Origin of the sequence: Rathayibacter sp. AY1E2, assembly GCF_002932325.1 — a bacterium.
Lineage (GTDB): Bacteria > Actinomycetota > Actinomycetes > Actinomycetales > Microbacteriaceae > Rathayibacter.
Map to the genome: position 1 here is coordinate 114,264 of NZ_PSVO01000003.1, position 110,705 is coordinate 224,968.

The window sequence follows — 110,705 nt, forward strand, 5'->3', positions numbered from 1 at the left end:
TGGCGGGCGCGGACGCCGAGCTCGCCCTCGCCGCGCGCCCGAGCGGCGAGCACGAACGGCGACTCCAGCGCGTCGAGGAGGGAGCGGCGCATCACCTGGCCGAGGAAGCCCGCCAGCGGGATCGCGAGGGTCAGCGTCGGCAGCACCAGCCCGGCGGGCGACCCGGTGCTCACGGGGGGCAGCCAGCGCAGCGCGGTCGCGAAGACGGCGATCAGCACGGTCGCCAGCCAGAAGTGCGGGAGCGCGGCCGCCGTGAGCTCGAGGCCGGACCCGACCGCGGCGGCGAGCCGTCCGCCCCGGGTCGACCAGAGCGCGGTCGTGAGCGCGAGGATCCATGCGGCGGTGAGCGCGAGCACGGCGAGCAGGAGGGTGCCGGGCAGCTGCTCGCCGAGGATCTGCGCGACGGGAGTGCGCAGGGAGTAGGAGGTGCCGAGGTCGCCGCGCGCGAGCCTGCCGAGCTGCACCAGGTACTGCACGAGGAGCGGCTGGTCGAGGCCGTACTGCTCCCGCACCGCGGCGAGCGCCTCGGGCGACGCCTGCGAGCCCGGACCGCCGAGGATCGCCTGCGCCGGATCGCCGGGGACGAGGCGGATGAGGACGAAGACGGCGGTCGCGACGGCCCACAGCACCACGAGGGCGCCACCGAGGCGGAGGAGCACGCGACGGATCATGCGGGCGGGCGTCCTCTCTGGTCGGGCGGTGGAGGGGGCGTCGTCGAGGTCCGCTCCCTCCGGAGCACGCGATGCGCGACCGACGGCGGCTACTCGACCAGCATGGAGGACGGACCCCTGCTGATCGAGCAGCCCGCGGAGCGGACGCATCGAGATCCGCTCATCCCGATCGCGGGGTCTCGATGCGCCGCCGTGGCGGCTACTCGACCGACACGCGTCCGCTCATCGATCGGTGCAGGCGGCTCGCCGGGGCCGGGTCAGACCCAGGCGTCGGCGAACCAGGGGGTCGACACGGTGTCGAGGGCGACGAGGCCCTGGACGGCCGACCGGTGCAGGTAGTGGTTCTGCTGGTCGTAGAGCGGCAGGATCCAGTAGCCCTCGAGGACGATCCGCTGCGCCTGCTCGTACAGGTCGGCGCGGGCGTCCTCGTCGGTCGTCGCGCTCGCCTGCTCGAGCAGCGAGTCGAGCGCGGGGTCGGCGATCTGCGCGTGGTTGGCGAAGTAGCCGCTCGGCGCAGGGGTGATGCCCGAGGAGGAGTAGAGGATCCGCAGCACGTCGGGTCCGACCTTCGTGTACGGGGCGCTCACCAGCTCGTACTCGTTCGACGCGAGCGCGGTGTACCAGCTCGACAGGTCGAGCAGGCTGATCCGCACGTCGAAGCCGAGGGTCTTCGCCGAGGCCTGGATCTGCTCGAACAGCGACTGCTCGGCCGGGATCGACTGGTTGGTGCTGACGGGGAAGCGCAGCGTCAGCGGCGTGCCGTCCTTCTCGCGGATGCCGTCGCCGTCCGAGTCCACCCAGCCGGCCTTCTCGAGCAGGTCCTCGGCGGCGGCCGTCTCGGAGTCGGACCCGGCGTCCTCGAAGAGCGACGGGTCGGAGTACGCGGTCGCCTCGCGGCTGGACAGCGGGGAGTAGGAGCGCTCGGCGGTGCCGAAGAAGAGGGAGTCGATCGCGTCGTTCACGCCGACGCCGCGGACGAACGCCTCGCGGACGGACTCGTCGTCGAACGGCGCCTGGCCGGAGTTGAGCTCGAGGCGGTTGACCGAGCCGGGCCGGGGCGCGTCGAGCTCGACGAGGTCGGTGGCTCCGGTCGCGGCCTTCAGTGTGTCGGGCTGGGCGTTGTCGAGCACGTCGACCTCGCCCGACTGCAGCGCCGCGTAGCGGGTGGCGGAGTCGGGGATGAAGCGCCAGGTGATGCTCGCCAGGTGCGCGGGGCCCTCGTGGCCGTCCCCGGTCGGGCCGGTCGACGCGTCGTAGGCCTCGTTGCGGGTGAGGGTCACGTGGTCCTGCTTGACCCACTCCGAGACGGTGAAGGGGCCGGTGCCGACGGGCGCCTCGCAGTTCGCCTCCTCGCCGCGGGCGATGCCGGCGGGCGACTCGATCGCGGTCCACGGCTGCGCGAGCGACTCGAGCAGCGCACTGTCCGGCGCGGTCAGGGTGAAGCGGGCGACGGTCGGCGAGACCGCGGTGACGGAGGCGACCTTCGCCACGGCGAGGTAGCCGGTGGAGGACTTGGTCGCCGGGTCCTGCAGGTGCGCGATGTTCGCGGCGACCGCCTCCGCGTCGAGGGCGGTGCCGTCGGTGAAGGTCGCGCCCTCGCGCAGGGTGAAGTCGTAGCTGAGCGCGTCGTCCGAGACCGTCCACGACTCGGCCAGCCACGGCGTGATGGTGCCGTCGGCGTCGCGCGAGACGAGCGACTCGAGCACCTGTGTCGCGAGGAGCGCCTGCGGGTAGTTGCCGCCGACGTGCGGGTCGAGGCAGGTGGGCTCGGCGTCGCCGGACGCGTAGGTGAGGGTCCCGCCGTCGACGGGGGTGCTGGAGGCGTCGGGCGTCTCGGCGGTGCAGCCGCTGAGCAGGAGCGCGGCGGCCGCGACGACGGCGGGGAGGGCGAGGAGGCGGGAGCGCAGCGGCATGACGTCTTTCGTGGAGGGGTCGGGGGTGCACGCGTTTCTTGGACGCGACCCAGGAAACGCTAGCAGGGCGTGGAGGCGGCGGGCGGGGATCGCTCGGATCCGTGGAGGAGCGCCCGGATCCCGCGCTGGGGAGGGACGAATCGCGCTGGCGGAGATCCCCGACGCGCCTGTCGGTGGGGATCGGCCTCCGCTCTCCTACTGTCGACGCATGACCTCCGCCGTGCTCGCCCTCCTGTTCGGCTCCGCCGTCGCCCTCGTGGGCCTCGTGCCCTGGGCCGCCCTGCAGTACCGGCGCCGCGGCGTCCTCGGGATCGGCAACGCGGTGCTGGCCTTCGCCGCCGTGGTCTACGCGCTCGCCCTCGTCACCTACACGCTCCTCCCCCTGCCCGACGAGGCGACGGTCGCCGCCGCCTGCCGCACCGGATCGGGTCCGCAGCTGCGCCTGTTCGCCTTCGTCGGGGACATCGCGAAGGAGGGCGGGATCGACGGGCCCCGCGCGCTGCTGACGAACCCCGCGTCCGCGCAGGTGCTCCTGAACGTGGTCTTCTTCGTCCCCCTCGGGATGCTCGTCCGCCACCTCGCTCTGCGCGGGCGCCTCGTCGCCGGGCTGATCGGCGGCACCGTCGCCGGCTTCGCCGTCTCGCTCCTCATCGAGGTCACGCAGCTCACGGGCGACTGGTTCCTCTACCCGTGCGCCTACCGGCTCTTCGACGTCGACGACCTGCTGGCCAACACGGCCGGCGCCCTGCTCGGCACCCTCCTCTCCCCTGTGCTCTTCGTCTTCACCCGCCGGACCGAGGGCGCGGTGCCGGAGCTGGCCCGCCCGGTCACGATCCGCCGCCGCGCGTTCGGCATGTTCTGCGACGTGCTCGCGCTGAGCCTCATCACGGGCGCGCTCGTCTCGATCACCGGGGTCGGCCTCGTGCTCGCGGGGGTGGACACGCGCTCGAGCCCCGGGGACGTGGTTCTCGGAGCCCTGCCGTTCGTCGCTCCGCTGCTCCAGCTGGTGATCGTGCTGCGGTCCGGGCGGACCCTCGGCGAGACGGTGGTGCGCCTGCGTCCCGAGCCGCGACCGCTCCTCTGGCAGCGGCTCGTGCGCTGGGCGGCGGGATCGGGCGGCTGGTCGACCCTGCTCGCCGTCGAGGGCGGGTTCTGGTCGCTGCTCGCCTTGGTCCTCGCGGCGGCCGCGACGATCGGCCTGGTCGCGACGCGGGGCCGCCGGGGGACGGCGAACGCGCTGGCTCGACTCGACGTCGTGGACGAGCGGGCGGAGGCGCCGTCCGCCGTCCGGAAGACGGACTGAGAGGAGCCTGCCGGACGCCTGAGCCGGCCGGCAGTCAGACCGCCGCGCGGAGCCCCTCGACAAGGTCGTGCTGCGCCTCGCGGCCGGCCCGCGTGGGCACGAGCGGGTACACGTGGACCTGCCCGACGGCCTCGTGGAGCTCGAACGGGACCGCGGCGGCCGCCGCCCGCTCGGCCAGCACGTGGGCGTCCGGATTGAGGACGTCCCGCGTGCCGGTGAAGACGGTGAGGGGGCCGAGGCCCGCCAGGTCGCCGAACAGCGGGCTGACCACGGGATCGAGCAGGTCGAGGGCGCCGCGCCAGCTCTCGGCGAGGACGCGACCGCCCGGGGTGCCGAGCCAGGGATCGGTCGGCTGCACCTCGGGGATCCGCGGGTTGCTCCAGGAGAGGTCGAGCGCGGGCGAGACGAGGGTCGTGCGGGGCAGGACCACCCCCTCGTCGCGCAGGGCGAGGGCCGTCGAGAGGGCGATCTGGCCGCCCGCAGAGTCGCCGGCGAGGCAGGTCGCCCCGTGCCGCTCAAGACTCCGCAGCACCAGGGCGCGGACACCGTCGCGCGCCTCGAGCGCCGTGCCGAAGGGCACGAGCGGGTAGATCGGGAGGGTCACCGCGACGGAGGCCTCGTCGGCGATGCGGGCGGCGAGCCACCAGTGCTGGGGCGCGATCTCGTTCACCCAGCCGCCGCCGTGGACGTAGACGACGCCGCCGCGGATCACCCGCGGGCGGATCGTGTAGACCGGCCAGGAGCCGACCTGCTCCACGTCGACGCGCACGCCGGGCCGGAGGCGGGGCGGCGGGCCGTAGGAGGCGGGACGGAGCGCGCGCTCCCGGATGCGGCGACGGGCTCCCTCCGCGCTGACGAAGGTGCGGTTCGCACGGGCGAGCCGGAGCGCGAGCGGGACGAGGGCATCGGGGACGACGAGCGGCATCGCCCGAGCATCGCGCACCCCGGTGCGCGGCGGCTGGGCGGCGATGGACTGCGCGGCTGCGGACTCTGCGGGGACGGCCTCGGCAGCCGCCGATGCGGCAGCCACGGACTCCGCCGCTGATCCGCGGAGGTCGGAGGACGCGGCGCGGGCTCCGCGGACGGAGCGTCGGCACCCGCGGACGCTCCGTCGGAGACCGCGGACGACGCCCGGGCACCCCGCGCACAGCACGACGGCCCGGCCCGTGGAGGGAGCCGGGCCGGGGCCGCCGGTCAGCGTGGTGCCTGCACGCCCGCGGAGGGCGGGTCGGCAGCGACCTCGCTGTCGCCGTGCGCTGCGGGTCAGCGTCGCGCGGCGGAGCGGCCGGCGAAGCGGGTGTAGACGAGCAGGACGATGATCGCTCCGATGATCGAGCCGATGATGCCGGCGGGCTGGAAGAAGCCGTCCATCGGGTCGTGCTGGAAGATCAGGAACCCGAGGAAGCCGCCGACGAACGAGCCGACGATGCCGAGCACGATGGTCATGCCGATGCTGATGCTCTGCTTCCCGGGGACGATGAGGCGGGCCAGCGCTCCTGCGATGAGTCCGACGACGATGAGGCTGATGATGAGACCGAGCATGGCGGTCGTCCTTCCGTTGTGCGGGCGGGGGCCCGCTGATCGGTTCCGCGGTTGCGGGACCGGGGCTACGCAACCACCCCGGAGGAGGCGGCGGTACACCCCTGGGGGTGTGCTCGCCCCGACGAGCCGTGCGGTAGCGTCCGACCATGACCCGCCGCGCGCCCCTCACCGTCGCGCTCGTCGACGACTACGACGTCGTCCTCACGGGCCTCGCGCACATGTTCGACCACTACCGCGATCGGGTGGTCGTCGCCGAGATCGACGCGAACGCCTCCCTCTCCGACCGGATCGACGTCGTCCTCTACGACTCGTTCGCCCAGCCGGAGTCGGACCACCACGAGATCGCGGAGCTGGTGCGCAACGAGCGGGCCGAGCACGTGGTCGTCTACACCTGGAACTTCGCGCCGACGCTCATCGCGGACGCCCTCGAGCAGGGCGTCCACGGCTACCTCTCCAAGACCCTGCCGGCGCGGGAGCTGGTGGCCGCGCTCGAGCGGGTGGCCGCGGGCAAGGTCGTCGTCAGCGATCCTCCGCGGCGGGCGGGCAGCGCACCGGGCCTCGACTGGCCGGGCCGCCACGAGGGCATCACCGACCGGGAGTCGGAGATCCTCGCGCTCATCACGCAGGGCAAGAGCAACGCCGACGTCGCCGCGCTCACCTACCTCAGCCCCAACACGGTGAAGTCCTACATCCGCAGCGTCTACGGCAAGATCGGCGCGACCAGCCGCACGCAGGCCGTCCTCTGGGGCGTCGACCACGGCTTCACCCCCGACCACCACCGCATCGACCACTGGCTCGGCGGCCCCTGACCTCAATATGCGGCGGTGTCCCGCACTGCAGCAAGCCGACTTTCCCACGAGGGCACCAACGTTCAACAATGATGTTTTTTCGAGAGAAGGAGCCGCGAGTGCGACTAGGAAGTGTCTCTGTACGCAAATACAGAAGTATCGATAAGCAAGCCGAGTTTCAAGTAGCTGATTTTACCGTACTGGTCGGGGCCAACAATCAGGGGAAATCGAATTTATTAAAGGCGACCGTACTTGCCATGCATGCCATCGAGGGTTGGGCGCAGCTTCCGCCAGTCTTCGCAAGACGAAGCCAAGTACCGCTATTGGCCGTCTTTAGGTCGTCTCGCGCATCACAAAGGCAGCGCCGCGAGTCGAATCTCGATTACGATTGGGACCGAGATTTTCCGCTCTTTGCAAGAGATCGACGCGGAGCTCAGAAAAGCACAATCATCCAATTAAACTTTGAACTTGACGACGCCGAGCAAGCCGCATTCAAATCTGCAACGGGTATTTCCATAAACTCTCATTTGCCGGTTCAAGTTTCTTTCGATGTAAGATCTGCAGCGCTAACGATTCCCAAGCAGGGTAAAGGCAATCACGGTGAAAAAGCTCAAGAAATTGCCGCATTTGTAGCGGCGCGGATTGGCCTTCTATACGTACCGGCCGTTCGCACGAGCGCCGCAGCCCTCCGAGTGGTAGAAGAGATCCTAGCTACTCGCCGACGCGCCATATTGGAGTCGAAACGCTACGCTTCGCTTGTAAAAGAACTTGAAGAGCTAGACGCGAAAGCCGTGACCGAAGTCGAGAACGTTCTAACGTCGACCCTGAGGCGCTTCGTACCGACCGCCTCGGGAGTGACCGTGCAGACAAGCAGCCTCTCAAGATCGCGAGGTGTCGATGAAATTCTTATCGACGATGGCGTTAGTACATCTTTAGCCACTAAGGGAGATGGGATCCAGAGCTTGGTTGCGCTCGGTCTGACTTTAGAATGGACTAGATCTACAGCCCATCCGGACAAGCAACTCGTAATTGCCGTAGAAGAACCGGAGTCACACCTTCACCCAGGAGCTGTTCACGAGCTCCGGAAGGTTCTTCAAGGAATTGCGGAGACTCAACAGGTGATCGTGACCACCCACAGCCAGTCGCTTGTCAATAGACGATCCCTAAGCCAAAATGTGATAGTAGGGGATCGCGCGGCGAAAGCCGCGAAGGACCTGGACCAACTTCGTCATGCGCTAGGCGTTCGCCTATCTGACGCTCTTTCGGCTGCAGAAGTTATCTTGATAGGAGAAGGCATCCATGACGAACTAACTCTGCGAATTCTACTCTCAACACTCAATCCGGCGGTCAAGGCGAGCCTGGATGATGGACGCGTGCTCGTCGAGGCCGCAGGTGGCGGTAGCAGAATATACTCTAGAGTTCTGGCAGCCCGTACCATCCTCACGACACCAATAGTCATGATTGATGGCGATGACGCCGGGAAAAAAGACGTAGAACGACTCCTTGCCGAGGGAATAGTCGAATCGACTTTCGTAGTTCAAGCTACAAGACCCCATCACCAACGATCTGAACTCGAGGATCTATTCGAGGTTGATACATATCTCGCCGCTCTTGAAGCTCACATCAAGTTTAGCTTTTCAGCTAAAGAGCGGGGATCCTTGGACAAAGATCGTATCAAGGCCTGGAGTGAGAAGCTCGAAGACATATTAACCTCTCGCGGAATGCCAAATGCGAAAGGGGAAGTTGTCGTGGCGAAAGCGATAGTTAACGCGGCTATTCAACGCGCTGTTCTCAACGGCGATGTTGTTCTCCGATCTGAATGTGTCCCGTTGATTGACAGGCTCCAGCAGCTGATACTTCAAAGCTTACGTCCGGAATAAGCAATTCTTCTAGGATTAGGTGCTTCGCGTCCAGGCCCAAAAGTATCTTTGGAGATGTCACAGGAGGGCGGGTCGAGTGGAAGAAGGATCGCGACCCGCCGACGAACGCGCACCCGGGAGGCGTCTCGCGGGAGGGGGCGGGGGCGCACGCACCGCTACGGTGTGGCCATGCCCCTCGACCGCGCGCCGACCATCCGCGACGTCGCGGTGCGGGCCGGAGTGTCGTACCAGACGGTCTCGCGGGTGCTCAACGACAGCCCCCAGCTGCGGCCGCGGACCCGGGAGCGCGTGCTCGCCGCGATCGAGGACCTCGGCTTCCGCCCCAGCGCCGCCGCCCGCGCCCTGGCGACGAGCCGCTCCGGCCTGATCGGGATCCTCGCCGCCGAGAGCCACAGCTTCTACGGCACCGCCACCGCGATGGCCGCGATCGAGCAGGCGGCGCGCGACGCGGGCTACCGGGTCCCGGTCGTGAACGCGGCGCCGGACGCGGAGTCGCTGGCCGACGGTCTCGCCCACCTGCAGCGGGAGTCGGTGGAGGCGATCGTGGTCCTCGCCCCGCAGGAGCGCGCGCTGGAGGCGATCGAGAGCCTCGCGATCGGCGTCCCCTCGGTGACGCTCGGCGCGACGGACCGCGGCGCCGACTCCCTGCTCCTCGTCGACCAGGCGGCCGGAGCGCGACTGGCCACCGAGCACCTCGTCGGCCTCGGCCACACCCGCATCGCGCACCTCGCCGGTCCGCAGCACTGGGTGGAGGCGCAGGCGCGGCTCGAGGGCTTCGGCGCCGGGATGAGCGCGGCCGGCCTCGACCCTGTCGCCGTCGTGGAGGGCGACTGGAGCGCCGAGTCCGGCTACCGCGCCGGCCTCCGCCTCCTCGACTCCTCGCCCCGGCCGACCGCGGTGTTCGCCGGCAACGACCAGATGGCCCTCGGACTCCTGCACGCTTTCACCGAGCGGGGACTGCGCGTGCCCGAGGACCTCAGCGTCGTCGGCTTCGACGACGTCCCCGAGGCGGCGCACTACCAGCCGCCGCTGACCACCATCCGCCAGGACTTCGCGGAAGTCGGCCGCCGCACGATCGGCGTCGTGCTCGCGGAGCTGCGCGGCGAGGAGCCCGCCGTCGACCGCCCGGTGCCGCCGGTGCTGGTGGAGCGGGCGTCGACGGCTCAGGCCTGAGCAGCACCGGCCCCCGCCTCACCCCGCGTGCGGCAGCAGCACCTCCACGCGCCCCTCGCGCACCCGCGTCTCGAACCGCGGCTGCGGCGAGGTGGCCGGCCCCCGCAGCACCTCGCCGGTCTCGAGCGAGAAGGCGCTGCCGTGCCACGGGCAGGCGACGCACGCCTCCCCCGAGCCGTCCGCCGAGACCTCGCCCTCGTCGAGCGGGCCCGAGAGGTGGCTGCAGACGTTCGAGAGCACGTCGATCCGCTCGCCCCGCCGGAAGGCGAGCAGGGGGAGGCCCGCGACCTCCCTCCTCACCGGCGTGCGCTCCGGCAGGTCCGCCAGGGCGCCGAGCTCCTGCCAGCCCGAGGGGAAGCGGTGCGGCACGTCCTCCGCGTGGTTCGCCCCCGCCGCCTGCCGGTAGCTGAGGTGGCCGCCCAGGTAGCCGCCGCCCGAGACGACGGCGAGCCCGAGCATCCCGAGCACCTTCCCGCTCGTGGTGCGCCCGCGGCGGCGTTGCACCCACGACGCGGCGTAGAGGCCCGTCGCGATCACGTTGGCCGCCGAGTGCACCAGCCCGACGCGGGTCTGCTGCTCGTGCAGCTCCGACCAGTCGGTGAAGCCGGAGGCGGCGGTCGGCAGGACGCTGATCACGCCGACGCCGACGAGGGTCCGCGCCGCCCGCTGGTTCCCCGGCAGCAGGTCGAGCACCGCCGCCGACACCCAGGCGCCGGTGGGCACGAGGACAAGCAGCGGATGGACGGGGTGGCCGACCGGGACGCCGTGCAGCACGTCCCGCACCGGCTGCGGCCGGACCACCGCGTTCACGGCCCGCTTCACCCGGCCGACGAGCGGATCGAGGGCGGCGGCGTTCTCGAGGCGGGTGACGAGTCTGACGAGTCTGATCTCACGCATGCCTCATGCGACCAAGCGGGCGGCCCCGGCGGAAGGGGCTTGCGGCGGAGGAGGAGCAGTCGGACCCCGTCGGCGGGCCCCTCGCTTGCCGACCCCGAGCCGTTTCGCCTACGCTGACCCGGGGCTTTGTGAACGGTCACATCGCCCGAGCGAGGAGCATGATGGACCAGCGCAGGCCCACCCCCGCCGACGTGATCACGAGCGGCGCCACCGCCCTCGGCATCGAGCTCGGCTCCACCCGGATCAAGGCGTGCCTGGTCGACGCGGCCGACCCGTCCGTGGTCCTCGCGGTCGGCAGCCACGAGTGGGAGAACCAGTTCGTCGACCGCCGCTGGACCTACTCCCTCGACGCCGTCCACGCGGGCCTCCAGGCCGCCTACGCGGACCTCGTCGCCGACGCCTCCTCGCGCCACGGCGTGCAGCTCTCCTCCGTCGGGGCGCTCGGCGTCTCGGCGATGATGCACGGCTACCTCCCCTTCGATGCGGACGGCGGGCTGCTCGTCCCCTTCCGCACCTGGCGCAACACCAGCACCGGGCCCGCGTCGGCCGAGCTCACCGAGCTGTTCGGCGCCAACATCCCGCTGCGCTGGTCGCTCGCGCACCTGCACCAGGCGGTCCTCGACTCCGAGCCGCACGTCGAGCGGATCGACTTCCTCACCACCCTCGCCGGCTACGTGCACTGGCGCCTCACCGGCGAGAAGGTCCTCGGAGTCGGCGACGCCTCCGGCATGGTCCCGACCGACCCGGCGACCCGCGACTACGACCAGCGTGTCGTCGACCTCTACGACGAGCGCGCGGCCGGCGCCGTGAAGCCGCTGCGCGAGCTGCTGCCCGCCGTGCTCCCCGCGGGCGCCGACGCCGGCTCGCTCACCGCCGAGGGCGCGCTCCTGCTCGACCCCACCGGCTCCCTCCGGCCCGGCGCCCCCGCCTGCCCGCCCGAGGGCGACGCCGGCACCGGCATGGTGGCGACCAACTCCGTCGCCCCGCGCACCGGCAACGTCAGCGCCGGCACCAGCATCTTCGCCATGGTCGTCCTCGAGGGCCCGCTGGAGAGCGTGCACCACGAGCTCGACCTCGTCGCGACCCCCGCGGGCGACCTCGTCGCGATGGTCCACTGCAACAACGGAGCCAGCGAGCTCGCCGGCTGGGTCGGCCTGTTCTCGCGGTTCGCCGCCGCGTCCGGCGGACCCTCCGACAGCGACGCCGTCTACGGCACCCTCTTCGCCGAGGCGCTCGAGGGCGAGGCGGACGCGGGCGGACTGCTCGCCTACAACCACCTCGCGGGCGAGCCGATCGCCGGCCTGGTCGAGGGCCGCCCGCTCGTCGTGCGCACCCCCGACTCGCGCCTCACGCTCGCCAACTTCATGCGCGCGCAGCTCTACGGCGTGTTCGGCACCCTGGCGCTGGGCATGCGCGTCCTCGCGGGCGAGGGCGTCCGGATCGACGAGATGTTCGCGCACGGAGGCATGTTCCGCACCGCAGGGGTCGCCCAGCGCTTCCTCGCCGGCGCGCTCGACGCCCCGGTCTCGGTCGCTGCGACCGCCTCCGAGGGCGGCCCGTGGGGCATGGCGGTGCTCGCCGCCTACCGCCTGCAGAGCGGCGTCGCGCTCGACGCGTACCTCACCGATCAGGTCTTCGGCGACTCCGGCTTCGAGACCGTCGCCCCCGACGCGGACGACGTCGCCGGCTTCTCCGCCTACCTCGAGCGCTACCGCGCCGGCCTCGCCGTCGAGCAGACCGCCGTCGAGACCCTCACCGACCCGCAGAACCAGGGAGCCACCGCATGACCACCCAGACCCCCGCCGTCGAGGAGGCGATCGCCCGCGTCCGCGAGGACGTCGCGCGGCTGCACTCCGAGCTCGTCCGCTACGGCCTCGTCATCTGGACCGGCGGGAACATCTCGGGCCGCGTGCCCGGCGCCGACCTCTTCGTGATCAAGCCCAGCGGCGTCTCCTACGACGACCTCGCGCCCGAGAACATGATCCTCTGCGACCTCGACGGGAACGTCGTCCCCGGCACCCCCGGCAGCGACCGCAGCCCCTCCAGCGACACCGCGGCGCACGCCTACGTGTACCGCGAGATGCCCGAGGTCGGCGGAGTCGTGCACACGCACTCCACCTACGCGACCGCGTGGGCGGCCCGCGCCGAGTCGATCCCCTGCGTCATCACCGCGATGGCCGACGAGTTCGGCGGGGAGATCCCCATCGGCCCGTTCGCGATCATCGGCGACGACTCCATCGGCCGCGGCATCGTCGCGACCCTCAGCGGCCACCGCTCGCGCGCGGTCCTGATGCAGAACCACGGCGTCTTCACCATCGGCAAGGACGCGAAGGACGCCGTCAAGGCGGCCGTCATGGCCGAGGACGTCGCCCGCACCGTGCACCTCGCGCGCCAGGGCGGCGAGCTCGTCCCCATCCCGCAGGAGTCGATCGACGCCCTGTTCGACCGCTACCAGAACGTCTACGGACAGAACCCCACCGGAGCCATCGCATGAGCGTGTACCAGAGCATCATCCCCGACCTCGCCACCCGCACCGTCTGGTTCCTGACCGGCAGCCAGGACCTCTACGGCGAGGACACCCTCCGCCAGGTCGCCGAGCAGTCGCAGGCCGTCGTCGCGCAGCTCAACGAGGCGAGCGCGATCCCCGTGACCGTCGAGTGGAAGCCGGTGCTGAAGAGCTCCGACGCCATCCGCCGCACCATGATCGAGGCGAACTCCGACGACTCCGTGGTGGGCGTCATCACCTGGATGCACACCTTCAGCCCCTCGAAGATGTGGATCCACGGCTTCGACGCGCTCGCCAAGCCGCTGCTGCACTTCCACACCCAGGCGAACGTCGCCCTGCCGTGGCAGGACATCGACTTCGACTTCATGAACCTCAACCAGGCCGCGCACGGCGACCGCGAGCACGGCTACATCCTCAGCCGGATGAGCGTGCCCCGGAAGACGGTCGTCGGCCACGCGAGCGACGCCCGCGTCACCGAGGCCATCGGCACCTGGTCGCGCGCGGCCGCCGGCTGGTCCGCCTCGCAGAGCATGAAGGTCGCCCGCTTCGGCGACAACATGCGCAACGTCGCCGTCACCGAGGGCGACAAGACCGAGGCCGAGATCCGCCTCGGCGTCAGCGTCAACACCTGGGGAGTGAACGAGCTCGTCGAGCGCGTCGACGCCGCCACCTCCGAGCAGATCGACGCCCTCGTCGCGGAGTACGTCGAGAGCTACGACGTGGTCCCCGAGCTGCTCCCCGGCGGCGAGCGCCACGAGTCGCTCCGCTACGGCGCCGCGGTCGAGATCGGCCTGCGCTCGTTCCTGGAGGAGGGCGGCTTCGAGGCGTTCACCGACAGCTTCGAGGACCTCGGCGGGCTCCGCCAGCTCCCCGGACTCGCCGTGCAGCGCCTCATGGCCGACGGCTACGGCTTCGGCGGCGAGGGCGACTGGAAGACGGCCGTCCTCATCCGCATCGCCGCCGTCATGGGCGCCGGCCTCCCCGGCGGCACCAGCCTGATGGAGGACTACACCTACGACATGACGCCCGGCGAGGAGCTCATCCTCGGCGCGCACATGCTCGAGGTGTCGCCGTCCCTGTCGTCGAAGCGCGCCTCGCTCGAGATCCACCCGCTGGGCATCGGCGGCCGCGAGGACCCGGTGCGCCTGGTCTTCACCGCCGACGCCGGACCCGCCGTGGTGGTCGCCCTGAGCGACGTCCGCGAGCGCTTCCGCCTGGTCGCGAACAAGGTCCGGAACGTCGAGCCGCCCCAGACGCTCCCGCACCTGCCCGTCGGCCGCGCCGTCTGGCAGCCGGCCCCCGACTTCGGCACCAGCGCCGCCGCCTGGATCACCGCCGGTGCCGCGCACCACACGGTGATGACGACGCAGATCGGCCTGGAGGCGTGGGAGGACTTCGCCCGCATCGCCGGCGTCGAGCTCCTGGTGATCGACGAGTCGACCACCCTCCGCGGCTTCGAGTCCGACATCCGCTCGAACGCGGCGTACTACCGCCTCTCCCAGGGCCTGTAGATCCTGCGAGGCCGGACGGCCGGCTCCCTGCGGGGGGCCGGCCGTCCGTCGTTCCCGGCGAGCCGCCGGGTCGGGGCGGGGGCCCGCCGCCGAGACCGGCCTGGATCGCGTTAGCGATCGAGGGCGGATCAGCGATCGAGGGCGGATCAGCGATCGAGGGCGGATCAGCGATCGAGGGCGGATCTCCCTCTCCGGCCCGTTCGGCGCCCGCTGCAGCGTCCCGGCCCCGGTTGCGGACGCGCTCGCAGCACGACGGAGGCCGGGAGGCCCGGACGGCCCTCGCGGGCAGTCGGTCCTTCCGGCCTCCGGGACGCAGGCGTGCGGCGGGCGGTCAGTCGCGCGAGGTCGAGAACGCCGCGTCGAAGGCGTCGGCCGGCGGCGTGATCGCGTTGAGCTTCCGCACGAAGGCCAGGGCCTCGGGGGCGCCGTCGAGGCGGTCCATGCCGGCGTCCTCCCACTCGACGCTGGTCGGGCCGGTGTAGCCGATCGCGTTGAGCGCGCGGAACACCGGCTCCCACGGGACGGCGCCGTGCCCGGTCGAGACGAAGGTCCACCCGCGGCGCGGGTTCGCCCACGGCAGGTGCGAGCCGAGGACGCCGTTGCGGCCGTCGAGGTTGGTGACCGACTCCTTCACGTGAACGTGGAAGATGTGGTCGGCGAAGTCGAGCACGAACGCGACGCTGTCGAGCTGCTGCCAGACGAAGTGCGACGGGTCGAAGTTGAAGCCGAACGAGGCGCGGTGGCCGATCGCCTCGAGGGTGCGCTTGGCGGTCCAGTAGTCGTAGGCGATCTCGCTCGGGTGCACCTCGAGCGCGTAGCGGACGCCGACCTCCTCGAAGACGTCGAGGATCGGGTTCCAGCGGTCCGCGAAATCCTGGTAGCCGGCGGCGATCCACTCGTCGGAGGCGGGCGGGAACATGGCCACGCCCTTCCAGATCGACGAGCCGGAGAAGCCGTTGACCTGCGTCACGCCGAGCGCGGCGGCGAAGCGGGCGGTGTCCTTGAGGTCCTGGGCGGCGCGCTGCCGGACGCCCTCGGGGTCGCCGTCGCCCCAGACGCGGTCGCTGAGGATGTCGCGGTGGCGCTCGTCGATCGGGTCGTCGCAGACCGCCTGGCCGGTGAGGTGGTTCGAGATCGCGAAGACCTGGAGTCCGTTGCGCTCGAGGATGTCCTTCCGGCTCTGCACGTACTCCGCGTCGTCCCAGCGGGCGACGTCGATGTGGTCGCCCCAGCAGGCGATCTCGAGGCCGTCGTAGCCCCACTCCCCCGCGAGGCGGGCCACCTCCTCGAAGGGGAGGTCCGCCCACTGGCCGGTGAAGAGGGTGATCGGTCGCGTCATCGCGGATTCCTAACTCTCGACTCCCGCGCGCCGTCGCACCGGGAGAGGTAATTTGAGGGTCCACGCAACATATCAGGCACTCCCGCGAGCCCGAAAGGAACCGATCATCGCCCCGATCGAAGGCGCACTGTCGCGCACCCCCACCCTCGTCACCGCCACTGCGGCCCCGACCTGGGAGGAGGGCCTGATCGTCGGCAGCGGCCGCGTCGGCGCCGTGGTGCACGGCCCGGCCGACGCGCTCACCGTCTCGCTGGCGCACGAGCGCTACTTCCTCCCCGTCAACGCGCGGCCCGCCGCCCCGGACCTCGCCCCGGTGCGGGACGAGCTGCGGAGTGCCCTGCTGGCCGGGGACGCCGACGCGGCGAGCGACCTGCTCGAGCGCGGGGCGCGGGCGAGCGGCTACGACGGCGGCCTGATCTGGACCGATCCGCTCGGGCTGTGCGCGACGCTGTCGATCCGCACGGCCGGCGGGGTCGCGTCGAGCCGGCGCCTGCTCGACCCGCTGCTGGGCGAGGTCGCGGTCGAGTGGACCGACCTCGACGGCGGGCGGCACGCGGTGCGACTGATCGCTCCGCACGGGGGCGAGAGCGTCCGGCTGCGGGTGGAGTCGGAGCGCGACGGCGAGAGCACGGTCGAGCTCGGGCTGGGCGCCGGGGACGCGACCTCGTTCGACACGGGCGTGCCGGACGCGTCGGCCGTGGTCGAGGCGACGGTCGAGGGCGGTGCGGTCGGGCGACTGCTGGCCGTCGCCGGGACCGGGAGCGCCGAGACCGGAGGCGAGCGGATCCGCGCGACGGTCACCGCGGCGACCGGGGCGCCGTGGGACGTGGAGGGCGTCGTGACCCGCTCGACGGTGTCGGTCCCGGCCGGTGCGGGCGCGCTCCTCCGTGTCGATCTGTCGCTGGCGGGCGACGAGCCGGCGAGCCGGGAGCGTGCGGGCGGCGAGTCGACGGGCGACGACGCCTCGTGGGCGGAGCTGCGCGAGGCCCAGCGCCACGGGCACGGCCGGCTGGTCGGCGCCTCCTCCCTCGATCTCGCCGGCGCCTCCTCCGCGGTGCTCACCGAGGACCTCTGGGAGGAGGCGCGTGCCGGCGACGAGGGTGCGCGCCGCCGCGTCGTCGAGCTGGCGTACCTCAGCGGCCGCGCGAACATCGTCGCGTCGACCGGCGAGCTGCCGCCGACGCTGCAGGGCGTCTGGCAGGGCACCTGGCGGCCTGCGTGGTCGGCCGACTACACGCTGAACGGCAACGTCCAGAACGGCGCGATGGCGGGGATGATCCCGACCGGCACGCCCGAGCTGGCGCTGTCGATCCTGGAGCTGGTGCTGCCGCACCTCGACGACTACCGCGACAACGCGCGCCTCGTCTACGGGGCCGAGGGGATGCTCCTTCCGTCGCGGATGTCGACTCACGGCCGCGCCGGTCACTTCGCGGCGAGCTACCCGCACCTCTTCTGGACGGGCTGCGGCGGCTGGGTGCTGCGCCTGGCCGCCGACGCCGTCGCGGCCACGGGAGACCGCGGCATCGTCGACGACCGGCTGTGGGAGCTGGCCGAGGGCGTGCTGCGCTTCGCCGAGACCGGGACGACCGTGGTCGACGGGGTGCGCCGGATCGTCCCCTCCTACTCCCCCGAGAACACACCGGGTGGTGCGCGCTCGCCGATAGCGGTCGATGCGACGATCGACGTCGCCGTGCTGCGGGACGCCGCGCGGGCGACGGCGCTGCTCGGCCGGGCCCGCGGCGACGACTCGCTCGACGAGCGCTGGGCGCGGGTGGTCGCGGAGCTGCCGGAGTACCGGGTCGCCGAGGACGGCACGCTGGCGGAGTGGATCGACCCGCGGTTCGCGGAGGAGATCGCGCACCGGCACGCGTCGCAGCTGTACCCGCTCTGGTACGCGGGCGACGCGGCCTTCGAGGGCCCCGGCGCCTCCGCGGTGCGGCTGCGGGCCGCCGCGGCGGCGACGGTGGCGGCGAAGATCGCGTGGCGGGCCGAGGCGCCGACCGCTCCTCCCGGGCGGATGGAGATGGCGTTCGGGCTGGTGCAGGTGGGCGTCGCGGCGGCGGCGCTGGGTGACGGGGAGGCGGCGCTGACCTGCGCGGAGTGGCTCGCGGTCGAGCACTGGTCACCGACGCTGACGACCCGGCACGACGCGGGGCGGATCTTCAACCTCGACGCCAGCGGCGGACTGCCGGGGCTCGTGGCGGCGATGCTGCTGGGATCGGATGACGAGACGCTGACGGTGCTGCCGGCACTGCCGTCCGCGTGGGCGCGGGGTGCCGTGACGGGGCTGCGCGCGCGCGGCGGGGTGGTCGTGGACCGGCTGGAGTGGTCGCCGGGGCGGGCGTCGCTGTGGGTGCGGCGGGTGCCGAGCGCGGAGTGGCTGGCACCGGCGGGCGGGACGCGGGTGCGCACGCTGCGCGACGCGGTGCTGCGCGTCGACGGGCGCGAGGTGTCGGGCGGGCTGGAGCTCGGTGCGGAGGCGGTGCGCGTCGACGTGGAGTGGCGCGGCTGAGGGCCCTGCGGAGGGTCCGGCTGCGGCACGCGGAACGGGCTCCGGTACGCCGACGGAGGCGGAGCAGCGCACCGGGTGTCGTCCCCGCTGGCCGCCGGACCCGCCGTGCGGCTGCGTCGACGTGAGAACGAGACGCGCGCCGGATGCGGTGGGTCGGGTCAGCTCCGCGAGTGCCCGTAGCGGTCGTAGACGCGGTTGCGGGCCGCCCGCTCGGCGGCGGGCAGGCGCTGCGCGTCGGCGATCTCGTAGACGCCGAAGGTGTCGCGCAGGCGCGAGGCCGGGTCGACCTCGACGAAGGTGCACCAGGGCAGCCAGTGGTGGTGGCTGCGCAGGGTCTGGGTCGCGAAGTCGCCGCTCTCGTGGCCGAGGCCGGGCATCGCGTAGCCGATGCTGCCGTCGACGTCGGTCGACTGGCGGGTGTTGCGGTGCAGGAACTCGGCGAAATCGAGGTAGTGCTCGTCGCCCGTGATCAGGTGCAGTCGGTAGTAGCTGTACGAGCAGGCCGCCATGTAGACGTCGGCGCCGCCGCCGAGGGTGATGATGCTCTGTCCGCTGATCGAGTACCGGTTGAAGGGATGCGCCCAGGGCGCGCGGACCGGGAAGGACCACGCGTAGGTCCAGGTCTCCGTGTAGTCGGCGGCGCGGACGGCGCCCTCCAGCCAGCGCGGCTCCTCCGTCAGGTCGTACAGCGCGAGGAAGCCGAACAGCCCGTAGATGCCCGCCTCCTTGTCCTGGATGTCGGCGTTGTCGCAGGTGCCGCCGCGGTACTCCAGGGTCCGGTGGATGTTCGCGAACGACCACTCGCCGGCGCGCACCGCGGACGCGCGGTAGCGCCCCTCCCCCGTCACGAGGTGCAGCTGCACGAGGAAGCGGATCACGCTCGGGGTGTTCGAGCGCGAGTCCATCCGCACCGAGCCATCGGCGTTGTAGGCGCGGTGGAAGCTGCCGTCGGCGTCCTGCACCTCGAGCAGCCAGTCGGCGGTCCGCCGGCAGAACTCGAGCCAGAGCGGGCGCTCGTCGCCGAGGTCGCGCAGGTGCAGGTAGGCGTCGAGGATCGCCTCGACGCCGTCGGCGAGCATCCGCAGGTAGTGCGGGTACGGCTCGAAGCCGCCGAGCGAGGGGTTGAAGCACATCCGCGGCGGGCCCGACTCGGGCAGCGCGGTCCGCGCCCAGAAGTCGACGATGCCGACGCCCTGCTCGAACGCCTCCGGCACGCCCTCGCGGTCGCCGTAGCGCAGCAGCTGGTAGCCGATGCCCGGCTGCTGCCCGACGAAGCCGAACTGGAAGGAGACGCTCGAGACGTCGAGGTCCGGCAGCTGGCAGGCGAACGGCAGGCCCCAGGAGTCGCCGTAGCGGCGGGTGAGGCGCTGGAGGATCGCCATGCCGTGGTGGAAGTGCCGCTCGTTGTCGACCTCGAACAGGTCGTCGCGGAGCCGGGCGTAGGTGCTGCGCCAGGTGGCGCGCATCATCGTCGCGAAGTCGTCGTACCGGCCGAGGTCGACCGCGACGGCGTAGCGCTGGCGGAAGCCGACCTCGACCGGGTGGTTCACCCGCTGCAGGGCCTTCGGGGCGGCGTCGTAGTCGAGGCCGGAGTAGGGGTTGTCGATCGGGCGCTCGCCGTCGGCGCCCGGGTGGACGTAGTCGATCGACAGGCCCGCGGGCGGCACGTCGAGCGGGGTCCGCACGCCGAAGCCGTAGTACAGGTAGTTCAGCGTCGTGCCCTGCGGGCGGCTCAGGCCGATCGAGCCGACGGTGCACTCCGGGTCGGTGAAGTTCTCCGAGCGGACCACGTCCAGGCGCGGGAGCGTCGCGTCGGCCGCCCAGCGCGAGAGCGCCACGGTCTCGCCGGTCGCGAGGCTCTGCGCGGCGAACAGCGGCAGCGCGTAGTGCGTCTCGGTGCGCCAGAAGTACTCGCTGCCGGGGTCGCGGCCCATCGCGTCGGCGGGCCCGAAGGCGTTGTCGCGGTACCAGGCGCCGGGGGCGAAGCACTCGTAGTCGCGGAGGTCGTCGGACCCGGTCAGCCCGAGCGAGACGGCGGTGGAGAAGCCGAGGTCGCCGCCGGCCGCCACCACCTCGACGTCGCGGTGCACGGAGAAGCCGTCGCCCGCGACGCGCCAGACGTCGGTGACGGCGAAGGCCGACCCGGAGCGGACGGTGATCGTCCCGCTCGCGGTGATCGCCCCCTCCGACAGCGAGACGGCGTCGTAGGGCGCGCCGGAGTACTCGCTGATCGCGGCGACGGTCTTGACCGTGACGCGCAGCGGCCGGTCGTTCGCGTAGAGGACGCGCTCGCCCGCGAGCACCTCGAGGCCGCCCGCCTCGACGCGGAGGGTGTAGTCGCCGGAGCGCAGTTCCACGGTGGTCCCTTCCCGGAGGGTCATCTCAGCTCTTCTCGTCGTGCTCGCGGGGGCCGGCCGATCGGGCGGCCCCCGCCGGCTCGTCCTCGAGCCGCTGCGCCCCCGGATCGAAGCGCCGCGAGCCCGGCCGGAACAGCAGCGCCACGCCGCCCTCGACCAGCCCCGCGAGCAGCAGCAGGATCGCGAACGGGATCAGCGAGATCTCGGCCCACGCGCCCATCACCGGCATCACCAGTCCGGCCGCCGTGAAGCTGACCGTGCCGAGGATCGCCGTGACGCTGCCCGCCTCGCTCGACGGGCCCTGCAGCGAGAGGTACTGCACCGGGGCGAAGCCGAGCGAGCGGCCGGCCAGCGCGAACGTCAGCGCGCCGACGACGACGAGCAGCGGCTGCGTGCCGGTGAGCGCGAGCACCGCGACCACGACGGCGCCGAGCGCCGTGACGATCGCCGAGGCGAACATCGCGAACCGGGGTCCGAACCGCGGCACGATCACCCGTCCCGTCGTCTGCCCGACCGCGATCGTCACGAGCGAGGTGACCAGGAACAGCAGCCCGTACAGGTCGGGACCGACCGCGTAGACGTTCGTGTAGAGGAAGGGAGCGGTCGCGAGGTACGCGAAGCCGACCGACCAGCCCGCGGCCGAGGCGGCGGCGAGCGCCAGCACGCGCGGCCGCCGGAGCATCCCGAAGGAGTTGCGCAGCGACGGGCCGAGCCCGCCCTGGTGCCGCCGCTCGCGGGGCAGCGTCTCGGGCAGCACCAGGAGCGCGATCACGGTCGCGAGCGCTCCCCAGGCGGCGACCGCGAGGAAGGAGCCGCGCCAGTCGATCACCTTGGTCAGCTGCGCGCCGACGGAGGGCACCAGGATCGGGAAGACCGAGACGATCACGGCGAGGTTCGCGAGCATCGTGACGAGCCGCTTGCCGCTGTAGAGGTCGCGGACGATGGCGGTGACGACGACGCCCGCAGCGGTGCAGGCGGCGCCCTGGACGAAGCGGGCCGAGAGCAGCACGGCGGTGTCGGAGGTCATCGCCGCGACGAGGCTCGCCGCGATGTGCAGCGCCGCCGAGACGCCGAGCGGCCACTTGCGGCCGACCGCGTCGCTGAGCGGTCCTGAGACGAGCTGGCCGGCCGCGAAGCCGAAGGTGGCGCCGGTGACGACCAGCTGGGCGGTCGCCACCGAGACGCCGAGATCGTCCTGCAGCGTCGGCAGGAACGGCAGCACCAGGTCGATGGTGAGCGGCCCGAAGCCGACGAGCATCGCGAAGATCGGCAGCAGGAGGCGGCCGCGGGGCATCGCCCGGACGGCGGGGGAGGCGGTGGAGGCGGTCATGAGCGCGGAGCGCAGGTCACGGAGGGGATCCTGTCCATCAGCTCCCGGCCGAGACCGGGAAGTAGAGCGAGAAGGGTTCGTCGACGACCTCGTGCAGAGGCCGGAAGCGGACGGCGGCGGGCTGGCCGACGGCGCGGTATCCGCGCAGCCACTGGGTCCACTGCCGCTCGTTGTCGGGGGCGAGCAGGGCGGGGGCGTCCTCGAGGCGCCCCCGCAGCGCGATCTCGCGGTCGACGAGGCCGGCCAGCACGATCGGGCCCTCGACGAAGGCGACCGTGCCCGGCTCGTCCGGGATCGGCACGGCGCGGATCTCGGTGCCGAAGGCGAGGTCGACGCTCGTGCGGCCGCCGGGGTGCCCGATCAGGAGCGCGCCGTCGCCCGCCCGGACGCGCTCGGCGTCGCCCGCGACCCCCGGCTCGCCGACGGTCCACTCCGGCACCCGCAGCCGCACGTGCAGCGCGACCCCCTCCTCCGAGACGATCTCGACCCGGATCCGCGAGGCGGTGGGGCGGTGCACGTCGCCCGCGGCACCCGCGTTGGCGTCCGGGCCGACGTAGCCGGCGGTGTCGAGCACCTCGACCCGCACCGCCGCGTCGCCGGCGGCGGTCGGCAGGCGCAGGCTCGCGTCGACGTGCTGCGCGATCGTCAGCTCGGCGTCGCCGCCGCGGTAGAAGACGAGCCCGGAGTGGCGCGTGTGCGCCTGCACCAGCGTGCCGTGGCAGCACCAGAAGTCCTCGGTCGGGCTGCCCCAGTCCTTGCGGGCGCCGCCCTCGAGCGGCAGGAAGTAGGCGACCATCCCGGTCCGCGGGTTCTGCTGGGCGAGGAGGCCGTTCCAGAGGTTCCGCTCGATGTAGTCGGCGTAGGCGAGGTCGCCGGTCCAGCGCAGCAGCACGTCGGCCAGCCGGATCATGTTGTAGACGACGCAGTGCTCCTGCGTCTTCTCGCCGCGGCGAGCGGCGAACGCGAAGGGCGGCGTCCAGATCTCGCCGGAGGTCTGACCGCCCGTGCAGAAGGTGCCGCGGAGGGTGACCGCCTGCTCCCAGTAGGCCTCGACGATCCTCCGCCAGCGCTCGTCGCCGGTGACCTCGTAGGCGCGGGCGGCGCCGAGGACCTCGGGGATCGTGGTGTTGGAGTGCATGTTGGTCAGCACGTCGCGGCCCTCGAGCAGGCCCTCGAAGAGGGAGCGGCGGTCGTAGCGGCCGAGCAGCTCGGTGTAGACGGGGTCGCCGGTGATCGCGAGGAGGTCGGCCCAGACCTCGAGCATGCCGCCGGTCTCGACCTCAAGGATCTCCTGGAACGCGGCGTCGTCGAATCCGCGGACCCACTCCAGCAGCGGGGCCGTGGCGGCCCGCGCCATCCGCAGCGCCCGCTCGTCGCCGAGGTCGAGGTGCAGGTCGACGAGGCCCATCAGCAGCTTGTGCATTGCGTACTGCGGCGCCCAGATGGGGCGGCCGGTCGCGAGGCGGTCGAGGTAGCCGCGCGGGATCGCCCAGATCCAGCCGCCGCCGTTCTCCTCCTGGCAGCGCTCGAGTCCGTCGAGCACGGAGTCGATCCGGACGCGCAGCAGCGGGTCGCCGGTGACCGCGACCTCGCGGGCCGCTGCGGAGAGCCAGTGGCCGAGGAAGTGCCCGCGCAGCTGCGAGCCCGGCGTCTCCCAGCCCCAGTGCCGGTCGAGGCCGCGGGCCTCGCGCGAGTCCTGCGAGGGGTGCAGGTGCCAGCCCTGGTCGCCGATCCCGGCCTCGATCAGGAAGTTCTGCAGCAGCCCCTCGTCGGTGAGCGAGAGGAGGTAGTCGCGGTTGAGCCGCCGCCGCGCGTCGAGCACCCCGCGCTCCAGGCGGGTCTCGTGCGGGGCCGGGTGGGTCAGCGGCATGGGTGCTCCTCATCGAGGCGGTGGGTGGTGGGGATGAGCGGTGCGAGCGGTGGTCGATCGGCGCGGGTCGATCCGCGCGGTGGTCCATCCGACCGAGGGTCGAGATCGATCTCTCGCTGTACTCAGACCAGGATCGACGATAGGAATGGGGACATGCAATCCCCGAGAGTGATCCATCTCGTCGCCGATGACGTGTCCGCCCTCCTCACTCAGTCGGGAGGCGACCTGCCCGTGCTGCTGCACTGGGGTCCGCGACTCGACGCGAGCGACGACGATCTCGCAGCTTTCGCAAGAACTCCCGTGCGGACGGGGATCGAGGGCTCCTCCGACGTCCCCTACGAGCCCGGGATACTGCCCGAGCACACCTTCGGCTGGGCCGGCCTGCCGGGTCTCCGGGTGCACCGGGAGGGCGCCGGCTGGTCGCCGAGGCTGACCGTGGACACCGTCTCGGTGGACGGGGAGGCCCTCGCGGAGGGCGCGGTCGCGCAGGCCGGCAGCGCCGCCGTGACCGTCGAGGCGCACGACGCGCAGGCCCGGATCGGGATCGTCCTAGAGATCGTTCTCTCTCCTGCCGGACTGCTCAGGACCCGCGTCTCGGTCCGCAACGACGGCGCCGGGCACCTCGAGGTGATCGGCGTCGACCCCGCCCTCCGGATCCCGACCGAGGCCCGCGAGATCCTGGACTTCTCCGGCCGCTGGGGCACCGAGAAGATCCCCCAGCGCCACCCCGTCGTCACCGGCACCCACTCCCGCTCCTCGCGGCGCGGCCGCACCGGCCTGGACGCGACGACGGTCGTCGCGGTCGGCACCCCCGGCTTCGACTCCGCCGACGGCCGGGTCTGGCTCTGCCACGTCGGCATCGGCGGCAACCACGAGCACGCGGTGGAGCGCGGCGACGGCTGGCTCGCCTTCCGCGGCGGCGAGCTGCTCCTGCCCGGCGAGGTGCGCCTCGCGAGCGGCGAGAGCTACTCCTCCCCCTGGATCTCCGGCAGCTTCGGCCACGGCCTCGACGCCGCGGCCGCCCGCTTCCACGCCCACCTCCGCGGGGTCTCCCGCTCCTCGCGCCGGCCGCGCCCGGTGACGCTCAACGTCTGGGAGGCGGTCTACTTCGACCAGGACCTCGCCGTCCTCGCCGAGCTGGCCGACCGCGCCGCCGCCCTCGGGGTCGAGCGCTACGTGCTCGACGACGGCTGGTTCCTCGGCCGCAGCGACGACCGCGCCGGCCTCGGCGACTGGACGCCCGACCCCGTCGCCTGGCCCGACGGCCTCCTCCCCCTCGCCGAGCACGTCCGCGGCCTGGGCATGGAGTTCGGCCTCTGGGTCGAGCCCGAGATGATCAACGAGGACTCCGACCTCGCCCGCGCGCACCCCGACTGGATCCTGCGGGCCCGCGAGGAGCTGCCGCCGCGGTTCCGCTTCCAGCAGGTGCTCGACCTGACGAACCCCGACGCGTTCGCGCACATCCTCGGCGTGCTCGACGGCCTGGTCGCCGACCTGGGCGTCGCCTACCTCAAGTGGGACCACAACCGCGACCTGATCGACGCGGGCCACCCCGCCACCGGGACGGCCGCGGTGCACGAGCAGACGCTCGCGCTGTACCGGCTGATCGACGAGCTGCGCGCCCGGCACCCGGAGCTCGAGATCGAGAGCTGCGCCTCCGGCGGCGGCCGGGTCGACCTGGGGATCCTCGAGCGCACCGACCGCGTGCACACCTCCGACAACCAGGACCCGCTGGACCGCTCGCGGATGCTGCGCTGGACCGGGCTGCTCGTGCCGCCGGAGATGCTCGGCTCGCACGTCGCCTCGCCGGTCAACTCCGTCACCGGTCGCACCAGCGACCTGCACACCCGCTGCGCGATCGCCTTCCTCGGCCACTTCGGGATCGAGTGGGACCTCCGCGAGCTGGACGCGGAGGAGGAGCCCGTGCTGGCGGGCTGGATCGCGGCGTACCGCGAGCACCGCGGCCTGATCGCGACCGGCCGAGTCGTCGGGGGCGACGACTCCGACCCCGACGCGCCGTCGCTGCGCGGCGTCGTCGCGCCGGACGGCTCGGAGGCGCTGTACACGCTGGTCACGCCCGCGCTGACCGCGGACTCGCGCTGCCGCGTCCGCCTCCCGGGCCTGGATCCGCGGGCGCGCTACCGGATCGAGACCGCGCGCCCCGGCTCGCTCGGCCCGCCCTGGCAGAGCCCGCGCTGGCTGGAGTCGACGGTGCCGCTGGACTCCGACGCCCCGGCCCCCGCCTACTCGGGGAGCCTGCTGGGCGAGGCGGGCCTGGACCTGCCGACCTTCCACGCCGACCGCGCGATCGTCCTGCGGCTCGTCCGCGAGACCGCGTGAGCACCGCCGCCGATCCCGGCGTCCTCGACACCGCCTCCGCCGGAACCGCCGCCGCCGATTCGTCCGCCACCACCCTGGAGCACCCCGTGAACAGCACCGTCACCGTCGACCTCGACCGCCCCGGCGCCACCATCAGCCGCCACCTCTACGGCCACTTCGCCGAGCACCTCGGCCGGTGCATCTACGACGGCTTCTGGGTCGGGGAGGACTCGCCCGTCCCGAACGAGGGCGGGATCCGCCTGGACGTCGTCGAGGCCCTCCGCGCCCTCGGCATCCCCAACCTCCGCTGGCCCGGCGGCTGCTTCGCCGACCGCTACCACTGGACCAACGGCATAGGCCCGCGCGAGGAGCGCCCCGGCCTGATCAACACCCAGTGGGGCGGAGTCGCGGAGGACAACTCCTTCGGCACCCACGAGTTCATGGCGCTCTGCGAGCTGCTCGGCGCCGACGCCTACATCTCGGGCAACATCGGCTCCGGCACCGTGCAGGAGATGGCGGACTGGGCCGAGTACCTCACCGGCGCGGGGAAGTCGCCGATGGCCGACCTGCGCCGCTCCCACGGCCGGGAGGAGCCGTGGACCGTCCGCTTCTGGGGGCTCGGCAACGAGACGTGGGGCTGCGGCGGCAACATGCGCGCCGGCGCCTACGCCGACCTGGCGCGGCAGTTCGGGACCTTCGTGCAGAGCGGCAACGACACTCCGCTCTACCGAGTGGCCGCCGGAGCCGACGGCGCCGACACCCACTGGACGCAGACGCTGATGGAGGTGATCCCCGAGATCGAGGGGCACCCCTTCTCCTCCGTGCCGTGGGAGTCGGTCTCGGTGCACTACTACACGATCGGCGGCAGCTGGCACGCGAAGGGCAGCGCGACCGACTTCGACGCGGACACCTACTGGAGCACGATCGTGGCCGCGCAGGGGATCGAGGAGCTGCTCCGCTCGCACGCCGCGGTGATGGACGTCCACGACCCCGAGAAGAAGTACGGGATGGTGCTCGACGAGTGGGGCACCTGGTGGGACGTGGAGCCGGGGACCCACCCGGGCTTCCTCTTCCAGCAGAACACGATCCGCGACGCGATGGTCGCGGCCTGGCACTTCGACGTCTTCCACGGCTTCGCCGACCGCCTGACGATGGCGAACATCGCGCAGACGGTGAACGTGCTGCAGGCGATGCTGCTGACCGACCCGGACGGCGGCGAGATGGTCCGCACGCCGACGTACCACGTGTTCGAGATGAACAAGGGGCACCACGACGCGACGGTTCTGCCGACCACGGTCGCCGGCCCGACGCACGCGGTCGACGGCCGCGAGATCCCCGTCGCCTCCGCCTCCGCCTCCACGAAGGACGGCCGCGTCCTGGTCTCGCTGACCAACGTCGACCTGGAGGAGCCGCTCGAGGTCTCCCTCGACTTCCGCGGTGGGACCGTGACCGGCGCGACCGGCCGCCTCCTCACCGCCGACCGCCCCGACGCGCACAACCGGCCCGGCGCCGCCGACGAGGTGAGCCCCGTCGCCCTCGAGGGCATCGAGACCACGGCCACAGGCCTGCGGGTCACGCTGCCCCCGCACTCCTTCGCGACCGTGACGCTGGAGCTGTCGTGATCGCCGCGCGCACGGAGGCCGCCCGCCGCCCGCCGATGGGCTGGAACAGCTGGGACTGCTTCGGCGCCTCGGTGACGGAGGAGGAGGTGCTCGCGAACGCCGAGTACATCGCCGAGCACCTCCTGCCGCACGGCTGGGACACGGTCGTCGTCGACATCCAGTGGTACGAGCCTGATCCCGGCACGAGCGACTACCAGGAGGTGTCGGAGCCGGTGCTCGACGACTGGGGACGCCCGCAGCCCGCCGTCGGCCGCTTCCCCTCCGCGGCGACGGGCGGATTCACGGCGCTGGCCGCGCGCGTGCACGCCCTCGGCCTCCGCTTCGGCGTGCACCTGATGCGCGGCGTCCCCCGCCGAGCGGCCGAGCTCGGCCTGCCGGTGCTCGGGTCGGAGGCGACCTGCGCCGACATCGCCGACCGCGGGAACGTCTGCCCGTGGAACCCCGACAACTACGGAGTCGACATGAGCGCGCCCGGCGCGCAGCAGTACTACGACTCCGTGATGGCGCAGCTGGCCTCGTGGGGCGTCGACTTCGTGAAGCTCGACGACGTGCTCTACCCGCCGATCCAGGCGGAGGAGATCGCCGCCCTCTCCCGCGCGATCGACGCGACCGGCCGCCCGATGGTGCTGAGCCTCTCCCCCGGCAAGCAGCTCTCGCTCGAGAACCTCGAGGTGCTGCGGTCGACCGCGCAGATGTGGCGGATCTCGGACGACTTCTGGGACGACTGGGCGCACCTGCACGAGCAGTTCCAGCGGGCCGCGCGCTGGGCGCCGCACCAGCGCCCCGGCGCCTGGGCCGACGCCGACATGCTGCCGCTGGGGCGGATCGGCGTGCGCGCGCACGTGGGCGAGGACCGGCTCTCGCGGTTCACGCCCGCGGAGCAGCGGACGCTCGTGACGCTGTGGTGCCTGCTCCGCTCGCCGCTGATGATGGGCGGGCACCTCCCGGACACGCCCGCCGACACTCTCGCGCTGCTGACGAACGGCGACGTCCTCGCGCTCCTCGGCAGCGACGGCAGCCGCGAGATCGTCCGCGACGGCGACCTGGTGGTGTGGTCGGCGTGGCGCGGCGACGAGCAGTGGCGCGGAGTGTTCTGGCTGGGCTCGTCGGCGCGGTCCTACTCCGCGCACCTGACCGACCTGGGCTGCTCCGGCGCGACCTCGGCCGTCGACGTGTGGAGCGGCGCCGAGCTGCCGATCGTCGGCGGCGCCGTCGAGCTCGAGCTCGAGCCGCACGGCTGCCGCCTGCTGCGCCTGGCCTGACGCGCGGCCGCCGGGCGGGCGGGCGGGCCCGCCTCGCCCCGCCTCGCCCCTCGCCTCGGCTCGGCTCGGCGAGAAGCCAGGACTTGTCGCACTCGACGCCCACTGCGACAACCCCTGCGCACTCGCGACCGGCCTCGGGACGCCGGACGCCCGTCGCTCCTGTGCCGAGCACTCCGAGACTCCAGGAGTTGTCGCACTCGAGACCGACTGCGACAACTCCTGCGCACTCGCGGAACCGCGATCGGAGGAGTCCGGCGAGAAGCCAGGACTTGTTGCACTCGACGCCCACTGCGACAACTCCTGCACACTCGCGAGCGGAGGCGGCGGCGGACGCGCCGAGACGACGGAGGCCGCCGCACTCGAGCTCGCGTGCGACGGCCTCCGGACCGTCAGGAGCGGGCGCCCGCGGGTCAGGACTCCGTGTCGACGAGCGAGTCGAGGTGCGCGAGGTCCTCGGACGAGATCTCGAAGTCGACGTCGGCGTTCTCGACGATGCGCGAGGGCGTCGTCGACTTCGGCAGCGGCAGCACGTCCTTCTCGAGCAGGTAGCGGATGCAGAGCTGCGCCACCGACTTGTCGTACTTCGCGGCGATCTCGCCGATGTCGGAGTTGTCGAGCAGGCCGCCCGTCGCGAGCGGCGAGTAGCCCTCCACGAGGATGCCGTGCTCCTTGCAGTACGCGGTCGTCTCGTCCTGGGTGTTGCCGACGAACCAGCGGATCTGGTTGGCGTGCGGCACCACGTCGGTCGCCGCGATCAGCGACTCCAGATCGGCGACCTGGAAGTTCGAGACGCCGATGGCGCGCGAGCGACCGGCCTCGAGGATCTCCTCCATCGCCTTCCACGCCGCGATGTTGCCCTCGCGGTGGTCGGACCCCATGTCCTGCCAGGGCCACGGGGCGTGGATGAGGTACAGGTCGACGTGGTCGAGCTCGAGCGCCGCCATGGTGGTCTCGAAGCTCGCCTTCGCGCCCTCGTAGTCCTTCACCTCGGCCGGGAGCTTGGTGGTGATGAACACCTCGTCGCGCGGGACGCCGCTGTCGCGCAGGGCCCGGGCGACACTCGCCTCGTTGCCGTAGGCGCGGGCGGTGTCGATGTGGCGGTAGCCGGCCTCGAGCGCGGCGGTCGTCGCGTCGTAGGCCTCGGGGCCGTCGGGGATCTGCCAGGTGCCGAACCCGATCTTCGGGATGGCGACTCCGTTGGACAGCGTGAACGTGTCGGTCAGGGCGGGCATGACTCTCCTCTGCATCGGTCTTCTCCGCGGGCCGCCACCGGCGGCGCCGCTCCTTCCACGCTAGGCCGGGCCCCCGGCTCGCGCGGGCCCCTTGCGCTTGGCGCCTCCGGTGCTACGCGGCCGTCGCGCTCCGGGCCGCCGACCCCGCAGAAGTCGCAGGTCTCGCGCGCGAGTACCGCGACTTCCGCGGACTCGAGCCGGCACCACCGGCCCGCCCCCCGCGAGCGGCCGGCGCCTCCCCCCTGAGGCGCCGACCGCTCAGCCCCGCGCGACCGACCAGGGGGTCCGCAGCGCCCGCTCGGCGAGGAACCGCCGCTCCCCCGTGATCGACACCTCCGCCGTCACCGCCGCGTCCGCCGCCGAGGCGCCGGCCGTCAGCCGCAGCGGTCCCGGGTCCACGGCGAGCCGGCCGTCCTCCCCCGTCACGGCGAGCCGGGCCGCGTCGACGTGGAAGTGCACCGTCAGCGTCTCGCCCGCCGCGATCGGCACGCGCGCGAAGCCGATCAGCTGCGCGACCGGCCGCACCACCGCCGAGGTCGGGTAGCCCGCGTAGAGCTGCACCACCTCGACCGTGTCGGCGCCGTCGTTCCGGAGCGATACCGCCACGTCGAGCGATCCGCCGACCGGCAGCTCCGCCGCCGTCGCCAGCTCCGTGTACGTCACCGCGCCGCGGGTCAGCCCGTAGCCGAACGGGTAGAGCGGAGTCGCGTCCAGCGCCGTGATCCCGGGGTTCGAGAGCCCGAGCGACGGCTGCAGGTACGTGGTCGACGCGGACGGGAGCCGCGGGATCTGCACGGGCAGGCGCCCGGTCGGAGCCACGCGGCCCGAGAGCACCCCGGCGACCGCGGCCGCCCCGTCCGCTCCCGGGAAGAACGCCTGCACGAGTCCGCGCGCCGCTCCGAACGCCCCGAGCGCGTAGGGCCGGCCCGAGAGGACGACCACCACGGTGGGCACGCCGGTCTCGAGCACGGCCGTCACCAGCGGCTCCTGCGCTCCGGGGAGGCGGAGGTCGGCCGCGTCGCAGCCCTCGCCCGAGGTGCCGTCGCCGAAGAGCCCGGCGATGTCGCCGACCACGACGACCGCCGCGTCGGAGCCGCGGACGAGGTCCACCGCCTCCTGCACGCCGTCGGTCGACGCGGAGGTGATCGAGCCGCCCTCCGCGAAGCGCACGCGCGACGCTCCGAACTCCTCCTGCAGCGCCGTCAGCACCGTCGGGATCGACAGCCCGAGGTCGTGGCCGGGGTGCTTGGAGAGCACGTGATTGGGGAACGCGTAGCAGCCGACCAGGCTGCGGAACTGGTCCGCGGCCGGTCCCACGACGGCGAGCGAGCCGGAGGACAGCAGCTCCGCGACGTCCTCGTCGCGCAGCAGCACGACCGACTCCTCCGCGATCCGCGACGAGATCGCGCGGTTGCGGGCACTGTCGAGGTCGACCTCCTCGGCCCCCTCGGGCACCAGCGGGCCGCCGTCGAGCAGGCCCGCCTCGAACTTGTGGCGCAGGTGCCTGGCCACGGAGCGGTCGAGGTCGGCCTCGTCGACGACGCCCTCGCGGATCAGGCGCGGCACCTCGCCGTACGCCGCCGTCTGCGGCAGCTCGACGTCGACCCCGGCGTGCAGCGCCAGGCGCCCCGCGTCGGCCGCGTCGACCGCCACGTGGTGCATGGCCTGGAGGAACGGCACCGCCCAGTAGTCGGCGACGACCGTGCCCTCGAAGCCCCAGCGGTCGCGGAGCAGCGTCGTCAGCAGGTGCCGGCTGGCGCTGCTGGGTACGCCGTCGATGTCGGTGTACGAGGTCATCACGCTGCGGGCTCCGCCGTGCCGCAGGGCGGCCTCGAACGGAGGCAGCACCGTGTCGGCGAGCTCGCGCGGCCCCATGCTGACCGGGCCGTGGTTGCGGGCGCCGCGCGAGGCGGCGTACCCGGCGAAGTGCTTCAGCGTCGCGACGACACCGGTCCCCTCCAGCCCCGCCACGTAGGCGGCGCCGAGCTGCGAGACCAGGTACGGGTCCTCGCCGAGGGTCTCCTCGACGCGGCCCCAGCGGTAGTCCTTCACGACGTCGACGACCGGGGCGAGGCCCTGGTGGATGCCGAGGGCGCGCATGTCCGAGCCGATCGCCTCCGCCATCTCGCCCACGAGCTCCTCGTGGAAGGTGGCCGCCCAGGCGAGCGGAGTGGGGAACGCGGTCGCGCCGTACGCGGCCAGGCCGGTGAGGCACTCCTCGTGTGCGATGGCCGGGATGCCGAGGCGGCTGCCGGAGACCACGCGCTCCTGCAGCTCGCGGAGCCGGCGGACGCCCTCCGGGACGGTGACCGGCTCGGTGCCGAACACGCGGGTCAGCTGGCCGAGGCCGCCGGTGAAGAGGTCGTCGCCCGCGGCGGGCCCGTCGTCGAGCTTCGGGGCGAAGTCGTCGGCGGAGTCGGTGAGCCAGACGGAGCCGAGCTGCGCCGCCTTCTCCTCGAGGGTGAGTTCCTGGGTCAGGAGGCGGGCGCGCTCGGCCGGAGGCAGAGCGCGGTCCCGCCAGTCCCGCCCGGGAGGACGCGCGGCGTCCGTCCCGGGCAGTGCTGGGGAAGCGTCGTGCATCAGCCCTTGAACGCCCCGTCCATGATCCCGGACACCATCCGGCGGCCGACGAAGAAGAACGCGATCAGCAGCGGGAGGGTGGCCATGAACGATCCGCCCATCGCCAGGGCGACGTCGATCGAGCGGTTGGCCTGCAGCTGCTTCAGCGCGATCTGCACCGTGAACAGCTCCGGCGACTTGAGGACGATGAACGGCCACATGAAGTCGTTCCAGACCGCGGTGAAGGTGATCAGTCCGAGGACGAACGCCGCGGGGCGGACCACCGGGAAGGCGATGCGCCAGAACAGCTGCCACGAGTTGGCGCCGTCGATGCGGGCCGCCTGGATCAGCTCGTCGCTGACCGTCGTGGACATGTGCTGCCGCATCCAGAAGATGCCGAAGGCGCTGGCCAGTCCCGGCACGATGATCGCCTGGAGGGTGTCGACCCAGTCGAGCGCCGAGACGATCAGGTACTGCGGGATGATGCTCAGCTGCGCCGGCACCGTCATGGTCAGCAGCACGATGAGGAACAGCACGTTGCGGCCGGGGAACTGCAGCTTCGCGAAGGCGAAGCCGGCCATCGCGCAGAGGATCGCCGAGATGACGGCGATGCTCAGCGACACGATGAGGCTATTCAGCATCGAGGCGATGAACGGGACGGTGTCGAACACCTTCTCGGCGATCGCCATGAAGTTCGTGCCCGGGTACAGGCGCGGCGGGATCGACGTGACGGCGGTCGCTCCGACCGACGCGACGACGAACATGTAGTAGAGCGGGAAGATCGAGACGAGCACCGCGATCACGAGGAAGACGTAGGTCGGCCAGCCGACTCCGCCGCCCTTCCCGCGCCGCTTCGGCAGCTGTGCCTTCTGGACCGTGGGGGCCAGCGTCTGCGGGACGGCCTGGTCGATCACATCCGACATCAGACGGCCTCCTTCCGGGTGCGGGTGGAGAGGTAGAAGTTGAGGAGGGAGACGAGGACCACGATCACGAACAGCACGACGCCGATGGCGGATCCGTAGCCGAACTTGAACTGGCCGAAGCCCTGCTCGTAGAGGAAGAGCGCCAGCGTCTGGCACTGCCGGCCGGCGCCGCAGGTGAGGCCCGATTCGGGAGCCACCAGGAGCGCCTCCGTGAAGATCTGCAGACCGCCGATGGTCGACATGATCACGGTGAAGACGATGATCGGGCGCAGCGCCGGGATGGTCAGGTGGCGGAACTGCTGCCAGCTGGACGCGCCGTCGACGGAGGCCGCCTCGAACATCTCGCGGGGCAGCGACTGCAGGCCCGCCAGGTAGAGGAGCGTGTTGTAGCCGAACCAGCGCCAGAAGACCATCGTCGAGATGACGATCCAGGAGCCGTAGTTCGTGGCGAGGAAGTTGATCGACGGCAGTCCGAAGATGCCGAGGAACCAGTTGATCAGGCCGAAGTTCTTGTCGAAGATCTGCGCGAACACGATCGCGGTCGCCGCGACGGAGGTGATGTACGGCACCAGCAGCGCCATGCGGAAGAAGTTCGCCCAGCGGAGGCGGGCGTGGTTCAGCAGGTGCGCGAGGAAGAGGGCGAACAGCAGCTGGGGCACCGTCGAGATGATGAAGATGCCGAAGGTGTTGACCAGCGCGTTCCAGAACCGGGAGTCGGCGAAGAGCTGCTGGAAGTTCGCGATGCCGACGAAGGTCTGCTCGCCGATCGGGTTCCAGTCGAAGAGCGAGACGTAGAACGTGAACAGGAGCGGGAAGAGCCCGAAGACGATGAAGATGATGAAGAAGGGCGCGACGTACGCGTAGGGGGCGATCCGCTCCGAGAGGGAGTTGCGGATCCGCGCGGCCTTCTGGACCGGCGCGCTGGGCTGCTTGCGGGGTGGTGCTGCTGTCACCGTTGACACGGGAGTACCTCCGTCGAGAAAGGGGGGAGGGGCCCGGCGCGCGAGGCGCCGGGCCGCTCGGGTGGGTGGGGCGATCAGCCGCCGATGGCCTGCTTGGCCGTGTCGAGTGCGGTCGACCACGCCTTGTCGGAGGTCACGTTGCCGGCCTCCAGCTCGACGAGGGTGTTGAGGAGCGCCCCGTTGATCGGGGTGGTGTCCGGTCCGTTGTAGAAGGACGGGAACTGCTCGACGGAGGTGGCCATGACCTCGCCGATCTTCGAGTCGCCGAAGAACGGGTCGGTGTACGACTGGACCTCTTCGCTGGCGACCGCCTCGGTGGCGGCGGGCAGCGTGCCCGAGGCCTTGAAGTGGTCGGTCTGGCCCTCGGCCGACATCATCGTCTTGATGTACTGCCAGGCGGCCTCGGGGTGCTCGGCGCGGGCGGGGATGGCGATGACGCTGCCGCCCCAGTTGCCGCCGATGCCGGGGACGCTGGTGACGCGCCAGTTGCCGGCGGTGTCGGGGGCGTCGGTCTTGATGCCGGCGAGGATCCAGGAGGGGGCGATCGTCACGGCGAAGGCGCCGTTCGCGCGGCCCGGGGCCCAGCCCGAGGACCAGGCGGCGATGCCGGCGCTGATGCCGGCGTCCTTGGTGTCCACGGCGACCTGGAACGCGTCCTTCACCTGCGGGTTGGTGTCGTAGACCAGCTCGCCGTCGGGCGAGTAGTACTTCTCCGAGACCTGGTTGACGGTCGAGAAGAAGACGCTGGTCTCGATGTTGTCGACGAACGGCTTGCCGGTCGCCTCGGTGTACTTCTTGCCGGTCTCGATGAAGGACGGCCAGTCCTTCCAGAGCTCGGCGACCTGGTCGGGCTCGGTCGGCAGGCCGGCCTGCTCGAAGAGGTCGGCGCGGTAGGCGAAGCCCAGTCCGCCGACGTCGGTCGGGACACCCACGACGGAGCCGTCATCGGCGGTCGCGGCGGAGGCGGCCCACGGGAGGTAGGTGGAGGCGACGTCGTCGCCGCCGAGGGTGCGCAGGTCGAGGAAGTTCGAGCTGTTGGCGACGAACTGGGGCAGGTCGTCGTTCTGGATCATGACCAGGTCGGGCACCTTGCCGCCGGCGAGGGCCGCGGTGAGGGCGGTGGCGGTCTCGGTCGTGCTGCCGACCTCGGAGAGCTTGATCTTCGCGTCGGGCATCTTCGCGAGGTACTCGTCGACGCTGTCCTTGGCGTTGATGCCGGTGAAGGACCAGAAGGTGGCTTCGGCGTTCGGGTCGTCCGAGGCGCCTCCTCCCCCTCCGGACGAGCACCCGGTCAGGGTGAGCGCGACTACTGCTGCTGCGGCGGCTACGGCCGTCAGGCTTCTTTTCACGACAATTCCTCTTCGTTGGGGATTCGCAGGGTTTCGGTGAGGGCGGGCCTCAGAGAACGATCTCTTGGCGGCCAACCTAACCCGCCCGCGAGCACGATGCAAGCGAGAACCGGTCTCCGCGAGATAACGATCTCCGCCTAGTATCAAAGGGAAGTTTCGCAAATCGAGCAGTTCCGGACGGCCGCCCGCCGCCCCGTGCGAGTCTTCACTCCGACGCTCTCCCCACCGTGCTCCGCGGGGAGGCGCGGAAGCCGGAACCTCCCCTCGCAGAAGGAAGCAGCATGACTCGACCCACGCTGGTGGACGTCGCCCAGGCCGCGGGCGTCTCGCGCGCCACCGCCGCCCGGGTGCTCGCAGGCGGCACCAATGTCGACGTCCGGATGACCGCCGCGGTCGAGCGCGCCGCGAAGTCCCTCGGCTACGAGGCGAACAGCGCCGCCCGGATGCTCCGCGGCGGGCGGGCCGGGGCCATCGCCCTGATCGTCGCCTTCAACGAGCTCGACAGCCTCACCGGGACGTTCTTCACCTCGGTGCTGAAGGGCGCCGCGAAGGGCCTGTACGCCGGCGAGGTGCAGCCCGTGCTGCTGCCCGCCGACCACGACGACAGCGACCGCATCCCCCGCTTCCTCCGCTCGCGGGCCGTCGACGGCGCGATCGTGATCCTCCAGCACGAGATCACCCACCTCGCCCAGGCGCTGGCCGACTCCCCCGTGCCGATCGCCTGGGTCGGCCGCCCGCGCGTCGCCCTGCCCGAGGACGCCATCGTCATCGACTCCGACAACTACGGAGGCGGCCGCCTCGCCGCCCGCGCGCTCGCCGACTCCGGCCGCCGGCGCCTGGGCATCATCGCCGGCCCGCACGACATGGAGCCCGCCCGCGACCGCATCCGAGGCTGGCGCGACGAGCTCACCGAGCTCGGCCTCGACTCCAGCCCGATCGTGCACGGCGCCTTCACCCTCGAGAGCGGTTCCGCCGCGATGGCGCGCCTCCTGCAGCGCCACCCCGACCTCGACGGCGTCTTCGCCTCCTCCGACCTGATGGCCAACGGCGCGATTCGCGTCCTGCAGGCGTCCGGCCGCCGCGTCCCCGCCGACGTCTCCGTCATCGGCTTCGACGACGTCGTCATCGCGACCACCTCGGATCCGACCCTCACGACCATCCGGCAGCCCCTGGAGGACATGGGCCGCGTCGCCGCCGAGACCGTCGTCGCCGTCGTGCAGGGCCGCCCGGTCGACCGGCAGCCGATCCTCGCGACGACCCTCGTGCAGCGCGAGTCCGCATGACCCCGCCTCCCCCGCACCGCCTGATCGTCAGCACCGACGCCGCGAACGAGGCCGACGACCAGTTCGCGATCGTCCAGGCGCTGCTGTCGACCACCCTCGACGTCCGCGGCCTGGTCGCGGCGCACTTCGGCCGGCCGGGGAGCATGTCGGAGTCGCGCGCCGAGATCGACCGCATCGTGGAGTTGGCGGGAGCGACGGTGACCGTCGTCGACGGCGCCGAGTCGGCCCTGCCCGCCGAGGCGTCGGACGGCGCCCGCCTGATCGTGGCCGAGGCGCTGCGCGACGAGGGCCGCCTGTGGATCGCCGTGCTCGGGCCGCTGACCGACGTCGCCGCCGCCCTGCTGCTCGAGCCGTCGATCGCCTCCCGCGACATCGTGGTCGTCTGGGTCGGCGGCCCGCCCTACGACGAGATCCCCGCCTACAGCCCCGAGTTCAATCTGATCAACGACGTCGACGCCGCGAACCGCGTCCTCGAGTCGGGCATCGCCCTCTGGCAGATCCCGATGCCCGTGTACTCCGGAGTCGGAGTCGGGCACGCCGAGCTGCGGACGCGCCTGCGCGGAACCAGCTCCCTCGGCGACTACCTGGTGGACCAGCTGATCGCGTTCAACGACACCATCCCGTACGGGCCGCTCGACTTCCGGTCGCTGGGCGACAGCCCGGCGATCGGCGCCGTGATGAACCCCGCCGGCGGACGCTGGCGGGAGCGCCGCGCGCCGCGGTTCTCCGCGGACGGCGAATTCCTGCCCGACTCCGGGCCGTACACGATCCGGGTCTGCGAGGCGTTCGACACCCGCTGGCTGATCGAGGACCTGTTCGCGAAGCTCGTGGAGTTCGGGGAGCGGGCGGGCGCTGGGCGCTAGCAGTTCCCCCGGCGAATACTTCACTGCGAGAGTCCGGTAGACGAACCGGGGCCTCGTGCCGGCGGACACGCCTCCGTGCGCCGCGGCCAGGCTCCTGCGACTAGGCGTAGAGACGCAGATCGCTTTCGAGGAGCGACTCCGCTCTCAGTTCCTCTATGAGCTTCTGGAGAGCCTCCACCGCGAGCGTCTCGGAGTCCTCAGAATTCGCCGCTGCGTGCGCGGCTCTCAGCACCGCTTGATATCTGGCATAGATCGCATCCTGGGCATAGACGGCCTCGAGCACGTCTCCTAAATCCAGGAAATATCGGTAGAGAGTTCCTATCCCGACACCCGCACGTGCGGCCACCTCGGCAGTCGTCGCCCGATCTCGGCCGGCGTCGATGACGACGTCCCGTGCCGCCGCGACGATCGCCGCTCGTGAGCGACGAGCCCGATCCTGAGGAGGTTCCGCCGGTCTTCTGCGATAGTTCGAACTTGTCATGAGCACAACAGTGCCACCTCTCCCTTAGAACGTGAAACATACTCATGTGGTCATTTCGAGATCGTTCGGCGCGGATTCCGGCTACCGCACCGCTTCTGTCCTTCATCTCGGAGCGAAGCCCACCGCTTCCGCGCAAAATGAGCCCGCAAGCCGGGTCCGATTTGGCTTTCAAGTACAACCAGAGTCGCACTCACTAAAAGGCGAGTACAACTTCATATCCAAGTGCGCCACTTATCCCGCCACTCGGACGATGACTCTTGACACTCACGAGCCTCAATGAGACGGTTCTGCGACTGCGGATGCAAGCCTGCGTCCGTCGAGAACCCGCCGATTGAAGGGAAGTACGACATGTCGTCGATCGAACTCAAAACCCTCTCCGAAAAGATCCGAGGTCTTGCATGCGTGGCCGCAGTACTTCTTGGCGCCGGAGCAGCCGCACCGCTCTCGACAGCAGCCCCGACAGAAGATCCGTGGGCGGATATGCGCGCCGGCTATGCATCACTCGGTACCGAACCTGCCACCGTCGAAGCGCTGGTCTCCAAACTCGAAAGCGGACAGCCCGTGGACGCATTCTTGGGCGCGGAACCCGTTTCGTCTCACTCCTACGTTCAAATAGGAGATGGCCCGCTAGCCGACGACGGAGACCTCGTGACAATGTCGATCTTTCCGGACGGTTCCGCGAACACTGTTGCAGTGGAGAGCCCATCCGGCACTCCTGGAGGAGTCGCCACAATGGCTCAGATCGGCGGTTGCTCCGTGCAGACGGGCTCGGGATACCAGAACTCGAATGGGTGCTCGGTCACAGCGACATGGTCGGCCGGCGCGATCCAGGCCGGGTTCGTAGCCAGCTACTCACTTATTCAGGGCGGCCACGATCAGATCATCGGAACAGGCATGACGTGGCAGCGATGCAGCCCGATGACGTGCTCGAGCCCAACTTTCACGGTCAAGAAGATGAGTGAGGGGTTCTCCGGCCCGGCAGTACTCCGAGGACAGAGCGACGTGACGGCTCCTTGGGGAAGCTGGAACGTCTGGGTTGCTCTGAATGTCGGCGGAGACCGCGCCTGGGCGACCCAGTCCTAAGGAGAACATCAATGAGTAACGTGACAGATGAGATCAGCCCAGGGCTTGGACTCGACATCGCAAGCTATGCCTGGATCACATTGTATGTAGCACTGACCACGCTGGCTCTCGTGGTCAACTGGAGGCGCTCCGCTCCACGTGGTGAGAAGTTGGCCTGGCTCCTGGTCACTGTTCTGATTCCGCTTGTCGGCGCCGTGACTCTCCTTGTTTATTCTGTTATCCGTTCGCGTCGAGATCTTGGCGAGTAATAGTTCTAGACAATAAACGCACTTATCGATGATAGCCGCAGGGAAGCACCTGATGAGGTGTTCCCTGCGGCTATCATCCATGTTGCGCCCCACCCCCTTGCGAGCAAAGTATCCACACGACCCGAAGCCGCCATCTAACGCTTCAGTTCTCTTGATCTTGGAAGCCAAAACGCCATGTGGAACCCGGAAGATGTTTATCATTCTGGTCGTTTCATCTCAGACCTTGAAGAATTCGAGGGGAGAGGGAGATCGCGCGACACAAGTACCTACTCCTCACAGCGGAGGACTGGCGCCGGCTGGAGTGCCTGGTCGCACGAGACCTCGGGCGGCTTGTACGAACGGCACTGTCCGCGACACGGGTATAGGCAGCTCTCGCGGACTGGCCCAGTGACGCCCGAAAAGCAGAACTCTGCGACGTATCCCTCCCCGCCGCCCAGGACGCGGCGTCGACGGGCATCGGCTCCACGGCCGTCTCCGGTCGACACCGTGACCACTTGCACCCGCTGAACCGATCCGAGAAGGCGGCTCGCACGGTCCGCTCGCGGCTACGAGCATTACTCTGCCAGGCTAGGTTTGCGCCGCACAGAACAGGGCGACGGGCCGGGAGTGGACGACTGCTGGAAACAAGACGGCCGCCCTTTCCCTCTGCTTGGATATACCCCTGATGGCACAGACGCTGACTCTGATCGATGATATGAACGGCTCCGCGATCGCCGCCGGTGGAACCGTGAAATTTTCGATCGAGGGCGTGAACTACGAAATAGATCTGTCCGCGGAGAACGCGGCCGAGCTGCGCGGTGTTTCCGAGAAGTACGCGACCGCCGGCCGCCGCGTGCGCCGGGAACGCTTCGCGGCGCCGTCCGCGTCCTCTGCCCGAACGCAGAACGGCCCGCAACGGCTGAAGGCGATCCGGGAATGGGCGGCTGAGAACGGACACGAGGTGTCGCCGCGCGGCCCCATCCCCGCACGCGCGCAGGAGGCCTACGACGCGGTCCACTGAATCGGCGTCACCGTCGGCGTCCGCCGTCGCCTTTCACGATCCGCACAGGACCGGGTCCATGCAGTCCAGCGGATCGCGACCACAGCGCAGTCCCCTACCGGGATGCCGACTGCTCTCCAGTAGCCGCGCGCCCAGCCGCGTCCGCCTGGTGGCGATAGAGCGTCGCGCGACTCCACCCGACGAGACGGGCAGAATCCTCAGCCGTGCGGCCATGCGCTCGAGCGTCCGCGGCGATCGCGAGCTTGTCCGCGACCACCGCAGGATCCGACCGAGGACGGCCGAAGCGCGTCCCGCTCGCACGGGCAGCGGCGATGCCGGCGTTGACTCGCTCGACGATGAGCTCCCGCTCATACTCCGCGAGCGTGGCGAGCATGTTCAGCATCAGCCGACCGGCCGACGTCGACGGATCGATGCCGTCGGAGATCGACCGGACCTGCACGCCGCGCTCACGCAACAGGTTCACCGTGTTCAAGACGTCGATCAGCGACCGGCCGAGCCGGTCTACTCTCCAGACGACGACGGTGTCCCCGTCCTCGGCGTACTCGAGGAGCTTCTTCATGCCGCGCCGCTCGACCGCGGTCTTGCTGCCGGACGTCACATCAGCGAACACGTCGCGCTTCTGCACGCCGGCCGCAACGAGCGCGTCGAGCTGCAACTGTGCGTCCTGACTCGACGTACTCACACGCGTATAACCTAGAAGCCTCACGAGCACATTCTGACTCGGAAAGCCCCTCCGGGCACCCTGCTGAGACGAAGTACTGCGAGACAAATTGTTGAGACGGCGAGACCTCCGCCGTTCCGGCTCAGGCCAACCTCGGAACGACCCCCAGTAGACTGTCTCAGAAAGCTAATGTTTTCTGAGCAGGCTATTCCGCTCCAGTCTGCTGTGCTTCTCGAGCTTCGATCACGAGTTCGGCGATCTCCGCCGCGATCTCGTCAATGGAGGTGTCACTGGTCGATCGAGCAAATTTGTCGGCGAGGGACGGGCTGTGTGCTGAGACGGCGGCGTGGTCGACGTTGTGCCAGACCGGCAGCAGGTTCTGCTGCCCGCCAACGGTGAGGGTGACGATGCCGTCGAGTTCGTATTGCGGCCAGCCCTTCGAGAAGTAAGCGTCGCTGAACACGACCGCAGCGAAGCGGCTGCTGCGGAGCCCGCGGTCGATGCGACGTCGAAGGCTGTCGCCAATGCGAAGCTCGGCCTTGTCGAGCCACACCGAGACTCCCCGGTCTTGAAGGGCCTGCGCGAGGGGGAGCGCGACGTCGACCTTGTCTTCGCTGGCATGGGAGAGGAAGACGTCCCAGGTGCGCCCGTCGAAGTCCGCATCCGACTCAGGCGGAAGCGGACGACGGACGGAGACCTGCCCCGATACGCCTCGTTCCGGTGCCGATCGGTACTCGGGCAGATTCCCGCGAGGAGGCGGCTCTACCGCGACTGTCGCGTTAATGCGGCCTTTCGCACCGCCGAGGTCGATGGCGAGATACCAGTGCCCATTGGACGGCACCGTGAGTCTTGCAGGGCTCCTCTTGATGAGTCCTCCGGCGTACCGGAACCGTCCACCTCGGCTCGCCGCATAGGTGCGGTAGTTCGACGAATCCATCAGCAGGACGTTGGCCTGTTGGCGCAGGGTGACGACGACCGTCGCACCCTTCTTTAACTGCCCGAGATCCTTCTTGAGATGTTCCACACCTTGAGCCTACGAGCGACCTCCGACGCGTTGGCGGGGATCGGTGACGGCCGGGTGGGAGCGTCGCGGTGAAGGATCCCCTTACGGGACGCCCTCTAACCCGTTCCCGTACGGGACGATGCGAGCGCTAGTCTCCTCGCCGTGATCCTTGATCTAGAGCCCGGCGACGCGCGGTGGGCGGCCGCTCTTCTCGTCCTCCGCGAGCTGCGCCCCCATCTCACTGACGAACTGCTCGAGCTGGTACTGCGAGAAGGCGCGCCCCAAGGTCTCCGCTTCACCGCCCTACTGCAAGACGATCGCTGCGTGGCTGTCGCCGGCTGGCGAGTAGTCGTCAACACGAGCGCCATCAGGAAGCTCTACGTCGATGACCTCTCCACCGCCGCCGCCGAGCGATCCCACGGTCACGGCGCGGCACTCCTAGCCGCCCTAGCGGAGCGAGGCCGGGAACTGGGGTGCAGCGCGATCGAGCTCGACTCCGGCGTGCAACGCTTCGAGGCGCATCGCTTCTACCTACGCGAACGGATGGACATCACCGCCCATCACTTCGCTCGACGGCTCGACCAGTAAGTGCAACGGGCTGCCTCCCCGCACCGTTCAGCAGGGGACCGCCACCGGACGCCGGATGTCAGTGGGTAGTTTCACCGTCCGGACGACGATCCCCATATGGGACGCCGTTCTACCTTGCGTTGCGCAACCGCAGACGATCGACGGTGACGCCGACCGCGACGGTGACTGCGGCGGCGACCAAGCCCCATCCGAGCCCGAGCGTGTATGTTCCCCTGCTCGGGTCAGCCCAGTTCTCGATCTCCGGGCGTCTGGCGAAAGCAGCAGCGTTGAGCTGGGTTGCCACGAAGGCGACAACAAGAGTCACCAGCGCAAACACCACCAGCGAAGCCAGAACCCACATCAGGAGCTGCCGACGTCGACTCCGCGCGTTCCCCGGAACAGTCATGTGCTGAGCGTACGAACTGGACCGCCGTGGCGCACTAGCCGCGGTGCAAAACGTCAACGATCAACCGGTCATCCTCCGTCTCTCGACGAAGGAGCAGGGCGTCCGGTGGTCGATCCCCATACGGGACCGTCGCTCGGTGGAGAGGGACCCCGCGCAACCGCTCGACCCACGCGCACGACTGCAGCGGAGCCACTGGTTGACTCATAGTGCGAGCGTCGGAGTATGGTTCAGATCATGGCCGGCGAGATGCGAGAGACGACGTTCTGGATCTTGACCACGTTGGCGACAGGTCGGCGCCACGGTTACGCGCTCCTCCAGGAGATCGAGGAGCAGTCCGAGGATCGCGTGCGCCTTCGAGTGACGACGCTCTACGCGGCACTTGAACGGCTCGATACGGAGGGTCTTATTTCTTCCGATGGAGACGAGCGGATCAACGGTCGAGTCCGTCGCTACTTCCGACTGACTGACGCCGGCCGTACTGCGCTCGGTGTCGAGGTCGATCGCATGGAAGCCAGCGCGCGCCGAGCGCGGGCGAACCTCGGACTCGTTCCCACCGCAGCGATCCGACCTGGCCACGCCCCCGATTGGAGAACGGCATGACGACGAACGATGACGCCTACCGAGCCGACCGCTTCCGACGCGCGTTGCGCTGGTACCCGCCCGTATGGAGGGCGGAGCACGGTGAGGTGCTGCTCGGCATCCTGTTGGACGAAGCCGACGACGCAGGCCGGTCCCGCCCCACGCTCGGACAGCGAGTCACTTTGATGGTCGGTGGGGTGCGTCACCACTTCCGTTCGCACGCTGGCCGATCGCCGGCCGCGATCATTCCGCTCGCTCTAGCCACGGCGTTCTTCATCTTCTACTTCACGATCAACTGGTCACCGGGGATCAACTATCCCGGCGCGATCGGACCGTTCACCAATCCCTCCGTCTTCGCGGGAGCCGCTTTCGTTGTCGCGCTCGGGCTCGCGATGGCCGGACGAACAGGTGCCGCCCGCGGCATGGCACTGGCGGCTTCTGCCGCGGAACTGATCATCGCTTTCGTGTCGGCGTCCGCAGGGTGGCTTGGTCCCGGCCTCTCGACAGCGGCGCCTATCGCAGCGCTCGGCCTGCTCACAGCGCTCCCCTGGCGCGGACGAGTCACCGCCGCGGTCTCGACGCTCGTACTCATCGGCCTGCCTGTCCTGCTGATCGGAATCGAGGCGCTCGGAGCAATGGTCTTCCCGATGTACCCAGCGCTGCCGGCTGGACTGCAACTCCCCATCGTGTGTGGCGTGTTGCTGGCGATCGGACTCGCCGCGAGCCGAGCAGCGCGACTCGAAAGGAAGCTGCCCGGCGCCCTAGACGCCTGACATGCTGAACGCGGGCTTCATCATTCGCAAACGGATCCGCAGCCGAGATCCCGGAGTGGAACAGAACATCAACTGGTCGAGCATCTGTAACAGCAGCCCGGCTGGCGACATGTCCCAGGTATGAGCCCACCACAGTCCGCCCGCGAGGCGAGCTTCTCCGAACTGTACGAACGCGAATACGTCAGCGTCGTCAGATTCCTGAGACGTCGCACTGACCCCGAGCGCGCCGCCGACCTCGCGCACGAGGCGTTCCTGATCGCCTGGCGCCGACACGACACCGCGCCATCAGAGGACGAGGCCGCGCGGGCGTGGCTATTCACCATCGCCCGGAACTGTCTCCTCAACGACCTCCGCAGTCAGCAGCGCACCACCGCGCTCACGATCCGGGTCGCCGCCACCACCGACGCGGCCGCGCGGTCACCGGAGGACGCGATCGCGACCCGACTCGACCTCTACCAGGCGTGGCAGCAGCTCAAACCGCAGCACCAGGAAGCGATCGCGCTGACGGCCTGGGAAGGACTCGACTCCCCCTCCGCGGCCGGAGTGCTCGGCATCACCGCCGTCGCCTTCCGACTCCGACTTCACCGAGCACGCACCGCACTGCGGGCACTGCTCGATCCCCCTTCGCACCAGCACCACGCCGACTCGCCCGCCTTGGAGGCATTATGACCACGCCCGAACTCCTCGTCACGAAAGACCTCGACCCGGCCGCCCACTACGAGCTCGACGGCCCGGCCCACGAAGCCGCCGCAGCGCGGCTCCAGATGATCCTCCACAGCGACCCGGTGGCCGCTCGAGAGCCCGCCGCTCGGCGCCCTCGGGGATGGCAGTTCATCCTTCCCGCAGGGCTCGCGGCCGCAGCACTGGGAGTCGCTCTCGCCGTCCTGCCGTCCGGTGTCGACTCCCGCGCGTACGCCTCGTGGACGTCGACCGCGGAGGTTGCCAGCACGTCCGACCTGACCGTCGCGGGCGCTGCGTGTGCGTCAGGTGACGCGGAGCAGCTCGGGCAGCCGGCAATCGGGGAACGGCGCGGCGATTGGGTGCTGCTCTCGTACACGACGCCCAGTCAGCGGGCGTGCCTCATCGAGATCCCGGCTGGGACGAGCGCTGCTGGGAGGTCGCTCATCAGTTCCACTGGAAGCGAGGGCGGCTTCACTCCGCTCGCTGACGAGTACACGCAGGGCGGCATCAGCCAGTTCGCCGGCGAGAACCTCCCGCCCGCCGCCTTCACCAGCGGCGACGTCGGCTCGGACGTGACCGGGCTCACCATCCGCACCGGCGACGGCACGAGCGTCATCGCCACGATCACAGACGGCCACTGGGCCGCGTGGTGGCCCGGAACCGGCCTCACCGAGGGAGGCGAGACGGGCCGCGGCGGACCGGAGCCGACCTTCGCCGTCACGCTCACCCTCCGCGACGGAAGCACCATCACCGACGCCAGAGAATCCTTCAACCAGCCCTAGCCGGCGCGTGAATCTCCGCGGCCGACGTTAAGAACGAGCCTCGGCCGGACACGTCGGTAGTGACGAGCAATCACCGAGGGGGAACGGGCATGGACGATCTGGACAATCTGGTGCGACGAGCTGCGCCGCCGGCGCTGGGCGAGGATCCGGCGGCCGCCGACGCCGCGCGCGGCATTGCCCGGGCAGTGGCCGAGAGGCGTCCGCCGCGACGTTCGTGGTTCCGCTCAGGAGTCGGAGCGACGGTTCTGGCGATCGGACTGGTCGGAGTCGGAACCACGGCCGCCGTCGCAGGGCCGTCGCTGCTGCAATGGGTCGGCTGGACTCCGGACGTCGCCGTGCAGCGCACGTTCGAGCTCACCGAGGGTGCCGACATCGGGACCTGCGCAGTCGTCGCCCGCATCCAACCGGAGTACGGCGGCGGGCTCTCCGACGAGGAGACCGACGAGCTGACCGAGAGGGCTCGCGAGTTCCTCGCGCAGCACGACTGGGATCCGGTCATTGCCCGTGTCACTCCGGAGGCCATCGAGGCGGCCCTGGCGTCGAATCAGGCGGGGATCGATGAGGCGAACGCTGCGGCGGAAGCCGCCGGCCGCCCGGCAGACATTCCTGACGCGACCCCTGGGGTGATCGCAAGCTCTCTCATGGGCGACGAGATCCGGGATGTGCTCGAGGAGGCCGGCTACTTCACGACCAGCACCTCCATCGAGATGGCGGGACAGTGCGACAGCGATTCCCCCGGGACTACCGAGTGATCGCGCGACGACGCCGGTCCGACCAGGACGCGGCGCTCGAGAGCCTCCACGCCGCGAACGCAGCGGATCTGCTCAGCTACTTCGGCCGACGAGTCACCGTTCCCGCTGACGCCGCTGACCTTCTCAGTGAGACCTTCATCGTCGCTTGGCGACGCATCGAGCAGCTGCCCGCCGACCCCGAGCGAGCACGCATGTGGCTCTTCGGAGTCGCCCGCCGAGTCCACTCGAACGCTGCACGAGGAGCCATCCGACACGACGACCTCACGCAGAAACTCCGCCAGCACTTCGACGCCCACCGACCCGATCCCGTCGGCGCGGACACCCTCGACATCTGCACAGCCCTCGACGCCCTCCCGGAGAATCAATCCGAACTGATCCGGCTCATCCTCTGGGACGGCTTCACCCTCCCCGAAGCCGCGACAATCCTCCGGATCAGCGAATCGACAGCACGCGGCCGACACCAACGAGCCAAACTCCGACTTCAAGCCGTCCTCCGACCACGCGAACACCATCGAGGTCCCACCAATGACTGAGCAAGCAACGAACGTCGGTACCGGTTTGCGGGCGGCGACTCCAGCATCCGATGGATCTGTGAACGCGTTCATCGGCTGGACCGCTGCCGGCGTAGTCACGGTGGTCGCCGCCCTGGTTCTGATGTTCAGCAGCTTCATGGTGGCTCTGGGGGTCACGGACGCGGATCCATCCGAAGGGGCCATCGCGATCGGTGCCGGCGGAGTAGGCGTCGTCATCTGGATCGTCGTTGCCGCTGTCGGAGGCTACGTCGCTCCCCGGAGGCTTTCGCGTCGACCTGCTCTCGTCGCGTGGCTTCCAGCTGTGGTGAGTGCCCTCTGGTGCGGGATCGCTATCGGCCTGTTTCCCGTCCTGCTCGAGAACGTCGTCTTGCCGATGTCTTTGACCCCTGTGCCGATGAGCCAGCCGCTCCTTTTCCAAGCGATGATCCTCACGGCCGGAGCCATCCCGGCTGGAGCTGGGTTGCTGGTGATTAATCTCGTGTTGCGCGTGATCAGAGCCCGCCGCGGCCGAGTCGCGACGCACGCGAGAGGTGACGCGCCTGACGTCCGGAGTCAGCGCGCCTCGTGATCCACGGCAAGAGGGGACGAGACATCAACTAGATGAGGCACGGCGTCGGCTCAGCGCCCAGACGAGCGCGCCCGCGAGGATCACCGCGCAGGTCAGCCCGGCGACGTGCAGGACGAGCGACGGCACGCCGTTCTCGGGGAGCAGGAAGCCGTACGGCACCCACCCGTCGGTCGCCCCGCGGACGAGCACGACGACGACCCAGACGATCGGGTAGGGCAGGACGACCCACAGCCGGCGCCAGGAGAGCAGTCCGCGGTCGGCGACGACGATCCAGTCGAGGAGGACGAGCGCGGGGAGCACCACGTGCAGGACGGCGCTGACCCAGGGCGGGGCCGTCCCGGTACCCGGAACGAGGGTGTTGTAGATCACGGCGACGACGATCGAGTAGGCCGTCGCCGCGCCGCGGACGTAGCTCAGCCACACCGGCGTCGGACGGCGGGCGAGCGCGACCGATCCGGCGACGATGAGCACCGCGCTCGCGAGGAGGCTGGTCTGGTTCGTGAAGTAGCCGAAGTAGTCGAACGGATTCGGGTCGCCGGCCACGATGCTCAGCGCGTAGGTGTGGGGGATCACCGCGACCGCGGCTGCACCGACGGCGATGCGCGCTACACCCACGAGTGGGCGGGTCGGTGCCGGGGAACTCATCGGGTCAGCCTAGGAGCCGTCGGGCTTCCTGATGGCCCGCGACAGACGCTCCCCTTTCGGAACGGTGCTGAGCATTTCAGGCCGAGACGCGACCACGAGGAAAGCGGTGACGTCGCTTAGCCTGAGCCGGTGGGGACGTTCTCGAAAGTGCGCAGCACGCTCGCGGTCGCGGCATGCCTGGTGGTCGTGACGGGATGCACGGCGCAGCCTGCACCACCGACTCCGCCACCGGCGACGAACACGGCCGACGGCTTCACCTCCCCGCTGACCGGCGATCTAGGCGTGGCGACGTTCACCGGGAGCGACGGGACCACCGGCGCCGTCCAGTTGAGCGCGGCGGACGGCCGGCTGGCCCTGACATCCGACGAGCTCGTCATCCCCGCCGCGTCCTCCGGTTCCGTAGCGGTCATGGGGGCGCTCGATCCGATCGACGCGGATACCACCTGTTTCGACGTCGATTTCCCGATGCGTCTCGCGGACGCGGAGTCCGGGAAGCCCTACGAGGCGTGGCGGAACCTCGCAGAGTTCCGCGGCGACCCGACAGCGATCGATCAACTCGTTCTCACGACACGACCGCAGGACGACCCCGACTGCTCGACCAGAATCCTCGCCATCGCTGACGTCCAGTGGAACGTGCAGCCGCAGCGCAATACCCTCGTCGCCCGGGACGCCGGCCCGCGTGCAGCAGCGCGTGGCGAGGTGTCATCCACTGACGGGAAGCCGACGTTGTACGCGGTCGCTCGCAACGACCTCGCAGAGGACGTCGCGGCACGATTCGGCATGACGGCCGACGACCTGTTCTACCTCAACCCGTTCCGGTTCCCCTCGGACGAGATCCTCCGCGTCGGTGAGGACCTGAATCTCACCGTTGCCGCCCGATGACCGCGAGCCAGACGGTCGCCCTCGACGGAGGAGCGTGATGGTCGCCGTATCGGCCGCGGCGCTCTTCCTGCCCCAGCTGCGGATGCTGCCGCGGCCCGTCATCAACCAGGAGCACCCGTGTTTCTAGCGTTCCTCGCTGGCGCCCCCGCCGTTATCGGAATCCTGTGGCTCGTCAACCTCTCAGGCGACGGGTCCCAAGAAAAGGTGCGGCGGGACACCTGCATCGGAGTCCTCGTCGTCAGCCTGCTGTTCGTCGTCGGAGCCGTCGTCTACTGGTTCGTGGCGGTGGAGACGAGCAACGATGCTCAGGGATCGTTCGGCGGTTCCGCCTTCGCCGTCGCCGCGCTGATCGTCAGCGGCATCCTCGGCCTCATCCTCACCTTCATCCTCTGGCTCACGATGCCAAGAGGGACAAGGGTGGAGCGCGACTGATGCCCGGCGCTACTCGCTCGACGATTTGATCGACAGGCGTTCACACCACTGACCCCGCAGAGACCCTTTGACAGGGCGATGAGAATCGCGCCCTGCGTAGGCTGAGCGACAGTTCGACGGACGGAGCAGCACACACCATGACAGACACGAACGCGATCGGTCGACTCTCGGCCGTGGCCGCTGCGACCGGGCTCGTTCTGGCCCTGGCCGGGTGCACGGCACCCCTCGATGGAACCGCCGTCGCCAGCCCCTCGGCGACGTCCGCCGCTCCCAGCCTTCCTACGAACAGCCCCACGGATGACTCTGATGCAACGGACGCTCCCGCCGCCCAGTCGCTTCTGGAGCAGCTGCCCATCCGCACGTCACTCGAGAGCGTGTCCAACGATGCGACCGGCGATCTCCTGATCGAGGAGCGAGAGGACGGGACGGTGTGGCTGTCCCTCAGCGGGCTGAACCTGACCGGAGCAGTGGAACCGCGAGTCCTTCTCACGAGCGCTCCACTCGAGGACAACGACGGCGAGCTGAGGTTCCCTTCGGACGTCGGAAGCGAGGTCGGGTCACTGACAGCGGACGCCGACCAGGAACTGCAGATCACGGATCCCGAAACGATCGGCAGTATCGAGAGCATTCTGATCTTGGGCGTCGGTGATCCTGGCGTTTGAAACCTCGCAGCTGCCCGGGTCTCGCCCTCCAGTACGGGACAGTGACGCCGCAGCGCCGCGAACGGCAGGCATCGCCAGGCACCGGCACCGGCCTTCGAATGGAGAGCACACGCGTCGCGCTCCCCTACGAGGTGTCCCGCGATACAAGCAGTTCCCGCAAGAACGGGCAGCATCCACTCGACCCGACCCTTCGGCCAACGGAGCGCAACGGAGCGCCGGATGCCTGATCCCAGCGTGATCATCCTGGTGCCCTTAGCCATCATCTGGTTCTTCGTGACCTACTGGCCGATCATCTCCGTGGCGTTCGTCGTCCTCTTCGTCATCGTCGGATTCGTGGTCCTCATGCGCCGTGAGGCGCGACGCGGCGACAGCTAGGAACTGCACGACGCTCTCGAAGACGTCGCTACGGTCGAGGTGTGAACAGCGCAACGATCGGTCTGATCGGCGTCATCATCGGCGCCGTGACCTCCCTTGTGGCCTCAGTGGTGGTGCCGTGGATCCGCGACGAGCTGGACAGGCGTCGATCGACGCGCGAGCGGACCGCAGCGGAGCGCCGACAGTGGCTCATGGCTGCCCTTTCCGCGCTTGTCGAATACCGACAGGCAAGCGGGTCACGGGCAGCAGCCGCCGCGGATCCCGGCGCTCCCGGTGCCGCGCAGGCGAGGTTCTCGAACGCTCTCAACGAGCTCACCGTGCGACTGACTCCAGACGAACAACCGATCCTTGATGTGCTCATGGCGATCTTCGCGATGGTGCAGCAGCCTCGACGCGGGATAGAGAACATGGTGGGCGAGGCCATGTCCGTTCTCACGCTGTGGGCTCGAGGCGACGTCGAGACGTCGGCCGTGATTCGCGAAGTGGAGCAGCGCGCCGGCGTCACCTTCTCGGAGGACCGCCGCGGCGTCACCCCCACGGCGTCGCCCTCCACTTCGTAGGCTGAGCGCATGTGCGGTCGGTTCGTCGTCAAGGACTCCACGGCGGCCCTGCTGCCGGATCTCGTCTCGGCCAACTTCGGGGGTCTGCGGCCGAACTACAACGTGGCGCCGACGTCGCCGGTGACCGTCGTGCGTGAGCGCGACGGGGAGCGGTCGGCGCCGACCGCGCACTGGGGGTTCGTGCCGGTGTGGGCGAAGGACTTCAAGAAGCAGCGGCCGCAGCCGATCAACGCGCGGATCGAGACGGTCGCGAGCTCGCCCATGTTCCGGAAGGCGTTCGCGACGTCGCGGGTGCTGATTCCGGCGGCCGGCTACTACGAGTGGACGGTCACGGAGACGGGGAAGCAGCCGCACTTCATCTACGAGCCCGACGCGGCCCTCGCCATGGCCGGGATCGTGTCGGCGTGGCCGGATCCGTCGAAGGCGGAGGACGATCCGGAGAAGTGGCGGCTGTCGACGGCGATCATCACCCGCGACTCGCATGTGGCGCCGGGTGAGGTCCACGACCGGATGCCGGCATGCATCACGCCGGACGGATACGACGACTGGCTCGGCGGACACCTCGACGTCGACGCCCTGATGCAGCTGCTCGACCGGGAGTCCTACGCAGTCGCGCACGACCTCGAGCACTACGAGGTGTCCCGCGACTTGAACAGCGTCCGCAACAACGGCCCGCACCTGCTCGACCCGCTCCCGCCGGCAACGATCGCGAGCTGACCGGGATGACTCTCGACCTGTGGGCGCTGCTGCTCCTTCTCTTCTTGAACTACCTGCCGTTTGTCGCAGTCGGCTTCGTCATCCTGTTCGTGATCGTGGGGTTTGTAGTCCTCATCCGCCGCGAGGCGCGACACGACCGTGAGTAGCAAGTGCTCGACCAGATGCACGGGGCGCCGCCAACGTTGGCACTTCGTGTCTAATGGTGCGGTGCGGTCGAGAAGTGGGGACTTCGTTGACGCCGCGAGCGGCCATACCGGGCAAGGGGCTCCGGTGCCGCCCTGCTCTCGGCCGCGCGAATGGCGCGGCCGAGAGCAGCATCCGCCGGCTCAACGGCGCTGCGAACCGGCCCTTGCCGAACGCGTCTACCCTGACAGGCATGGCGAGACGCGCGACGACTGCAGTTCACGACTCCGGTAGCAGCGAGGGACGGTCTTGGCTGGCGCATCTCTTCGGCCGGCCGGCCGCGGAGACGCAGCCCGTGGTTCCAGCCCGTGTTCCGCGGGCGCCGCAGACGCGGGAGCAGATTGTCGCGCAGTACACGTCGATGGTGCAGGGGTTCGTGGATGACGACCCCACTCAGCCGCCGTCCGCGGTGTTCGTGTGTGGCGTTGGCCCGATGACGGTCAACGTCGACGGCGACAGCCGCGTTGCCCTCACCCCGCGAACCTCGATGAACTGAAACGTCGATGGGACTTTCGATCGTGGGTTCTTACCCGTTGCTACAGGGTGGGTCATGGCGTTGACGGACTCTGAGCGGCTAGCTCTCGCCCGAATGGTCGAGACCGCCGAGGATCTCGATCGGTGGCGGCTCAGAGTCCAGCGCGTAGAGGAGCCTGAGCGCGGCAGCGAGCTCGCGACGGACGACGAGATTTTTCCGCGGGCACCGATCAGCCAGACCGTGCGGACGTCGCTCGCGTCCTCAGGTGAGCACCTTCGCCTCGCGCTGGATGCCCTGAACGCGGGATCGCTGTATCCGTCCGCGCATTTCACCGTGCTGCGCGGGGCCCTGGTCGGCGCGTGTCAAGCGGTCTGGATCCTGGCATCCGACGAACGGTCCGTGCGCCGCGAACGCGGTCTGACCGTCAACGCAGAGATGCACAAGCAGATGCGCATCTACTACAACTTCCTCGTCGGCACCGACATTGCAGATGAGGAGCGCGCTCTTCTGCAAGGGCAACGGTTGTGGCTGAGTGAGCGTACGAACGACGTCGCATCGTTGAGAAGCACGAAGGCCGAACTCGACGTGACGAAGGTGATTGGTGTCGCAGCCGATTATGCCTTCGCGGACCCGGCCTCACGTGATGCCGTTCGCCGGCTGTGGCGCGAGATGAGCGCTGATGCTCACGTTCTGGGTTGGTCGCTCTTTCAGCGATCGACCTTCGGGCCGGCGGACCGACGAACGGGGGTTGGCGAGGGCAAAGCAGGAGGGGTGCCAGAGTTTGTCGCGCAACCGTTCCTGGCTTCGTACCGCATCTTGAAGCGCGGGTGGTCGCTGTTCGATCAACGCTGTGAGGGCCCGTAGGCCGTTCCTGGCCCCGTGGACACGTCCAGGGTCCGGTGGGAGGGTGGGCGCATGTCGAAGCCTCGGACCAAGCTCGCGCGTGCTGCGCTGATCAGCAACGGGATGGTGTGGTTCGGGCTGTCGTTCATGCTCTTCGCGATCGCCGGCGAGCAGACGTACGCGGCGTTCACCGGTGAGTGGTTCAACGTGCTCGGGTGGGTGCTGATCGTGGCCGTGGCCGCCGGCCTGGCGGTGGTCGGTGTGATCGAGAACCGCAACATCCGGGCGGGGAAGAAGTACAAGCCGCGTCCTCGCCGCTGACTACCGCTCGAGCGCGCGTTGCCGTTCCACGCGCGTGACCGGGGGGTCGAGGGGGCTCTCCCCCTCGTGCGGGCCGGCCCGTTTCGGGTCGGCCCGCGCACGCGCTCAGAGTGCGAGCGTGTGGAGGATCAGGGTCGTGGAGCCGATGGGCTTTGGGAAGTCGGTGTAGTCGAGGGGCGCGCGGCGGTTGCTGATGAGGTCGAGGGCGATCAGTTCCTCCTCGGATTCATCCGTCATGTCGCCGGGCTCCTCGTCCCATTCGCGGAGAACCTGGCGGTCGGCGTCGAGGACTTTCCACAGTTCCCAGACGTGGGCGATGGGGCCGGTCGTCTCGTATGTGAAGACGAGGGCGGTCGCGGTGGGCCAGCCGTAGGCGGCCGCGGCGACGATCAGCGCTCGCGCTGCGGCGGCGGTCGCGTCGGCGTCGGCGGACGCGGCCGCGGCGTCGACGGCGACCTCGGCCGCTCGCAGCGTCGGGTCCTCCTGGTACGGGTCGAAGCGGTGGGCGGGGCGGGGTGCGGTGGTCGTGGTGGTCATGGTGGGGCCTTCCTGTGCAGCAGTGGGAGAAGAGGAGGGGGCGGGGACCGGCGCGAGCCGGTCCCCGCCGGGTGGGCTAGCTGAGCCCTGCGGCGTCGGCGGGGGTGTTGTCGCCGGTGACGACCTGCTCGACCGGGGAGAGCGCGTATCCCCAGGCGGCGAGCTGGCGGAAGTGCTCGGCCGTGCGCTCGTCGCCGCGGCGCCAGGACTCCTTGCTCGTGTGCGCCTCCTGACCTTCGAGCACGACGGCCAGCGCGACCAGGCGGGCCTTCGCGGGGTTCCCCTCGATCAGCGCCGCGAGAGCGTCGGCGCGGTAGCCGGAGGGGCGCTCGATGCGCAGCAGCGCGTGCGCGAGGTCGCTGCCGCCCGTCATCCCGGAGGACACCGCGAACCGGTGAGCGGTGAGGCCGAGAGCGATGACGCGATCCGCGTCCTTCGGGAGGGTCTTGCGGGCGAGGAAGGTCGCGATCCACTCGCGGCGCACCTTCTCGGCCGCGTTCCACGCCTTGTTGCTGGCGATGAGCACCTTCCGCTCCGCGGACTTCTCGGCCCGCTCCTCCTCGGCCTCCTCCTCGGTCTGCGGCTGCTCGGGGGCTCCGTAGGCGTAGGTGAATCCGGCGGCGGTGGGGTCCTGGACGAGGAGGGTGACCTCGACCTCGCCGCGCCAGCTGGTGTCGATGAGCACTCCGCGGCCGGGAGCGGCGGCGACCTGCTCGGGAGTGACGCTCTTCCCGTCCTCGCCGCGCAGCTGCCGCACCGGCGTCCACGTCGCTGCGTCGCCGTAGGCGTCGGAGCGGGTGAGGATCTGGAAGCCGTTGCCGGTGTACTCGGCGGCGGTCGCCGCGAGGAGCCCCTGGTGCGCGGCCTCGTCGCGGAGGGTCTGCGCGGTGTGCTCGAACTGGGCCGGGTCGTGGGTGGCGACCTCGATCAGGGTCGCGCGGGCGTCGGCGTCGTCCTCGAACTCCAACAGCACCGCCGCCTGGTCCAGGGTCAGCTCGTGCTCGTGCAGAACGGACGTGACGGTCGCGGACTCCGCGACCGCAAGCCCCTTCTTCACCGCGTCGGTCTTCGTGCCGGTGCGCTTGGCGATCGCTGCAGCGGACACGCCCTCGAACGCGAGCTGCGCCCACGCGGCGGTGCGATCCGCGACGCTCAACTCGGCGCGCTGGTCGTTCTCGATGATCTGCTGAACGATCCGATCCGCGGTCGTCTCGTCGCCCTCCACGACGTAGACCGGAATGGTGGCGACCCCGGCCTCGCGGGCGGCCAGGGTGCGGCGCTGTCCAGCGCGAACGATGACGTTGCCGCGCTCGTCACGGCGGGCGAGAACAGGGGTAATGACCCCGTTCTCGCGGATCGACGCGATGAAGTCCTTCGTCAGCGGGGCGCTGGTGCGCACGTTCGCCTCGATCACGAGGGTGGTCGGGTCGATGTGCTGAACGGTCCCGGTTCCGGTGGTGATAGTCACGATGGTTTCTCCTCAATCGGTGTGCGACCATTGAGGCGACAAGTCCCGTGGTTCTAGACCAACTACGGGGCTTTTGTCGTCTTCCTGATCGTTTTTCTTTGCCTCTCCGGCGAGTGAAAACCAATTGAGTGGAGTCGGCGGAGTGACGGCTCTCTCGGGCGAAATAAGGGAGCGTGCGACCGCGTCCGAGAGAGACGGCACGCAGCCGACGGAGCGAGATAGGTTGAAACCGCGGAGAGGTGAAGAAAACGGGTAATCCGGCCGCGTAGCGGCTCCCGCCGGCGGTGCTCCGTCACCGCTGCGCGTGCGGAGCTCGCGCCCCGCCGGAGAAACGACGTCGGTAGGCTTCGGGCAGGTGACGCTTGATCACCCCGAACGGGAGAACGACATGAACGCCGTGATCTACCGCATTCGCTCCATCGCCGCATCGCTCCGCGCGAAGTTCACCACAGCGCCGACGGCGCTGCCGAAGGATCCGTTCGGGGAGCCGCCCCGCGAGGCTCACGACCCGCACTCGTACCAGGAAGAGTCGTGGAAGGCACCTGCGCGCTCCACGATCAACTTCCACTAAAGCCATGCTCCCCGGGGGAGTGTGAGGGGGTCGCCCCTCACGGGCCGGCCCAGAAGGCCGGCCCCTCCCCCGCACTACTCGGCGGGCGTCAGGAACGCGATCAGCGCGGCGGCCTCGTCGGTGCCGTCGTCGTAGACAGGCATCCCGCCGGGTCCGCACTCCCCCGGCAGTCCGAGCGTGTTGCGGGTGTGCGCGAGGATCTCCGCGTCGATCGCGGTGGTGTTCTCCGGGTCCTCGTCGCGGCTGGTCGCGAGGATGAGCGCGAGCTGTTCGGCCGTGGCGCGGCCTGTGTCGGTGCGGGTCATGGTGTGGTCCTCTCAGCGGTTCAGGAACGGGGCGACGCGGCGGATCGCTGCGCGGCGGGCGTGGGCGACGCAGTGGCGGAACGAGCCGCTGGTGATGCCGTGCAGCTGGTCGGAGTGCCACGCCTCCCAGACCCCGGACTTGCGGCGGGTGACGTGCACCGAGGGCATCGTCTTGGGGTCGGTGCCCACGACACGGACGTCGACCGCGCGGGTGTTCGCGAGCGTGAGGTAGGTCTTCGCGGTGGTCTGCAAGTCGGTGGCGGTCTGCATGGTGTGGGTGCTCCCTCTGGCTGATCGTTTTTCTTTGCCTCTCCGGCGGGGAAAACCGTTTGAGTGGAGGCGGCGCAGTGACGCCGATAGCGGGCGAAATAAGCCCGCAGGGCGCGTCCGCTATCGGTGGCACGGAGCCGGTGGAGCGAAATAGGTTGAAACCGCGGAGAGGTGAAGAAAACGGGTGGAACGGGCCGCATCGCGGCCTCCCATTGGCGGTGCTCCGTCGCCGCTGCGCGAGTGCAGCTCGCGCCCCGGAACGGGACACCGGGGAGCGTGAGGGGGTCGCCCCTCACTGGCGGGCAGCGCAGGCCCTCCTGCTTAATTGCTTGGCTGGCAGGCGGCGCTGGCGGCTACGGTGGGCGGATGAACCGCCTTACGGCAGCTGCGATCGCGATCGCGGTGCTCACTGTCGCCAGCGGTTGCTCGGCGGTTGCACCTGAACCCGCGTCGAAAGCGCCGAACGGCGATCCGATCGTCGCCGCTCGCAGCCTCCCTGATGCTGGTGGCGTCGTCGCCGGTAGCGACGCCGGTTCGAGCTGCGGCGAATACGTTCTTGAACAAGGAAGTGACCTGCCCAGCACGGCTCGAGCATGCCTCGCGACCGCCGCGATCGCGGAAGACGAGGCGGAACTGGCGTGGAGCACACCGACCACCGACGGCGACCCGATCGTCTCGTTCGCGTTCGTCGGAGGCTCGATCAACGGCGTCGACGTGTACACGACGACAGCGTTCGATCGCCACAACGGTCTCGAAGAGCCCACGGGCGTGGGCGCCAGCTGGTCACTCCTGCACTGTGCCGATCCGGCAGATCTGCAAGGTTCGGGCGACTGCGAACGCTACGTCGAGGGATGAATCCTGAGCCGAGCACCTCGGAGACTGAGCCGCATCGCGGCCTTGGATGTGCGGTGCTCCGTCACCCGCCGGCCCCCACGCTCGAGCGGTTCGTGTCAGCGTCGGATGCGACGATGGAGGCATGTGGGAACTGGCACACCGGACGCGCGCGGAATCGGCATCAACGGTGGTGCGCAGCAACGCGGCGACGAGCGCCGCGGCGATCCCGGAAGTGCGCGCAGCGATCCCGGAGGATCACGTCATCCTCTACGCGGTCCGGATCGCGAACGGCTCGGAGTAGAACCCACCGGGATTCGCTCGGAACCACTAGCGTTGCGATCAGTTCCGGAAAGCGATGGTCTCGTGATGGCAAACGTGTTGAAGTTCGTCGGAAAGGCATTCGTGATCGTCTTCCGCCTTCTGGGTGCGGCGGTGTCCGCGGGACTCGCCGCTCTGGGCGTGGGCAGCTTCCAGCAGCCCAACCCCGGACCGCCTCCGTCCTCTACGGAGAACCGCGAATATCGGCCGTAGAACGGCGAACTCTGCGGCGGATGGCGGAGTATCTCGGAGGACCGAGTCCTACTCAGCCGCGGGGGCGGCGCTGCGGCGGGGTGCGCGCTGGGTGGTTGTGGTGACGACGGCGGTCGCGCGGGTGAGGTTGGGGCCGATGGCGTCGGCTTCGAGGACGCGGCCGGTGCGGCGGTTCTCGCCTTCGCCCCAGGCGACGGTGCGCTCGTAGCCGACGACGATCACGCCGTCTCCCTTGTGGAGAGAGGCGAGCACATGCTCGCCCAGCTCGAACTTCGCTTCCACGTAGTGCGTGGTCGGGGCGTCGTGCGGGGTCCACTCCCCCGCGCGGTATTCGCCGGTGTTCTCGATGACGCGCAGCTTCACGATCTGCACGCGGCCCGCCTGCACGGCCTCGGGGTCGGCGGCGAGGTTGCCGGTGATGGTCCTGGTGCTCATCTGACGTCTCCTGCTCGTGCGGTTGGTGGGTCCCGTCGACGTCGACGGGTTCTCGCTCGCGGCCGCGGCCGCGGGGGTGTCGGTGGGGTGTGTCTCGATGCCCCAGGACGCCAGAGCGTCGCGGTGGGTGACTTCGACGGGCGGCTCGGACAGCGCTCTGCGCTGTTCGAGCTCGGCGCGAGTGACGGTGAGGGCGGGGACGCGGCGCTCGTCGCCGTAGGCGAGGCGGTAGAGCCGGTCGGCCTCGTTCTCCAGCCAGTCGACTTCGCCTTGCCGGTCGGCCTGTCCGGCGAGGTACCCGGCCCGGTAGTCGTCGCCGGTGATGTTCGGGCCGGTCATGCGGCGTGCTTCTCGATGAGGTCGGGGCGAAAGCCCGACCAGTGGTCCTGGTCGCTCGCGACGACCACGGGGGCGGCGGAGTAGCCCAGCTCCTCCGTGACGTACGCGAGCGCTGCGGGGTTGGTGGTGATGTCGACGGTGGTGTACTCGATGCCCTTCTTCTCGAGCACCCGGTAGGTCATGGTGCACTGCACGCATGACGGTTTCGAGTAGACGGTGAGCATCAGTCGTCCCACCGGTCGCCGCGGTGCGGGTCGTGCTCGTCGTTGACCGGGGACCAGGCGTGCAGCTCGGCCCACTTCTCGGCGGCGTCGGTGTGTCCGGTCTGGGTAAGGATTCTCAATCAGATTTGTCAAGCCAGCGGGGGTGGTCTGGCTCGGTTGTTCTTCCTTCTCTCCCAGCGTTTTTTTGCCTGGAAGGCACGTAGTGCCGAGCAGGGTCGGAGGTGGGAGCGCAACCCGGAGGGCGGAGGAGGAGAGGTTGTCGGCGCGATGTGAGGGAGCGCAGCGACCGCGTGTCGAGAACCTCGGAGGAGCCGGCCGCGCAGCGGCTTGCGCGGACGCCGGAGGCCCGTACGCTGCCGAAGGCTTCCAGGCAAAATGCGCGCAGCGCACAGCACCGCGTCGACCGGAGGTCGGCGTCCATGTCAGTGCCCGCATCCGAGATCGTCTGCGCACCAGGAACGTGCTGCTCGATCGGGGTGCACGTGCGCTGTCTCTGTATGCAGCGCGTACCGCTGAGAAGCCGCATATCTCCGCGGAGCAGGCCGGTTCCGCCGCGCCACGGGTGCGAGCATGACCGTAGGAGGCCGGGATGCGTGACGCGGTGATGGTCGTCGAAGACGACGTCGAGATGGGCGAGCTCATCAAGCGGGGTCTTACCGGCGACGGCTATGACGTCGCCCTGTTCTCGAACGGGGTCGACGCGCTGAACGCGGCGCGAGAGGCGGACTACGCCGCCGCAGTTCTCGACGTGATGCTCCCCGGCATGAGCGGCTTCGAGATCTGCCGGCACCTGCGCGCGACCGGCGCCACGCTCCCGGTGATCATGCTCACCGCCCGCGACGCCCTGCAGGACCGCGTGTTCGGCCTCGACGCAGGCGCCGACGACTACCTCGCGAAGCCGTTCCACTTCGAGGAGCTCTCCGCTCGCCTACGAGCCATGATTCGCAGAGAGCACCTCACGAATCGCGCGCCGGTCATGATCGGGAACCTGCGCATAGACCCGTACGCCCACTCCGCGACGATCGACGGCGCCGTCCTGCCGCTGAGTCCAAAGGAGTTCGGAGTCCTCCGCGCGCTCGCGGCGCGTGCCGGGGACTTCGTGCCGCGGGAGGAGATCCTGCTCGAGGTGTGGGGGTCGGCGGACTTCGTGGACCACAACATCGCGGAGCAGTACGTCAGCTACCTCCGCCGCAAGCTGGCCGCGGGCGGCGCGTCGGTCGAGATCCTCACCCGTCGGGGTGCGGGCTACCGGCTCGGGGGGAAGCCGTGAGGTGGCGGTCGCTGTCGATCCGGGTGCGGATCACGGTCTCGAGCCTGCTGGTCGCGATGCTGTTCTTCGGGATCGTCGCGATCATCGTCCGTGAGCAGCTCGATCACATCCTCGACGAGTCCACCATCGAGCTCGTCCGCTCCGGGGCCTCGCAGGCGCTGATCGAGGAGAGCCGCGACACCGCTGAGGCGGTCGTGGGCGGGGTGAGCACGACACTGCTGATCGCCCTGGCGATCCTGTTCGTCGCGTTCGCCGCCACGTCCTGGGCCCTGGTCGGCCTCGCGCTGCGCCCCGTGGGGCGGATGCGCGCCATCGCCGACCGGCTGCGCCACGGCCGCTCCACGGAGCTGCTCCCCGTCGGGCCGGCCCGTGACGAGCTCTCCGACCTCGCCGCGACGCTCAACGCGCTGATCGAGGACCTGCGGGAGTCGGCGGACCGGGAGCGGCGGCTCGTCGCCGACGCGAGCCACGAGCTGCGCACCCCGCTCGCCGCACTGCGCACCCGCCTCGAGCTCGCCGAGCGGGTCCGCGACGACCCGGCGGCGCTCTACGCCGACGTCGTCGACGCGCGCCGCTCGGTCGATCGCCTCCAGTCCCTGACCGACGGGCTGCTGATCCTGTCGAGGATCGACGCCGGCGCGGTGGTCGGCGACGGCACGTCGACGGCTCTGCGCGCGGAGGTCGCCGACAGCGTCGACCGCGCCAGGATGCTCGCCCGCGACCGGGACCTCGCCATCGACTTCGTCGCCCCCGCCTCGACCGTCGCCGCCCGCTACCCGATCTCCCCGACCGACTTCGGCCGGATCCTGGACAACCTGCTCGCGAACGCCGTGACCGCGACGCCCGACGGCGGCAGCGTCACCGCGACCCTCGTCGAGCGCGCCGAGGAGATCGTCCTCTCCGTGGACGACGACGGCCCGGGCGTCCCCGACGGGTTCCTCGCGGTCGCAACCGACCGGTTCACCCGCCCGGACGCCGCCCGCTCCCGTGAGGGCGGCGCCGGCCTGGGGCTCGCGATCGTCGCCGGGCTCAGCCGGTCCGCCGGCGGTGAGCTCACGATCCGCAACCTCGTACCGCGCGGGCTCGGCGTGGAGGTCCGCCTCCCCGTGACGCGCCCCGACCTCACCCCTCGCAAGGAGAACCGATGATCGACCCTCAATCCCTGCTCGACGGCGCCGGACCCTGGGCGATCGCCCTGGTCTGCCTGATCGCGTTCGTCGAGACGGGCCTGCTGATCGGGTTCTTCCTCCCCGGCGACACCCTGCTCTTCTTCACCGGCGTCTTCGTCGCCACCGGCGTGATCGGCCTCCCGGTGCCGCTGGTGATCCTGATGGTCGCCGTGTCCGCGTTCCTGGGCGATCAGCTCGGGTTCGTCATCGGCCGCGAGACCGGCCCGCGCATCTTCGAGCGCAAGGACAGCGGCCTGTTCAGCCGCTCGAGCGTCGCCCGCACCCAGTCGTTCTTCGACCGGTTCGGCGGCTGGGCGGTCACGATCGCCCGCTTCGTCCCGGTCGTGCGAACCTTCGCCCCGGTCGCCGCGGGCGTCGGGAAGATGCACTACGCCCACTTCGTCGGCTTCAACGCCCTCGGCGCGGCCGTCTGGTCCACCGGCGTCATCCTCCTCGGCTTCTTCCTGGGACAGATCCCCGGCGTCGCGGACTTCGTCGGGAAGTACATCGACATCGTCCTCGTCGGCATCGTCGTCATCAGCCTCGCCGGCATCGCTCTGACCTACTGGCGGCAGAGGAACCGCGCCCGACGCGACGCCTGACCGCGGACATCAGAGAGTCGGCGCCGCGACGGCTCCGCGCGGCCTGCGGCCGACCGCGATCACGGCGACCAGCAGCAGGAAGACCACCAGGGCTCCGAGAGTGACCGGGCCGGTGCCCAGGCCGAGGCCGCTGGTGCTCACGGGGTCCGCGAGCCAGTCGCACACGGACGCTCCGAGCGGTCGGGTGACGACGTAGGCGGACCAGAACGCGAGGACCGCGTTCCTCCCCGTGAACCGGTGCGCGAGGGCCGGCACCGCGATGATCACCGCGAACAGGACGGCGGAGGGCAGGTAGCCGAAGCCGAGCGTCGACGCGGTCAGATCCCCGGCCGCCGTGCCGAGCGCGAACGTCCCCGAGACGGCCAGCCAGTAGAACAGGGCCCGGCGCGGCGTCGTGATCGAGTGGATCGACAGCGTCCGCTCCACCCGCCACCACACGGCGAAGACCGCCGCGAGAGCCGCCGCGAAAACGAGCGTGGAGGCGAGGTACGGCACGCCGGCGATGACGTGCAGCACGTCGGCGGCCATCGTGCCGAAGATGCTCACCATCAGCACCGCCAGCCAGTACACCCAGGGGATGTAGCGGCGGACCGCGAACTGCAGCGCGAGGGCCGCGAGGAACGCGAGCCCCGTCGCGCCGACCACGAGCACCGGGTCGAACGCGGTCGCGAGGAAGTCCGACGCCGTCTCGCCCATCCCGGTGGTCAGCACTTTCAGGATCCAGAACAGCGCCGTCGCCTCGGGGACCGTGGAGGCGACATAGCGGCCGGCGAAGACACCGCCGCGGGGTCGAGGAAGCGGTGCTCGGCGCGGGGCGGTGAGGTGCGTCATCCCGCCATGCTCGAGGAGCGTGCGGTGTCGGCGGCTGGGGTGTTCGCCGGGGTCGTTGAAGATGCACACAGCGACCCGGATTCCGGCCGAGCACGGCCGTCGCGATCCCTACTCTCGGAAGCGCTCGCGGGATCCCCCGCGACTCCTCTCCGACCGGAACGGACCCGATGGACATCCTCCAGGCGATCATCCTCGGCATCATCGAGGGGCTGACCGAGTTCCTCCCGGTCTCCAGCACCGGGCACCTCACCATCGCCGAGAAGCTGATGGGCCTCCGCGTCGACGACGTCGGGGTGACCGCGTTCACCGCGATCATCCAGATCGGTGCGATCGCCGCCGTGCTCCTGTACTTCCGGAAGGACATCGCCGAGCTCGCCGTCGCGTGGTTCGTCGGGCTGCGGCACCCGTCGCAGCGCAAGCGGACGAACTACCGGATCGCCTGGTACGTGATCCTCGGGTCGATCCCGATCGGGATCATCGGGTTCCTGGGCAAGGACCTCATCGGCGGAGGCCTGCGGAATCTGTGGGTGGTCGTCGCCGCGCTGCTCGGCTGGAGCGTCGTGATGCTCGTCGCCGAACGCGTCGGCGCCCAGACCAAGGACCGTCGCGCGATCACCCGGAAGGACGCGATCATCATCGGCCTCGTGCAGTGCATCGCGCTGATCCCCGGCGTCTCTCGCTCAGGAGCGACCATCAGCGGAGGCCTGTTCCGCGGGCTCGATCGAGTGACCGCGACGAAGTTCGCGTTCTACCTCTCCATCCCCGCACTCACCGCCGCCGGCGCCTACGAAGCGGCGACCGCCGCATCCGAGGTCAGCGCGAGCGTCGGCTGGATCCCCACGCTCGTCGCCACCGTCGTCTCCTTCGCCGTCGCGTACGCGTCGATCGCGTGGCTGCTGCGCTACGTCGCCGGCCACGGCTTCGGCGTCTTCGTCGGCTACCGCGTCGCCCTGGCCCTCGTCGTGTCCGGGCTGCTGCTGACCGGGACGATCACGGCGAGCTGACACCCGATTGCCCGGCGCCCTCGCGCCGGACACACTGGACGGCGACCGACGAATCGCCTCGTCCATCACTTCCTCGAAGGGGCACCCTGTGCAGTGGAATCTTGAAGTAGTCCCCGTCAGCGTCGAGGACGTCGACCGGGCCAAGGCGTTCTACGCCGACCAGGTCGGGTTCCACCTCGACCTCGACGTGCGGATCAGCGAAGAGATGCGCATCGTCCAGCTCACCCCGCCCGGCTCGCGCAGCAGCATCCAGCTGAAGACCGGCTCCAACCGCCTCGAAGGGCTGCAGCTCGTCGTCGACGACATCGACGTCGCCCGCGCCGAGCTCGCCGGACGCGGGGTGGACGTCAGCCCGGTGTCGCACTTCGAGGACGGGGTCCGCCTCGAGGGGCGTGGCGGCGAGTGGAACTCGTTCGTCTTCTTCACCGACCTCGACGGCAACACCTGGGTCCTCCAGGAACGCCCCTCCACCGGGTGACTCCGGCGGCCGTGGTCACGGCGGTCGCGATCTGCGCGGCAGTCTCCGTGGCCGCCCTCCGCGCCTTCGGAGTCGTCTCGTTCGCCCGGCCGGCGCTGGCGATCCTCCGCGGAGGCGCTCAGCTCGCGGTCCTCGCGGTGATCCTCTCGGGCGTCATCGCGGACCTCCGCTGGGTCCTGCTCTTCCTCGCGCTCATGTTCGGTGCCGCGGTGCTCACGGCGTCCGGCCGCCTCGGACGCACCCGGCGCACGGTCCTCGCCGTCACCGCGGCGATGGCGGCCGGGGTCGCGGTGAGCGCCGGGATCGTCTTCGGGCTCGGGGCCGTCCCGTTCACCGGCCGCTACGTCCTCGCGGTCGGCGGGATCCTCCTCGGCGGCGCGATGACCGTCGCCACCGTCACCGGCCGAGCGCTGGCCGCGACGCTCGCCGACCGCTGGGATCAGGTCGAGGGCTGGCTGGCTCTCGGCGCCCGGCCGCGGCAGGCCACGCTCGGCCTGGCGCGGGAAGCGGCCTGGACCGGGCTCGTCCCGCTGACCGACCAGACCAGGACCACCGGTCTCGTCGTCCTGCCCGGCGCGTTCATCGGCGCCGTCTTCGGCGGACTCTCGCCCGTCGCGGCGGGCGTCTTCCAGATCGTCGTGCTCGCGGGCCTGATCGCGTCCGGGTCGATCGTCGCCGTCGTCCTCCTGACGATCCTCCGCGGCGCCGTCGCGAGGCCTCAGCCCTGACGGTCCGTCAGCCGAGGGCCCGTCGTCGGGCGACCCGCCGCCAGAGGGGCGGCGGTGACGACACCCGCTCGGTGTGCAGCCGGACCGCGAGCGGCGCCCAGACGATCAGCGCGACACCTGCACCCAGGAGCAGCCCGCCGACGGTGTCGGAGATCCAGTGCGCACCGAGGTACGTGCGGCTGAGCATCATCGCCACCGTATAGAAGGCACCGGCGATCCGGACCCACCACAGCGGGAAGACGATCGCGAGGACCATCGCGGTCGTGGCGGCGTTCGCGCTGTGGCCGGAGGGGAACGAGCCGAAGTCGGCGTTCACGAGGATCTCCAGCGGCCGCGGACGACCGACCGCGTTCTTGAGGATCTGCACCAGCAGCCCGCTCAGCGGCGCGGCGATCGCGAAGTACGTCGCCGCCCACCGACCCCGCCAGACCAGCAGCCCCACGAAAACGACGAGCGGAATCACGATCGTGCCGACGATCCCGCCGCCGAGGCTGTTCATCACCAGCGACGGCACCAACCAGAACGTCGACCGGTGCTCGACGACCTCGTTCATCCACGCGGTGTCGAACCCGAACGGCTTGTCGTGCTCCCGGTAGAAGATCAGCGCGGCCAGGAGTCCGGTGAGCAGCACCGCGAGGCCCGCCGAGATCAGCGGCCAGCGTCGCGCCGCCCGATACGCGATCGCACCGTCTGTCGCGGGTTCCCGGTTCGGCATCCGTGTCGTCCTCGTCTCTCGACACGGAGCGCGCCGAAGGAGTCCACGCTACGAACGAGCGGCCCGTGGCGGCGGAGGATTCCCCTGCATCCGTTGTGAAAGCACAGAACCTCAGCGCATCAGCCCGGCATCGACCTGATCGCGTCGGGAGCTCCGGGTCGTTGTGAGCAAACACAACACAGCAGGGCGCATCCCAAGCCGCCGCCCACGTCCCGACTGCGACTCTGCGGGCATGGACACTTCAACGACGACGACCCGCTTCCCGGTGCACCGGCTGCTCAGCAAGGTCCCCGAGGTCACGATCTGGTTCTGGATCATCAAGATCCTCTGCACCACCGTCGGCGAGAGCTTCGCCGACTGGATCAACATGGTCCTCGGCGTCGGCCTCATCGCGACCGCCGTGATCTTCATCATCGTCACCGCAGTCGTGCTCGCGATCCAGATGCGGCTGCGCCGCTACCTGCCCGCCGCGTACTGGCTGACCGTCGTCGTCATGAGCGTCACCGGCACCCTGCTCACCGACATCCTCACCGACCAGCTCGGCGTCCCCCTCTGGGCCAGCTCCCTCGTCTTCTCCGTGCTGCTCGCGATCGTGTTCAGCGTCTGGTACTCGAAGGAGCGCACCCTCTCCATCCACAGCATCGACACCACCCCGCGCGAGGCGTTCTACTGGCTCACCGTCCTCGTCACCTTCGCGCTCGGCACCGCCCTCGGCGACTGGACCCTCGAGCTCACCGGCTGGGGCCCCGGCGTCTCGATCCTCTTGCCCCTCGCCCTGATCGCCATCGTCACGGGCCTCTGGCGCTACGGAGCGAACCCCGTCCTCGCGTTCTGGATCGCCTACATCCTCACTCGCCCCCTCGGCGCCAACATCGGCGACTGGCTCGGCCTCTCCCCCGACGAGCAGGGCCTCGGGCTCGGCACCTTCGTCACCAGCATCGTCTTCCTGCTCGCGATCCTCGCAACGGTCGTGTACCTCTCCCTCAGCAAGGCCGACGTCGACAAGGGCGCGGCCGAGCACCACACCCCGCCCGTCGCTCGGGAGCGACGCTCGCTCGTCGCGTTCGCGGTCCTCGCCGTCGCTGTCGTCGGTCTGCTCGCCTTCACGAACAGCCAGCCGCACACCACTCCGGCACCGGAAGGCGCAGCCCCGGCCTGCGACGCATCAGGGTCCTACTCCGCGGCCGACGCACAGGCGTCGGTACAGGCGGACTTCCCGGCCGCCGACGTGCAGAACTTCCAGACGATCACCGCCGACACCCTCGCCCTCGTCACCAGCGGCGACCAGGCCGGCGCGAAAGCCCGCGCCACCGACCTCGAGACGGCATGGGACGACGCCGAGCCCGCACTCAGCGCCGCGAACTGCCAGACCTGGACCTATGTCGACCAGCAAATCGACCCCGTCCTCTCCTCCATCCGCTCCAGCAGCCCCGACCCGGCCGCCGAGACGACGAGCATCCAGGACCTGCTGACCACCCTGACCGGGAAGTAGAGAGGTCGGAGCGAGAGACCTCCTCTTCCGCGAACCGCCCCCGGTGCCCCGCTTCCCTCCCTGGGACGCTGGGACGCCGGGGGCGTTCTGCGTCCAGCCGGTCGACGCCCTTCCGCCTCGGACGCCGAAGTGTCGAGGCCGGCTCTATCCCGTTACCCCGACGACGACCGGACGAGGAGCACTCCGGCGCAGTAGCTGCGCACCGAAGAGCGTCCCGACCACGACGAGGTACCCGAGCCAGGCGGCGAAGCGGGCGGCGCTGGGATCGGGCGCGACGTTGAAGATTCCTGCCAGGACGACCCCGTACCAGCTCGTCGGCGGGATGAGCGACGACATGTCGAACAGCGCATTCCCCTCTCCGGGGATGAGGCCGGCCTCCTGGAAATCGTGCACGGCGTAGCCGAGCACGCCCGCCGCGACGATCACCAGGAACCATCCAGTCCACGCGAAGAAGCGGCCCAGATCGATCCGGACGAAGCCGAGCGACAGAACGACGGCGAGGACCGCCGCCGTGAGCAGACCGAGGACCGCGCCCCACGCCGCGGCTCCAGCGTCCTGATTCGAGGACACGGCCGCCCACAGGAAGAGTGCCGTCTCGACGCCCTCGCGCGCGACGCTCACGAAGCCGAGGACCGCGACCCCGAGAGCACCGCCCGCGATCGCTACTCGTCCCTCGAGATCGCCCTTCAGGGTGCGGGCGTTGCGCGCCATCCAGAAGATCATCCATGTCACCAGAGCCACCGACAGGACCGACAGCGTCCCACCGAGGATCTCCTTCGCCTGAAAACTGAGACCGTACGGACCCCACGTCAGCGCCGCGCCAACTCCGAGCGAGACGGCGATCGCGAAAGCGACGCCGAGCCACAATGCAGGGATCAGGTGCCGGCGGCCGGTTTTCGTCAGCGCGGCGATCAGGATGCCGGCGACAATGCCCGCTTCAAGGCCCTCCCGAAGAGCGATCAGATAATTCGAAAGCACGCAGCATCACCTTTCACCGGAAGTTTGGTGAGGCTTACCTTAGAAATTGACGCTGCCATTGAAGCTGGCATGCCGCTGTGAACCGCTGTACATCCACACAACGGCTTTCGACCTGTTTTCGCCTCGAATTCCTTGCATCTCACCGATGTTCGCGTCGGTTTCGTGCATCGACGGCATAGCGCACCGCGCGTCGTTGCGGCGTCATCGTGGAGAACCACCCGGCGCGACGACCGGGGGCTTGAGCGGAGGCAAGGCCCGCAGCTTCAGTGATGCGGAACCGGCGGGGTCTGTGGGTGGAGGGCTGTAACGGGTCTGGTCACGAAACATCGCCCAGATCACGTTGATTCGTCGCCGAGCGAGAGCGATCAGTGCTTGCTTGTGAGACTTGCCTTCCTGTCGCTTGCGTTCGTAGAACGAGCGAGAGACTGGGCAGTTTCTCGAGGCTATGAATGCCGCCTGGAAGCAGGCGTTCAGCAGACGTCGGTCGTAGCGGCGGGGCCGGTGGTGGTTGCCGGAGATCTTCCCGGAGTCACGAGGCACAGGAGCGAGGCCCGCGAAGCGGGCCAGGCGGTCGGGCGTCTCGAACGCGGCGAGGTCGGCGCCAGTCGCGGCGAGGAAGTCTGCTGCAAGCCTTCGGCCGAATCCAGGAGTCGAAACCAAGAGCTCCGCAGAAGGACTGCCCTGAAGCACGGCATCCATTTCCGCCTCGAGGTCGGCCAGCTCGTCCCGGATGCGCAGCAGGTCGTGCGCAGACCGGCTCACCAGCCGAGCCGCAGCCGCCTCCCCAGTCACGGTCGAGGTCTGCTCGCGCGCGGCATCGACCGCGACTTTGGCCACCGCCGTGGACTTCCAGCAGCCCTGCCCCTTCAACCATGCCGCCAACCTGCTCTCCCCCATCCGCCGGATCACTCCAGGCGTCGCGTACCGGGTGAGCAGTACCAGCGGTCCCCTGGTCGTCGCGTAGTCGAATGCTCCCTCCAGCGACGGGAAGTAGTGGACCAGGATGGCGCGCAGCCGGTTCACGGCGCGGGTGCGGTCGGAATAGGATCCCCCGAAACCCTTCTATGAGTCAGAGTCAATTCAGGCGTAGCAGCGCCTGTCGCTGGCCGGACTAGCTCAAATTGTCCGGGCGCCCCGTAGCCGCCCATCGGGAGGCATTGGCCTGGTGGCGGTAGAGCGTCGCGCGACTCCACCCGACGAGCCGCGCGGCGTCCTCGGGGCAGTGCGGCCGCGAGCTCGCCCGTCGGCGGCGATCAACAGGCGACTCCGACACGATCCAGCGCTCGGCACGCGCCGCACTGGAGCTGGTCGATGCTCCCCCTCAATTCCGGTTCCATCGGGACGTCGGCATTGTGCGCGCAGATCCCAAGACGCTGCGCCGCCTTCGTCGCTGGGCAAAGTAGGCCAAACCACTCGCACTAGCAGCAACAGCCCGTGGGACTCCCTTGAGCCGTACTCGCCTGGCCACGCCCATCCACGTTGACCAAAAAGAAAGAGGAGCGCTCGTGACTGACGACATCAGCTTGCTCTACGACGCCGAGACGGCTGACCGCGCCCTGCGAGCTTTCGTGGAGAAGATGGTCGGCTTCACGGGACTCGACATGTGGACCTTGTTCTGCAGTATGGAGCGCGACTCGAACGTCGAGGGCGTCCCCGACGACTCAGGGCTGTGGACCGACTGGATGTTCGAGCTGTGGACCGCGAGCGGCTTCACATACGACGTACCCGCAGCAGAATTCGTGAGCTTCGCGGCCCCACCGAGGCGACAGGACGTCACGAACTCCTACTACCCCGTCACTGTGCAGGTTGGCGTCAGCGTGTACCCAGTCAAGATGATGCTCGGCACCGACTCGCTCTGGCCAGCCGAGGCGTCGTCTCTCTCCCGCCCCGGAGGGCGGACCGAGGGAGAGCACTTCGACCTCATCGTCCGAAATCTGCACCTCCTCCTGACCCGGAACCCCGACCTCGAGGACAAGCGCTCGATGCTCGGCCTCCTGTCCTCCTGGGACGTCCCCGGTGCCAGCACGCACCGCGGACCTACCCGGGTGAGGTAAGCCACTGGTGGGGAGTTCGGTTACGGGTCTCCCGACCCGGCCGCCGTGCTTACCCACAGACCTCTGGGGTGACACCAGCCCTCGGAACTGACCGGTTGACGATCGTGCACCGGACGGATTCGCTAGTGGTCCTCGCTCGCCGGTCCTTCTGTGTCAGCGAGGAAGGTGGCGGCGAGTCGAAGGACCTTCTGGCGGTATCGCTCGCCGGCTCCGATGCCTCGTGCGTCGAGCTCGTCATCGACCTCGACAAGGGGCTGCGCAGCTGCCGGTCCTTCGTGGCCAATGCGGTCGTGCACCCAGGAGGAGAAGGAGCGGAGATCCCAGTCCCCGTCGAGCAACCGGAGGCATGCGACGCGCAGCGCGAGAAGCGGGATCTCTTCCCCGTCCCGATCTAGCGGTCGCGCGCCCGCCTCGATGAGTGCCGCGAAGCTGAGGTCGAAGGCGTCGGCGGGAGTGGCGCTGGAGTAGAGAGACGCGAGTGCGACGAGGGACACGCCGTCACTCCCCGCTGCGAGAAGATCTGCCGCCAGAGCGATCACATCTCTGGGCTGGACCAGCCCGAAGAAGAGAGCGGCTGTCGCTTCGCGCAGGGTCGCGATCGAAGAGGCGTCACGGTCTTCTTTTGCGACCCGAATCCGGCCTCCTCCGACCAATTGATCACTGCGGCCCTGCCCTGCCGCCGCCGCAGCGGCATCAGCGCGACTCAACACATCGATCGGAACCGGTCGGTGACAAATCGGTCCGCTACTGAACCCATGCTCGAGCTCGTAGACGCACTCCGAGCACACGGGGCTGCCGACCAGGCCGGCGTCCGCGAGGTGCTCCACCCAGGGGTGCGAGCACTCACCACAAATCTCAGCGAGCAGAACCCGGAACCGGGCGCGGCGCGAACGGCGAGCGTCAGCTCGCCGGCGCCACTGCGAGAGGCCGACCATCACGTGAGCGTAGCGAGCGCGCCACCAAGCAATCGCGCGCTTCGCCTCATCCGCATCGCCTCTGGCGTCCCGTTTGGGGATTCCCATACGGACGGTAACTAAGGATCTATCCGGCGGTGATCAGCTCGCCGGGCGCACCGAGAGACGCGAGGTCGACATCGCCCTGTGACGTCAGGAGCTCTCCGCTGATCCCGTCGTAGACGGCGGTGAAGACGTCCACCCGATGGAGGTCGAAGCCATAGGGCGCGTCCGTTCTCTCCGCGGGCGCGTGCACGGTCAGCGCCCACACCGGCTCGTCCGGTGCGACCCAGTAGTGATCCGCGAGAGCGGGGTCATAAGCGGCGAGCTCCTCGTACGTGGTTCCGACCGCGTAGATCGGGTACTGCTTCTTCTCCTCCGCACTGAGCGTCGAGAGGAGTCTTCCGGTGCCGTTGGCCAGGTCGAGCGCCGGGTTCGTCAGCTGCTGGACGTCGATGATCGGTCCCTCAGAGGCGGCGGTGGCAATGGGGGTGCCCGGCGGACCCTCTGTCGGAACGGTGGGTGTCAGGGCCTCCGTCGCCTCCGATGGTTCGGCAGGCGTCTCGGTGGAGATGGGGGTCGTGCTGGCGGTGGCGTCGATGGTGACGGGGCCGGAGCGGATGCGCATCGTCGTGGAGGTCTGGGTGAGGCTGACGTCCTCGGCACCCAGGACGTCCATCAGCCACTGCTCTCGTTCGCCAGCGGCGGCGAGGCAGCCGACGTAGGTCGTCGCGGGGCCCCCGCTGACGACCCACACGGACGTCTGCAGCCCCGCGGACTGGAGGTCGTAGGCCAGCGTGTTGCACGGCCCGTCGACGCTGAGCTTCGACCGGCCGTCGATGCCGATGATGCGAAGGCTGACGGGGTGATCGAGCAGCCATCCGCCTGATCCTTGATCGCCGATGACCGAGGTGGTCTCGTAGACGGACCTGGTCGCGTCCTCGGCGCTGAGCAGCTCGCCGGGTATCTGCGTCGTCGGTGGGGAACCGGGGCTGCCGGCGCTCGTCGCGCATCCACTGACGAGGAGCGCCGCGGAGAGGCAGAGGATTATGAGGGGGAGGACTCTCGCCCGCCTGACGGTCACTGGTCCACTCCGGTCTGCGTCGCGGGCGGATTGGTGCAGTCGACCGCGGTGGTCAGTCCCGTGAAGATCTCGATCCGGCCGCCCTCCTGGCACACCTGAGTTCCTGCGAGGGAGAACAAGGCTGCGTCAGTCCCGTCTGCGTCGGTCCCCGTGAGCGCAGCGCACGCCGCTGCGAGCGACGCAGTGGACTGCTTCGCGGGCGTCTGGATCTCGCCCGACAGGGCAACGCCCTGCCCGTCCTGTTCCCAGCAGGTGACGGGCGCTGCGACCGGAGTGCCGCGCTCCGTCGTCACCGCCGTGAGGACTGCCGCGCTGAGGACGGCGCCGGCGATGCCGGCGAGCGTCACCGCCGCGGCCTGGCGAAGACGTCGGCGGCGGCGGATTCGGTCCGCGAGGCGTGCGCTGATGCGCTCGAGCTGCTCATCGCTCAGGTCACGACTGTCCATGGTCCTCTGTCCGTTCCGTCAGGGCTCTCGTCACCGATGCCCGTGCCCGCGAGAGGCGATTGCGGACCGTCCCGTGGGACAGGCCGAGGGAACGCGCGGCATCGCTGTAGCTGAGGTCGTCCTCGATGCACGCCGTCCAGATCGCACGGTCCGTCGCGCTCATCTGCTCGACCAGACGTCGCACGTCCAGCAGCCGCTCGCTCGCCTCCGCGTCGACGCCGCGAGAGGCGGTGTCGTCGGAGAGGGGCAGGTGGCGTCGGCGCTGCTCGCGGCGATTGGTCGAGAAGCTGAGGTTGCGTACCGTGACCAGCAGCCAGGGCAGCACCGACTCCCCCACGATGCGCACGCCCGAGCGGCGCTGCCAGAGCAGGAAGAAGCTCTCCTGCACGACGTCCTCGGCATGACCGGCGTCCGCGAGGAAGCTTCCCGCGGCGCGGTAGAGCGCGCGGCCGTGCATCCGGAAGAGAGCATCCAGCGCCGAAGGGTCACCACCGCGAAGACGATCCACCAGCGTCACCTCAGTAGCACCGACCATCCGACATCACCCCCTCAGTAGTGAATGCCCTCAGAGCACGGTTTCGTCTCAGACTGCACGGACGAACGTCGCCAGTCCCTCGATGTGTCTGTGAACGATCCCCTTACGGGGCAACGATCTGGAGACCCTCTTCGTCTTAGGCGCACTCTGCTTAGGCGAGACCCTGCTGAGAAGCCGAGTTCAGCGCCTACTGTGACGTGAGCGGCAGAACGAGGGGACTCATGCGACCACTTGAGCTGACTATCGGCACCCGCCACTTCTACCTCGCCGGCGAGACGAACCTCGGAGAGCTCGAACGTGCGATCGAGGAGGCTGCCCGCGTAGGCGGCGGCATGATCGAGATCCCTGGCCTGCAGCAGCACCGCGTCTGGGCGCTGATCACACCGAGCACGCCAGTTTTCCTGGAACACGTCGACCCGGCCGATGTCGGCCGTGATGACCACGACGGGCTCACATCGTCAAGCGACTACGACCTCCAGGGCAGCCTCTCGGGATGGGACGCTTAGCAGGCTGATCGACTCCGACCAGTGAACGATCCTTGTGTCGCCGGCGGCGCTCCTCCTCCGGACCTCGTCGTCAAGCGCTGCCGGGCGCTGCGAGCTCGCCGGTGACATACTGCGCTCGGCCGTAGCCGAAGGACCAGTCGGCTGCGGTGTTCTCGACGAAGCCGATGACGAGGTCGGCGCTGTCGACGCCGACCTCCTCGAGCGCGGCGGCGAGGGCGGCGAAGAACGCCTGCTTCTCCCCGGTGCTGCGGCCGGCCTGGGTGAAGATCTGGATGATGACGATCTGCTCGGACCGCTCGATACCGAGTCCGACGTCCAGGGCGGTGAGCCGGCCGGGCTTGTGCTCGGTGACGATCTGGAAGCGGTCACGCTCCGGGAGGCCGTACACCTCGACGAGGGTGCGCATCAGCGCGTCACCGAGTGCGGTGATCTGCTGGTCGGAGCGGCCCTCGATCAGGTCGATGCGGATGAGCGGCATGGTGATTCCTTCGGTCCGGGATGTGCTGGCACCGTAGCTCCCGGCCGGCGCTGGGCTCTGCCTCTTCCCTGCGTCTCTTCTCAGCCGGGGCAGCACCGACGGGATTGGGCAGGCTTTTCTGGCTAGCGCTTCCGAGGGGTGGGTGCTTGCATGGCCCTCATGTCGACCCCATTCACGCCTCAGCCCTCCTCGCCCCGCGCGGAACCGCACGACAGCGCGATTTCAGGGCGGCTGAACTGGTTGCGAGCGGGCGTGCTCGGCGCGAACGACGGCATCGTCTCGGTCGCCGCTCTCGTCGTGGGTGTCGCCGGAGCGACGACCGCCACGGCACCGATCCTGACGGCGGGCGTCGCAGGGGTCGTCGGCGGTGCGATCTCGATGGCGCTCGGCGAGTACGTGTCGGTGAGCAGCCAGAGCGACAGCCAGCGCGCACTGATCGCGAAGGAGCGGGTCGAGCTGGCCGAGGATCCCGACGGGGAGCTGGAAGAACTCGCCTGGCTCTATCGAGCGCGTGGCCTGACCCCGGAGACAGCGCATCAGGTCGCCCGCGAGCTGACCGAGAACGACGCTCTGACCGCACATCTGGAAGCGGAGCTCGGATTGAACGAGGAAGCGGTCGCCAGCCCGCTCGCCGCCGCCGGCGCCTCGGCGCTGGCGTTCCTCCTGGGAGCCGTGCTGCCGCTGCTGGCGATCCTGCTCCCTCCGCCGGACTGGAGGGTTCCGGTGACCTTCGCCGTGGTGCTGATCGCCCTCGCCGCGACCGGATACATCAGCGCACGGGTCGGCGGCAGCCCGGCTCTGCGCCCGATGATCCGCATCGTCGTCGGCGGCGCTCTGGCCCTCGCGGCGACGTTCCTGATCGGCCTGCTGCTCGGCACGTCCGGCGCAGTCTGATGTCCCGGATCCTCGTCGTCGAGGACGACCCGCAGATGGGTGCCCTCGTCGAGCGGGGACTGCGGGAGGACGGCTACGACGTGCAGCTCGTCGACAACGGCGTCGACGCGCTGATCGCCTTCACCGCGGGAGACGTCGATGTCGCCGTCGTCGACGTGATGCTGCCAGGGATGACCGGGTTCGAGGTCTGCCGACGGATGCGGGAGTCGGGCAGCACCGTCCCGGTCGTGCTGATCACGGCGCGGGACGCCGTCGAGGACCGGATCTTCGGGCTGGACTCGGGCGCCGACGACTATGTCACCAAGCCGTTCCACTTCGGCGAGCTGAGCGCCCGGATCCGCGCACAGATCCGGCGCCGAGCCAGCGGCCCGCAGCCAGTGGTCCAGATCGGAGCGCTGCGCCTGGATGCCCTGTCCGTGCGCGCGACGGTCCGAGAGCGTCCCTTCGCGCTGAGTGTCAAGGAGCTCACGCTGCTGCGCTTCTTCGCCGTGCATCTCGATGAGGTACTGACCCGGACGGAGATCCTCGCCGAAGTGTGGGGGTCTACGGAGACGTTCGAGCCGACCCTCGTGGATCAGTACGTCAGCTACCTCCGCAAGAAGCTCGCCCTCGCCGACACAGGCCTCCGGATCACGACCGTCCGCGGCGCCGGATACCGGCTGGAGCGCGCCGAGTGAGGCTGCTGCGCTCCCTGTCGATCCGCTCCCGGATCACCCTCGGCAGCCTCCTCGTCGCGCTGATCGGGGTCGGCGTGATCACCCTCGTGCTGCACGGGCAGTTCCGCAGCATCGTCGTCGCGTCCGAGGTGACCCTCGCCGAGGGCGACCTCGCCCCGTATCTCGCCGATCTGGGATCGGACCCGACCGAGACCCCCGACCCTCCGGCCGAGGGGATCCTGATCTTCGCGCGCGCTCCCGGCGGAGCGGTCCCCGTCGATACGATGCCGCACGACGTCCACGAGGTTCTGGAGCGCAGCACCGGCAGAGACGGCACCTCGACGGTGATGACCGACGAGGACGTCCGGTTCACGATCGTCTCCCGGACCCTGGACACGAGTGCGGGCACGTGGGAGCTGTGGGCGGCTCGCAGCGGCGCCGGCAGCGACCTGACCGTCGCGGCCCTGGACCGGACGCTGCTCGTCAGCGCCGCGGCCCTCGTGATCCTGTCCGCCCTCGCCGCATGGCTGCTCACCGGCGCCGCCCTGCGTCCGGTCGAGCGGATGCGCCGCACCGCCGCGTCGCTCGGCGACCGGCACGGCGGCGAGCTTCCCGTAGGCCCGGCGACTGATGAGCTGTCGGATCTGGCGGAGACGTTGAACGCGTTCATCGCCCGGACGCGGGACACCGCCGATCGGGAGCGGCAGATGGTGTCCGCGGCAAGCCACGAGATCCGCACGCCGCTGGCAGTCGTCATCACCCAGCTCGAACTCGCGCACCGGCACTTCGGCGACGCGGACGCCCTCGAAGAAGAGATCCGCGCCGCCGAGGGGTCCCTCGCCCGCCTGTCCCGCCTGGCGACGAACCTCCTGGAGCTCTCCCGGCTGGACGCCGCCCCGCCCGTCACCGCGCGCGCGACGGCGAGCGAGCTGGAGACCGAGCTGATGGACTCCGTCGACCGGCTGAGGACGATCACCGGCGGCACCGGCCCCGACATCGAGCTCGATACCGCGATCGAGCGCGCCGACGCGCCCTACCCGCTCTCGGTGAGCGCGTTCTCGCGGATCCTCGACAATCTCGGCGCGAATGCGATCGCCGCAACACCTCCTGCCGGACGCATCACCCTCCTCCTCGAGCAGCACGATTCCACCCTCGAGCTGAGCGTCCGGGACACTGGGCACGGCATCCCGGAGGAGTTCGTGCCGCACGCGTTCGAGCGCTTCTCTCGACCCGACGAGGCGCGCACCAGCCGCGACGGCGGCAGCGGGCTCGGGCTCGCCCTCGTCGCAGCTCTCGTTGACACCGCGGACGGATCGGTCACCATCGAGAACTGTCGACCCGCCGGAGTGAGGGTGACGGTCGTGCTGCCCGAGCGGTGACATGTGAGACCTCGAACACGAATCGGACTCCGGTGGGGAATCGGCACGCATCCCTCATAGTCGACACCAAGACTCCCCCGCGACGGTAGGAGCGCGCCCCCGGAAACCCGAGGTCGGCGCATGCGACACCGACCGGAGGGCGCCGCCGTGAGCACCACGATCCGACCGACCAGGGCACCCGCACCCCAGGCGCCGACCACGCTGCGGCGGTCGCAGGCAGACCGCGAGCGATCCCTGCGCCGGCGCCTCCGGTCCGCGGACACGCTCGTCACCGCCGGCTGGGTCTCGGTCGCCCTCGCCATCGCGCTCTACCTCGCAGCCGGCGGACCCGCGCAGGTCACCGATCTCGCCGGAGCCCTCACAGCCGCGGGGATCGTCGCCGGCCTGGTCGGCACCGACCTGATCCTGGTCATGCTCGTCCTCGCCGCCCGGATCCCCTGGATCGACCGCACCTTCGGCCAGGACACTGCGATGGCGCTGCACCGTCGCCTCGGCAAGCCCGCCCTGTACCTGATCCTCGGGCACGGTGCCCTGCTCACCGTCGGCTACGCCCTCACCGACGGGCTGACGCTGTGGAACGAGACGCTCGCTCTGTACTCCGGCGCCGACATGCTCCTGGCGCTGCTCGGCAGCACCCTGCTGGTTCTCGTCGTCGTCACCTCCCTCGTCGCCGTGCGCCGCCGCTTCGCCTACGAGGCGTGGCACGCGATCCACCTCCTCAGCTACGCGGCCGTCCTCGTCGCCGTCCCCCACCAGCTCTCCGCCGGCCAGGTCCTCGCCGGGAGCACCCCGCAGCGCGTCTACTGGATCGCCCTCTACGTCCTGGCGTTCGGAGCGATCGCCTGGTTCCGGTTCGCGATACCGGTCCTCACGACGCTGCGGCACCGGATCCGGGTCGAGGCCGTCGAGACGATCGCCCCCGGCGTCTTCTCCATCCACCTCTCCGGCCGCGACCTCTCCCGCCTCGGCGTGATCGGCGGGCAGTACGCGATCTGGCGGTTCTGGAGCCACGGCACCTGGTGGCACGCCCACCCGATCTCCTTCTCCGCCGTCCCGACCGACACCCGCGCGCGGATCACCGTCCGCGCACTCGGAGCCGGGACCGACCGGCTCGCACGACTGCGCTCCGGGACCGCGGTCTCGATCGAGGGCCCTTACGGGATCTTCACCGACGTCGCCCGCACCGCCCCGCGCCTCGCGATCATCGCCGCCGGCATCGGCATCACCCCCGCTCGAGCGCTCCTCGAGCACGGCGGCCTGCGCCCCGGCGAGGCCACCGTCCTGCTGCGCGCCACCGACGACTCCCAGACCTACCTCTGGGACGAGACACAGACACTGGTCCGCAGCAGCCACGGCGCACTGTTCGGGATGATCGGCCGGCGGCCCGCAGGGCTCGCGACGTGGATGTCCGCCGAGTCCATCGCCCGCGGTGTGACGCTCGCCTCGGCGCTGCCGGGCCTGCTCGACTCCGACCTGTTCGTCTGCGGTCCCACCGCCTGGGCCGACCTCGTCGTCCGCGACGCGCGAGCGGCAGGCCTGCCCGACCGGCAGATCCACGTGGAGAGGTTCGACTGGTGAGAACACGAGCAGCAGTCGCCAGCGTCCTCGCCTCCCTCGCCGTCCTCGTCTCCGGCTGGCAGCTCGGATCGGCCGGCGCCACCGATTCCCCGCTCGCCACCGGGACGAGCGCCACCACGGCCACGGACGGAGCGGCTCCCGCGGTGACCACGCCGACCCCGGCCTCCCCCACCCCGACGACGCCCACAGCGCCCTCCGCGGGCGCGACCACCGATCCTTCGGCAGGCGCGAGCTCGACGGCCACCGCTAGCCCGTCCGCCTCGACAGACGGCACCTGGACCGGCTCGTCCGTGGCGACCCGCTTCGGCGCTGTGCAGGTCGCGATCACCGTCGCCGGCGGGCAGATCACCGACGTCACGGCCGTGCACCTCACGGACAAGGACGGCCGATCCGTGTCGATCTCGCACCGGGCCGCGCCGATCCTGCGTCAGGAAGTCCTCGCCGCCCAGTCCGCGCACGTGCAGGCGGTCAGCGGAGCGACCTACACCAGCGACGGCTACCTCACCTCCCTGCAATCGGCGATCGACCAGGCCGGACGCTGACCGTGCACACGTTCACGACCATGGGCACCGTCGCCAGCCTGCGCGCCGCCGACGATGCGCCAGTGGACGACGTCGAGGCCGTCTTCGCCGACGCCGACGCCCGCTTCAGCCTGTACCGGCCGGAGTCGGAGGCGTCCCGGATCGCCCGCGGCGAGCTCGCGCTGACTGCCGCGTCCGAGCAGATGCGGACCGCCTACACCGAAGCACTCCACTGGCGCATCGCGACCGACGGCGCCTTCACCCCGCACCGACCCGACGGCGTCATCGACCTCGCCGGAACCGTCAAGGCGACCGCCATGGCGCACGCGGCCCGGCTGCTCGGCGACGGCGAATGGCTCCTCGATGTCGGGGGCGACGTCCTCACCTCGCCCGCCGGCAGCTGGAGGGTCGGGATCGTTGATCCCGGCGACCGGCAGGCGCTGCTCTGCGTCGTCCCCCTCGGCGACGGACGCCGCGCGATCGCCACCTCCGGGACCGCCGAACGCGGCGAGCACGTCTGGCGCCGACCTGCCGAGCCCGGCGACGTCCCCTTCGTGCAGGTGTCCGTGATCGCCGAGGACATCGTCACCGCCGACGTCCTCGCGACCGCGATCCTCGCCGGCGGCGCTCCGACGCTCGACACCGTCACCGACCGCTTCGACGTCGACGTCCTCACCGTCGACGCAACAGGCGCGCTTCTCGTCACCGACCGGCTCCGTCGCCTGATCGCGCCGGCGAGCGAGCACACGCACTGACTCCCCGCCCGGTCGGCACGTCGCATCTCGGCCTGAAGCGGGGAGTCGGCTCCGAGGACGGGCGAGCGATCGTTCGAGGGCTCACACGAACCCGTCCACCGGCAGAGCGCACGGGACGGGGCGCGTTAGCGTCACGAGGACAGCCCCCCTCGACCGAAGGCGCACCCGATGAACGACTGGCAGATCAACGGCCTCCCCCTCCACCCGCTCCTCGTGCACGCCGTCGTCGTCCTGCTCCCCCTCGCCGCACTGATGCTCGTCCTCGGCAGCGTCTGGCCCGCCGCCCGCCGCAAGTTCGGGATCCTCACCCCGATCATCGCCCTCGCCGCGCTGATCGCCGTCCCGCTCACCACGCAGGCCGGCGAAGCCCTCGAACGCGAGACGGAGCCGTCCGCGATCCTCGAGCAGCACACCGAGCTCGGCGACCACCTGCTCCCCTGGGCCGCCGGCCTCTTCCTCGTCGCCCTGGCCCAGTGGCTCTGGTTCCGCCGCACGCGACGAACCGAGGACCGAGCCGCCACCACCCGCCGCCCCCTCGTCGGGATCGTGCTCGCCGTCGCAGCGATCGCCATCTCCGTCGGAGCGACCATCGACGTCGTCCGCATCGGCGACTCCGGCGCACAAGCAGTCTGGTCCGACTCCACCTCGAGCACCAGCACCGATCAGGCACCCGCGCCCGACGGCGACGACGACTGACCCACCCGCTCTCGGGCACTGCCCTCTCCGGCTGACACCGCCCCCTCTTCGCAGGATGATGGTGTGAGTGCCTCAGCACTCGACGCCATCTGCGAGGTCCTCGGCTGCCAGGTGGGCGACATCCTGACTCACGTGCCGGACGACGTCGGGAGCAGTACGGATCGGCTCGGTGACCGAGCGGCCCGCTGACACGTCGCACCTCGGTGGTCGACTGGTCACCGCGGGCGTCGTCCAGCTGGTGGCCGTCGTCGCGCTCAATGTGCTGGGGCCGATCGTGCCCGTCTGAAGGATCTCCGGCCCGAGCGCTCAGGGTCCACTGCGGTCCCCGATCTGTCGCCTCTGCTCGGCTGGGCGATCGCCGCGGCAGTGTTCCTCGTCTGGGCCTGGTCGACGGCCTGGCCGGCCGGCCCGGAACGCACCCGCGACCTCGCCCGCCACGAGGACCGGTCCCGGAGGCTGGTCGACTCGCTCATCATCGCCGCCACCTTCTTCAGCCTCGTCCTCGGGGTCGTCGCACTCCTCCGCAGCCAGCAGAAGGACCCCGTCGGATCCGCGGCCGCGATCCTCGCGGTCGTCGGGGTCGTCGCGGCCTGGGCGCTCGTCAACACCGTCTACGCCTTCAAATACGCGCGCATGTACTACCTCGACGACCGTCACCGCTTCGACTTCGACCAGGACGAGGACCCGTCCTACAGCGACTTCGCCTACACCGCGTTCTCGATCGGGATGGCCTACAGCGCGAGCAGCATCACCCAGTCCTCCACCCCCTCACGCCGGATCGCCCTGGCCCACGCCCTGCTGTCCTACTTCTTCGGCACCTTCGTCGTCGCCGTCGCCATCAACCTGATCACCGGCCTCACCCAGGGAGGGTGAGGAGTGCCGCACATCCTCAGGCAGGCGTGTCGGAGCTCGATACTGAGGTCATGACATCACCGCTCGTCTCCGACGTCGCTCACTCCGGTCTCACCGTGGCCGACCTCGACGACGCGCTGGTGCTGTGGTGCTCCGGTCTCGGGTTCGTGCTCGAGCGCACCTTCACGCTCGACGTGGAGGTCACGGCGGCGACCACCGGCGTCCGTGGAGCCGTGATCCGCGCAGCGACGGTGACCCTCGGCCCCCACCGTGTGGAGCTGCTGCAGTACGACCCGCCCCGACAGCTCGAGTCCGCCGGCTCGCCCGCACAGGTCGGCACGGTGCACATCGCGCTCACGGTCTCGGACCTCGATCGTGTCCTCGAGCTCTGCGCTGGACACGGTTGGAGACCGGTCGGGACACCTCACCGGATGACCGCTGGCGCCCGAGCCGGCACGCGCATCATCTACCTCGAAGGTGACCTCGGCGGATTCCTCGAACTGATCGCGCCCCCGCAGCTCCCGTAGGCCGCGTCGGCCGATCGCGTCGAGGGCCCGACCTCTCAGCCCACCAACCTCGCCATCCACTCCTCCACCGCGTCGGGCGTGCGCGGCATCGCCGCCGAGAGCAGGATCGACGACGTCTCCGTCACGACGAGGTCGTCCTCGATCCGGATGCCCAGGCCCCGCAGCTCGGCGGGGACCGTCAGGTCGCCGGGCTGGAAGTAGAGGCCGGGCTCGACGGTGAGGGTGTGGCCGGCCGCGAGCACTCCGCCGAGATACGTCTCGTGCGGAGCGTGGTTGCAGTCGTGCACGTCCATCCCGAGCATGTGCCCGGCGCGGGAGATGCTCCACCGGCGGTGGTACGACGCCGACGGGGCCATGGCCTCGTCGACGGAGCAGCGGATCAGGCCGAGGTCGATCAGCCCCTCGGTGAGGGCTCGCCCGCACGCGTCCTGGTAGTCCTGGAAGCGCACTCCCGCGCGCAGGGAGTCGATGCCGGCCTGCTGCGCGCGCAGCACGATCGAGTACACGTCCCGCTGCAGCGGGGTGAACTCTCCGCTGACCGGGAAGGTGCGGGTGATGTCGGCGGCGTAGAGCGAGGGCAGCTCGACGCCCATGTCCATCAGGACGAGGTCGCCGTCGGCGAGGGGCCCGGTGTTCCGCGTGTAGTGGAGGGTCGTGGCGTGCGCTCCCGAGGCGACGACCGATCCGTAGGCCGGCCCCTGTCCCTCGACCAGGGCGCGGCGGGCGAAGGTGCCCTCGAGGTAGCGCTCGCCGCGGGGCATCGCGCGGGCGACCTGCCACGCCTCGAGGCAGTCGTCGAAGCCCCGCGCCGTGCCGTCGACGGCGAGCTGCAGCCGTCCGATCTCCCAGTCGTTCTTGATCAGGCGCAGCTCGTCGAGCGTCGCCTTGAGCACGAGGTGCGGTCCGAGCTCCGGTCCGCAGATGCTCCGCACCAGCTCGTCGACGCTCTCGTCGAGGGTGGGCAGGACCCGGATGCGCCGGGCCCGCCGCGCGGCCCGCTCCACGTCGCGGGTGAAGTCGGCCAGCGGCCGGGTCTCGATGCCCAGTGCTGCCTGCGTCTCGGCGAGCGACGGCCGCGGCCCGACCCAGAGGTCGCCGAGCGCGTCGTTCTGCCAGAACTCGTCGCCGTCGCGGCCGGAGGGAGCACGCAGGTACAGGATCGAGCCGGCCTCCCCTCCCGTCGTGTCGACGACGAGCACGCTCTCGGCGACTCCGTTGCCCGTCAGCCACACGTGGTCGGTGCCCGGGCGGAAGCGGTGGTCGCTGTCGTTCGAGCGCACCCGCGGCAGGCCGGCGGGGATGATCAGCAGCTCGGCGGGCAGCGCCTGCGCCAGTCGCGACCGGCGCTCCGCGGTGTAGGCGAGCACCGGGTCGTCGGGGTCGATCACCGGCTCCGGATCGGCCCAGCCGGCGGTCATGAACGCGCCGTCCCCGGGGAGCGGGCTGCGGTTCACGGCCCTCGGCATGCTCCAGAGTGCGGACTCCTCTGCCCGGGCCTCCTCCACAGCGCTCACGCGCCCGCCCGCTCCAGCGCGTCGGGCAGCTCCTCGAGCCAGGCCACCCGGTCGGAGTCGAGCGGAGCCAGCGGCAGCCTCCCCAGGCCGTCCGGCAGCGGGATCGCCGCGAGCAGCGCCCGGGTGTACGGATGCAGCGGGCTCTGCCACACCGTCTCGGTCTCCCCCGACTCCACGACCCGGCCGCGGTACATCACGAGCACCCGGTCGGCGATGCGCCGGACCACCGAGAGGTCGTGCGAGATGAACAGCATGCCCGCGCCGGCCTCGACGCTGAGCGAGCGCATCAGCGCGGCGACGCTCGTTTGGGTCGAGGCGTCGAGGGCCGAGATCGGCTCGTCGGCCACGAGCATCCGCGGCCGCGCCGCGAGGGCCCGCGCGATGGCGATGCGCTGCTTCTGGCCGCCGGAGAACTCGTGCGGGAACCGGCTCGCCATCGCCGGGTCGAGCCCGACGCGGCGCAGCCAGTCGGCCGGGTCCGAGCCCTCGGCGCCCCGGGCGAGCGCCGCCCGGACGCCGTCGCCGATCTGCTCGCCGATGCGGCGACGGGGGTTCAGCGAGGAGTTCGGATCCTGGAAGACCATCTGCATGCCGGTCATCACCGGACTGCGCCGACGGAGTCCGAGCGCGGGCACGTCGACGCCGTTCAGGCGCACGTCCCCGCCGCGGCGCTTCTCGATGCCGACCACCGCGCGTGCGAGGCTCGACTTGCCGCAGCCGCTCTCGCCGACCAGCGCCACGACCTCGCCGGCCGCCACCCGGAAGCCGACCCCGTCGACGGCACGCAGCGGCGGTCGCCGCCCGTACTCGACCACGATGCCATCGGCCTCGAGAACCACTCCCGCGCTCATCGCGCACCCCTCTCGACGTCGCCTGCCGTGGCCGCGCCCGGATCGTCCGCGGCGGCGGCCCTCTCGTGCCCCTCGACGAGCTCGGCGACCAGCTCCTCCGGGCTCTCCTCGAAGCTCGAGCCGGGCAGAGCCGCGAGCAGCGCCCGCGTGTACTCGTCCTCGGGCGCGGTGAACAGCCGCTCGCGCGGAGCCGACTCCACGACGAGCCCCTGGCGCATCACCGTCACCTCGTCGGCCACGGCGCTCATCACGCCGAGATCGTGGGTGACGAGCAGGATGCTCAGCCCGCCGTCGTCGACCAGCTCCCGCAGCAGCTGCAGCACTCCGGCCTGCACGGTCACGTCGAGCGCGGTCGTCGGCTCGTCGGCCAGCAGCACCGAGGGCTCGCACGCGAGCGCCACCGCGATCGCGATGCGCTGCCGCTGACCGCCGGAGAACTGGTGGGGGTAGCGCCCGAGGGAGGCCCGGGCATCCGGGACCCGCACCCGCTCGAGCAGGGCCTCGGCCCTGGACCGCGCGGCCTCCTTGCCGAGACCGAGGTGGTGGCGCAGGTGGTCGGTGAGCTGGCGGCCCACGGTGAGCTGCGGGTGCAGGCTCGTCGACGGGTCCTGGAAGACCATGGCGACCCGGCGTCCGCGCACCGCGCCGAGCACCTGCCGGGACGCGCCGACGAGCTCCGTCGTGCCGTCGCCGGTGTCGTCGGCGAGGCGGATGCTCCCGCTGGCCGTCATCGATCCGGGCAGCAGTCCGAGCACCGCCAGGGCGGTCATGGTCTTGCCCGAGCCCGACTCGCCGGCGAGACCGTGGATGCCGCCGCGGCGCAGCGCCAGATCGATGCCGTCCACGACGGCGTGGCTGCGGGTGCGGATGCGCAGCCCGCTGATGGTCAGTGCGTCGCTCACAGCGTGGCGCCTCCTCCGCGGATCGTCTGCGACCGCGGGTCCAGGGCGTCGCGCAGGGCGTCGCCGACGAAGTTGAACGCGATGACGACGGTGAGGATGGCCAGGCCCGGGAAGACCCCGATCCACCACGCGTCGAAGTTCTGGATGGCGTCCGACACCATGGAGCCCCACTCGGCGGTCGGCGGCTTCGCGCCGAGCCCGAGGAACGACAGGCCCGACAGCAGGAGGATGGCCGTGCCGATGTCGAGGCTCGCCAGGACGAGCACCGGGCCGACGATGTTGGGCGCGATGTCGCGGACGAGGGAGCGCAGCGGCGAGAAGCCGAGCAGCTGTCCGGACACGACGTAGTTCGACGAGCGGAGGCCGAGCACGAGACCGCGGGTCAGCCGGGCGTAGGACGGCCACGACACGATCAGCGCCGCGAGCACCGCGTTCAGGAGCGACGCTCCGAGCGCGGCCGCGATCACCATCGCCAGGATGACCGTGGGGAACGCCATCACGAGGTCGGTGATGCGCATCGCGACCTCGTCGACCGCACGGCCGAGGAATCCGGCGACGGATCCGACGATCGCGCCGATCAGCACCGACATCACGACGAGCAGCAGGGCGAGCGGGATCGTGACCCGGGCACCCCAGATCACCCGCGAGAACACGTCCCGGCCGAGCGCGTCGGTCCCCATCAGCGTGCCCTCGCCGGGCGCCTGGAGGAGGGGCAGGTCCTGCGCGAGCGGATCGTGCGGGGCGATGACGGGGGCGAGCACGGCGATGAGGATCCAGAGCACGCCGACGGCGGCGCCGAGGAGTCCGAGCGGCGCCGACCAGCGGCCCAGGCGCAGGCGGGGGCGGCGCAGGCGGAGGCCGGGGACGGCGACCGGGTCGAGCACTCCGGCACCGACGCCGTCGCGCGGACCGGCCGGAGCGCCGTCGCGCGGGTCGGACCGGGTGGTTCGCGGATCCGTCACGAGGCCAGCCTCACTCTCGGGTCGAGCACGCCGTACAGCAGGTCGACGATCAGGTTCACGAGCAGGTACATCACGCCGATGAGCAGGCCGACGCCCATGATGCCGCGCAGGTCGAGGTGCGACGCGGCCTGGTAGGCGTAGGAGCCGATCCCGGGCCAGCCGAAGACCGCCTCGACGAGCACGGTGCCGCTGAGCAGGCTGCCGAAGGCGAGGCCCACGACGGTGAGGATCGGGATGCTCGCCCCGCGCAGCACGTAGGAGAAGGTGACCGCGCGGTTCGGCAGCCCCTTCGCGCGGGCGGCCCGCACGTAGTCCTGGTCGAGGATCTCGAGCACCGCGGTGCGCACGAACCGGGTCAGCAGGCCCACCGTGTAGAGCGTCAGGACGAGCACGGGGAGGAAGAGGTGCGACGCCGCGTCGAGGAAGGTGTCGAGCTGGCCGGCGAGCAGGGCGTCGACCGTGTAGAGGCCCGTCACCGTCGGCGGCGTGGTGAAGTCGCTGCTCAGCCGGCCGGATCCCGGCGCGATCCGCAGCTGGAAGTAGAGGACGTAGTAGAGGACCAGCGCGAGCCAGAAGGTCGGCACGCTGAGTCCGGCCAGCGATACGACGCGCAGAACGTGGTCGGAGGCCCTGCCGCGCCGGTAGGCGGCGACGGTGCCGAACAGCACGCCGATGATCACGCTGAGCACGATGGCGCCGAAGGCGATCTCCAGGGTGGCCGGCAGCGCCTTCGCCAGGTCGGCGACCACCGGGTTGTGCGTGGTGGTGGAGACGCCGAGGTCGCCGTGCAGCAGGTTGCCGAGATAGGTGAAGTACTGCACGACGAGCGGCTGGTCGAGACCGTACTGGGCGCGGAACTGCGCGACGATCTCCGGATCCTCCGCAGCGCGCTGGCCGAGGGCGGCCGCCACGGGGTCGCCCGGCACGAGGTTGGTCAGGATGAAGGTGACGAGGGTCACGCCCACCACCAGTAGCAGCGAGGTGAGCACGCGGCGGAGCGCGTAGCGGAGGAACGGGTGGGCCGCCCGGCCCCCGCGCTGACGCGGGGTCCGGACGGCCGTCGTGGTGGTGGACACGGGCTACTGCGCGGCGAGGGCCGCGATGTCGATGGTCCACACCGCGTTGTAGACGACACCCGAGACGTCCTTCGCCGCGGCGATGTTGTTGCCGGGCTGGAGCAGCGGGATGAAGGGGCCGTCGGCGTTCAGCGCGGTCTGCAGCTCCTCGAAGCGCGCCTGGCGCTCGTCGTCGCTGCCGCCGGTGGCCGCGGCGTCGGCCAGCGCCGAGATCGCGGGGGCCGCACCGTCGGTCCAGCCGGAGCGGAGGCCCACGACGTCGCCCGGGGTGAAGACGAGGTAGTCGCTCGGGTCCGGGTAGTCCGGGCCCCAGTACCAGAGGCCCATGGTCTCGGTGCCGTTGCGGTAGGCGTCGAGCTCGGTGGCGACGGGGGCCGGGGCGAGCTCGACGGTGATGCCGGCGTCCTTCAGCTGCGACTGGATGCGCTGCGCGATGGTCGGGAAGTCGATGCCGTTCAGGCTGATGTCGCTCGGGAAGTTGAGCGTCACGGACTCGCCGGCGTAGCCGCTCTTCGCGAGGTCCGCCTTCGCGGCGTCGAGGTCCTGGGTGAGCGCGCCGCTCTCGGGCAGGGCGCCGAGCAGCATGCTCGGGATGACGCCGGACGCCTGGGCGGTGCCGTTGCCGGCGATCGAGACGAGGTCGTCGTAGTCGACGGCCTCCTTCACGGCCTTCACGAAGTCGGGGTTCGACGTGATCGCCGAGACGCTCGGGTTCTGGTTGAGCAGCAGGAAGATCACGTTCGCCGACGGGTCGCTGGTCACCGCGACCGAGTCGCCGAGCGCCTCCGCCTGGGTGCCCGAGAGGTCCAGCGCGACGTCGGCGCTGCCGCCCTCGACGTTGATCTTCTGGGTCGCGCCCTCGACGTTCTGGATGACCACGCGGCCGTAGCCCGGGGCGTCGCCGTCGTAGTTCTCGTTCGCGGTCAGCACGACCTGCGAGGCGAGGTCGAGCGTGTCGAGCACGTACGGGCCGGAGCCGGCGGAGGTGGTGTTGAGGAACGTCTCGGCGGTGTCGGTCTCGTCGGTGGTGCCGCCGTTCTCCTTCACGACCTTCGAGTTCAGGATGCCGAGCGCCGGGTTCGCCAGGATCGCCGGCAGGGCGGGCGTGGGGTTCTCGGTGGTCAGCACCACCGTCGTGTCGTCCTTCTTCGTGACGGTGACGCCGTCGAGGAGGAACGAGGGGTTGCCCTTGAGGCCGATCACGCGCTGCAGCGAGAACACCACGTCGTCGGCGGTCATCGCGGTGCCGTCCGAGAAGGTGTGCTCGCCGTTCAGGGTGAGGGTGAAGGTCTTCGCGTCGTCGGACTGCTCGAGGCTCGCGAGGCCGTCGACGACCTGCGAGACGTCGCCGCCCTCGAAGGTGAGGAGGGTCTCGTAGAGCGCCTTGTCGACCATCTGGCCGGTCGGCTCGTACATGCGGCCCGGGTCGGCGGTCTTCAGGTCGAACGCCTTGTTGATGGTGAGCGTCGCGCTGCTGCCGTCGGCGGTGTCGACGCGGCCCGAGGAGCAGCCCGCCACGAGGAGGGCGAGCGAGACCGCCGCAGCGGCGATCACCACTCGCGTCGGGGCGGAGCGCGGGGTGCGGGTGGAGCGGACAACCATGGAGGCCTCCTGGCGAGGGTTCGGCTGGACGTGTTGCGAAACGATGGCACATCGCGACGCACTCCGTTTCCAGAGGGCCGCTATCGTGGACGAACTGCCGCCCGCAGCGATGAAGGAGTGGATTATGTCGATCACCGATCCGGCCGCCGGTGCGGTCGCTGGACAAAGCGCGGGCGGGCTCGACGACCTCAATCTGCGCATCCTGGCCGTCCTGCGCGAGAACGGCCGCATCTCGATGTCCGCCCTGGCCGAGCGGGTGAACGTCTCGCGGGCGAGCGTCTACAACCGGGTCGAGCAGCTCACCGCATCCGGCGTCATCACCGGGTTCTCGGCCCTGGTCGATCCCGGCAAGGTGGGGCTCGACGTCTGCGCCCTGGTGTTCGTGACGGTGCACCCGCAGTCGTGGCACCGGTTCCGCGAGGGCATCCTCCAGATGCCCGACGTCGAGTACTGCTGCATCACGACCGGCGAGCACGACGCGATGCTCCTGGTCCGCTCGCTCGACATCGGCGGCGTGCACGACTTCGTCACCGGCGTGGTCGCGGCCCGGCCCGAGGTGAAGTCGGTGGTCTCGGTCGTCGTGCTAGACGAGGTGGTGCGCAAGGCCTACCTGCTGCCCTCCGACATCCCCGACCGCTCCGGATCGACGAACCGGCTCGGCATGACGCGGTTCACCACCGCGGGGAACGGCCGCGACGCGGCGCGCTGAGCGTCAGACCTCGACGCAGATGCTGACGTGGTCGTCGCCGTCGATCTCGAACTCCTCGACGAGCCGCAGCAGGCCCTCGCCGTCGAGCTCGACGCGGCTGCCGCCGGTGCCGCTGACCACGGTCCCGCCGTCGATCAGCTGGTGCACGAACGAGACCTGCAGTGCGTCACCCGTGCGCGTGCCCACGAACCGGCCGAAGGTCACGGTGTCGCCGACGTAGTCGCCCCACACCACTCCGTCGCGCTCGGAGTAGTGGAACCGCGACGGCGACTCCGGGTCGACCGCGCTGTTGGTCGAGGAGGTCATCACGAACTCGCGGCCGTCGAGACTGGGGGCGGTGGTGGCGTCGTTCACGTCATGGAGTATGCCGGAGAGGTCGAGGTGTCCTGGCCGCACGCCGGTTTCGTCTCGATCTTCGGGTCCGCGACCCCGGGGGCTGGACGAAAGCGCCGTCTGCGGGTCTCTCGACGGTCCATTCGTCTGCGATCCTCCGCCGCCCGTCCCGATCCACCGAGCGACTCCGGGATCGGACGGGCGATCTCCGCGGACAGGCGGCGGCGAGGCGTCCGGACTTCCCGTGCCGCCTCGATACTCCATCGACTCGTCCGTGATCGGAAACTTTCCCGTACTCTCAGGACCCGTACGGGGAATGAACCGGGGGCTCATTCGCATCCGGTTCGAATTCGACATCTTGGGGGCGCAATGGATCCACAGCAATCAGTGAACAGTGATCGCGCCGTGTGCGCCCACGCGAGGAGCGGCGGATGACCGGGTCGAGCACGACAGGCGCCGTGGTGAAGCGCCCCGAGTCGCGGGAGTGGATCGACTTCGCCAAGGGCGTCGCGATCAGCCTCGTCGTGCTCTACCACTCGTCGTTGTTCCTGGGATTCTTCGGCCTCGAGGGGTACGTTCCGAAGCTCCGCACGGTGCTGCTCTACTTCCCCATGCCCGTGTTCTTCTTCATCGCGGGCCTCACGGCCGCCCGGATGCTGACGTGGACGTTCGCCGAGCTGTGGCGCCGCCGGGTCCTCGCGCTGGTGTACCTCTACCTGCTGTGGTCGTTCATCCGGGTCGTCTTCTACCTCATCGTCCCGTTCTCGCGGTCGGAGGCCACCTCACCGACGGACCCGCTCAACGTGCTGGTGCTGCCCATCCTGCCGTCGAGCAGCTACTGGTTCATCTGGGCTCTCGCGATCTTCAGCATCCTCGCCTGGGCGATCCGCAAGGTGCCCCGATGGATCCAGCTCTCGGTGGCCGGGCTGCTGGCCGTCGCGGCGACGACCACCGGCCTGCTGGACACCGACAACATCGGCTGGGACCGGGTGCTCCAGAACTTCATCTTCTTCCTCGTGGCGATGTTCATCCCCCGCACGTTCTACCGCTTCGCCGCTCGCGTGAAGCTCTGGCAGGCGCTCGCGCTCGCGGTGGCCTACCTCGGCATCATCGCGGTGATCGTCGCCTTCGACGCCAACCGCGTTCCGGGCGTCATCCTGATCGCCAGTTCGGTCGCGATCATCGCGGGCATCGCCGGCTCCCAGTACCTCGTCAAGGTCCGCGCACTGAAGATCTTCGTCACCATGGGGCAGCAGAGCTTCCAGATCTATCTCCTGCACCTCTTCGTGATCGCGGTCGTCGTCGCATTCGTCCCCCTGCTCGGCGAGACGAATGTCCCAACCCTTCCGGCGACGGTCTTCCCGTTCGCCCTGACGGTGTTCTCCCTCTGGGCTTCGCTGTTCCTCTTCCAGTCGCTGCGGCGCTTCTCCTGGTTGTGGGTGAGCCCGTTCAGCACCGGCAAGTCCCAGAAGAAGCGCCTCGCCGCCAGGAATGCGAGATCAGCCGAGGTCCAGCCCACCGCGGTCGAGTCCGCAGCTCCTGTCGCCCCGGCCGATGAGCCCGCTGACGCGGGGACTGCGGGCAGACCGGAGAAGGACTGACCGGCGAATACCTCCCGGGCGACTCCCCGGGCGGCCCTTCTGCAGGCCCGGGTCGTCTCGGGCGCTGGTGAGTCCGCGTCAGACCGGGCCGGCCCGCACTGCTCGGTCTCGGGCGAGCCGAGGGAGCAGTCGGACGAGGACGACCATGCCGACGAGTTCCACGAGAGTCTGCGTGACGACGACGACGGGCGCGAGCGACAGCGGTGCCGGGAGCGCGAGTGCGAGAGGCAGCACGACGAGCGAGTTGCGGGTCGCGCCGCTGAACACGAGGGCGCGCGTCGCGGGCACGTCGAGTCGGAAGACGCGTCCAGCACCTAGCCCCAGAGCGGTCATGACCACGAGGAATCCCGCGTAGAGCGGGACGAGAACGAGAAGCCGGCCGGCCGAGGCGCCCACGGCGCCGGACTGGGAGGCGACGACGGTGAAGAGCGTGGCCGTCATGAGCGGCACCATGAGCCCGAGCATCGTGGACTCGACGATCCGGCCGGCTCTGTGTCGGCGCGCCAGGGCCTGCACCAGCCCGGCCGCGGACAGCGGCATCACGATCAGCAGCAGGAACGCCCGCGCGAACGGACCGGCGTCGACCACCGCCACCCCCGCAGGACCGATGAAGAGCAGCAGATACACGGGGAGGAGGAGGATCTGCGCGAGCATCAGCAGCGGTGCGGCGGCGAGCAGCCGGTCGGACGCCCCTCCGGCGAGCCCGGCGAACACGATCACGTAGTCGATGCACGGCGTCAGGAGCACCAGGAGGACCCCGAACAGCAGCACCGGAGTGTCGGCGACGAATCGGGACAGCCCGTAGGCGACGAGCGGCACGACGACGAAGTTCAGCACCCCGACCGCGGCGAGGAAGCGGCCGTCGCGCAGAGACCGTCCGATCGCGGCGAACGGGACCCCGAGGAACGTGGCGAACAGCAGCAGCGCGAGCACCGGTTCGATCGCGACCTCGAGGTGGTGCGCGGCGGGCAGCAGCAGTCCGAGAGCGGCGCCGGCGGCGATCGCGGCGAGGTAGAGCGGGATCTGGCGGTGCTCGAGCCAGGCGACGAGCGCTCTCACGACAGCAGGTCGGCGAGAAGGAGGGGCACGGGTGCAACGGTAGAGGCTCGCCGCCCGGCTCACCGCCGTGGCCGAGACCACCCGCGAACTGCCGGCGCTGACCTGATCGCGCGTCGAGCGGAAGCACCGCCGCACAGTGAGTCCGCTGACGACCGCGACCTGGCGCGCCCGGGCGGATGATGGTCGGGTGAACCGCACCGATCGTCTGTACGGGCTCGTCGAGGAGTTGCGGGCGGTCTCGCCCCGGCCGCGGAGCGCGCGCCGTCTCGCCGAGCGGTTCGAGGTGTCGGTGCGGACCATCGAGCGGGACCTGTCCGCGCTGCAGCAGGCGGGTCTGCCGATCTGGGCGGAGCCCGGCCGCACGGGCGGCTACGTCATCGACGCGTCCGCGACCCTCGGGCCGGCCGGATTCACGGTGGAGGAGGCCGTCGCCGTGCTGATCGGCCTCAGCGCGCTGCGGCGCAGTCCGTTCCGGCAGGCAGCCAGGACCGCTGCCCGGAAGACGCTCGCGGTCCTGCCGGACGACGTGGCCGCCCGCGCCGGCGCGGTCGCCTCCCGGGTGCACTTCCTCGAGAGCGAGGAGGAGGCGGTCGTCCCGGCGGAGTTCGCGACGGCCCTCCGAGCGGATCGTGTCGTCCGGCTCCGCTACCGCGACAGCAGCGGCGCGGAGTCGGTCCGCGACGTCGAACCGCTCGGCTCGATCGGGAAGGAGGAGCACTGGCACCTGATCGCGTGGTGCCGACTGCGGGAGGGGGTCCGGGCGTTCCGCGGCGACCGGATGCTGTCGGTGGAGGTGACCGACGAGCGGCCTCCGCAGCGCACCCTGCGAGCCGAGGACCTCGCGCTCCAGTACGGACGGCTGCGGTCCGTCGTCGACGACTGACCTGCTCCGGGGACGGCCGCCGCGGACCTCGCGGAGTCGCGGACGATCTGCGGAAACACCGACAGGACGGTGTCGCGACGATCGGCGAGCCTGGTGCCTCCACCTCGTCCCCGCCCCTGAAGGAGCCCCATGTCGTTCACCTCCCTCCGCATCGTCACCGACGACCTCGACGCCCTCGTCGCCTTCTACGAGCAGGTCGTCGGCCGACCGGCCGAGCGCCCGGCGCCGGTCTTCGCGCAGTTCACCGGAGCGGGCGCGACCCTCGCGATCGCCCACACCTCGACGGTCGCCGTGCTGGACGGCGCCGTCGTCCCCGCGTCGAACCGCTCCGTCCTGCTCGAGTTCGAGGTGCCCGACGTCGACCGCGCCTTCGCCGAGCTCGGACCCCGGAGCGAGGACGTGGTGCTCCCGCCGAGCACCATGCCGTGGGGCAACCGCTCCGCCCTCGTCCGCGACCCGGACGGGAACGCCGTCAACCTGTTCAGCAGGCCCGCCGGCTGATCGGGCGCACTCCGTCGGTCCGAGCACGCTCACGCCTGGCCGGTGGGACCCGACGGGGATCGCGGAGACCACCGGGGATCCTCTCTCGCGACGCGATCCTCCCGAGCCGGCGTGGCCTCGGGCCGACCGCGACCGGTCTGCGGTTCGCAGGCGGGAGCACGGCGACTCCGTCCAGCGTGACGTCCCGACCACACTCCGACCGTCGGGACGGCCACCCGCCACCGGTGTCCTCGGCGGTACCCTCGCGGCATGACCTTCGTGAACGTCGGCACCCTCGGGGCCGTCCCCGGCAGACGCGACGAGCTCGTCGCCGTCCTCACCGAGCACAACGACGACCTCGTCGACGCCGGCTGCCTGCTCTACGAGGTCGGGGTCGACGACGAGCAGCCCGACACCGTCTTCGTCATCGAGCTGTGGGAGACCGCCGAGGCGCATCGGGCCTCCCTCGCCCTCCCCCGGGTCCAGGCCGCGATCGCGACGGCGCGCCCGCTGCTCAGCGGCGCCTTCGGCGGCTACCGCTTCGACGCAGCAGGCTCTCCCCTCCGGAGCTGACTCGCGCCGAAGGCCTGCCGGCCGTCGGCACAGGCCGACCTGGAGTGAGCGGGCCGTCCGTCAACGGAAGACCTCTTCCTCTCCCGCCACCCCGACACCTCGAAGCGGAGCACCGTGATCAGCACGTTCCTCGTCGACCACGCCGCGCTCGTCCCGATCGCCTTCTGGATCGCGGTCGCGGTGGTCACGGCGATCGCCTGGCTGCTGCACCGGCGCGGCGCGGAAAGGTCTCTTCTCGTCCTCGCCGCGCTCGCCTTCGTCGTGGGGATCGCGCTGACCGTGTATCCGCCCGACGGGACGCCGCGGGTCTTCTGCACCGTGCAGTTCTCGGTGCCGTTCGACGGCATCGACACCCTCGCGAACATCGCGCTCCTGCTCCCCGGGGCCCTGCTGCTCGCGGTCGCGGTCGGCCGGCCCCTGCTCGTCGCCGCCGCCGTCTCCGGCCTGTCCGCCCTGATCGAGCTGGTCCAGGCGGGCGTTCCGGCGATCGGCCGCTCCTGCGACACGAACGACTGGTTCATGAACACCATCGGCGCACTCCTCGCCGCGTTCCTCGCGGCCCTGATCCTCAGAGGGGAGAAGCGGCGCGGGCGTCGGCGAATGGTCCGCTGACACCGCCTGTCACGTCGCCCTGCTCTCGGCCGGGTGTCTCGGCGGCCGACATCAGCACGGGTCCGTCGATCCACGTCCCTGTGACGCGGACCTGCTCAGAGGACGGCCGACGCCACGGGTGCCGTCTCGGCGACGCCGAGGACGATCGGGCGCGACCGGGCGTCACCGGGTGCCGCGGTCGCGTCTGTGGACCGCCTCAGGAGTTGTCAAGTCTCTCCCCCGTCGACGCCGGCGCTGCGCACGCTGGAGGCATGAAGCATCTCCTCTTCGCGAACAAGACGATGCTGGTCGGAGACGACGCGGCGGACGCTCTGGTCGAGTACGGCGTCGCCCTCGCCGCGAGCAGCACGGCGGACCGTGTGGAGTACACCGGCATCGGCGCCGACGGCGGCACCGTGCAGGCGGTGTTCCTGCTCAACGCCGGCGCCGCCCTGGTCGCCGAGACCACTCCCTCCGATCTCCCGGAGCCGGACAACACGGCCGAGGTCGCCCGCATCCGCGAACGCACCAGGATGCTCACGGGAGTGTTCCCCGTGCAGCCGAGCGAGGACGACGTCACCTTCGACGTCGAGCTCGAGCACGGCTTCGGGTACTGACCGGCCCGCCCATGCCCTCCTTCCACGCCTCCTGGCCGACGCTCTGACCGGGGACACGGACGACGCCGAGGTCCGTCGCTGGGCGGCGTCCCGCGCCCCGCTCACGCCGGGGACGATCGCCGTGCTGCAGGCCGTCGGCTTCATCAGCGCAGCGCAGCGGGTCCCCGCCGACACGGCCCTCGCTCTCCTGCTGACGGCGGCGGAGGACGACCGGCGCGATCCGCCCGACGTGGCTCGCGATGTCCTCGCGCGCCGCCATCCCCTGGCCGATCCCGATGACGATCGCGGCGCGTCGGTGACCCCGTGATCACCGCCCTTCCAGAGCCGTGGTCGGTCCGCCGCCGGGGGCGCTGTCTCCCGAGTCCGCGACGTGAAGCGCACCGCGCGCCGCCCGCCCCGCCCGCTGGATGCGCGCCCGCACCAGCCGCTGCAGCAGCGCGGGGTAGAGCTGGACGGCGATCGTCGACCCGAGCAGCCAGGCCGCGCCGCCCGTCGCACCCGTGACCGTCGCGGCGAGGGCGAGCGCGACTCCGACGGCCGTGCACGCGAGGTGCACCGCCTCGGAGCGGCGGGTGTGCTGGTCGAGAGCGGCCAGTCCCGCGCGCGTGCCGTCGAAGCAGCGCTCGCGGGTGACGAGGCGGTTCCACCCGACGACGTCGAGCAGCCGGCCGAAGACGCCGACCCCGAGCGCTCGCAGCAGCGCCGGCTCGCGGCGACCCACGTCGAACCAGGACTGCTCGAGCGGACGCGTGCGCGCACCGAAGGTCAGGGCCGCCCAGCTGGTGAGGACCATCTGCGCGACCGCGGCGAAGACCGGATGCGAGGGTCCGATCGCGGTCCAGCCGGCCGCGAGGAGGGTGGCCGCGAGGACGGTGGGAACGAGGATCCGGATCATCTCCGCTCCCTCCTGCTCGTGCTGCGGTGCTCGAGGCCAGTCCAGCAGATCCGCGTCATCCGTGCGCCGAGTCCTCCTCCGGACGCCCCGCGCCGGGCATCCACCGCCTACTCGGCAGCGCTTCCTTGACACCGCCGCCGGCCGGTCACCATCATGCAGTCACGACCGGCGGCGGCGCGCCACCGGCGTCCCGACAGGAACGGTGCACCGATGCCCACCATGCTCTTCGTCAACCTGGCCGTCGCCGATCTCGCCCGGGCGAGGGCCTTCTACGAGTCGCTCGGCTACTCGATCAACGAGGGCTTCAGCGACGAGAACGCCGTCAGCGTGGTGATCAGCGACACCATCACCGCGATGCTGCTCACGAGGGAGTTCTTCGCCGAGTTCACCAGCAAGCCGATCATCGACGCCACCACCTCGACCGAGGTGCAGCTCGCCCTCAGCGCCGACAGCAGGGAGGAGGTCGACACCCTCCACGGCAGGGCCCTCGCCGCGGGCGCGACCCCGGCCGGCGAGCAGGACCACGGGTTCATGTACTCGAAGAGCTTCGACGACCTCGACGGCCACCACTGGGACTTCGTCTGGATGGACCCGGCGGCCGCGGCGGGCGGTGCGCCGGAGCTGTCCGTCGAGGAGATCCGGGCGAACACGACGCACAGCTGAAGCGTGACCCGTGGACGCCGAGCGGTCGACGTCCACGACCCGCGACGGCGCGCCCTCGCAGTCACACTCCGTCACGATCCGGCGCGCACTCCCCTCGGCCTGACAGGCTCCCGGCATCCGCCTTCCGGGCGCCTGACAGGAGCACACCGTGACGATCACTGCACCGGCGACCACCGCGACCACTGCTGCGGCGACCACCGCGACCATGACCTCCGCGCCCGCACCCCGTGCCTCCGCGGCGGCCGGCTTCTCCACGCGCCAGGTGCACGCCGGTGCCGCGCCCGACGGCGCCCACGGGGCGCGCGTCACGCCCGTGCACCTCAGCGCCGGCTTCGTGTTCGACAGCTTCGAGCACGCCCGCGAGCGGTTCGCCGGCGAGGACGAGGGCTACCTCTACACCCGCAACGGGAACCCGACCACCGAGGAGGTCGAGCGCCGGCTCGCCGATCTCGAGGGCGGCGCCGAGGCGATCCTGGTGGCGAGCGGCCAGGCGGCCACCGCCTCCGCTCTCCTGGGGATCCTGCAGGCCGGCGACCGGGTGCTCTCGTCGCGCCGCCTCTACGAGGGCAACCGCGGGCTGCTGGTGCAGAACTTCGGGCGGCTCGGGATCGGCGTGGACTTCGTCGACGACGCGTCGGACCTCGGCGAGTGGGAGCGGCGGATCGGGCCCGACACCCGGGTCCTCTTCGGCGAGCCGATCCCGAACCCGAAGAACGATCTGCTGGACCTCCCGGCGCTGGCCGCGGTCGCGCACCGGCACGGGCTCCCGTTCGTGGTCGACAACACGCTCGCGACCCCGTACCTGCTCCGCCCGATCGAGCACGGGGCCGACGTGGTCGTGCACTCGACCAGCAAGTTCCTCGCCGGGCACGGCTCCGCCCTCGGCGGCGTGATCGTCGACGCCGGCACGTTCGACTGGGCGGCGCGTCCCGCGCTCTTCCCGCACCTCAACCAGGAGGAGCGGTCGTTCGGCGGGCGCAGCTGGACCGAGCAGCACGGCCGGCGCGCCTTCGTCTCGTACACGCGGGACATCGTGGTCTCCCGCCTGGGACCGACGCCGTCACCGCTGAACTCCTTCCTGCTGCGGCAGGGCGTCGAGACGCTGTCGCTGCGGGTCGAGCGGCACTCCGCGAACGCCCTCGCCGTCGCCCGCTTCCTCGAGGGGCGGCCCGAGGTCGTGTCGGTCGACTACTCCGGCCTGGAGTCGAGCCCGTCGTTCGCCCTCGCGCAGCGCCTGCTCCCCCGCGGGCAGGGCTCCGTCTTCTCCTTCACCGTGGCCGGAGGGGAGGCGGGCGCGGCCGCCTTCATCGACGCCGTCGAGCTGTTCAGCCACATGACCCACCTCGGCGACGTGCGCTCGCTGGTGCTGCACCCCGCGTCGACCACCCACGCCGGACGCACCCCCGCCGAGCGCGCTGCCGCCGGGATCCACCCCGGGCTCCTCCGGCTGTCGATCGGGATCGAGGACGTCGACGACCTCCTCCGCGACCTCGAGCGCGGGCTCGCCGCGGTGCGCGCACGCGCCCTCCCCGCGCTCGCGGAGGTGTGAGCGTGGCGCGCCGTCAGCACTTCGGCTGGTTCTTCTCCCGCGGCTTCGGCCCGCAGGGGTGGGGGCACCCCTACCGGGAGTGGAACCACGACTGGACGAAGCCGGGCCTCTACCAGCAGTCGGCCCGCGAGCTGGAGCAGGCCGGCTTCGAGCTGATCGTGATGGAGGACGCCGTCTCGCTCGGCTCCCCGGAGACGCTCGACCTGCGGGTGCGGGGAGCGTACGGCGGGCCGAAGCACGATCCGCTCCTCCTGGCGCCGTACCTGTTCGCGGCGACCGAGCGGATCGGGCTGGCCCCGACGATCAACGCCGGCATCACGCCCCCGTACCTCGCCGCCCGGCAGGCGGCGACGCTGCAGCACCTCAGCTCCGACCGCTTCGGGATCAACCTGGTCACCGACGTCGGCAGCGCCCGCCACGTGGGCCTCGAGCCGCTGTCGCACGACGCGGCCTACGACCGGGCCGACGAGTGGATGGCGGTCGTCCGCCGGCTCTGGCACAGCTGGGGCGAGGGCGCGCTGATCGCCGACCCCGGGTCGGGCCGCTACGCCGACGGCACCCGGATCGACGCGTTCCGCCACCGCGGGGAGCACTTCCGCGTGGACGGACCCCTGAACGCCGTCCCCTTCGCGAACGGCGACCCGATCGTCGTATCCCCCGGCGGCTCCCCCCGCGGCCTGGCCTTCGCCGGCACGCAGTCGGACGTGCAGCTCGCGCTCGCCCCTCTGGAGGCCCGGGCGGTGCGCGACTACCGGGCGCGCGTGCTCGCCGCGGCCGAGCAGCACGGGCGGACGGCGGACAGCCTGCGCGTGCTCTTCGTCGTGAAGCCCGAGATCGTGTCGAGCCCGGAGGAGGCCGCGCGCGTCGTCGAGGCGTCGCGCCACCCCGACGAGGACGCGCTGCGGCGGATCGCGCTCGGCTGGTCGAGCGACCTGGAGACCGACCTCACCGGGCTGGACCTGGACCTCCCCGTCCCGCGGTCGGTGTTCGGCGAGCACGTCTCGCACGGCACCATCGCCGGCCTGTACGGCGGCACGGAGGACGCTCCGCTGCGGGAGCTGCTCACCAGGAAGGCGCGCAAGGGCCGCGTCGCCGAGCGCGCCGGCTTCGTCGGCACCGCGGAGGAGTTCGCCGACTTCGTCGAGGAGCTCGGCGACGACGGCGGCAGCGACGGGCTCCTCCTCTCCGGGGACCTGCACCCGGTCACCCTGCACCGGATGCTCGACGACCTCGTCCCCGTGCTGCGCCGCCGCGGGATCCTCCGCGACGAGCTCGCTCCCGGCGGGACCCGCGCCAACCTCTTCGGGACGTAGGGGGGTCCGCCCCGTCTCACTCCGGATCCTGCGCCCGGCCGGGCACCGGGCGGAAGAATCCGTGCTCGATCTCGTGGGCGAGCTGCACAGCCTCGACACGCGAGGCCGCCCGGTCCCCCGCCGGCGGCCCGGCCTCATCGGGGGTGCAGAGGGAGCGGAGGCGCTGAAGGACGGCTCCTCGCCACTGTCGTGCGATGCCGCCCGCCTCGGTGCTCCGCCGTCCCACCTCGTCGAGTCCCCGCGAAGGCGCTCCGCCGTTCACACGGCGGCCCGCACGGCTTCGAGCGTCTCGAGGAGGAGGGGACGCGGCATGGCGAAGACGAGACGCACGTGGTCGGCGTAGCCGGCGCCGCACAGGCGTCCGGAGGTGAGCGTCACTCCCGCCTCGCGCTGCAGGTGCTGCGCGGGATCGGCGAGGCCGAGAGCACCCAGGTCGAACCAGGCGAGATACGTCGCCTCCGGGGTGCGGTGCCCGATCCGGGGCAGCTCGGAGGCGAGGAAGTCGGCGATGAGGCGCCGGTTGCCGTCGAGGTAGTCGACGACCTCGTCGAGCCACGCTCCGCCCTCCCGGTAGGCGGCCGTCGAGGCGATCACGCCGAGATTCGAAGCGCCGTGCTGCACCGCGAACCCGAAGCGCGAGTAGACGTCCTCGTCTGCGTCGTTCGTGGTGATCAGCTGCGCGGCCTTCAGGCCGGGGATGTTCCACGCCTTCGAGGCGCTCGTTCCGGTGACGGAATGCCGGGCGGCCTCCTCCGAGACCGAGGCGTAAGGGATGTGGGGGACGCCGTCGAACCGCAGCGGCGCGTGGATCTCGTCGGCGAAGACCCGCCCGCCGTGGCGCTCGACGACAGCGGCGAGACCTTCGAGCTCGGACCGCGGCAGGACCGAGCCCGTCGGGTTGTGCGGATTGCAGAGCACCAGGGTGCCCGCTCCCTGCGCGAAGGCCGCATCGATCCCGTCGAGGTCGTGCTCCCAGCGGCCGTCGACGATCGTTCCCGGGACCTCGATCACCTCGCGTCCGATGGCCGACAGGTAGGTGAGGAACGGCATGTAAGCGGGGGTAGGCACGATCACCGATGAGCCGGGGCGGGAGAACTCGGTGACGCCCACTCCGAGCGCGGCCATGACATCCGAGACGGAGTGCACGCGGGCGGGGTCGACCGTCCACGCGTACTGCTCAGCGAGGTACTCCGCGGCGGCCTCGCCCAGCTCGCCCGCAGTCGAGGGGGACAGATAGCCCAGCACGTCGCCGGCCACGGCGTCGTGCAGTGCCCTCCGAACGGCCGGCGCCGTACCGAAGTCCATCTCGGCGACCCAGGCTCCGATGGTGCCGGGGCGGAGGCTCCACTTGCGGCTCGTCGGGCGGTCGAGTCGTTCGCGCGTGAGCGAGTCGAACAGGTGCATGGGAGTCCTCGGGGAAGCGGGCGGAGGGCGCCCCGCTGGTCGATCGGGGCGCCCGAGGCGGGGGCGGCTCAGCTGTTGTCGAGCGGGAGCCCGGGCGGGTTCACCAGGGCCTCGTCCACGGCCTCGTCCTGCAGGCCGTAGGCCGACAGCCAGTCCTGGTACTGACCGTTCCCGATGAGGTAGCCGAGGGCCTGGGCGATCGGCTCGGCGAGTCCGGAGTCCTTCTTCACAGTCGCCGCGATCAGCCCGTCGAGCGATTCGCCCGCTCCGGAGAACGTGCCGGCGTTGCGGGTCGGGTCGGCGCCGTCCTCCGAGATCCGGTTCTGGTAGACCGTCGTCGGGTTGGGCCCGAAGTAGGCGTCGATCCGGCCGGAGCCGAGAGCGAGAGTGACGGAGTTGGCATCGGGCAGTCGCGTGATCTCCAGGGACCTGCCCTCGGACTGCAGACGGGCCTGCCACTCGAGCAGGATCTTCTCCTGGTTGGTGCCGCTGCTGACCGCGACGGTGAGTCCGTCGAGGTTCTCGTAGTCGCCGTCGAACTCCCAGTCGTTCGAGGCGAGGACCTGGAACGCGAGGGTGTCGGCGCGGTAGGAGGCGAAGTCGTACTTCTCCTTGCGCTTCTCCGTGACGGTGATGTTCGAGAAGCCGACGTCGCTGCCTCCGGTGTCGATGCCCACGAAGAGGTTGTCCCAGGTGGAGTTCTCCACCTCGGGCTGCAGCCCGAGGACGGCGGCGACGAGGCGGCCGAGATCGGGCTCCGAGCCGGTGAGGGTCTCGGTGTCGGTCCCGGTGAACGCGAGCGGAGGGAAGCCTGCGGGGAGAGCGCCGACGCCGATCGTCAGGGTCCCGCGGTCGAGGATCTCCTGCGGCAGCGTGCCGCGGATCTCGTCGACGACCGGCACGTCGATGTCCGTCTCGGTCGCCGCTCCGTTGGAGAGGGCACCCACGGTGACGGTGGTGGTGCCGGAGGCGGCTCCCGGGGAGGCCGGGTCGGAGGCGGCGGCACCGGAGCAGGCCGCGAGGCCCGTCGCCAGCGCGGCGGCAGCGAGAAGCGCCCCGACTCTGGTCCAACGAGTGATGTGCGGTCTGGTCATGATTCGATTCCTGTGTCTGTCGTGCGGATGGAGAGGAGGAGGAGTGCGGGGGCTCAGCCGAGGACTCGGCCGAGGAAGTCGCGGGTCCGCGGATTCTGCGGGCGGTCGAGGACCTCGCTCGGGCTGCCCTGCTCGACGACGAGGCCGTCGTCGACGAACACCACCCGGTCGGCGACCTCGCGGGCGAAGCCGATCTCGTGGGTCACGACGATGAGGGTGCGGCCGCTCTCGGCCAGCGACCGGATGACCTGCAGCACCTCCCCGACGAGCTCGGGATCGAGAGCCGAGGTCGGCTCGTCGAAGAGGATCACCTCGGGGTCGAGCGCGAGCGCACGCGCGATGGCCACGCGCTGCTGCTGGCCGCCGGAGAGCTGCCTCGGATAGGCCGCCGCCTTGTCGGCGAGACGGACGTGCTCGAGCAGGGCGCGTGCCCGCTCGCGGGCCTCCGCGGGCGGCTGCCCCTGCGAGATCGGCGCCTCGGTGACGTTCTCGAGGATCGTCAGGTGCGGGAAGAGGTTGAAGCTCTGGAAGACGAAGCCGATCCTCGCCCTCTGGCGCAGGATCTCCTTCTCGCGCAGCTCCTTGAGCCGACCGCCGCGCAGCCGCACCCCGATCAGCTCGCCGTTCACGGAGACGAACCCCTCGTCGAGCTTCTCGAGATGGTTGATCGCCCGCAGCAGGGTCGACTTGCCCGAGCCGCTCGGACCGAGGATAACCGTGACGGTGCCCGCCTCGACGCGCAGGTCGACTCCCCGGAGCACGGTCCGGTCGCCGTAGGACTTGGTCGCGTTGTGGATCTCGATGGCGGCGGTCATCGCGCACTCCTCAGGCCGGCGAGCGAGCGCCGCACCCGCTGGAGGGGCGTGGGCGCGAGCTCCCGGTGCGCGCCGCGGGCGTAGAAGCGCTCGATGTAGAACTGCACGACCGAGATCGCCGAGGTCAGCACCAGGTACCAGATCGTCGCGACGACGAGCAGGGGGATGATGTCCGTCGGGTACGTGCTGCCGAGGTTCTGAGCGACCCCGAACAGGTCGAGCAGCGAGACGTAGAACAGCAGCGAGCTCGCCTTCAGCAGGCCGATGATCTGGTTCACGTAGGCGGGCACGATCGAGCGGAGCGCCTGCGGGAGGACGATGCGGGTGAACTGGCGGCGCTGCGGGATCCCGAGCGCCTTCGCCGCTTCGTGCTGCCCCTGATCGACCGCGAGCACCCCGGAACGGACGACCTCGGCGCTGTAGGCGATCTCGGACAGGCTCAGGCCGATCACGCCGAGGGCGAGCGGAGGCAGCAGCGACACCGTCGGCACCGACCACTGCGGACCGAAGGGGATGCCGATGCCGACGGTCGGATACAGGTTGCCGAGATTGAACAGGAAGATGAGGACGAGGATCAGCGGCACCGAGCGGAACAGCCAGATGTAGACCCAGCTGAGCGTCGACAGCACCGGATTGCCCGAGAGCCGGGCTACGGCGACGACGATGCCTCCGACGAAGCTGATCACGGCGCTGATGGCGGTGGCGAGGAGCGTCAGCTGCAGCCCCTTCAGGATCGCCGGACTGAAGAGCCAGGTCCCGACCTTCGGCCACTCCCACGACGGGTTCGTGAAGAGGGTCTGTCCGGCGTTCAGCAGGAGCACGAGGACCAGTGCGGCGACCACCCAGCGCACCGGGTGGCGCAGCGGCAGCACCGGCCGCTCGCCGAGTCGGGCGAGGTCGATGCCTCCGGGAAGGGGGCCGGACGTGTCCCGCGGTCGAGGCGGCGCGATCGTGCCGCTCATGAGGCACGCCCCGTGACGCGACCGCGCAGGCGTGCTCCGCCGTCGGGCAGGGACGCGGTGAGCTGCGCGAAGGAATCGTCGTGCGCGGTCCGGATCCTCGCGACGTCGAGCGGCCGATCGGTGAGCGTCCGCGCATAGCCGTGCAGGACGACCACCTCCGGAGGCTGGGTCACGTCGTAGAGCGGTGTGTAGCCCGCGGTGAGGTAGAGCCGCTGCGCCTCCGGCTGGAGCGGCCCGGTCGTGAGGTAGACGGTCGAGTAGCCGAGCCGGCGGGCCTCCGCCTCGAGCTCGGCGACCACGCGCAGGGCGAGTCCCTGCCGACGGTGCGCCGAGGATGTCCAGATGCGCTTGAGCTCGGCGGTCGTGTCGTCGAATCTCTTCAGCGCGCCTCCGGCGATCGCGGTGCCGTCGCGCAGAAGCAGGACGAAGGATCCCTCCGGCGGGGCGAACACCTCGCTCGGGTAGCGCGCGAGCTCGGCCGATGCCGGCTCGCCCCAGGCGGTGCCGTAGCGGGTGTCGTACTCGCGCTCGAGCTCGTCGAGCAGGGGCCGGGCCCGCGGGTCATCGGCCCGCACATGGACGAACTCGTCGGCCGCGACGGTGTCAGACGAGGACACGAGCGGCCTCCTCGGCGGCCTGGGCGGCCGCGGCGTCGCGTCGAGCGACCTCCTCGCGCACCAGCGGTATCACGTGGCGACCGAAGTCGAGGGTGTCGTCGACGTAGTCGTAGCCGCGCGCCGAGATGATGTCGACCCCGAGATCGACGTAGTCGAGCAGCGCGGCGGCCACCGTCTCCGGCGTCCCGACGAGGGCGTTCGAGTTGCCGCGCGCTCCCGCGGCGACTCCCGCCCTGGTCCAGAGCGCGCGATCGAAACGGTCGCCTGCGGCGGCGATCGCGAGGAGGCGCTGCGAGCCGGTGTTCTCCGGCGCGGCGAGGCCTCCGGGGGCGGTCTCGCGGGTGCGCGCCTCGATGCGGCGGAGGATCCCCTCCGCCTTCTCCCAGGCCTGCTCCTCGGTGGCCCCGAGGATGGGTCGGAAGGCGACCTGGATGCGCGGCGCGACGTCGCGGCCGGCCGCCGCCGCCGCCTCCCGGATGCTGCGGATCTGCTCGGCGGTGTCCCGCAGCGGCTCGCCCCAGAGCGCGTAGACGTCGCTCTCGGCGGCACCGACGGACAGAGCGGCGGGAGAGGAGCCTCCGAACGAGATCTGCGGCCGAGGCTGCTGCACCGGCCAGACGTCGCTGACGAACCGGGAGAAGCGGTAGTGCTCCCCGACGTGATCGAACGGCTCACGGGTCGTCCAGACCTGCTTGACGATCCTGATGTACTCGGCGGTGCGCGCGTAGCGCTCGTCCTTGCTCAGGTAGTCGCCCTCCGCGGCCTGGTCCGCGTCCGACCCGCCCGTGATCACGTGGACGCTCAGGCGGCCTCCACTCAGCTGATCGAGGGTCGCGAAGGCTTTCGCCGCGACCGTGGGGTAGGAGACGTTGGGCCGGTGCGCCAGCAGCAGCTGGATGCGCTCGAGCCGCGACGCGATGAAAGCGGCGGCGACGGCGGGGTCGGGGGCTCCGGAGTGGTAGGCGAACAGGATGCGGTCCCACCCGCTGTCCTCATGAGCCGCGGCCAGACGCACCGTGTACTCCGGGTCGAAGCTCGCGCCGCTGCGTGCTCGTGTCTCGCTGCCGTCGTTGAGCGCGGCGATGCCGAGGAATTCGATGGGCACTCGAGGCTCCTGCCTGTCGGGGCGCACCGTTCTGCACGCCGTGGGGGCCGACGCTAGGGTCCGCGGCCACCCGGCTCCAACCCGCCGCTACACACTTCTTCACATCGTCACGAGTCGTCACAGAGCGGCGTCCTCACGGGGGAAGGGTCATCGTGGACGCATGTCAGCGCCATCGGACGGGACCCGCTCCCTCGTGATCGTCGGGGGAGGTCCCCGCGCGGTCGGGGTCCTCGAGCGCCTCGCCGCGAACGCCGCCGAGGACGCCCTCGGGCCGGCCTCGCTCGTCGTCCACGTCGTCGACCCGTACCCCGTCGGCCCCGGCCGAATCTGGCGCTACGAGCAGTCGCCGCTGCTGAAGCTCAACTCGCTCGCAGCCGACGTGACGATGTTCACCGACGCGAGCGCGACGATCGAGGGGCCGGTGCGCCCCGGACCCTCGCTGATCGAGTGGGCGGAGGCGGTGCGGGCCGGCCGGATCGCGCTCGCAGAGGGCGACGAAGCCGTGCGCCGCGAGCTCGACGGGCTCCGCGCCGACAGCTTCCCCACCCGCCGGCTGCAGAGCCTCTATCTGCGCTGGTTCCACCGGGAGGCGCTCGCCGCTCTCCGCCCTGACGTCGAGGTCCGCGAGCACGCGGCGCGCGTCATCGAGGTGCTCGGCCGCGACGACGGTGCGCAGCGGGTCGTCCTCGACTCCGGCGACGTGATCGAGGCGGACCTGGTCCTGTTCTCGCTCGGGCACAGCGGCGCTCTGCCGACGGTCGACGAGACCCGGCTGGCCGGGTTCGCCGAGCGCCACGGCCTCGCCTACCTGCCGCCGTCGTTCACGGCCGACGCCGACCTCGGATCCCTCCGCGCCGGACACGACGTGATCGTGCGCGGCCTCGGCCTCGTCGCGGTCGACCTCCTGGTGCTGCTCACCGAGGGCCGGGGCGGCCGCTTCGAACGGGACGACGCCGGCGGACTGCGCTACCACCCGTCGGGACGTGAGCCGCGCATCCTGATCGGCAGCCGCCGCGGGGTCCCCTACCACTCGAAGATCGGCTCGACGCTCCAGGGAGCCGCGCCCGAGCCCCGCTGGTTCTCGGCGTCCGTCGTCGAGGAGCTGCGCTCGCGACACCGCCCGCTCGACTTCAGCGAGGACGTCTGGCCCCTGATCGCCCAGGAGATGCTCTGGGGCTACTACCGTGAGCTCTTCACCGGGCACCCCGACCGGGTGAGCACCGACTGGACGCACTTCTCGGAGGTGTTCTCGCGGCTCGACCCGCGCGCCTCGGTCCTCGCCGGCTCCCGCGGCCCGCGACCCGAAGCGGGACAGGGGTACGCTCTCCCCGCACTCGGGGCCGACGCCGAGCGGGTCCTCGGAGATGCGCGGACCCTGACCGCGCTCGTCGCGGACACTGTGCCGGACAGCCTCGACAGGCTGCTCCTCCCCGATCTCGACCGCCCGTTCGCCGATGTGCGGTTCGCCGACGGCTCGGCGCTGCAGGAGGCGGTGCGCGCCTACATCCGGGACGACCTGGCTCTGCGCAGCCGGCAGGAGCACAGCGCCACGATGGCGCTCTTCCTCGCGCTTCTGCGCAGCCACTTCCTCGTCGCCGATCTCACCGCGTCCGCGAGGTGGACGCCCCGCTCGCGGATCGAGGATCTGCACGGATGGTGGCTCGGCTGGTTCAGCTTCCTCGCGAGCGGGCCGCCCGCGCACCGTCTCGAGGAGCTGCTCGCACTCTCGGACGCGGGCGTCGTCGACTTCCTCGGCCCGGGCATCCGTGTGGAGTCCTCCGAAGAGGAGGGCCGCTTCGTCGCGAGCGGCGGGGCGACCGATCAGGTCGTCCTCGCTGACGCTCTCGTCGACGCGCGCCTCCCCCGGACGTCCGTTGCGAGGAGTGACGACGCGCTGATGCGAGCGCTCGTCGCGTCGGGGTCGGCGGTCGAGGACCTCGTCGACGTCGGCGACACTCTCCTGTCGACCGGGAGGCTGCGCGTGCACCAGGACGACACCCTGCTGCGCTCGACGGCGGGAGGCCGCGTCGGCCGCCGGTACGCGATCGGCCCGTACACCGACTCGCCGTTCGTCGGCGCCTTCTCCCGGCCGGGCACGAACGCGGTGTCGTTCCGCGAGAACGACAAGGTCGCGCGCGCGCTGCTGCGCCGCCTCCGCGCACTCGACGACGAGGAGCTCGTCCGAGCCGGCACCCTGATCCGAGGAGCACGATGACCGCCGCCCCACCCCTCAGCCTCGCCGTCGCCCTCGAGGGCGCCGGCTGGCACCCCGCGTCCTGGCGCGAGCCTGGCGCCCGTCCCGACGCGCTCTTCACCGGCGCGTACTGGGCGGACATCGTGCAGCGGGCGGAGCGCGGCGGGATCGACTTCGTGACGATCGAGGACTCCTTCGCCCTGCAATCGGCGGACCCCTTCCTGGCCGACGACCGCACCGACGAGGTCCGCGGCCGGCTCGACGCGCTGCTGATCGCCTCCTACGTCGCCCCCCTCACGAGCCGCATCGGTCTCGTGCCCACGGTCACCGTGACGCACACGGAGCCCTTCCACGTGTCGAAGGCAGTCGCGACGCTCGACCACCTGAGCCGGGGGCGGGGCGGTTGGCAGGTCAGGGTGTCGTCACGCGTCGACGAAGCCTCGCACGTCGGACGACGAATCGCGGCGATCGTGCCGCCGGAGCCGGGCACGCCCCTTCTCGAGGACCCCGCGATCCGCGCCGTCGTCGACGAGCTCTTCGAGGAGGCGGCCGACGCCGTCGAGGTCGCACGGAGACTCTGGGACAGCTGGGAGGACGACGCCGAGATCCGCGACGTCGCCACCGATCGCTTCCTCGACGCCGACAAGGTGCACCGCGTCGACTTCGCAGGACGCTGGTTCTCGGTGCGCGGCCCCGCGATCACTCCCCGGCCGCCGCAGGGGCAGCCCGTCGTCGCCGCGCTCGCACACGCCGACATCCCGTACCGTTTCGCCGCGCGCTCGGCCGACGTCGTGTTCGCGACGCCTCAGAACGCAGCGGACGCCGAGAGGATCCTCCAGGAGATCGCCGAGGCGGAGCGCGGGGCGGGGCGCACGGGCGAGCGCCTGCGGGTCCTCGCCGACCTCGTCGTCGTCCTCGACACCCCGGCGGAGTCCGCCGCGGCCAGACTCTCGCGCCTCGACGCTCTCGGCCGACCGCTCACCGGCGACGCCGCCGTCGCCGCCGGGTCGGCCGCGTCCGTCGCCGACCGCATCGCCGAGCTCTCACGGCTCGGCTACGACGGCGTCCGCCTCCGACCCGCGGTTCTCGCCACCGATCTGCCGCTGATCGCCGACGACCTCGTGCCCGAGCTGCGCCGACGCGGTCTGCTCGTCGGGACGGAGGAGGGCCGCACCCTCCGCTCAGCCCTGGGCCTGCCCACGTCGATCCCGAACCGCTACGCCTCCGAGGAGCAGTCATGACGCGGCGACCGAAGCAGATCGTCCTCGCCGCCTACGTGGGCGGGGTGAACGAGCACACCCTGTGGGAGCACCCCGACGCCGGCAGCCAGGTCGACTTCTCGACGTTCCGCCGCGTCGCAGAGACCGCGGAGCGCGGGCGGTTCGACTACTTCTTCCTCGCCGAGGGTCTGGCCCTGCGGGAGCGCGCGGGGCGCCCGTTCGACCATGACATCGCCGGACGACCGGAC

General features: G+C 70.5%; 118 protein-coding genes (2 of these 118 cut by a window edge). 69 read left to right on the forward strand and 49 right to left on the reverse strand.

The window, feature by feature from the left end; all coding sequences use genetic code 11:
* Both C5C49_RS04025 and C5C49_RS04030 read right to left on the reverse strand, forming a co-directional pair.
* Window positions 1–671 carry the 5' portion of an ABC transporter permease gene (locus C5C49_RS04025; RefSeq protein ID WP_104327221.1) on the reverse strand. It extends 268 nt beyond the left edge of the window, so 671 of the gene's 939 nt are visible here — the first part of the coding sequence; the start codon lies at window positions 669–671; its stop codon lies off the left edge, out of view.
* A 257-nt stretch (window positions 672–928) separates the two neighbouring features.
* Window positions 929–2,584 carry an ABC transporter substrate-binding protein gene (locus tag C5C49_RS04030; RefSeq protein ID WP_104345476.1) on the reverse strand — a complete coding sequence of 552 codons (1,656 nt, stop codon included), beginning with the start codon at window positions 2,582–2,584 and terminating at the stop codon, window positions 929–931.
* Window positions 2,585–2,792: 208 nt separating this feature from the next.
* On the opposite strand from C5C49_RS04030, the gene C5C49_RS04035 reads away from it, so the two are divergent.
* On the forward strand, window positions 2,793–3,887 hold the full coding sequence (locus C5C49_RS04035) for a VanZ family protein (RefSeq protein WP_181135701.1): 1,095 nt from the start codon (window positions 2,793–2,795) through the stop codon (window positions 3,885–3,887).
* Between the two features lie 34 nt (window positions 3,888–3,921).
* On the opposite strand, the gene C5C49_RS04040 is transcribed toward C5C49_RS04035, so the two are convergent.
* Together C5C49_RS04040 and C5C49_RS04045 are read right to left on the reverse strand one after the other, a co-directional pair.
* Window positions 3,922–4,812: an alpha/beta hydrolase fold domain-containing protein gene (locus C5C49_RS04040; RefSeq protein WP_104345559.1), complete on the reverse strand. Its 891-nt coding sequence runs from the start codon at window positions 4,810–4,812 to the stop codon at window positions 3,922–3,924.
* 338 nt (window positions 4,813–5,150) lie between these two features.
* Window positions 5,151–5,429 (reverse strand): GlsB/YeaQ/YmgE family stress response membrane protein, encoded by a 279-nt coding sequence (locus tag C5C49_RS04045; protein WP_104225042.1) that lies wholly within the window; start codon window positions 5,427–5,429, stop codon window positions 5,151–5,153.
* Window positions 5,430–5,575: 146 nt separating this feature from the next.
* Between C5C49_RS04045 and C5C49_RS04050 the strand changes: the two genes are divergently transcribed.
* The 3 genes from C5C49_RS04050 to C5C49_RS04060 all read left to right on the forward strand — a co-directional run bounded on the left by C5C49_RS04050 (window position 5,576) and on the right by C5C49_RS04060 (window position 9,270).
* Complete coding sequence (locus C5C49_RS04050) at window positions 5,576–6,238, forward strand: response regulator transcription factor (protein ID WP_104345478.1); 663 nt, start codon at window positions 5,576–5,578, stop codon at window positions 6,236–6,238.
* Window positions 6,239–6,309: 71 nt separating this feature from the next.
* The gene (locus C5C49_RS04055) at window positions 6,310–8,097 is read left to right on the forward strand and encodes an AAA family ATPase (protein WP_258068384.1); all 1,788 of its coding nucleotides are present in this window, start codon (window positions 6,310–6,312) and stop codon (window positions 8,095–8,097) included.
* A gap of 168 nt (window positions 8,098–8,265) precedes the next feature.
* Window positions 8,266–9,270 (forward strand): LacI family DNA-binding transcriptional regulator, encoded by a 1,005-nt coding sequence (locus C5C49_RS04060; RefSeq protein WP_104345479.1) that lies wholly within the window; start codon window positions 8,266–8,268, stop codon window positions 9,268–9,270.
* Window positions 9,271–9,288: 18 nt separating this feature from the next.
* Here the strand turns inward: C5C49_RS04060 and C5C49_RS04065 are convergent, their stop codons facing one another.
* On the reverse strand, window positions 9,289–10,167 hold the full coding sequence (locus tag C5C49_RS04065) for a Rieske 2Fe-2S domain-containing protein (RefSeq protein WP_104345480.1): 879 nt from the start codon (window positions 10,165–10,167) through the stop codon (window positions 9,289–9,291).
* A 161-nt stretch (window positions 10,168–10,328) separates the two neighbouring features.
* Between C5C49_RS04065 and C5C49_RS04070 the strand changes: the two genes are divergently transcribed.
* Genes C5C49_RS04070 through araA form a run of 3 tightly spaced genes read left to right on the forward strand, consistent with a single transcriptional unit; the run spans window position 10,329 to window position 14,184 of the window.
* Window positions 10,329–11,954, forward strand: a complete 1,626-nt coding sequence (locus C5C49_RS04070; RefSeq protein WP_104248018.1) for a xylulokinase — start codon at window positions 10,329–10,331, stop codon at window positions 11,952–11,954.
* Window positions 11,951–12,661 (forward strand): L-ribulose-5-phosphate 4-epimerase, encoded by a 711-nt coding sequence (locus C5C49_RS04075; protein WP_104224687.1) that lies wholly within the window; start codon window positions 11,951–11,953, stop codon window positions 12,659–12,661. The genes C5C49_RS04070 and C5C49_RS04075 overlap by 4 nt, the downstream gene beginning before the upstream one ends.
* Window positions 12,658–14,184 carry an L-arabinose isomerase gene (araA, locus tag C5C49_RS04080; RefSeq protein ID WP_104226055.1) on the forward strand — a complete coding sequence of 509 codons (1,527 nt, stop codon included), beginning with the start codon at window positions 12,658–12,660 and terminating at the stop codon, window positions 14,182–14,184. Before C5C49_RS04075 ends, araA begins: the two co-directional genes overlap by 4 nt.
* Before the next feature lie 331 nt (window positions 14,185–14,515).
* Here araA and C5C49_RS04085 read toward each other — a convergent pair whose 3' ends face one another.
* Complete coding sequence (locus C5C49_RS04085; RefSeq protein ID WP_104226056.1) at window positions 14,516–15,523, reverse strand: sugar phosphate isomerase/epimerase; 1,008 nt, start codon at window positions 15,521–15,523, stop codon at window positions 14,516–14,518.
* 52 nt (window positions 15,524–15,575) lie between these two features.
* On the opposite strand from C5C49_RS04085, the gene C5C49_RS04090 reads away from it, so the two are divergent.
* A complete protein-coding gene (locus C5C49_RS04090; protein WP_104345481.1) occupies window positions 15,576–18,035 on the forward strand; it encodes a glycoside hydrolase family 95-like protein in 2,460 nt (819 codons plus the stop codon).
* Window positions 18,036–18,193: 158 nt separating this feature from the next.
* Here C5C49_RS04090 and C5C49_RS04095 read toward each other — a convergent pair whose 3' ends face one another.
* From C5C49_RS04095 to C5C49_RS04105, 3 genes are read right to left on the reverse strand one after another with little or no spacing between them, the layout of a single operon-like run.
* Window positions 18,194–20,416: a hypothetical protein gene (locus tag C5C49_RS04095; protein WP_219814569.1), complete on the reverse strand. Its 2,223-nt coding sequence runs from the start codon at window positions 20,414–20,416 to the stop codon at window positions 18,194–18,196.
* Window position 20,417: 1 nt separating this feature from the next.
* Entirely contained in the window at window positions 20,418–21,722 is a 1,305-nt protein-coding gene (locus C5C49_RS04100; protein ID WP_104345482.1) for a multidrug effflux MFS transporter, read from the reverse strand.
* 37 nt (window positions 21,723–21,759) lie between these two features.
* Window positions 21,760–23,592 (reverse strand): beta-L-arabinofuranosidase domain-containing protein, encoded by a 1,833-nt coding sequence (locus C5C49_RS04105; RefSeq protein WP_104345483.1) that lies wholly within the window; start codon window positions 23,590–23,592, stop codon window positions 21,760–21,762.
* Window positions 23,593–23,745: 153 nt separating this feature from the next.
* On the opposite strand from C5C49_RS04105, the gene C5C49_RS04110 reads away from it, so the two are divergent.
* Genes C5C49_RS04110 through C5C49_RS04120 form a run of 3 tightly spaced genes read left to right on the forward strand, consistent with a single transcriptional unit; the run spans window position 23,746 to window position 28,795 of the window.
* Window positions 23,746–25,932, forward strand: coding sequence for an alpha-galactosidase (locus C5C49_RS04110; RefSeq protein WP_104345484.1), 2,187 nt, complete (start codon window positions 23,746–23,748; stop codon window positions 25,930–25,932).
* Entirely contained in the window at window positions 25,929–27,533 is a 1,605-nt protein-coding gene (locus C5C49_RS04115; protein WP_308471224.1) for an alpha-L-arabinofuranosidase C-terminal domain-containing protein, read from the forward strand. Before C5C49_RS04110 ends, C5C49_RS04115 begins: the two co-directional genes overlap by 4 nt.
* A complete protein-coding gene (locus C5C49_RS04120) occupies window positions 27,530–28,795 on the forward strand; it encodes a glycoside hydrolase family 27 protein (RefSeq protein WP_258068371.1) in 1,266 nt (421 codons plus the stop codon). The genes C5C49_RS04115 and C5C49_RS04120 overlap by 4 nt, the downstream gene beginning before the upstream one ends.
* A gap of 410 nt (window positions 28,796–29,205) precedes the next feature.
* Here C5C49_RS04120 and C5C49_RS04125 read toward each other — a convergent pair whose 3' ends face one another.
* The 5 genes from C5C49_RS04125 to C5C49_RS04145 form a co-directional block, all read right to left on the reverse strand.
* Entirely contained in the window at window positions 29,206–30,027 is an 822-nt protein-coding gene (locus tag C5C49_RS04125; protein WP_104226493.1) for an aldo/keto reductase, read from the reverse strand.
* Between the two features lie 258 nt (window positions 30,028–30,285).
* Complete coding sequence (locus C5C49_RS04130) at window positions 30,286–32,607, reverse strand: glycoside hydrolase family 3 N-terminal domain-containing protein (protein WP_104345485.1); 2,322 nt, start codon at window positions 32,605–32,607, stop codon at window positions 30,286–30,288.
* Window positions 32,607–33,509, reverse strand: coding sequence for a carbohydrate ABC transporter permease (locus tag C5C49_RS04135; RefSeq protein WP_104224678.1), 903 nt, complete (start codon window positions 33,507–33,509; stop codon window positions 32,607–32,609). The genes C5C49_RS04130 and C5C49_RS04135 overlap by 1 nt, the downstream gene beginning before the upstream one ends.
* Window positions 33,509–34,462 carry a carbohydrate ABC transporter permease gene (locus C5C49_RS04140; RefSeq protein ID WP_104340276.1) on the reverse strand — a complete coding sequence of 318 codons (954 nt, stop codon included), beginning with the start codon at window positions 34,460–34,462 and terminating at the stop codon, window positions 33,509–33,511. The genes C5C49_RS04135 and C5C49_RS04140 overlap by 1 nt, the downstream gene beginning before the upstream one ends.
* 83 nt (window positions 34,463–34,545) lie before the next feature.
* Window positions 34,546–35,820 (reverse strand): extracellular solute-binding protein, encoded by a 1,275-nt coding sequence (locus C5C49_RS04145; RefSeq protein ID WP_104226495.1) that lies wholly within the window; start codon window positions 35,818–35,820, stop codon window positions 34,546–34,548.
* A 281-nt stretch (window positions 35,821–36,101) separates the two neighbouring features.
* On the opposite strand from C5C49_RS04145, the gene C5C49_RS04150 reads away from it, so the two are divergent.
* Together C5C49_RS04150 and C5C49_RS04155 are read left to right on the forward strand one after the other, a co-directional pair.
* Window positions 36,102–37,103, forward strand: coding sequence for a LacI family DNA-binding transcriptional regulator (locus tag C5C49_RS04150; protein ID WP_104224675.1), 1,002 nt, complete (start codon window positions 36,102–36,104; stop codon window positions 37,101–37,103).
* Entirely contained in the window at window positions 37,100–37,966 is an 867-nt protein-coding gene (locus tag C5C49_RS04155; protein ID WP_104345486.1) for a nucleoside hydrolase, read from the forward strand. The genes C5C49_RS04150 and C5C49_RS04155 overlap by 4 nt, the downstream gene beginning before the upstream one ends.
* Window positions 37,967–38,066: 100 nt before the next feature.
* Here the strand turns inward: C5C49_RS04155 and C5C49_RS04160 are convergent, their stop codons facing one another.
* Entirely contained in the window at window positions 38,067–38,447 is a 381-nt protein-coding gene (locus C5C49_RS04160; protein ID WP_146084835.1) for a TetR/AcrR family transcriptional regulator, read from the reverse strand.
* A 348-nt stretch (window positions 38,448–38,795) separates the two neighbouring features.
* Between C5C49_RS04160 and C5C49_RS16705 the strand changes: the two genes are divergently transcribed.
* The 3 genes from C5C49_RS16705 to C5C49_RS04170 all read left to right on the forward strand — a co-directional run bounded on the left by C5C49_RS16705 (window position 38,796) and on the right by C5C49_RS04170 (window position 40,778).
* Window positions 38,796–39,530 carry a hypothetical protein gene (locus tag C5C49_RS16705; RefSeq protein WP_146084836.1) on the forward strand — a complete coding sequence of 245 codons (735 nt, stop codon included), beginning with the start codon at window positions 38,796–38,798 and terminating at the stop codon, window positions 39,528–39,530.
* Between the two features lie 11 nt (window positions 39,531–39,541).
* Window positions 39,542–39,778 carry a PLDc N-terminal domain-containing protein gene (locus C5C49_RS17495; RefSeq protein WP_104247058.1) on the forward strand — a complete coding sequence of 79 codons (237 nt, stop codon included), beginning with the start codon at window positions 39,542–39,544 and terminating at the stop codon, window positions 39,776–39,778.
* A 664-nt stretch (window positions 39,779–40,442) separates the two neighbouring features.
* A complete protein-coding gene (locus tag C5C49_RS04170) occupies window positions 40,443–40,778 on the forward strand; it encodes an Lsr2 family protein (RefSeq protein ID WP_104345488.1) in 336 nt (111 codons plus the stop codon).
* A 94-nt stretch (window positions 40,779–40,872) separates the two neighbouring features.
* Here the strand turns inward: C5C49_RS04170 and C5C49_RS04175 are convergent, their stop codons facing one another.
* Both C5C49_RS04175 and C5C49_RS04180 read right to left on the reverse strand, forming a co-directional pair.
* Window positions 40,873–41,484, reverse strand: coding sequence for a recombinase family protein (locus tag C5C49_RS04175; RefSeq protein ID WP_104345563.1), 612 nt, complete (start codon window positions 41,482–41,484; stop codon window positions 40,873–40,875).
* Between the two features lie 160 nt (window positions 41,485–41,644).
* Window positions 41,645–42,463: a DUF1883 domain-containing protein gene (locus C5C49_RS04180; RefSeq protein ID WP_104345489.1), complete on the reverse strand. Its 819-nt coding sequence runs from the start codon at window positions 42,461–42,463 to the stop codon at window positions 41,645–41,647.
* 141 nt (window positions 42,464–42,604) lie between these two features.
* On the opposite strand from C5C49_RS04180, the gene C5C49_RS04185 reads away from it, so the two are divergent.
* The gene (locus C5C49_RS04185; protein ID WP_104261654.1) at window positions 42,605–43,030 is read left to right on the forward strand and encodes a GNAT family N-acetyltransferase; all 426 of its coding nucleotides are present in this window, start codon (window positions 42,605–42,607) and stop codon (window positions 43,028–43,030) included.
* A gap of 109 nt (window positions 43,031–43,139) precedes the next feature.
* Here C5C49_RS04185 and C5C49_RS04190 read toward each other — a convergent pair whose 3' ends face one another.
* Window positions 43,140–43,415: a hypothetical protein gene (locus C5C49_RS04190; RefSeq protein ID WP_146078850.1), complete on the reverse strand. Its 276-nt coding sequence runs from the start codon at window positions 43,413–43,415 to the stop codon at window positions 43,140–43,142.
* Window positions 43,416–43,637: 222 nt separating this feature from the next.
* On the opposite strand from C5C49_RS04190, the gene C5C49_RS04195 reads away from it, so the two are divergent.
* The 7 genes from C5C49_RS04195 to C5C49_RS04225 all read left to right on the forward strand — a co-directional run bounded on the left by C5C49_RS04195 (window position 43,638) and on the right by C5C49_RS04225 (window position 48,083).
* Entirely contained in the window at window positions 43,638–44,015 is a 378-nt protein-coding gene (locus C5C49_RS04195) for a PadR family transcriptional regulator (RefSeq protein WP_219812216.1), read from the forward strand.
* Window positions 44,012–44,767 carry a hypothetical protein gene (locus C5C49_RS04200; protein WP_104258130.1) on the forward strand — a complete coding sequence of 252 codons (756 nt, stop codon included), beginning with the start codon at window positions 44,012–44,014 and terminating at the stop codon, window positions 44,765–44,767. The genes C5C49_RS04195 and C5C49_RS04200 overlap by 4 nt, the downstream gene beginning before the upstream one ends.
* A gap of 120 nt (window positions 44,768–44,887) precedes the next feature.
* A complete protein-coding gene (locus C5C49_RS04205) occupies window positions 44,888–45,436 on the forward strand; it encodes an RNA polymerase sigma factor (RefSeq protein WP_104345490.1) in 549 nt (182 codons plus the stop codon).
* Window positions 45,433–46,230 carry a hypothetical protein gene (locus C5C49_RS04210; protein ID WP_104345491.1) on the forward strand — a complete coding sequence of 266 codons (798 nt, stop codon included), beginning with the start codon at window positions 45,433–45,435 and terminating at the stop codon, window positions 46,228–46,230. The genes C5C49_RS04205 and C5C49_RS04210 overlap by 4 nt, the downstream gene beginning before the upstream one ends.
* 89 nt (window positions 46,231–46,319) lie before the next feature.
* Entirely contained in the window at window positions 46,320–46,982 is a 663-nt protein-coding gene (locus C5C49_RS16710; protein WP_146084837.1) for a hypothetical protein, read from the forward strand.
* The gene (locus C5C49_RS17500) at window positions 46,979–47,515 is read left to right on the forward strand and encodes a sigma-70 family RNA polymerase sigma factor (protein ID WP_181135703.1); all 537 of its coding nucleotides are present in this window, start codon (window positions 46,979–46,981) and stop codon (window positions 47,513–47,515) included. The genes C5C49_RS16710 and C5C49_RS17500 overlap by 4 nt, the downstream gene beginning before the upstream one ends.
* Before the next feature lie 58 nt (window positions 47,516–47,573).
* Window positions 47,574–48,083 (forward strand): hypothetical protein, encoded by a 510-nt coding sequence (locus tag C5C49_RS04225; protein WP_104345493.1) that lies wholly within the window; start codon window positions 47,574–47,576, stop codon window positions 48,081–48,083.
* Between the two features lie 24 nt (window positions 48,084–48,107).
* Here C5C49_RS04225 and C5C49_RS04230 read toward each other — a convergent pair whose 3' ends face one another.
* Window positions 48,108–48,728 carry a Pr6Pr family membrane protein gene (locus tag C5C49_RS04230; RefSeq protein ID WP_104345494.1) on the reverse strand — a complete coding sequence of 207 codons (621 nt, stop codon included), beginning with the start codon at window positions 48,726–48,728 and terminating at the stop codon, window positions 48,108–48,110.
* Window positions 48,729–48,857: 129 nt separating this feature from the next.
* Here C5C49_RS04230 and C5C49_RS04235 point away from each other — a divergent pair, with 129 nt between their 5' ends.
* The 10 genes from C5C49_RS04235 (at window position 48,858) to C5C49_RS04270 (ending at window position 54,178) form a co-directional block, all read left to right on the forward strand.
* Entirely contained in the window at window positions 48,858–49,610 is a 753-nt protein-coding gene (locus C5C49_RS04235) for a hypothetical protein (protein ID WP_146084838.1), read from the forward strand.
* A gap of 204 nt (window positions 49,611–49,814) precedes the next feature.
* On the forward strand, window positions 49,815–50,042 hold the full coding sequence (locus tag C5C49_RS04240; protein WP_146084839.1) for a hypothetical protein: 228 nt from the start codon (window positions 49,815–49,817) through the stop codon (window positions 50,040–50,042).
* A gap of 137 nt (window positions 50,043–50,179) precedes the next feature.
* A complete protein-coding gene (locus tag C5C49_RS04245; protein WP_104345497.1) occupies window positions 50,180–50,704 on the forward strand; it encodes a hypothetical protein in 525 nt (174 codons plus the stop codon).
* Between the two features lie 219 nt (window positions 50,705–50,923).
* Window positions 50,924–51,079, forward strand: a complete 156-nt coding sequence (locus tag C5C49_RS16860; protein ID WP_181069059.1) for a hypothetical protein — start codon at window positions 50,924–50,926, stop codon at window positions 51,077–51,079.
* 41 nt (window positions 51,080–51,120) lie between these two features.
* Window positions 51,121–51,639 carry a hypothetical protein gene (locus tag C5C49_RS04250; protein ID WP_104345498.1) on the forward strand — a complete coding sequence of 173 codons (519 nt, stop codon included), beginning with the start codon at window positions 51,121–51,123 and terminating at the stop codon, window positions 51,637–51,639.
* Window positions 51,640–51,648: 9 nt separating this feature from the next.
* Window positions 51,649–52,356 carry an SOS response-associated peptidase gene (locus tag C5C49_RS04255; RefSeq protein WP_104345499.1) on the forward strand — a complete coding sequence of 236 codons (708 nt, stop codon included), beginning with the start codon at window positions 51,649–51,651 and terminating at the stop codon, window positions 52,354–52,356.
* A gap of 5 nt (window positions 52,357–52,361) precedes the next feature.
* Window positions 52,362–52,502, forward strand: coding sequence for a hypothetical protein (locus C5C49_RS16865; protein WP_181135704.1), 141 nt, complete (start codon window positions 52,362–52,364; stop codon window positions 52,500–52,502).
* A gap of 230 nt (window positions 52,503–52,732) precedes the next feature.
* On the forward strand, window positions 52,733–53,035 hold the full coding sequence (locus C5C49_RS04260) for a hypothetical protein (protein ID WP_146084840.1): 303 nt from the start codon (window positions 52,733–52,735) through the stop codon (window positions 53,033–53,035).
* A 93-nt stretch (window positions 53,036–53,128) separates the two neighbouring features.
* On the forward strand, window positions 53,129–53,878 hold the full coding sequence (locus C5C49_RS04265; RefSeq protein ID WP_146084841.1) for a hypothetical protein: 750 nt from the start codon (window positions 53,129–53,131) through the stop codon (window positions 53,876–53,878).
* A 51-nt stretch (window positions 53,879–53,929) separates the two neighbouring features.
* On the forward strand, window positions 53,930–54,178 hold the full coding sequence (locus C5C49_RS04270) for a hypothetical protein (RefSeq protein ID WP_104233598.1): 249 nt from the start codon (window positions 53,930–53,932) through the stop codon (window positions 54,176–54,178).
* Between the two features lie 105 nt (window positions 54,179–54,283).
* On the opposite strand, the gene C5C49_RS04275 is transcribed toward C5C49_RS04270, so the two are convergent.
* Together C5C49_RS04275 and C5C49_RS04280 are read right to left on the reverse strand one after the other, a co-directional pair.
* Window positions 54,284–54,715, reverse strand: a complete 432-nt coding sequence (locus C5C49_RS04275) for a hypothetical protein (protein ID WP_104345502.1) — start codon at window positions 54,713–54,715, stop codon at window positions 54,284–54,286.
* A 76-nt stretch (window positions 54,716–54,791) separates the two neighbouring features.
* Window positions 54,792–56,183, reverse strand: coding sequence for a ParB/RepB/Spo0J family partition protein (locus C5C49_RS04280; RefSeq protein WP_181135705.1), 1,392 nt, complete (start codon window positions 56,181–56,183; stop codon window positions 54,792–54,794).
* A 355-nt stretch (window positions 56,184–56,538) separates the two neighbouring features.
* Here C5C49_RS04280 and C5C49_RS04285 point away from each other — a divergent pair, with 355 nt between their 5' ends.
* Entirely contained in the window at window positions 56,539–56,754 is a 216-nt protein-coding gene (locus C5C49_RS04285; protein WP_146084842.1) for a hypothetical protein, read from the forward strand.
* Between the two features lie 74 nt (window positions 56,755–56,828).
* Here the strand turns inward: C5C49_RS04285 and C5C49_RS04290 are convergent, their stop codons facing one another.
* Window positions 56,829–57,059, reverse strand: coding sequence for a hypothetical protein (locus C5C49_RS04290; RefSeq protein WP_104345505.1), 231 nt, complete (start codon window positions 57,057–57,059; stop codon window positions 56,829–56,831).
* A gap of 12 nt (window positions 57,060–57,071) precedes the next feature.
* A complete protein-coding gene (locus tag C5C49_RS04295) occupies window positions 57,072–57,329 on the reverse strand; it encodes a hypothetical protein (protein ID WP_104345506.1) in 258 nt (85 codons plus the stop codon).
* A gap of 366 nt (window positions 57,330–57,695) precedes the next feature.
* Here C5C49_RS04295 and C5C49_RS16715 point away from each other — a divergent pair, with 366 nt between their 5' ends.
* Window positions 57,696–58,184: a hypothetical protein gene (locus tag C5C49_RS16715; RefSeq protein ID WP_146084843.1), complete on the forward strand. Its 489-nt coding sequence runs from the start codon at window positions 57,696–57,698 to the stop codon at window positions 58,182–58,184.
* Between the two features lie 558 nt (window positions 58,185–58,742).
* Here the strand turns inward: C5C49_RS16715 and C5C49_RS04300 are convergent.
* Together C5C49_RS04300 and nrdH are read right to left on the reverse strand one after the other, a co-directional pair.
* On the reverse strand, window positions 58,743–59,468 hold the full coding sequence (locus C5C49_RS04300) for a single-stranded DNA-binding protein (protein WP_104345507.1): 726 nt from the start codon (window positions 59,466–59,468) through the stop codon (window positions 58,743–58,745).
* A complete protein-coding gene (nrdH, locus tag C5C49_RS04305) occupies window positions 59,465–59,695 on the reverse strand; it encodes a glutaredoxin-like protein NrdH (protein WP_056045893.1) in 231 nt (76 codons plus the stop codon). The genes C5C49_RS04300 and nrdH overlap by 4 nt, the downstream gene beginning before the upstream one ends.
* A gap of 586 nt (window positions 59,696–60,281) precedes the next feature.
* Between nrdH and C5C49_RS04310 the strand changes: the two genes are divergently transcribed.
* From C5C49_RS04310 to C5C49_RS04320, 3 genes are read left to right on the forward strand one after another with little or no spacing between them, the layout of a single operon-like run.
* On the forward strand, window positions 60,282–60,962 hold the full coding sequence (locus tag C5C49_RS04310) for a response regulator transcription factor (RefSeq protein WP_104345508.1): 681 nt from the start codon (window positions 60,282–60,284) through the stop codon (window positions 60,960–60,962).
* The gene (locus C5C49_RS04315) at window positions 60,959–62,110 is read left to right on the forward strand and encodes a cell wall metabolism sensor histidine kinase WalK (RefSeq protein WP_146084844.1); all 1,152 of its coding nucleotides are present in this window, start codon (window positions 60,959–60,961) and stop codon (window positions 62,108–62,110) included. Before C5C49_RS04310 ends, C5C49_RS04315 begins: the two co-directional genes overlap by 4 nt.
* A complete protein-coding gene (locus C5C49_RS04320) occupies window positions 62,107–62,733 on the forward strand; it encodes a DedA family protein (RefSeq protein ID WP_104239342.1) in 627 nt (208 codons plus the stop codon). The genes C5C49_RS04315 and C5C49_RS04320 overlap by 4 nt, the downstream gene beginning before the upstream one ends.
* 9 nt (window positions 62,734–62,742) lie before the next feature.
* On the opposite strand, the gene C5C49_RS04325 is transcribed toward C5C49_RS04320, so the two are convergent.
* Complete coding sequence (locus C5C49_RS04325; protein WP_104345510.1) at window positions 62,743–63,564, reverse strand: hypothetical protein; 822 nt, start codon at window positions 63,562–63,564, stop codon at window positions 62,743–62,745.
* Between the two features lie 167 nt (window positions 63,565–63,731).
* Here C5C49_RS04325 and C5C49_RS04330 point away from each other — a divergent pair, with 167 nt between their 5' ends.
* The 3 genes from C5C49_RS04330 to C5C49_RS04340 all read left to right on the forward strand — a co-directional run bounded on the left by C5C49_RS04330 (window position 63,732) and on the right by C5C49_RS04340 (window position 65,774).
* Window positions 63,732–64,568, forward strand: a complete 837-nt coding sequence (locus tag C5C49_RS04330; RefSeq protein ID WP_104345511.1) for an undecaprenyl-diphosphate phosphatase — start codon at window positions 63,732–63,734, stop codon at window positions 64,566–64,568.
* Window positions 64,569–64,656: 88 nt separating this feature from the next.
* Complete coding sequence (locus C5C49_RS04335; protein ID WP_104345512.1) at window positions 64,657–65,046, forward strand: VOC family protein; 390 nt, start codon at window positions 64,657–64,659, stop codon at window positions 65,044–65,046.
* Window positions 65,043–65,774, forward strand: coding sequence for an ABC transporter permease (locus tag C5C49_RS04340; RefSeq protein WP_104345513.1), 732 nt, complete (start codon window positions 65,043–65,045; stop codon window positions 65,772–65,774). Before C5C49_RS04335 ends, C5C49_RS04340 begins: the two co-directional genes overlap by 4 nt.
* Window positions 65,775–65,781: 7 nt before the next feature.
* Here C5C49_RS04340 and C5C49_RS04345 read toward each other — a convergent pair whose 3' ends face one another.
* Entirely contained in the window at window positions 65,782–66,489 is a 708-nt protein-coding gene (locus C5C49_RS04345) for a phosphatase PAP2 family protein (RefSeq protein WP_104345514.1), read from the reverse strand.
* A gap of 232 nt (window positions 66,490–66,721) precedes the next feature.
* Between C5C49_RS04345 and C5C49_RS04350 the strand changes: the two genes are divergently transcribed.
* Entirely contained in the window at window positions 66,722–67,981 is a 1,260-nt protein-coding gene (locus C5C49_RS04350) for a hypothetical protein (RefSeq protein WP_104345515.1), read from the forward strand.
* A 144-nt stretch (window positions 67,982–68,125) separates the two neighbouring features.
* On the opposite strand, the gene efeU is transcribed toward C5C49_RS04350, so the two are convergent.
* Complete coding sequence (efeU, locus tag C5C49_RS04355) at window positions 68,126–68,959, reverse strand: iron uptake transporter permease EfeU (RefSeq protein WP_104345516.1); 834 nt, start codon at window positions 68,957–68,959, stop codon at window positions 68,126–68,128.
* 201 nt (window positions 68,960–69,160) lie between these two features.
* The gene (locus C5C49_RS04360; RefSeq protein WP_104345517.1) at window positions 69,161–69,982 is read right to left on the reverse strand and encodes a transposase; all 822 of its coding nucleotides are present in this window, start codon (window positions 69,980–69,982) and stop codon (window positions 69,161–69,163) included.
* A 482-nt stretch (window positions 69,983–70,464) separates the two neighbouring features.
* Here C5C49_RS04360 and C5C49_RS04365 point away from each other — a divergent pair, with 482 nt between their 5' ends.
* Window positions 70,465–71,013, forward strand: a complete 549-nt coding sequence (locus C5C49_RS04365) for a hypothetical protein (RefSeq protein WP_104345518.1) — start codon at window positions 70,465–70,467, stop codon at window positions 71,011–71,013.
* 122 nt (window positions 71,014–71,135) lie between these two features.
* Here C5C49_RS04365 and C5C49_RS04370 read toward each other — a convergent pair whose 3' ends face one another.
* The 4 genes from C5C49_RS04370 to C5C49_RS04385 form a co-directional block, all read right to left on the reverse strand.
* The gene (locus tag C5C49_RS04370) at window positions 71,136–71,948 is read right to left on the reverse strand and encodes a hypothetical protein (protein WP_146084845.1); all 813 of its coding nucleotides are present in this window, start codon (window positions 71,946–71,948) and stop codon (window positions 71,136–71,138) included.
* A gap of 106 nt (window positions 71,949–72,054) precedes the next feature.
* Entirely contained in the window at window positions 72,055–73,050 is a 996-nt protein-coding gene (locus tag C5C49_RS16870; protein WP_181127033.1) for a hypothetical protein, read from the reverse strand.
* On the reverse strand, window positions 73,047–73,496 hold the full coding sequence (locus C5C49_RS04380; protein WP_104257594.1) for a hypothetical protein: 450 nt from the start codon (window positions 73,494–73,496) through the stop codon (window positions 73,047–73,049). Before C5C49_RS04380 ends, C5C49_RS16870 begins: the two co-directional genes overlap by 4 nt.
* A complete protein-coding gene (locus tag C5C49_RS04385) occupies window positions 73,483–74,013 on the reverse strand; it encodes an RNA polymerase sigma factor (protein WP_181110593.1) in 531 nt (176 codons plus the stop codon). Before C5C49_RS04385 ends, C5C49_RS04380 begins: the two co-directional genes overlap by 14 nt.
* Window positions 74,014–74,252: 239 nt before the next feature.
* Between C5C49_RS04385 and C5C49_RS04390 the strand changes: the two genes are divergently transcribed.
* On the forward strand, window positions 74,253–74,537 hold the full coding sequence (locus C5C49_RS04390; RefSeq protein WP_104325995.1) for a hypothetical protein: 285 nt from the start codon (window positions 74,253–74,255) through the stop codon (window positions 74,535–74,537).
* A 70-nt stretch (window positions 74,538–74,607) separates the two neighbouring features.
* On the opposite strand, the gene C5C49_RS04395 is transcribed toward C5C49_RS04390, so the two are convergent.
* Window positions 74,608–75,015 carry a tautomerase family protein gene (locus tag C5C49_RS04395; RefSeq protein WP_104325996.1) on the reverse strand — a complete coding sequence of 136 codons (408 nt, stop codon included), beginning with the start codon at window positions 75,013–75,015 and terminating at the stop codon, window positions 74,608–74,610.
* A gap of 150 nt (window positions 75,016–75,165) precedes the next feature.
* Between C5C49_RS04395 and C5C49_RS04400 the strand changes: the two genes are divergently transcribed.
* From C5C49_RS04400 to C5C49_RS04445, 10 genes are all read left to right on the forward strand, one after another.
* Window positions 75,166–75,909 (forward strand): VIT1/CCC1 transporter family protein, encoded by a 744-nt coding sequence (locus C5C49_RS04400; protein WP_104226515.1) that lies wholly within the window; start codon window positions 75,166–75,168, stop codon window positions 75,907–75,909.
* Window positions 75,909–76,586 (forward strand): response regulator transcription factor, encoded by a 678-nt coding sequence (locus C5C49_RS04405; RefSeq protein ID WP_104226516.1) that lies wholly within the window; start codon window positions 75,909–75,911, stop codon window positions 76,584–76,586. The genes C5C49_RS04400 and C5C49_RS04405 overlap by 1 nt, the downstream gene beginning before the upstream one ends.
* Window positions 76,583–77,944 (forward strand): cell wall metabolism sensor histidine kinase WalK, encoded by a 1,362-nt coding sequence (locus tag C5C49_RS04410; protein WP_104345520.1) that lies wholly within the window; start codon window positions 76,583–76,585, stop codon window positions 77,942–77,944. The genes C5C49_RS04405 and C5C49_RS04410 overlap by 4 nt, the downstream gene beginning before the upstream one ends.
* Before the next feature lie 147 nt (window positions 77,945–78,091).
* The gene (locus C5C49_RS04415) at window positions 78,092–79,522 is read left to right on the forward strand and encodes a ferredoxin reductase family protein (protein WP_258068373.1); all 1,431 of its coding nucleotides are present in this window, start codon (window positions 78,092–78,094) and stop codon (window positions 79,520–79,522) included.
* Window positions 79,519–80,064, forward strand: a complete 546-nt coding sequence (locus tag C5C49_RS04420; protein WP_104345522.1) for an FMN-binding protein — start codon at window positions 79,519–79,521, stop codon at window positions 80,062–80,064. Before C5C49_RS04415 ends, C5C49_RS04420 begins: the two co-directional genes overlap by 4 nt.
* Before the next feature lie 2 nt (window positions 80,065–80,066).
* Window positions 80,067–80,798: an FAD:protein FMN transferase gene (locus C5C49_RS04425; RefSeq protein ID WP_258068374.1), complete on the forward strand. Its 732-nt coding sequence runs from the start codon at window positions 80,067–80,069 to the stop codon at window positions 80,796–80,798.
* Window positions 80,799–80,966: 168 nt separating this feature from the next.
* The gene (locus C5C49_RS04430; RefSeq protein WP_104345523.1) at window positions 80,967–81,494 is read left to right on the forward strand and encodes a DUF2231 domain-containing protein; all 528 of its coding nucleotides are present in this window, start codon (window positions 80,967–80,969) and stop codon (window positions 81,492–81,494) included.
* 63 nt (window positions 81,495–81,557) lie between these two features.
* Window positions 81,558–81,683: a helix-turn-helix transcriptional regulator gene (locus C5C49_RS17505; protein ID WP_181065426.1), complete on the forward strand. Its 126-nt coding sequence runs from the start codon at window positions 81,558–81,560 to the stop codon at window positions 81,681–81,683.
* 150 nt (window positions 81,684–81,833) lie between these two features.
* Complete coding sequence (locus tag C5C49_RS04440) at window positions 81,834–82,367, forward strand: DUF1345 domain-containing protein (protein WP_258068385.1); 534 nt, start codon at window positions 81,834–81,836, stop codon at window positions 82,365–82,367.
* A 50-nt stretch (window positions 82,368–82,417) separates the two neighbouring features.
* On the forward strand, window positions 82,418–82,873 hold the full coding sequence (locus C5C49_RS04445; RefSeq protein WP_146084846.1) for a VOC family protein: 456 nt from the start codon (window positions 82,418–82,420) through the stop codon (window positions 82,871–82,873).
* Between the two features lie 35 nt (window positions 82,874–82,908).
* Here the strand turns inward: C5C49_RS04445 and C5C49_RS04450 are convergent, their stop codons facing one another.
* From C5C49_RS04450 to C5C49_RS04475, 6 genes are read right to left on the reverse strand one after another with little or no spacing between them, the layout of a single operon-like run.
* Window positions 82,909–84,327 carry an aminopeptidase P family protein gene (locus C5C49_RS04450; RefSeq protein WP_219814570.1) on the reverse strand — a complete coding sequence of 473 codons (1,419 nt, stop codon included), beginning with the start codon at window positions 84,325–84,327 and terminating at the stop codon, window positions 82,909–82,911.
* Between the two features lie 56 nt (window positions 84,328–84,383).
* A complete protein-coding gene (locus C5C49_RS04455) occupies window positions 84,384–85,238 on the reverse strand; it encodes an ATP-binding cassette domain-containing protein (RefSeq protein ID WP_104345527.1) in 855 nt (284 codons plus the stop codon).
* The gene (locus tag C5C49_RS04460) at window positions 85,235–86,140 is read right to left on the reverse strand and encodes an ABC transporter ATP-binding protein (protein WP_104223256.1); all 906 of its coding nucleotides are present in this window, start codon (window positions 86,138–86,140) and stop codon (window positions 85,235–85,237) included. Before C5C49_RS04460 ends, C5C49_RS04455 begins: the two co-directional genes overlap by 4 nt.
* The gene (locus C5C49_RS04465; protein WP_258068375.1) at window positions 86,137–87,102 is read right to left on the reverse strand and encodes an ABC transporter permease; all 966 of its coding nucleotides are present in this window, start codon (window positions 87,100–87,102) and stop codon (window positions 86,137–86,139) included. Before C5C49_RS04465 ends, C5C49_RS04460 begins: the two co-directional genes overlap by 4 nt.
* Window positions 87,099–88,178 carry an ABC transporter permease gene (locus C5C49_RS04470; RefSeq protein ID WP_104223257.1) on the reverse strand — a complete coding sequence of 360 codons (1,080 nt, stop codon included), beginning with the start codon at window positions 88,176–88,178 and terminating at the stop codon, window positions 87,099–87,101. The genes C5C49_RS04465 and C5C49_RS04470 overlap by 4 nt, the downstream gene beginning before the upstream one ends.
* Before the next feature lie 3 nt (window positions 88,179–88,181).
* Window positions 88,182–89,780 carry an ABC transporter substrate-binding protein gene (locus tag C5C49_RS04475; protein ID WP_104345528.1) on the reverse strand — a complete coding sequence of 533 codons (1,599 nt, stop codon included), beginning with the start codon at window positions 89,778–89,780 and terminating at the stop codon, window positions 88,182–88,184.
* Window positions 89,781–89,904: 124 nt separating this feature from the next.
* Between C5C49_RS04475 and C5C49_RS04480 the strand changes: the two genes are divergently transcribed.
* A complete protein-coding gene (locus C5C49_RS04480) occupies window positions 89,905–90,489 on the forward strand; it encodes an Lrp/AsnC family transcriptional regulator (RefSeq protein WP_104223259.1) in 585 nt (194 codons plus the stop codon).
* Between the two features lie 3 nt (window positions 90,490–90,492).
* On the opposite strand, the gene C5C49_RS04485 is transcribed toward C5C49_RS04480, so the two are convergent.
* On the reverse strand, window positions 90,493–90,843 hold the full coding sequence (locus C5C49_RS04485) for a hypothetical protein (RefSeq protein WP_258060307.1): 351 nt from the start codon (window positions 90,841–90,843) through the stop codon (window positions 90,493–90,495).
* Window positions 90,844–91,253: 410 nt separating this feature from the next.
* On the opposite strand from C5C49_RS04485, the gene C5C49_RS04490 reads away from it, so the two are divergent.
* Window positions 91,254–92,423, forward strand: a complete 1,170-nt coding sequence (locus C5C49_RS04490) for an acyltransferase (protein WP_104345529.1) — start codon at window positions 91,254–91,256, stop codon at window positions 92,421–92,423.
* Window positions 92,424–92,501: 78 nt separating this feature from the next.
* Here C5C49_RS04490 and C5C49_RS04495 read toward each other — a convergent pair whose 3' ends face one another.
* Window positions 92,502–93,482, reverse strand: coding sequence for an arsenic resistance protein (locus C5C49_RS04495; RefSeq protein WP_258068377.1), 981 nt, complete (start codon window positions 93,480–93,482; stop codon window positions 92,502–92,504).
* Between the two features lie 187 nt (window positions 93,483–93,669).
* On the opposite strand from C5C49_RS04495, the gene C5C49_RS04500 reads away from it, so the two are divergent.
* The 6 genes from C5C49_RS04500 to C5C49_RS04525 all read left to right on the forward strand — a co-directional run bounded on the left by C5C49_RS04500 (window position 93,670) and on the right by C5C49_RS04525 (window position 96,933).
* The gene (locus tag C5C49_RS04500; protein WP_104345531.1) at window positions 93,670–94,365 is read left to right on the forward strand and encodes a YafY family protein; all 696 of its coding nucleotides are present in this window, start codon (window positions 93,670–93,672) and stop codon (window positions 94,363–94,365) included.
* A gap of 129 nt (window positions 94,366–94,494) precedes the next feature.
* Window positions 94,495–94,866, forward strand: coding sequence for a VOC family protein (locus C5C49_RS04505; protein WP_104345532.1), 372 nt, complete (start codon window positions 94,495–94,497; stop codon window positions 94,864–94,866).
* 249 nt (window positions 94,867–95,115) lie between these two features.
* A complete protein-coding gene (locus tag C5C49_RS04510) occupies window positions 95,116–95,418 on the forward strand; it encodes a putative quinol monooxygenase (protein WP_104345533.1) in 303 nt (100 codons plus the stop codon).
* A gap of 114 nt (window positions 95,419–95,532) precedes the next feature.
* Window positions 95,533–96,030, forward strand: a complete 498-nt coding sequence (locus C5C49_RS04515; protein ID WP_104345534.1) for a VanZ family protein — start codon at window positions 95,533–95,535, stop codon at window positions 96,028–96,030.
* Between the two features lie 251 nt (window positions 96,031–96,281).
* A complete protein-coding gene (locus tag C5C49_RS04520; protein ID WP_104345535.1) occupies window positions 96,282–96,626 on the forward strand; it encodes a hypothetical protein in 345 nt (114 codons plus the stop codon).
* Window positions 96,627–96,747: 121 nt separating this feature from the next.
* On the forward strand, window positions 96,748–96,933 hold the full coding sequence (locus C5C49_RS04525) for a hypothetical protein (protein WP_104345536.1): 186 nt from the start codon (window positions 96,748–96,750) through the stop codon (window positions 96,931–96,933).
* Here the strand turns inward: C5C49_RS04525 and C5C49_RS04530 are convergent, their stop codons facing one another.
* Window positions 96,934–97,521 (reverse strand): hypothetical protein, encoded by a 588-nt coding sequence (locus tag C5C49_RS04530; protein ID WP_104345537.1) that lies wholly within the window; start codon window positions 97,519–97,521, stop codon window positions 96,934–96,936.
* Window positions 97,522–97,731: 210 nt separating this feature from the next.
* Between C5C49_RS04530 and C5C49_RS04535 the strand changes: the two genes are divergently transcribed.
* From C5C49_RS04535 to C5C49_RS04545, 3 genes are all read left to right on the forward strand, one after another.
* Window positions 97,732–98,184, forward strand: coding sequence for a VOC family protein (locus C5C49_RS04535; RefSeq protein ID WP_104238888.1), 453 nt, complete (start codon window positions 97,732–97,734; stop codon window positions 98,182–98,184).
* A gap of 205 nt (window positions 98,185–98,389) precedes the next feature.
* Window positions 98,390–99,733 (forward strand): O-acetylhomoserine aminocarboxypropyltransferase/cysteine synthase family protein, encoded by a 1,344-nt coding sequence (locus tag C5C49_RS04540; protein WP_104345566.1) that lies wholly within the window; start codon window positions 98,390–98,392, stop codon window positions 99,731–99,733.
* Window positions 99,734–99,735: 2 nt separating this feature from the next.
* Window positions 99,736–101,046 carry an LLM class flavin-dependent oxidoreductase gene (locus C5C49_RS04545; protein ID WP_104345538.1) on the forward strand — a complete coding sequence of 437 codons (1,311 nt, stop codon included), beginning with the start codon at window positions 99,736–99,738 and terminating at the stop codon, window positions 101,044–101,046.
* 258 nt (window positions 101,047–101,304) lie between these two features.
* On the opposite strand, the gene C5C49_RS04555 is transcribed toward C5C49_RS04545, so the two are convergent.
* From C5C49_RS04555 to C5C49_RS04580, 6 genes are all read right to left on the reverse strand, one after another.
* On the reverse strand, window positions 101,305–102,450 hold the full coding sequence (locus C5C49_RS04555; RefSeq protein ID WP_104345540.1) for a MalY/PatB family protein: 1,146 nt from the start codon (window positions 102,448–102,450) through the stop codon (window positions 101,305–101,307).
* A gap of 68 nt (window positions 102,451–102,518) precedes the next feature.
* Entirely contained in the window at window positions 102,519–103,544 is a 1,026-nt protein-coding gene (locus C5C49_RS04560; protein WP_104345541.1) for a transporter substrate-binding domain-containing protein, read from the reverse strand.
* A 53-nt stretch (window positions 103,545–103,597) separates the two neighbouring features.
* Window positions 103,598–104,359 (reverse strand): amino acid ABC transporter ATP-binding protein, encoded by a 762-nt coding sequence (locus C5C49_RS04565; protein WP_104223287.1) that lies wholly within the window; start codon window positions 104,357–104,359, stop codon window positions 103,598–103,600.
* The gene (locus C5C49_RS04570; RefSeq protein WP_104233982.1) at window positions 104,356–105,321 is read right to left on the reverse strand and encodes an amino acid ABC transporter permease; all 966 of its coding nucleotides are present in this window, start codon (window positions 105,319–105,321) and stop codon (window positions 104,356–104,358) included. Before C5C49_RS04570 ends, C5C49_RS04565 begins: the two co-directional genes overlap by 4 nt.
* Window positions 105,318–105,938: a GNAT family N-acetyltransferase gene (locus C5C49_RS04575; protein ID WP_219812350.1), complete on the reverse strand. Its 621-nt coding sequence runs from the start codon at window positions 105,936–105,938 to the stop codon at window positions 105,318–105,320. The genes C5C49_RS04570 and C5C49_RS04575 overlap by 4 nt, the downstream gene beginning before the upstream one ends.
* On the reverse strand, window positions 105,925–107,043 hold the full coding sequence (locus tag C5C49_RS04580; RefSeq protein WP_104223289.1) for an LLM class flavin-dependent oxidoreductase: 1,119 nt from the start codon (window positions 107,041–107,043) through the stop codon (window positions 105,925–105,927). Before C5C49_RS04580 ends, C5C49_RS04575 begins: the two co-directional genes overlap by 14 nt.
* A 160-nt stretch (window positions 107,044–107,203) precedes the next feature.
* Between C5C49_RS04580 and C5C49_RS04585 the strand changes: the two genes are divergently transcribed.
* The 3 genes in view from C5C49_RS04585 to C5C49_RS04595 are tightly spaced (each overlapping or abutting the next) and all read left to right on the forward strand, a layout consistent with a single transcriptional unit that may run on beyond the window.
* On the forward strand, window positions 107,204–109,258 hold the full coding sequence (locus C5C49_RS04585; protein ID WP_104345542.1) for an FAD/NAD(P)-binding domain-containing protein: 2,055 nt from the start codon (window positions 107,204–107,206) through the stop codon (window positions 109,256–109,258).
* Window positions 109,255–110,478, forward strand: coding sequence for an LLM class flavin-dependent oxidoreductase (locus C5C49_RS04590; RefSeq protein WP_104226542.1), 1,224 nt, complete (start codon window positions 109,255–109,257; stop codon window positions 110,476–110,478). The genes C5C49_RS04585 and C5C49_RS04590 overlap by 4 nt, the downstream gene beginning before the upstream one ends.
* Window positions 110,475–110,705, forward strand: the 5' portion of a protein-coding gene (locus tag C5C49_RS04595; protein ID WP_104223292.1) for an NtaA/DmoA family FMN-dependent monooxygenase. It continues 1,116 nt past the right edge of the window; 231 of the gene's 1,347 nt are visible here — the first part of the coding sequence; its start codon is at window positions 110,475–110,477; its stop codon lies beyond the right edge, outside the window. The genes C5C49_RS04590 and C5C49_RS04595 overlap by 4 nt, the downstream gene beginning before the upstream one ends.

Bases quoted from the DNA above. Each gene is read 5' to 3' on its own strand.
- C5C49_RS04085 (WP_104226056.1), bottom strand. From the start codon at position 15,523: ATGACGCGACCGATCACCCTCTTCACCGGCCAGTGGGCGGACCTCCCC.
- C5C49_RS04110 (WP_104345484.1), top strand. From the start codon at position 23,746: ATGCAATCCCCGAGAGTGATCCATCTCGTCGCCGATGACGTGTCCGCC.
- C5C49_RS04155 (WP_104345486.1), top strand. From the start codon at position 37,100: ATGACCCCGCCTCCCCCGCACCGCCTGATCGTCAGCACCGACGCCGCG.
- C5C49_RS04405 (WP_104226516.1), top strand. From the start codon at position 75,909: ATGTCCCGGATCCTCGTCGTCGAGGACGACCCGCAGATGGGTGCCCTC.
- C5C49_RS04105 (WP_104345483.1), bottom strand. From the start codon at position 23,592: ATGCCGCTGACCCACCCGGCCCCGCACGAGACCCGCCTGGAGCGCGGG.
- C5C49_RS04565 (WP_104223287.1), bottom strand. From the start codon at position 104,359: ATGACCGCCGCCATCGAGATCCACAACGCGACCAAGTCCTACGGCGAC.
- C5C49_RS04400 (WP_104226515.1), top strand. From the start codon at position 75,166: ATGGCCCTCATGTCGACCCCATTCACGCCTCAGCCCTCCTCGCCCCGC.
- C5C49_RS04395 (WP_104325996.1), bottom strand. From the start codon at position 75,015: ATGCCGCTCATCCGCATCGACCTGATCGAGGGCCGCTCCGACCAGCAG.
- C5C49_RS17495 (WP_104247058.1), top strand. From the start codon at position 39,542: ATGAGTAACGTGACAGATGAGATCAGCCCAGGGCTTGGACTCGACATC.
- C5C49_RS04430 (WP_104345523.1), top strand. From the start codon at position 80,967: ATGAACGACTGGCAGATCAACGGCCTCCCCCTCCACCCGCTCCTCGTG.
- C5C49_RS04475 (WP_104345528.1), bottom strand. From the start codon at position 89,780: ATGGTTGTCCGCTCCACCCGCACCCCGCGCTCCGCCCCGACGCGAGTG.
- C5C49_RS04390 (WP_104325995.1), top strand. From the start codon at position 74,253: ATGCGACCACTTGAGCTGACTATCGGCACCCGCCACTTCTACCTCGCC.
- C5C49_RS16715 (WP_146084843.1), top strand. From the start codon at position 57,696: ATGAACCGCCTTACGGCAGCTGCGATCGCGATCGCGGTGCTCACTGTC.
- C5C49_RS04150 (WP_104224675.1), top strand. From the start codon at position 36,102: ATGACTCGACCCACGCTGGTGGACGTCGCCCAGGCCGCGGGCGTCTCG.
- C5C49_RS16865 (WP_181135704.1), top strand. From the start codon at position 52,362: ATGACTCTCGACCTGTGGGCGCTGCTGCTCCTTCTCTTCTTGAACTAC.
- C5C49_RS04445 (WP_146084846.1), top strand. From the start codon at position 82,418: ATGACATCACCGCTCGTCTCCGACGTCGCTCACTCCGGTCTCACCGTG.
- C5C49_RS04535 (WP_104238888.1), top strand. From the start codon at position 97,732: ATGCCCACCATGCTCTTCGTCAACCTGGCCGTCGCCGATCTCGCCCGG.
- C5C49_RS04230 (WP_104345494.1), bottom strand. From the start codon at position 48,728: ATGAGTTCCCCGGCACCGACCCGCCCACTCGTGGGTGTAGCGCGCATC.
- C5C49_RS04480 (WP_104223259.1), top strand. From the start codon at position 89,905: ATGTCGATCACCGATCCGGCCGCCGGTGCGGTCGCTGGACAAAGCGCG.
- C5C49_RS04210 (WP_104345491.1), top strand. From the start codon at position 45,433: ATGACCACGCCCGAACTCCTCGTCACGAAAGACCTCGACCCGGCCGCC.
- C5C49_RS04255 (WP_104345499.1), top strand. From the start codon at position 51,649: ATGTGCGGTCGGTTCGTCGTCAAGGACTCCACGGCGGCCCTGCTGCCG.
- C5C49_RS04275 (WP_104345502.1), bottom strand. From the start codon at position 54,715: ATGACCACCACGACCACCGCACCCCGCCCCGCCCACCGCTTCGACCCG.
- C5C49_RS04265 (WP_146084841.1), top strand. From the start codon at position 53,129: ATGGTCGAGACCGCCGAGGATCTCGATCGGTGGCGGCTCAGAGTCCAG.
- C5C49_RS04505 (WP_104345532.1), top strand. From the start codon at position 94,495: ATGTCGTTCACCTCCCTCCGCATCGTCACCGACGACCTCGACGCCCTC.
- C5C49_RS04135 (WP_104224678.1), bottom strand. From the start codon at position 33,509: ATGTCGGATGTGATCGACCAGGCCGTCCCGCAGACGCTGGCCCCCACG.
- araA (WP_104226055.1), top strand. From the start codon at position 12,658: ATGAGCGTGTACCAGAGCATCATCCCCGACCTCGCCACCCGCACCGTC.
- C5C49_RS04310 (WP_104345508.1), top strand. From the start codon at position 60,282: ATGCGTGACGCGGTGATGGTCGTCGAAGACGACGTCGAGATGGGCGAG.
- C5C49_RS04245 (WP_104345497.1), top strand. From the start codon at position 50,180: ATGACAGACACGAACGCGATCGGTCGACTCTCGGCCGTGGCCGCTGCG.
- C5C49_RS04100 (WP_104345482.1), bottom strand. From the start codon at position 21,722: ATGACCGCCTCCACCGCCTCCCCCGCCGTCCGGGCGATGCCCCGCGGC.
- C5C49_RS04370 (WP_146084845.1), bottom strand. From the start codon at position 71,948: ATGGTCGGCCTCTCGCAGTGGCGCCGGCGAGCTGACGCTCGCCGTTCG.
- C5C49_RS04040 (WP_104345559.1), bottom strand. From the start codon at position 4,812: ATGCCGCTCGTCGTCCCCGATGCCCTCGTCCCGCTCGCGCTCCGGCTC.
- C5C49_RS04300 (WP_104345507.1), bottom strand. From the start codon at position 59,468: ATGACCGGCCCGAACATCACCGGCGACGACTACCGGGCCGGGTACCTC.
- C5C49_RS04065 (WP_104345480.1), bottom strand. From the start codon at position 10,167: ATGCGTGAGATCAGACTCGTCAGACTCGTCACCCGCCTCGAGAACGCC.
- C5C49_RS04490 (WP_104345529.1), top strand. From the start codon at position 91,254: ATGACCGGGTCGAGCACGACAGGCGCCGTGGTGAAGCGCCCCGAGTCG.
- C5C49_RS04060 (WP_104345479.1), top strand. From the start codon at position 8,266: ATGCCCCTCGACCGCGCGCCGACCATCCGCGACGTCGCGGTGCGGGCC.
- C5C49_RS04125 (WP_104226493.1), bottom strand. From the start codon at position 30,027: ATGCCCGCCCTGACCGACACGTTCACGCTGTCCAACGGAGTCGCCATC.
- C5C49_RS04320 (WP_104239342.1), top strand. From the start codon at position 62,107: ATGATCGACCCTCAATCCCTGCTCGACGGCGCCGGACCCTGGGCGATC.
- C5C49_RS04205 (WP_104345490.1), top strand. From the start codon at position 44,888: ATGAGCCCACCACAGTCCGCCCGCGAGGCGAGCTTCTCCGAACTGTAC.
- C5C49_RS16705 (WP_146084836.1), top strand. From the start codon at position 38,796: ATGTCGTCGATCGAACTCAAAACCCTCTCCGAAAAGATCCGAGGTCTT.
- C5C49_RS04200 (WP_104258130.1), top strand. From the start codon at position 44,012: ATGACGACGAACGATGACGCCTACCGAGCCGACCGCTTCCGACGCGCG.
- C5C49_RS04290 (WP_104345505.1), bottom strand. From the start codon at position 57,059: ATGACCCGCACCGACACAGGCCGCGCCACGGCCGAACAGCTCGCGCTC.
- C5C49_RS04455 (WP_104345527.1), bottom strand. From the start codon at position 85,238: ATGAGCGCGGGAGTGGTTCTCGAGGCCGATGGCATCGTGGTCGAGTAC.
- C5C49_RS04555 (WP_104345540.1), bottom strand. From the start codon at position 102,450: ATGCACCTGTTCGACTCGCTCACGCGCGAACGACTCGACCGCCCGACG.
- C5C49_RS04380 (WP_104257594.1), bottom strand. From the start codon at position 73,496: ATGGACAGTCGTGACCTGAGCGATGAGCAGCTCGAGCGCATCAGCGCA.
- C5C49_RS04520 (WP_104345535.1), top strand. From the start codon at position 96,282: ATGAAGCATCTCCTCTTCGCGAACAAGACGATGCTGGTCGGAGACGAC.
- C5C49_RS04050 (WP_104345478.1), top strand. From the start codon at position 5,576: ATGACCCGCCGCGCGCCCCTCACCGTCGCGCTCGTCGACGACTACGAC.
- C5C49_RS04330 (WP_104345511.1), top strand. From the start codon at position 63,732: ATGGACATCCTCCAGGCGATCATCCTCGGCATCATCGAGGGGCTGACC.
- C5C49_RS04540 (WP_104345566.1), top strand. From the start codon at position 98,390: ATGACCTCCGCGCCCGCACCCCGTGCCTCCGCGGCGGCCGGCTTCTCC.
- C5C49_RS04160 (WP_146084835.1), bottom strand. From the start codon at position 38,447: ATGACAAGTTCGAACTATCGCAGAAGACCGGCGGAACCTCCTCAGGAT.
- C5C49_RS04530 (WP_104345537.1), bottom strand. From the start codon at position 97,521: ATGATCCGGATCCTCGTTCCCACCGTCCTCGCGGCCACCCTCCTCGCG.
- C5C49_RS04170 (WP_104345488.1), top strand. From the start codon at position 40,443: ATGGCACAGACGCTGACTCTGATCGATGATATGAACGGCTCCGCGATC.
- C5C49_RS04570 (WP_104233982.1), bottom strand. From the start codon at position 105,321: ATGAGCGGCACGATCGCGCCGCCTCGACCGCGGGACACGTCCGGCCCC.
- C5C49_RS04095 (WP_219814569.1), bottom strand. From the start codon at position 20,416: ATGACCCTCCGGGAAGGGACCACCGTGGAACTGCGCTCCGGCGACTAC.
- C5C49_RS04345 (WP_104345514.1), bottom strand. From the start codon at position 66,489: ATGCCGAACCGGGAACCCGCGACAGACGGTGCGATCGCGTATCGGGCG.
- C5C49_RS04350 (WP_104345515.1), top strand. From the start codon at position 66,722: ATGGACACTTCAACGACGACGACCCGCTTCCCGGTGCACCGGCTGCTC.
- C5C49_RS04270 (WP_104233598.1), top strand. From the start codon at position 53,930: ATGTCGAAGCCTCGGACCAAGCTCGCGCGTGCTGCGCTGATCAGCAAC.
- C5C49_RS04130 (WP_104345485.1), bottom strand. From the start codon at position 32,607: ATGCACGACGCTTCCCCAGCACTGCCCGGGACGGACGCCGCGCGTCCT.
- C5C49_RS04585 (WP_104345542.1), top strand. From the start codon at position 107,204: ATGTCAGCGCCATCGGACGGGACCCGCTCCCTCGTGATCGTCGGGGGA.
- C5C49_RS04075 (WP_104224687.1), top strand. From the start codon at position 11,951: ATGACCACCCAGACCCCCGCCGTCGAGGAGGCGATCGCCCGCGTCCGC.
- C5C49_RS04070 (WP_104248018.1), top strand. From the start codon at position 10,329: ATGGACCAGCGCAGGCCCACCCCCGCCGACGTGATCACGAGCGGCGCC.
- C5C49_RS04030 (WP_104345476.1), bottom strand. From the start codon at position 2,584: ATGCCGCTGCGCTCCCGCCTCCTCGCCCTCCCCGCCGTCGTCGCGGCC.
- C5C49_RS04190 (WP_146078850.1), bottom strand. From the start codon at position 43,415: ATGACTGTTCCGGGGAACGCGCGGAGTCGACGTCGGCAGCTCCTGATG.
- C5C49_RS04260 (WP_146084840.1), top strand. From the start codon at position 52,733: ATGGCGAGACGCGCGACGACTGCAGTTCACGACTCCGGTAGCAGCGAG.
- C5C49_RS16710 (WP_146084837.1), top strand. From the start codon at position 46,320: ATGGACGATCTGGACAATCTGGTGCGACGAGCTGCGCCGCCGGCGCTG.
- C5C49_RS04195 (WP_219812216.1), top strand. From the start codon at position 43,638: ATGGTTCAGATCATGGCCGGCGAGATGCGAGAGACGACGTTCTGGATC.
- C5C49_RS04560 (WP_104345541.1), bottom strand. From the start codon at position 103,544: ATGACCAGACCGCACATCACTCGTTGGACCAGAGTCGGGGCGCTTCTC.
- C5C49_RS04510 (WP_104345533.1), top strand. From the start codon at position 95,116: ATGACCTTCGTGAACGTCGGCACCCTCGGGGCCGTCCCCGGCAGACGC.
- C5C49_RS04035 (WP_181135701.1), top strand. From the start codon at position 2,793: ATGACCTCCGCCGTGCTCGCCCTCCTGTTCGGCTCCGCCGTCGCCCTC.
- C5C49_RS04590 (WP_104226542.1), top strand. From the start codon at position 109,255: ATGACCGCCGCCCCACCCCTCAGCCTCGCCGTCGCCCTCGAGGGCGCC.
- C5C49_RS04045 (WP_104225042.1), bottom strand. From the start codon at position 5,429: ATGCTCGGTCTCATCATCAGCCTCATCGTCGTCGGACTCATCGCAGGA.
- C5C49_RS04325 (WP_104345510.1), bottom strand. From the start codon at position 63,564: ATGACGCACCTCACCGCCCCGCGCCGAGCACCGCTTCCTCGACCCCGC.
- C5C49_RS04055 (WP_258068384.1), top strand. From the start codon at position 6,310: ATGTTTTTTCGAGAGAAGGAGCCGCGAGTGCGACTAGGAAGTGTCTCT.
- C5C49_RS04295 (WP_104345506.1), bottom strand. From the start codon at position 57,329: ATGCAGACCGCCACCGACTTGCAGACCACCGCGAAGACCTACCTCACG.
- C5C49_RS16860 (WP_181069059.1), top strand. From the start codon at position 50,924: ATGCCTGATCCCAGCGTGATCATCCTGGTGCCCTTAGCCATCATCTGG.